This window comes from Allosediminivita pacifica (assembly GCF_003054175.1).
Lineage (GTDB): Bacteria > Pseudomonadota > Alphaproteobacteria > Rhodobacterales > Rhodobacteraceae > Allosediminivita > Allosediminivita pacifica.
Genome location: NZ_QBKN01000022.1, coordinates 1 through 90,425, shown reverse-complemented (window position 1 = coordinate 90,425; position 90,425 = coordinate 1). Strand labels below are relative to the sequence as shown.

At 67.3% G+C, this 90,425-nt stretch carries 75 protein-coding genes and 1 tRNA gene; 38 read left to right on the top strand and 38 right to left on the bottom strand.

Annotated elements, in window-relative coordinates; translation table 11 throughout:
- Positions 1 to 290: 290 nt before the first annotated feature.
- The 3 genes from C8N44_RS16430 to C8N44_RS16420 form a co-directional block, all read right to left on the bottom strand.
- Positions 291 to 1,349 (bottom strand): quaternary amine ABC transporter ATP-binding protein, encoded by a 1,059-nt coding sequence (locus tag C8N44_RS16430; protein WP_107977869.1) that lies wholly within the window; start codon positions 1,347 to 1,349, stop codon positions 291 to 293.
- Between the two features lie 12 nt (positions 1,350 to 1,361).
- Positions 1,362 to 2,393 (bottom strand): ABC transporter permease, encoded by a 1,032-nt coding sequence (locus tag C8N44_RS16425; protein ID WP_107977868.1) that lies wholly within the window; start codon positions 2,391 to 2,393, stop codon positions 1,362 to 1,364.
- Positions 2,394 to 2,509: 116 nt separating this feature from the next.
- Positions 2,510 to 3,496 carry an ABC transporter substrate-binding protein gene (locus tag C8N44_RS16420; RefSeq protein ID WP_107977867.1) on the bottom strand — a complete coding sequence of 329 codons (987 nt, stop codon included), beginning with the start codon at positions 3,494 to 3,496 and terminating at the stop codon, positions 2,510 to 2,512.
- A gap of 375 nt (positions 3,497 to 3,871) precedes the next feature.
- Here C8N44_RS16420 and C8N44_RS16415 point away from each other — a divergent pair, with 375 nt between their 5' ends.
- On the top strand, positions 3,872 to 4,222 hold the full coding sequence (locus C8N44_RS16415; RefSeq protein ID WP_107977866.1) for a DUF4345 family protein: 351 nt from the start codon (positions 3,872 to 3,874) through the stop codon (positions 4,220 to 4,222).
- A 3-nt stretch (positions 4,223 to 4,225) separates the two neighbouring features.
- On the opposite strand, the gene trpE is transcribed toward C8N44_RS16415, so the two are convergent.
- The 6 genes from trpE to fabI all read right to left on the bottom strand — a co-directional run bounded on the left by trpE (position 4,226) and on the right by fabI (position 10,867).
- Positions 4,226 to 5,740, bottom strand: a complete 1,515-nt coding sequence (trpE, locus tag C8N44_RS16410; protein WP_107977865.1) for an anthranilate synthase component I — start codon at positions 5,738 to 5,740, stop codon at positions 4,226 to 4,228.
- Positions 5,741 to 5,744: 4 nt separating this feature from the next.
- Positions 5,745 to 7,586 (bottom strand): peptidyl-prolyl cis-trans isomerase, encoded by a 1,842-nt coding sequence (locus C8N44_RS16405; protein WP_107977864.1) that lies wholly within the window; start codon positions 7,584 to 7,586, stop codon positions 5,745 to 5,747.
- A 28-nt stretch (positions 7,587 to 7,614) separates the two neighbouring features.
- Positions 7,615 to 8,811 (bottom strand): aminotransferase, encoded by a 1,197-nt coding sequence (locus tag C8N44_RS16400; RefSeq protein ID WP_107977863.1) that lies wholly within the window; start codon positions 8,809 to 8,811, stop codon positions 7,615 to 7,617.
- Between the two features lie 114 nt (positions 8,812 to 8,925).
- Positions 8,926 to 9,429, bottom strand: coding sequence for a xanthine phosphoribosyltransferase (gene gpt, locus C8N44_RS16395; RefSeq protein WP_107977862.1), 504 nt, complete (start codon positions 9,427 to 9,429; stop codon positions 8,926 to 8,928).
- 22 nt (positions 9,430 to 9,451) lie between these two features.
- Positions 9,452 to 10,054 (bottom strand): LysE family translocator, encoded by a 603-nt coding sequence (locus C8N44_RS16390; RefSeq protein ID WP_107977861.1) that lies wholly within the window; start codon positions 10,052 to 10,054, stop codon positions 9,452 to 9,454.
- A gap of 6 nt (positions 10,055 to 10,060) precedes the next feature.
- Positions 10,061 to 10,867: an enoyl-ACP reductase FabI gene (gene fabI / locus C8N44_RS16385; RefSeq protein WP_107977860.1), complete on the bottom strand. Its 807-nt coding sequence runs from the start codon at positions 10,865 to 10,867 to the stop codon at positions 10,061 to 10,063.
- 143 nt (positions 10,868 to 11,010) lie between these two features.
- On the opposite strand from fabI, the gene pdxH reads away from it, so the two are divergent.
- From pdxH to C8N44_RS16355, 6 genes are all read left to right on the top strand, one after another.
- Complete coding sequence (gene pdxH / locus C8N44_RS16380) at positions 11,011 to 11,616, top strand: pyridoxamine 5'-phosphate oxidase (protein WP_107977859.1); 606 nt, start codon at positions 11,011 to 11,013, stop codon at positions 11,614 to 11,616.
- Between the two features lie 121 nt (positions 11,617 to 11,737).
- A complete protein-coding gene (locus C8N44_RS16375; RefSeq protein ID WP_107977858.1) occupies positions 11,738 to 12,280 on the top strand; it encodes a cold-shock protein in 543 nt (180 codons plus the stop codon).
- The gene (locus C8N44_RS16370) at positions 12,244 to 12,717 is read left to right on the top strand and encodes a DUF192 domain-containing protein (RefSeq protein WP_107977857.1); all 474 of its coding nucleotides are present in this window, start codon (positions 12,244 to 12,246) and stop codon (positions 12,715 to 12,717) included. The genes C8N44_RS16375 and C8N44_RS16370 overlap by 37 nt, the downstream gene beginning before the upstream one ends.
- Before the next feature lie 48 nt (positions 12,718 to 12,765).
- Positions 12,766 to 12,842 (top strand) — tRNA-Pro (locus C8N44_RS16365).
- A 195-nt stretch (positions 12,843 to 13,037) separates the two neighbouring features.
- On the top strand, positions 13,038 to 13,592 hold the full coding sequence (locus C8N44_RS16360) for a cytochrome b (protein ID WP_107977856.1): 555 nt from the start codon (positions 13,038 to 13,040) through the stop codon (positions 13,590 to 13,592).
- A 542-nt stretch (positions 13,593 to 14,134) separates the two neighbouring features.
- Positions 14,135 to 17,749, top strand: a complete 3,615-nt coding sequence (locus C8N44_RS16355) for a vitamin B12-dependent ribonucleotide reductase (RefSeq protein WP_107977855.1) — start codon at positions 14,135 to 14,137, stop codon at positions 17,747 to 17,749.
- Between the two features lie 243 nt (positions 17,750 to 17,992).
- Here the strand turns inward: C8N44_RS16355 and C8N44_RS16350 are convergent, their stop codons facing one another.
- Positions 17,993 to 18,718 carry a hypothetical protein gene (locus C8N44_RS16350; RefSeq protein WP_107977854.1) on the bottom strand — a complete coding sequence of 242 codons (726 nt, stop codon included), beginning with the start codon at positions 18,716 to 18,718 and terminating at the stop codon, positions 17,993 to 17,995.
- Positions 18,719 to 18,841: 123 nt separating this feature from the next.
- On the opposite strand from C8N44_RS16350, the gene C8N44_RS16345 reads away from it, so the two are divergent.
- The gene (locus tag C8N44_RS16345) at positions 18,842 to 19,723 is read left to right on the top strand and encodes a bifunctional helix-turn-helix transcriptional regulator/GNAT family N-acetyltransferase (protein WP_107977853.1); all 882 of its coding nucleotides are present in this window, start codon (positions 18,842 to 18,844) and stop codon (positions 19,721 to 19,723) included.
- 84 nt (positions 19,724 to 19,807) lie between these two features.
- Here C8N44_RS16345 and C8N44_RS16340 read toward each other — a convergent pair whose 3' ends face one another.
- From C8N44_RS16340 to C8N44_RS16330, 3 genes are all read right to left on the bottom strand, one after another.
- Positions 19,808 to 20,389: a VOC family protein gene (locus C8N44_RS16340; RefSeq protein ID WP_107977870.1), complete on the bottom strand. Its 582-nt coding sequence runs from the start codon at positions 20,387 to 20,389 to the stop codon at positions 19,808 to 19,810.
- Positions 20,390 to 20,500: 111 nt separating this feature from the next.
- The gene (locus C8N44_RS16335; RefSeq protein WP_107977852.1) at positions 20,501 to 21,331 is read right to left on the bottom strand and encodes an IclR family transcriptional regulator; all 831 of its coding nucleotides are present in this window, start codon (positions 21,329 to 21,331) and stop codon (positions 20,501 to 20,503) included.
- A gap of 195 nt (positions 21,332 to 21,526) precedes the next feature.
- A complete protein-coding gene (locus C8N44_RS16330; RefSeq protein WP_107977851.1) occupies positions 21,527 to 22,705 on the bottom strand; it encodes a cytochrome c3 family protein in 1,179 nt (392 codons plus the stop codon).
- Positions 22,706 to 22,819: 114 nt separating this feature from the next.
- Here C8N44_RS16330 and C8N44_RS16325 point away from each other — a divergent pair, with 114 nt between their 5' ends.
- The 11 genes from C8N44_RS16325 to C8N44_RS16280 all read left to right on the top strand — a co-directional run bounded on the left by C8N44_RS16325 (position 22,820) and on the right by C8N44_RS16280 (position 31,453).
- A complete protein-coding gene (locus C8N44_RS16325) occupies positions 22,820 to 24,091 on the top strand; it encodes a Na(+)-translocating NADH-quinone reductase subunit A (RefSeq protein ID WP_107977850.1) in 1,272 nt (423 codons plus the stop codon).
- A complete protein-coding gene (locus C8N44_RS16320; RefSeq protein WP_107977849.1) occupies positions 24,088 to 24,870 on the top strand; it encodes an RnfABCDGE type electron transport complex subunit D in 783 nt (260 codons plus the stop codon). The genes C8N44_RS16325 and C8N44_RS16320 overlap by 4 nt, the downstream gene beginning before the upstream one ends.
- On the top strand, positions 24,857 to 25,654 hold the full coding sequence (locus C8N44_RS16315; RefSeq protein WP_107977848.1) for an FMN-binding protein: 798 nt from the start codon (positions 24,857 to 24,859) through the stop codon (positions 25,652 to 25,654). The genes C8N44_RS16320 and C8N44_RS16315 overlap by 14 nt, the downstream gene beginning before the upstream one ends.
- Before the next feature lie 3 nt (positions 25,655 to 25,657).
- Complete coding sequence (locus tag C8N44_RS16310; protein WP_107977847.1) at positions 25,658 to 26,323, top strand: NADH:ubiquinone reductase (Na(+)-transporting) subunit D; 666 nt, start codon at positions 25,658 to 25,660, stop codon at positions 26,321 to 26,323.
- On the top strand, positions 26,320 to 26,934 hold the full coding sequence (gene nqrE, locus C8N44_RS16305; RefSeq protein WP_107977846.1) for an NADH:ubiquinone reductase (Na(+)-transporting) subunit E: 615 nt from the start codon (positions 26,320 to 26,322) through the stop codon (positions 26,932 to 26,934). Before C8N44_RS16310 ends, nqrE begins: the two co-directional genes overlap by 4 nt.
- The gene (gene nqrF / locus C8N44_RS16300) at positions 26,931 to 28,154 is read left to right on the top strand and encodes an NADH:ubiquinone reductase (Na(+)-transporting) subunit F (protein WP_107977845.1); all 1,224 of its coding nucleotides are present in this window, start codon (positions 26,931 to 26,933) and stop codon (positions 28,152 to 28,154) included. Before nqrE ends, nqrF begins: the two co-directional genes overlap by 4 nt.
- Positions 28,155 to 28,158: 4 nt before the next feature.
- Complete coding sequence (locus C8N44_RS16295) at positions 28,159 to 29,127, top strand: FAD:protein FMN transferase (protein ID WP_107977844.1); 969 nt, start codon at positions 28,159 to 28,161, stop codon at positions 29,125 to 29,127.
- Positions 29,124 to 29,291 (top strand): hypothetical protein, encoded by a 168-nt coding sequence (locus C8N44_RS23435; protein WP_158274075.1) that lies wholly within the window; start codon positions 29,124 to 29,126, stop codon positions 29,289 to 29,291. The genes C8N44_RS16295 and C8N44_RS23435 overlap by 4 nt, the downstream gene beginning before the upstream one ends.
- Entirely contained in the window at positions 29,288 to 29,680 is a 393-nt protein-coding gene (locus tag C8N44_RS16290; protein WP_107977843.1) for a CBS domain-containing protein, read from the top strand. Before C8N44_RS23435 ends, C8N44_RS16290 begins: the two co-directional genes overlap by 4 nt.
- Before the next feature lie 140 nt (positions 29,681 to 29,820).
- Positions 29,821 to 31,248, top strand: a complete 1,428-nt coding sequence (locus C8N44_RS16285; protein ID WP_158274074.1) for an amidase — start codon at positions 29,821 to 29,823, stop codon at positions 31,246 to 31,248.
- 13 nt (positions 31,249 to 31,261) lie between these two features.
- The gene (locus tag C8N44_RS16280) at positions 31,262 to 31,453 is read left to right on the top strand and encodes a hypothetical protein (RefSeq protein WP_107977841.1); all 192 of its coding nucleotides are present in this window, start codon (positions 31,262 to 31,264) and stop codon (positions 31,451 to 31,453) included.
- Between the two features lie 31 nt (positions 31,454 to 31,484).
- Here C8N44_RS16280 and C8N44_RS16275 read toward each other — a convergent pair whose 3' ends face one another.
- From C8N44_RS16275 to C8N44_RS16205, 15 genes are all read right to left on the bottom strand, one after another.
- Positions 31,485 to 32,780 (bottom strand): amidase, encoded by a 1,296-nt coding sequence (locus C8N44_RS16275; protein ID WP_107977840.1) that lies wholly within the window; start codon positions 32,778 to 32,780, stop codon positions 31,485 to 31,487.
- Positions 32,781 to 32,897: 117 nt separating this feature from the next.
- Entirely contained in the window at positions 32,898 to 33,803 is a 906-nt protein-coding gene (locus C8N44_RS16270) for a LysR substrate-binding domain-containing protein (RefSeq protein WP_107977839.1), read from the bottom strand.
- A gap of 216 nt (positions 33,804 to 34,019) precedes the next feature.
- On the bottom strand, positions 34,020 to 35,354 hold the full coding sequence (locus C8N44_RS16265; RefSeq protein WP_107977838.1) for a nitroreductase family protein: 1,335 nt from the start codon (positions 35,352 to 35,354) through the stop codon (positions 34,020 to 34,022).
- Positions 35,351 to 36,493 carry an AbrB family transcriptional regulator gene (locus C8N44_RS16260; protein ID WP_107977837.1) on the bottom strand — a complete coding sequence of 381 codons (1,143 nt, stop codon included), beginning with the start codon at positions 36,491 to 36,493 and terminating at the stop codon, positions 35,351 to 35,353. Before C8N44_RS16260 ends, C8N44_RS16265 begins: the two co-directional genes overlap by 4 nt.
- On the bottom strand, positions 36,483 to 37,379 hold the full coding sequence (locus tag C8N44_RS16255) for a polysaccharide deacetylase family protein (RefSeq protein ID WP_107977836.1): 897 nt from the start codon (positions 37,377 to 37,379) through the stop codon (positions 36,483 to 36,485). The genes C8N44_RS16260 and C8N44_RS16255 overlap by 11 nt, the downstream gene beginning before the upstream one ends.
- Positions 37,380 to 37,506: 127 nt before the next feature.
- Complete coding sequence (locus C8N44_RS16250; RefSeq protein WP_107977835.1) at positions 37,507 to 38,814, bottom strand: TRAP transporter large permease; 1,308 nt, start codon at positions 38,812 to 38,814, stop codon at positions 37,507 to 37,509.
- Between the two features lie 45 nt (positions 38,815 to 38,859).
- Positions 38,860 to 39,399, bottom strand: coding sequence for a TRAP transporter small permease subunit (locus tag C8N44_RS16245; protein ID WP_107977834.1), 540 nt, complete (start codon positions 39,397 to 39,399; stop codon positions 38,860 to 38,862).
- Between the two features lie 60 nt (positions 39,400 to 39,459).
- Positions 39,460 to 40,485: a TRAP transporter substrate-binding protein DctP gene (dctP, locus tag C8N44_RS16240; protein ID WP_107977833.1), complete on the bottom strand. Its 1,026-nt coding sequence runs from the start codon at positions 40,483 to 40,485 to the stop codon at positions 39,460 to 39,462.
- 64 nt (positions 40,486 to 40,549) lie between these two features.
- Complete coding sequence (gene rutA / locus C8N44_RS16235; RefSeq protein ID WP_107977832.1) at positions 40,550 to 41,647, bottom strand: pyrimidine utilization protein A; 1,098 nt, start codon at positions 41,645 to 41,647, stop codon at positions 40,550 to 40,552.
- Between the two features lie 221 nt (positions 41,648 to 41,868).
- Positions 41,869 to 45,192 (bottom strand): phospholipase D-like domain-containing protein, encoded by a 3,324-nt coding sequence (locus C8N44_RS16230; protein ID WP_107977831.1) that lies wholly within the window; start codon positions 45,190 to 45,192, stop codon positions 41,869 to 41,871.
- 14 nt (positions 45,193 to 45,206) lie between these two features.
- Positions 45,207 to 48,584 (bottom strand): hypothetical protein, encoded by a 3,378-nt coding sequence (locus C8N44_RS16225; RefSeq protein ID WP_107977830.1) that lies wholly within the window; start codon positions 48,582 to 48,584, stop codon positions 45,207 to 45,209.
- 1 nt (position 48,585) lies between these two features.
- Complete coding sequence (locus C8N44_RS16220; protein ID WP_107977829.1) at positions 48,586 to 57,372, bottom strand: hypothetical protein; 8,787 nt, start codon at positions 57,370 to 57,372, stop codon at positions 48,586 to 48,588.
- Positions 57,373 to 57,547: 175 nt separating this feature from the next.
- A complete protein-coding gene (locus C8N44_RS16215) occupies positions 57,548 to 58,297 on the bottom strand; it encodes an SDR family oxidoreductase (RefSeq protein WP_107977828.1) in 750 nt (249 codons plus the stop codon).
- Entirely contained in the window at positions 58,297 to 59,223 is a 927-nt protein-coding gene (locus tag C8N44_RS16210; RefSeq protein WP_107977827.1) for a dihydrodipicolinate synthase family protein, read from the bottom strand. Before C8N44_RS16210 ends, C8N44_RS16215 begins: the two co-directional genes overlap by 1 nt.
- 41 nt (positions 59,224 to 59,264) lie before the next feature.
- A complete protein-coding gene (locus C8N44_RS16205) occupies positions 59,265 to 60,041 on the bottom strand; it encodes a LamB/YcsF family protein (RefSeq protein WP_107977826.1) in 777 nt (258 codons plus the stop codon).
- Between the two features lie 123 nt (positions 60,042 to 60,164).
- On the opposite strand from C8N44_RS16205, the gene pxpB reads away from it, so the two are divergent.
- Genes pxpB through C8N44_RS16175 form a run of 6 tightly spaced genes read left to right on the top strand, consistent with a single transcriptional unit; the run spans position 60,165 to position 64,683 of the window.
- On the top strand, positions 60,165 to 60,923 hold the full coding sequence (pxpB, locus tag C8N44_RS16200; protein ID WP_107977825.1) for a 5-oxoprolinase subunit PxpB: 759 nt from the start codon (positions 60,165 to 60,167) through the stop codon (positions 60,921 to 60,923).
- Positions 60,920 to 61,975 carry a 5-oxoprolinase subunit C family protein gene (locus C8N44_RS16195; protein ID WP_107977824.1) on the top strand — a complete coding sequence of 352 codons (1,056 nt, stop codon included), beginning with the start codon at positions 60,920 to 60,922 and terminating at the stop codon, positions 61,973 to 61,975. Before pxpB ends, C8N44_RS16195 begins: the two co-directional genes overlap by 4 nt.
- The gene (locus tag C8N44_RS16190) at positions 61,972 to 62,637 is read left to right on the top strand and encodes a GntR family transcriptional regulator (protein ID WP_107977823.1); all 666 of its coding nucleotides are present in this window, start codon (positions 61,972 to 61,974) and stop codon (positions 62,635 to 62,637) included. The genes C8N44_RS16195 and C8N44_RS16190 overlap by 4 nt, the downstream gene beginning before the upstream one ends.
- Positions 62,634 to 63,593: an NAD(P)-dependent oxidoreductase gene (locus C8N44_RS16185; protein WP_107977822.1), complete on the top strand. Its 960-nt coding sequence runs from the start codon at positions 62,634 to 62,636 to the stop codon at positions 63,591 to 63,593. Before C8N44_RS16190 ends, C8N44_RS16185 begins: the two co-directional genes overlap by 4 nt.
- Complete coding sequence (locus C8N44_RS16180) at positions 63,590 to 64,225, top strand: GntR family transcriptional regulator (protein WP_107977821.1); 636 nt, start codon at positions 63,590 to 63,592, stop codon at positions 64,223 to 64,225. The genes C8N44_RS16185 and C8N44_RS16180 overlap by 4 nt, the downstream gene beginning before the upstream one ends.
- A 44-nt stretch (positions 64,226 to 64,269) precedes the next feature.
- Positions 64,270 to 64,683, top strand: coding sequence for a VOC family protein (locus C8N44_RS16175; RefSeq protein WP_107977820.1), 414 nt, complete (start codon positions 64,270 to 64,272; stop codon positions 64,681 to 64,683).
- 80 nt (positions 64,684 to 64,763) lie between these two features.
- Here C8N44_RS16175 and C8N44_RS16170 read toward each other — a convergent pair whose 3' ends face one another.
- From C8N44_RS16170 to C8N44_RS16140, 8 genes are read right to left on the bottom strand one after another with little or no spacing between them, the layout of a single operon-like run.
- Positions 64,764 to 65,975: a M24 family metallopeptidase gene (locus C8N44_RS16170; RefSeq protein ID WP_107977819.1), complete on the bottom strand. Its 1,212-nt coding sequence runs from the start codon at positions 65,973 to 65,975 to the stop codon at positions 64,764 to 64,766.
- Entirely contained in the window at positions 65,972 to 66,466 is a 495-nt protein-coding gene (locus tag C8N44_RS23660) for a M20/M25/M40 family metallo-hydrolase (RefSeq protein ID WP_210204174.1), read from the bottom strand. Before C8N44_RS23660 ends, C8N44_RS16170 begins: the two co-directional genes overlap by 4 nt.
- Positions 66,463 to 67,194, bottom strand: coding sequence for a M20 family metallopeptidase (locus C8N44_RS23655; RefSeq protein ID WP_210204173.1), 732 nt, complete (start codon positions 67,192 to 67,194; stop codon positions 66,463 to 66,465). Before C8N44_RS23655 ends, C8N44_RS23660 begins: the two co-directional genes overlap by 4 nt.
- Complete coding sequence (locus tag C8N44_RS16160; protein WP_107977818.1) at positions 67,191 to 68,879, bottom strand: dipeptide ABC transporter ATP-binding protein; 1,689 nt, start codon at positions 68,877 to 68,879, stop codon at positions 67,191 to 67,193. The genes C8N44_RS23655 and C8N44_RS16160 overlap by 4 nt, the downstream gene beginning before the upstream one ends.
- On the bottom strand, positions 68,879 to 69,697 hold the full coding sequence (locus C8N44_RS16155) for an ABC transporter permease (protein WP_107977817.1): 819 nt from the start codon (positions 69,695 to 69,697) through the stop codon (positions 68,879 to 68,881). Before C8N44_RS16155 ends, C8N44_RS16160 begins: the two co-directional genes overlap by 1 nt.
- The gene (locus tag C8N44_RS16150; RefSeq protein ID WP_107977816.1) at positions 69,690 to 70,640 is read right to left on the bottom strand and encodes an ABC transporter permease; all 951 of its coding nucleotides are present in this window, start codon (positions 70,638 to 70,640) and stop codon (positions 69,690 to 69,692) included. The genes C8N44_RS16155 and C8N44_RS16150 overlap by 8 nt, the downstream gene beginning before the upstream one ends.
- 10 nt (positions 70,641 to 70,650) lie before the next feature.
- Positions 70,651 to 72,192, bottom strand: coding sequence for an ABC transporter substrate-binding protein (locus tag C8N44_RS16145; protein WP_158274073.1), 1,542 nt, complete (start codon positions 72,190 to 72,192; stop codon positions 70,651 to 70,653).
- A gap of 55 nt (positions 72,193 to 72,247) precedes the next feature.
- A complete protein-coding gene (locus tag C8N44_RS16140) occupies positions 72,248 to 73,426 on the bottom strand; it encodes a M24 family metallopeptidase (protein ID WP_107977814.1) in 1,179 nt (392 codons plus the stop codon).
- 176 nt (positions 73,427 to 73,602) lie between these two features.
- Between C8N44_RS16140 and C8N44_RS16135 the strand changes: the two genes are divergently transcribed.
- The 13 genes from C8N44_RS16135 to C8N44_RS16075 all read left to right on the top strand — a co-directional run bounded on the left by C8N44_RS16135 (position 73,603) and on the right by C8N44_RS16075 (position 87,381).
- Entirely contained in the window at positions 73,603 to 74,253 is a 651-nt protein-coding gene (locus tag C8N44_RS16135) for a GntR family transcriptional regulator (RefSeq protein WP_158274072.1), read from the top strand.
- The gene (locus tag C8N44_RS16130) at positions 74,250 to 75,557 is read left to right on the top strand and encodes a Zn-dependent hydrolase (protein WP_107977812.1); all 1,308 of its coding nucleotides are present in this window, start codon (positions 74,250 to 74,252) and stop codon (positions 75,555 to 75,557) included. The genes C8N44_RS16135 and C8N44_RS16130 overlap by 4 nt, the downstream gene beginning before the upstream one ends.
- Before the next feature lie 70 nt (positions 75,558 to 75,627).
- On the top strand, positions 75,628 to 76,332 hold the full coding sequence (locus C8N44_RS16125; protein WP_107977811.1) for a type 1 glutamine amidotransferase: 705 nt from the start codon (positions 75,628 to 75,630) through the stop codon (positions 76,330 to 76,332).
- A gap of 3 nt (positions 76,333 to 76,335) precedes the next feature.
- A complete protein-coding gene (locus tag C8N44_RS16120) occupies positions 76,336 to 77,472 on the top strand; it encodes a M24 family metallopeptidase (protein WP_107977810.1) in 1,137 nt (378 codons plus the stop codon).
- Between the two features lie 255 nt (positions 77,473 to 77,727).
- Positions 77,728 to 78,720 carry an ABC transporter ATP-binding protein gene (locus tag C8N44_RS16115; RefSeq protein WP_107977809.1) on the top strand — a complete coding sequence of 331 codons (993 nt, stop codon included), beginning with the start codon at positions 77,728 to 77,730 and terminating at the stop codon, positions 78,718 to 78,720.
- Positions 78,720 to 79,799, top strand: coding sequence for an ABC transporter ATP-binding protein (locus tag C8N44_RS16110; protein WP_107977808.1), 1,080 nt, complete (start codon positions 78,720 to 78,722; stop codon positions 79,797 to 79,799). The genes C8N44_RS16115 and C8N44_RS16110 overlap by 1 nt, the downstream gene beginning before the upstream one ends.
- Before the next feature lie 59 nt (positions 79,800 to 79,858).
- Positions 79,859 to 81,367 carry an ABC transporter substrate-binding protein gene (locus C8N44_RS16105; RefSeq protein WP_107977807.1) on the top strand — a complete coding sequence of 503 codons (1,509 nt, stop codon included), beginning with the start codon at positions 79,859 to 79,861 and terminating at the stop codon, positions 81,365 to 81,367.
- 66 nt (positions 81,368 to 81,433) lie between these two features.
- Positions 81,434 to 82,378, top strand: coding sequence for an ABC transporter permease (locus C8N44_RS16100; protein ID WP_107977806.1), 945 nt, complete (start codon positions 81,434 to 81,436; stop codon positions 82,376 to 82,378).
- Positions 82,378 to 83,259: an ABC transporter permease gene (locus C8N44_RS16095; protein ID WP_107977805.1), complete on the top strand. Its 882-nt coding sequence runs from the start codon at positions 82,378 to 82,380 to the stop codon at positions 83,257 to 83,259. Before C8N44_RS16100 ends, C8N44_RS16095 begins: the two co-directional genes overlap by 1 nt.
- 18 nt (positions 83,260 to 83,277) lie before the next feature.
- A complete protein-coding gene (locus C8N44_RS16090) occupies positions 83,278 to 85,074 on the top strand; it encodes a gamma-glutamyltransferase family protein (protein WP_107977804.1) in 1,797 nt (598 codons plus the stop codon).
- On the top strand, positions 85,074 to 85,826 hold the full coding sequence (locus tag C8N44_RS16085) for a DUF1028 domain-containing protein (protein WP_107977803.1): 753 nt from the start codon (positions 85,074 to 85,076) through the stop codon (positions 85,824 to 85,826). Before C8N44_RS16090 ends, C8N44_RS16085 begins: the two co-directional genes overlap by 1 nt.
- Positions 85,826 to 86,653 (top strand): sulfite exporter TauE/SafE family protein, encoded by an 828-nt coding sequence (locus C8N44_RS16080; protein WP_107977802.1) that lies wholly within the window; start codon positions 85,826 to 85,828, stop codon positions 86,651 to 86,653. The genes C8N44_RS16085 and C8N44_RS16080 overlap by 1 nt, the downstream gene beginning before the upstream one ends.
- Positions 86,650 to 87,381, top strand: coding sequence for a FadR/GntR family transcriptional regulator (locus C8N44_RS16075; protein WP_244641108.1), 732 nt, complete (start codon positions 86,650 to 86,652; stop codon positions 87,379 to 87,381). The genes C8N44_RS16080 and C8N44_RS16075 overlap by 4 nt, the downstream gene beginning before the upstream one ends.
- A 702-nt stretch (positions 87,382 to 88,083) precedes the next feature.
- Here the strand turns inward: C8N44_RS16075 and C8N44_RS16070 are convergent.
- A complete protein-coding gene (locus C8N44_RS16070) occupies positions 88,084 to 89,694 on the bottom strand; it encodes an AAA family ATPase (RefSeq protein WP_107977800.1) in 1,611 nt (536 codons plus the stop codon).
- Between the two features lie 84 nt (positions 89,695 to 89,778).
- Positions 89,779 to 90,312, bottom strand: coding sequence for a hypothetical protein (locus C8N44_RS16065; protein WP_107977799.1), 534 nt, complete (start codon positions 90,310 to 90,312; stop codon positions 89,779 to 89,781).
- Between the last annotated feature and the right edge of the window lie 113 nt (positions 90,313 to 90,425).

Sequence of the window (90,425 nt, the reverse complement as noted above, 5' to 3'; positions counted from 1 at the left end):
TGGTAATCTTTGACATGACCGCCTCCCATTAAGGATTGTTGCGATCCCACCTTGGCACAGCGATGCCGTCGGGGGGCGGTTACAGCATCAAAGCCCCGCGAAACCCTTGAGGCAATGGGGATCTCTTTCTAGGGTTACCCTTTCTGGTGGCCGCCTTTTTTGCGCGGTTCTTCGTAGTTTTCCAAGCTTCAAGAATATTGCCAAATTTAGCGAGTCCACCATCCCAAAGGATCTTTCACGAGAAAGGGCGCCATCTCTGGCGCCCTTTCCTGTCTCCATGTGCAAACGCCTCACGCCGCCTGGTCGGCGTCCGAGCTGGATTCGCGGGGGACGAGGGCTTGCATGATGTCGGACATGTGGACCGAGCCCACCGCTTCGCTGCCGCGCATGACGCGGTAACTGCGGTCGAGCTGGCCCTGGGCCTGGGCGATCACGTTTTCCAGGTTGGAATTGTAATCCACGTCACCCGAGAACTCGCCCGTGGTCTCGCCCTTGCGCATGATCGAGCGGACGCGCAGGACGCGGGCGCGGTTGATGTCGGCCACGAAGTCCTCGATGTAGGGATCGGCCGGGTTGAGCAGGATGTGCTGCGGCTCGCCCTGCTGGACCACCGCGCCGTCCTTGAGGATCACCAGGTGATCGGCCAGCTTCAGCGCCTCGTCCAAGTCGTGGGTGATGAAGACGATGGTCTTGTGCAGTTCGGCCTGCAGTTCGAGCAGCAGATCCTGCATGTCCGTCCGGATCAGCGGGTCGAGGGCCGAGAAGGCCTCGTCCATGAGCATGATCGGGGAGTTGGAGGCCAGCGCCCGGGCGATGCCCACGCGCTGCTGCTGACCGCCCGAGAGCTGGTGCGGGTACTGGTTGCCGTAGCCGTCGAGGCCCACGCGGTTCAGCCACTTCTCGGCCTCGCCCTCGAATTCCTTCTTCGAGAAGCCGCGCGTGGCCAGCGCCATGCCGGCGTTCTCGGCCACGGTGCGGTGGGGCAGGAGGGCGAACTTCTGGAAGACCATGGACATGGTCTCTCGCCGCAGCTTGCGCAGGCGGCGTTCGTCCCACTTCAGGATGTCCTCGCCGTCCACCAGAACCTCGCCCGCGGTGGGCTCGATCAGGCGGTTGAGGTGGCGGATCAGCGTCGACTTGCCCGAGCCGGAGAGGCCCATGATCACGGTGATCTGGCCCTCCTGCATGTCGACGTTGATGTCCTGCAGGCCGAGCACGTGGGCGCGCTCGGACAGGAGTTCGGGTTTGCCCATGCCGGCACGGACGTCTTCAAGCGCGGCTTCGGGGTGTTCCCCGAAGATCTTGTAGAGATGCTTGATCGAGATCTTGATTTTCTTGTCTTCGCTCATGTCGTCTCTCCCTTACCGGCTGGACTGGCTTGCATCGATGCGGGCCAGCGAGGCCTTGGTGACGCGGTCCAGGACGATGGCGATGATGACGATGCCGAGACCGGCAATCAGGCCCACGCCCAGTTCGAGGTTGCGGATGCCGCGGAGCACCAGGATGCCGAGGCCGGGGGCGGACACCATCGAGGCGATCACGACCATGGCGAGGCTCATCATGATGGTCTGGTTCACACCGGCCATGATGTTGGGCAGCGCGAGCGGGATCTGCACGCCGAAGAGCTTCTGGTGCTTGGTCATGCCGAAGGCATCGGCGGCTTCGATCACGTCCTTGTCCACCAGCCGGATGCCGAGGTCGGTCAGGCGCACCACCGGCACGATGGCGTAGAGGATCACCGCGATGCCGTAGAGCTTGGGCTCGGTCACCGAGAAGAGGAAGATCAGCGGGATCAGGTATACGAAGGGCGGCAGCGTCTGCAGCATGTCGAGGATCGGGATCACCACGCGCTGCATCCTGTCGCTGCGCGACATGGCGATGCCGATGGGCACGCCGAGCAATACGCATATGAAGGCGCAGACGAAGATGATCGCCAGCGTCTGCATGGCGTAGTCGTAGTGGTCGATGAAGGCCAGGAAGCCGAAGCAGAGCGCCACGAAACCGGTAAGGCGCCAGTTGCGGCCGACCGCCCAGACCACGATCAGCAGCAGCGGGATCATCACCCACCACGGCGTCGAGGTCATGACGTCAAGCGCGTTGCGCAGCATCCAGCTCAGCGGCTGGGTGATGGGATCGACCACGATGCGCAGGGCATCGCGGATGTCGAGGAAGCCTTCCTCGAGGCCGACCGTGAGGTCGCGGGACTGCGGGATCTTTCCGCAGGCGTCGTTGAGCGCGTCGAGCGATGGAAAGGGGAAGGGGCCACCTTCCGCGTCGGACCCGCTCGTCTGGGCCACGAGATCCTCCATCGACATGGGGCCGCCTGCAGAGGCGCCGCCGTCGCACCACTCTCGCAGCCCCAAAGCGTTGAATACTCCGTCGTATGTCGCCATGAGATCAATCGGGCCCGGACGGCCCTTCCTCCTGTCAGGATACGGTAAAAGCAAAACGGGGCCGCCTTGGCGGCCCCGTCGCGATATGTCCCGCGGATCGCGGAACGCTCAGGGTCTTATTGGGTCAGCGCCGAAAGACGTTCGGCGGCTTCGTCGTTCACCCAGCCGGTCCACGTGTCCTGCGCGGAGGTCAGGAAGTGGACGGCCACCTCTTCAGCGGAGGCGTTGTTCTCGTCCTGCCATGCCAGCAGACCGCTCATCTCGTCGGTTGCGAAGGTCATGTTGGTGAAGAACTCGGTGACTTCCGGGTTCTCTTCCTGGAAGGCCGTGGTGACCGAGGTCAGGATCGGCGCGGCCGGGAAGTCGGAGACCTGCGGGTCGGGGGTGTCGGCGTTCTGGAGGTCCGCGAAGGCCTCTTCGTTGTAGTCGCCGATCTTGACGCGGGTCATGTCATACTTGCCGAGCGGCACGGTCGGGCCCCAGTAGTAGCCGAACCAGGGCTCTTCGTCGGTGACGGCCGAACCCATGGAGGAGGCGAGCGTTTCGCCGGAGCCGTGGTTGAACACCTCGATGCCCGACTCTTCGAGATCAAGCGCGCGGACGAGGTTATCGGAAACCACGCGGCAGCCCCAGCCGTCGGGGCAGTTGTTGAAGCGACCGCCGACGAGGTCGGGGTTCTCCATAATGCCTTCGATGGTGGTCAGCTCGGGGTGTTCCTCGGCCAGGTAGGTCGGGATCCACCAGCCTTCGACGCCGCCCGGATCGAGAACCGAGGTGAGGCGCGTGATGGTGCCGCCTTCCTCGAGACGGTTGTAGGCGTCACCGGCGGAGTTGAGCCAGAGGTTGGTCACCACGTCGGGTTCGCCGTTCTCGGCGACCGAGGTGATGGCCGGGATCGTGTCGGACTGAACCAGGCTGACGTCGCAGCCGTAGCCCTGCTCGAGGAGGAACTTCGCGATGTTGGTGGTCACTTCGGCTGCGGCCCAACCCATCTGGGCGATGGAGACCTCGCCGCACTGGCCGCCCTCTTCCTGCGCGCTTGCGGAAGGCGGAACAATGCAGGTCCCGGCCAGAATTGCGGTGGCCATCGTCATCTTACGCATGTCGAACTCCTGTCGTTGTGGCGGCCCGAGTCCTGTGCGGGCGAGGCGAACCATCTTGCTTCGCATTTGCAAAGCAGTTTCATGGTACGCATGAGCCCACGACTCAGGCGTCAGAAGCGTGTCTAAGCGAAGAACTGCCGACTTTCAAACGACATTATCACGTTCGTAACCGACATCCCCCTGACGCCAAGTCGCGTCCGATCCTTTGGAAGGCATAGGATAGAGATGTAATGTGGAGGCCGTGCAACACTGCAAGTCCGGGGCGTGATTGAAGAAAAGAGCCGCCGGAAGTGTACGCTTCGCGGCCACGTGAGGGATTGGCGGGCGGGCGTCGAGGGCTAGGTTGAGGCTAGCATCACAACCCGGAGCCAGCCCGTGATCCAGATCATCGACGTCCTGATTGCCCTTCTCACCATCGGCCTCGGCCTCTTCGGGCTCATCTCGCCCCGATACACTGCGCGCGTGCTCGACATGAAGACGACCGACAGCACCATGGGGTTGAGCGAGCTGCGCGCCTCGGCGGGCGGGCTTTTCGTCGCGATGGGGGTGGTCTGCATCTGGACGGGCGCGCCCTGGGCCTACGCGATGCTGGGCGTGGCCTACGCGGGCGCGGCCTTCGGCAGGCTCGTGTCGATCGGGATCGACAAGCCGCCGATGCCCAAGGCCATCATCTGGTTCCTGCTCGAGGCGGTGCCGTCCGCATGGTTGCTGCTGACGGTGCACTGAGCCTCAGTCGTTGCCTGTTCCGGTGAAGCGGGCGGCATCCGCCGCCGCGCGCCGGATGGCGTTCGATTTGTGGACCGTTTCCTGATACTCGGCCTCGGGATCGCTGTCGTATACGATCCCGCCGCCGGCTTGGATGTAGAGCTTGCTGTCCTTCACGATGGCCGTGCGCAGGGCGATGCACATGTCCATGTCGCCACCGGCGCTGAAGTAACCCACGGCACCGCCGTAGATGCCGCGCTTTTCAGGCTCCAGCTCGTCGATGATCTCCATCGCGCGGACCTTGGGCGCGCCCGAGACCGTGCCGGCGGGCATGCCTGCGAGCAGCGCCGACAGGGCGTCGTGCTCTTCGGAGAGCTCGCCCACCACGTTTGAGACGATGTGCATGACGTGGCTGTAGCGCTCGATCACGAATTTCTCGGTCGGGCGGACGGTGCCGACCTTCGCGACACGTCCGACGTCGTTGCGGCCGAGGTCCAGCAGCATCAGGTGCTCGGCCAGTTCCTTCTTGTCGGCCAGCAGGTCCGCTTCGAGGGCCTTGTCCTCTTCGGGGGTGGCGCCGCGGGGGCGCGTGCCCGCGATGGGGCGTATCGTCACCTCGTTGCCGAAGACCCGGACGAGGATCTCGGGCGAGGCGCCGATGACCTGGAAGCCGCCGAAGTTGAAGTAGAACATGAAGGGCGAGGGGTTCGTGCGGCGCAGCGAGCGGTAAAGCGCGAAAGGCGGCAGGGGGAAGTCCTGCGTCCAGCGCTGCGCGGGCACGACCTGGAAGATGTCGCCGGCGCGGATGTATTCCTTGGCCGTCTCGACCGCCTGCTTGTAGCTTTCGAGGCTGAAGTTGGAGACCGGCTCGCCGATTTCGGCAGCTTCGCCAAGGTTGCGCGTGGCCTGCGGCAGGGCGCGGTCGAGGTCGCGCACGGCGTCCATGACGCGTTCGGCGGCCTGTGCGTAGGCCGCGCGGGCCGATAGCCCCTCGGTCACCCATGCAGGCGCCACCACGGTGACTTCGCCCTTCACCCCGTCGAGAACGGCGATGATGCTGGGCCGCATGAGCATAGCATCGGGCAGGCCCATGACATCGGGGTTCATGTCGGGCAGGTGTTCCACCAGCCGGATCATGTCGTAGCCGAGATAGCCGAAGAGACCGGCGGAGGACTGTGGCAGGTCCTCGGGCAGATCGATCCTGCTTTCGGCGAGGAGCGCGCGCAGCGACTCCAGCGGTCCGCTTTCCTCGGGCACGAAGGCCTCGGGGTCGAAGCGGGCCATGCGGTTGAGCGCGGCCTTGTCGCCCTCGCAGCGCCAGACCAGATCCGGCTTCATCCCGATGATCGAGTAGCGGCCCCGGACCTCGCCGCCGGTGACGGACTCGAGCATGAAGGCGTCCTTGGCGGCGCCGGTCATCTTGAGCATCAGCGACACCGGGGTGTCGAGATCGGCCGCGAGGCGGGTGTAGAGGACCTGGTTCTGACCGGCCTCGTAGGCCGCGGCAAAGTCTTCGTAGCTGGGTGTCAGATTGGCCATTGGATCACTGGAGCTGGGTGTGCACGGCGTTGATCGCCTGCTGGTCGATCTGGACGCTGGTGCGGGACTGGATGTCGTTCGCCAGCGCCCGGTAGAGATCGTTGGCCACGTCATTGGCGGCGCGGTCGCGCAGAAGCTGGGCGAGCTGGGTGTTCTGCTCGCTGTCGCGGTCGGCAGAGGTGACCTCGTCAAGCCGGATGACAAGCGCGCCGTCCTGGCCGGGCAGGGCGCGGGTTTCACCGGCCTGCATTTCGAAGGCGGCCGAGACCAGCGCGTTGGGCAGGCCTTCGCGGTTGGCGTTGCGGGTCAGGCCGCTTTCCTCGCGCGGATCGAGGTCGAGCGCGGCGAAGGTGCGACCCTCGCTGAGTTCGTTCGCGAGACGGTCACCTTCCTCGACGAGCGCGTTCACGCGCTGCTCGGCTTCCCAGCCTTCGCGGACCTCTGCCTCGACCTCCTCAAAGGGTTGCGGTTGCGCTTCGCGGATCTCGTCGAGGCGCAGGGCGAAGACGCCGCCGTCGCCGAGCGGCTCGATATCGGGATAGTCGCCTTCGGCCACGGCCTGAGCCGCTTCGCGGAAGGCGGGGTAGCCCGCGATGCCGCTGTCGTTGCGGCCGGTCCAGTCGATCTGGTCAATCCGCAGGTCGGTCTGGTCGGCAAGTTCCTCGAGCGTGGCGCCGGCGGCGAGTTCGTCGTTGAGGCTTTCGGCCTGGGTTTCGATCACCCGGCGCGCGCGGTCGAGCGCGAGCGTGCCGCGCAGATCGTCGACGGCTTCCTCGAAGGGGGTTTCAGTGGCGGGCAGGACCGCGTTCACCCGGAAGAGCGCAGGGCCGAGGTTCGAGGGAGCCTGCGCGACTTCGCCCACGGGAAGCGAGAAGACGGCTTCGCCGGCCTCGCCGAGATCGTCGCGGGAGACATCGCCAAGATCGGTGTCGGCAAGCTGAAGCCCGCGTTCCTCGACAAGTGTCTCGAAGTCCTCGCCATCGGCGATGCGCTGAGCGGCCTCCTGGGCGGCTTCTTCGTTGGAGAAGACGAGTCGTTCGACAAGCCGGCGCTCGGGCATGTTGAAGCGGTCTTCCTGCTCTTCGTAGGCGTCGCGCAGGGCGTCTTCGGGGACTTCGACGCTGTCGACGATCATGTCGGGCGTCAGCCACACGTACGTGATCGCCCGGGTGCGCGGGATGGTGAAGCGGTCGATGTTCTCATCGTACCAGGCGCGCAGCTCTTCCTCGGAGGGCTCGGCCACGCCGATGTCGAGCTCGGCCTGCGGCACCTCGGCCCAGGTGAAGGCGCGGGTTTCGCCGGCATAATCGAGAAGCGTGTTCACGTAGCTGTCGGGCAGGGTGAGGCCGGCGAGGACGGCGCCCTGCAGGATCGAGCTGGCGGCGTCGGCGCGGATGTTTTCCTCGAACTCCGAGGTCGAGAGCCCGGCCTGATCCAGTGCAAAGGCATAGGCGTCGCGGTCGAACTGGCCGTCGGGGCCCTGGAAGGACGGAACCTGGCGCAGCTGCGCTGCAACCTGCGCGTCGCCGACCGAGATGCCCATGCGGCTAGATTCTTCCTGGAGCGCGGCGTTCACGACGAGCTGGCTGAGTACCTGTTCGGGGATGCCGCGGGCCTGGGCCTCCTGCAGGGTGACGGCGTCGCCGCTCTGCTGCGACAGGCTCTGCAGGCGGTTCTGCAGGGCGCGGAAGTACTCGGACGTCGTGATCTCGGTGTCGCCGACCGATCCGACGGTCCGGACGGTGCCCGAGAGATTGGTGGCGCCGAAGCCTGCGAGACCCACGATGAGGAGGGCCAGCAGGATCCAGACGAAGTACTTCGAGATCGATTTTCCGCCGGTCGACATGCCTTCCTCCGCTTTGTGCGCCTGCTGTCTAGATGGGGGTTGCCCGACCCGCAAGGGGGCCTTCCACGGCGGCAAGCCTGCGGAAGAGCTCGGCAATGCCGGCGCGGTCGACGTTGGCGAAGGCGACGCGGACCTGGCGGGCGCCCTCCGGTGCGTCCTCGGGCATGAACATCGTGCCCGGCAGCAGCAGGACGCCGGCATCGCGCACGAGGCGCGGGGCGAGATCGGCGCTGCTTTCCGCGAAGGGGTGTTCGAAATAGGCGAAATAGGCCCCGCAGCCCATGAGCCGCCAGCCCTTCGCCTCGATCACGGGGAGGTTGTCGAGAATGGCGGCACGGCGGTCCAGGATCTCGGCCCGTTCGCCGGCAAGCCACTGCGAGAGGTTCTCGAGCCCCCAGAGGGCCGCGTGCTGGCCCAGTTGCGGGGCGCAGATGGCCACGGTGTCGAGGAATTTCTCGATCTCGGCCAGCAGGGGCTGGGAGGTGAGCACCGCGCCGGTGCGGTGGCCGGTCAGGCGGTAGGCCTTGGAGAAACTGTAGAGCGCGATCAGGGTGTCGTCCCAGTCGCCCAGCGTGATCAGGTCGTGCGGGGCGCCGTCGCGGCTGTCGAAGTCGCGGTAGGTCTCATCAAGGATCAGCTTGATGCCGCGGGACTTCGCCAGCTCGAAGAAGGCGGCGATGGTCTCGGCGGGGTACTCGACGCCACCGGGGTTGTTCGGGCTGACCAGCGCGATGGCCCGGGTGCGGGGCGTGATCAGCGCCTCGGCGTCCTCGGCCGTGGGAACGAGGTCGTCGCCCGTCTTGAGCGGCACGGCGCGGAGGCCGGACATGTCGAGCCACATCTTGTGGTTGAAGTACCACGGCACAGGCAGGATCACCTCGTCGCCTTCGCCCGCAATCGCGGCGATGGCGGCGGCGAAGGCCTGGTTGCAGCCGGCAGTGATGGCCACCTGGTCGGGGCCGACCGTGCCGCCGTAGTGGTCGGACCAGTTGCGGGCGAGACCAGCGCGCAAGCCCGGCAGGCCCAGCACCGGGCCGTAGAGATGTGTCTCGGGCCGCTCGAGCGCCTCGGCCATGGCCGCGCGGAGCGGCTCCGGCGGCGGGTCCACCGGAGCGGCCTGGCTGACGTTCAGCAGGGGGCGATCAGCCGGAAAGATGACCCCCTCGAGCCAGCGGCGCGCTTCCATGACCGGCGGGGCGAAGGTGGTCTGGGTGCGGCTGGTCATGGGGGTCTCCGTGCGGTCGTGTTGGCCTCGTGCCGGGTGGGAGGGGCGCTGCCCCTCTGCCGCGCGATGCGCGGCATTCACCCCGAGGTATTTTCGGCGAGAAGAGGCCCGGTGTCAGTCCGTGCCCCGGTAGGGTTTGACGTACTGCAGCGCCATGTCCCAGGGGAAGAAGATCCAGGTGTCCTGGCTGACCTCGGTCACGTAGGTGTCGACCTGCGCGCGGCCCTGCGGCTTGGCGTAGACGGTGGCGACATGCGCCTTGGGCATGTGGGCGCGCACCAGCTCGAGCGTCCGTCCGGTGTCCACGAGGTCGTCGACGATCAGCACGCCTTCGCCGTCGCCGACGAGTTCCATGTCGGGGCTCTTGATGATCCGCGGCTCGGACTGGCTCTGATGGTCGTAGCTCTTGACGCTGATGGTGTCGACGTGGCGGATATTGAGTTCGCGCGAGACGATCATCGCGGGGGCCATTCCGCCCCTGGTGATGGCGACGACCGCCCGCCATGCCCCGTCATCCGGACCGCGTCCCTGAAGGCGCCAGGCCAGCGCCCGCGCATCGCGGTGCAGCTGGTCCCAGCTGACGTGGAAGCCTTTTTCGTGGGGAAGACGGTCGTTCATCTGGCGCTCCTTGGCGGGTGGCTCAGCGGCCGGTCAGCAGCCTCAGCCCCAGAGCCCCGAGGATCAGCGCCGCGGCGCGGTCGATCACGGGCTTGAGGCGGAGATAACCGGCGCGGGCAGGCGGTGTGGAGAGAAGCGCCGCAAAGGCGCCGTAGACGGTCACTTCGACCGCAAAGTGGTTGGCGACGATCAGGGCCTTTTGCGCAAGGCCAAGATCGGGCGGAAAGATCAGCAGAAGGACGGAGGCGGCGAAGAGCACGGACTTGGGATTGGCGAGATTCACGAGCATGCCGCCGAGAAAGGCGCGGGCGCCGGGCTGCGCGCTGTCGGAGACGGGCGCACGGGCATCGCGCCAGAGGCCCCAGGCCACGCGCAGCAGGTAGAGCGCGCCGGCGATCTTGAGGACAAGGTAGGCCCAGGGCACCAGCCGGAAGAGCGCATCGAGCCCCAGCAGCGCCGCCCCGGTCCAGGCGGCCGCCACGAGCCCGAGACCGGCGCCCGTGGCAAGGCCGGTGCGGAACCCGCCGGCGATGGACTGGCGAAGAGCGTAGAGAAGGGCAGGACCCGGCGCCGCCATCGCCGCGAGCAGCGTGAGGTTGAAGGCGAGCAGCTGGGTCCAGGTCATGAGTCGTCAGGCCTTTTCGATGTCGGGCGCGTCGGGCGCCTTCATGCCGACGATATGATAGCCTGCGTCGACGTGATGTGTCTCGCCCGTCACGCCGGATCCGAGGTCCGAGAGCAGGTAAAGCGCGGAATTGCCAACGTCACTGGTGGTCACGTTGCGGCGCAGGGGCGAGTTCAGCTCGTTCCACTTCATGATGTAGCGGAAGTCGCCGATGCCGCTGGCGGCCAGCGTCTTGATCGGGCCCGCCGAGATCGCGTTCACGCGAATGCCGTCGCGGCCCAGATCCTCGGCCAGGTAGCGCACAGATGCCTCGAGCGCGGCCTTGGCGACACCCATGACATTGTAGTGCGGCATGACACGCTCGGCCCCGTAGTAGGTGAGGGTGACGGCGCTGCCTCCGGGTTTCATCATCTTCTCGGCGCGCTGCATCACCGCGGTGAAGCTGTAGACCGAGATGTCCATCGACATGGCGAAGTTGGCGCGGCTGGTGTCGACGTAGCGGCCCCGCAGCTCGGACTTGTCGGAAAAGCCGATGGCGTGGACGACGAAGTCGATGCCGTCCCATTTTTCCTTCAGGCCCTCGAAGAGCGCGTCGATGCTCGCCTCGTCCGCGACGTCGCAGGGCAGGACGATGTCGGAGCCCAGCGACTCGGCCAGCGGGCCGACGCGCTTCTTCAGGGCGTCGCCCTGGTACGAGAAGGCAAGCTCGGCGCCGGCGTCGGCGCAGGCCTTGGCGATCCCCCAGGCGATCGACTTGTCGTTTGCGAGACCCATGATGAGACCACGTTTTCCCGCCATCAGATTGTTTGACATGACCGCCACTCCGCCCGAAATGCTGTGTGTCGCGTCCTTTAGGGGATCAGAAAACGGGCATCAAGGCTGAGTGGCCCTCGGGCCCGGTCCGATCGCGCGATGCGACAGTGGAACAACAGGACGGCAGGGGAAGGAAGAGGCGCATGAGCGACAGGGGTGGCATCTTCGCGGGGGACGATCCCTTCACTATCGCGCGCGCCTGGCTGGAAGAGGCCGGTCGGAGCGAACCCAACGATCCCAACGCGATCGCGCTGGCCACAGCCGATCCGTCCGGTCTTCCCAACGTGCGGATGGTGCTTCTGAAGGAGATCGAGGACGCGGCATTCGTCTTTTACACCAACTACGAAAGCGCGAAGGGCGAAGAGATCGAGGCAACGGGCAAGGCGGCCTTCGTGATGCACTGGAAGAGCCTGCGCCGGCAGATCCGGGTCCGCGGCCTGGTCACGCGCGAGGACGGACCGCAGGCCGATCGTTACTACGAGTCGCGTTCGCTCAAGAGCCGGCTGGGCGCCTGGGCCTCGCAGCAGTCGCGCCCGCTCGAGAGCCGCGGCTCGCTCATGGCCGAGGTTGGGCGGATTACCGCTCAGAAGGGGACGCATCCGCAGCGCCCGCCGTTCTGGGGCGGTTACCGCATCACGCCGCTGGAGATCGAGTTCTGGGCCGACGGGTCGTTTCGCTTGCACGACAGGTTCCGCTGGCGCCGCGAAACGCCTGCCGACGCATGGGACATCGCGCGGCTTAACCCCTGACGATCACGTTACTTGAAGTGAAAAGCGCTCATGTCGTCAATTTTCAAGCGACTTGAATCTTTAAATCTTCTATCGCACGAGTAACATCATTGCGACTTCCCGAATGCGTATTGGATGAAGTGTGAAAGAAGCGAACATTGGAGAGCGCCCGCAGGTCAGGGGCCGCGTGAAGTGGTTTGATCCCGTGAAGGGCTTCGGGTTCGTCGTGGCAGACGAAGGCGGCCCGGACATTCTGCTTCATGCCAATGTCCTGCGGAACTTTGGTCAATCTTCGGTTGCCGACGGGGCGCGTGTCTTCGTGGCCGTGCAGGAAACCGACCGCGGGGTGCAGGCCACCGAAGTTCTACGGATAGATCCGCCCGAGCTTCCCGAGGGTGCGCCGCTGGCGGATTTCGACGATATCGACCCCGAAGTGATGCGCGCCGCGCCGTTGGAGCCCGCGCGCGTGAAGTGGTTCGACAAGGCCAAGGGATTCGGCTTTGCAAATATCTTCGGGAAATCGGAGGATGTGTTCATCCACATCGAGGTTCTGAGACGGTCGGGGCTCGCGGACCTGCAGCCCGGCGAGGCGCTGGCGATCCGCGTGATCGACGGCCGGCGCGGGCGGATGGCAACAGAGGTGAACGCATGGGAAACCGCACTTGGGGTATCGCGCTCCTCCTGACCGGGGTTCTTGGCCTCGGCAGCGTGGCCGAGGCCTCCTGCCGGGATGATACCGTCTGGCTGCGGGGGGATTTCGGAAGCGCCCGCTTCAGCGTGGAGGTGGCCGACAACAACGCCGAGCGCGCCCAGGGGCTGATGCACGTCGAGAGCATGCCCGCAAGCCGAGGCATGCTGTTCGTCTATCAGCGGGAACAGCCGGTTGCCTTCTGGATGAAGAACACGCTGATCCCGCTCGACATGGTCTTTGCCGATGCCGAGGGACGGGTGATCAAGGTGCACGATAATGCCGTGCCCGGAGATCTGACCGGCATTCCAAGCGACGCGCCCGCGCAGTTCGTACTCGAGATCAATGGTGGAATGGCGGAAAGCCTCGGCATTGCACCCGGTGCCGAGATGCAGCACCCCGCGATCGAGAACGCCGCCTGGCCCTGCGAGTGAGATTCGCGCTTTTCAAGTCGCCGCCACGTCGATAAAGCACGGGCCTGTCGGGGCGTAGCGCAGCCTGGTAGCGCGTCTGTTTTGGGTACAGAAGGTCGTGAGTTCGAATCTCGCCGCCCCGACCATTTCCCTATCCGAGAGCCTCCGGGCATTTGCCCGTTTGAGTCATGACCGGCGCCGCCCGGGCCGGGGCAGGTTGCCAGCTCGTCGTGTGTTGCAGGACTTCGCCTCTTTCACGGGACGGTGAGGTCCGGTGACTTGCGTTTCGGCAAGTCGACGGGGAGAGCTTCTGTATTGAATGCCAAGACCGGAGATCCCCGATGCCGAACACCGAAACGCCCACCGAACTTCGGGACACGCCCGTGTCCTACGGCTATGTCAGCCGCTTTTTCCACTGGGCGCTGGCAGCCCTGATCCTGTGGCAGCTGCTTGGCATGGTCATGAAGTTTGCGCTTGGGCGTCACCCCGTGTCGGCCTTTTTCGTGGGTACGCACCAGTGGGTGGGGTCGGTGATCTTCGTGCTTGTTGTCCTGCGCGTCGTTTGGGCGGTCTCGAACGCCGGAAGGCGGCCTCCGCACGAGGCCGGGTTGATGGGGTTTGCTTCCAGGGCCGGGCACGGGCTGCTTTACCTGTTGATGCTCGTCATTCCCGCGCTGGCGCTGCTGCGGGCCTGGGGGAGCGAGCGCGCCTTCGCTCCGCTGGGCCTGGAGATTTTTTCCGCGCGTGAGGCTGACATCGCATGGGCGGTGGCGCCGGCCAACGCGGCCCACGGGACGTTGGGCTGGGTCTTCCTTGCGGTCATCGCGGGTCACGTGGCGATGGCATTCTACCACCAGAAGGTGCTTCGGGACCGGGCCCTGAATCGGATGGCTTGAGCCGTTCGGTCGTCCCGACAACATTCCGATTCTCTTGGTCGGACACCAGATGTGGTGTCCGACTGTGGCTTTTGGCGCCTATATGCAGTCATTCCGCTGAAAGCCGCCGATTTTTCGAACAGACCCACAGGCTGTGGACAACTTCACGCTATGGGTGTGCCGACGCTCCAAATCGCCTGAGGAACAAGGCTTTTCGCGCCTCGCTGCGCGCGACGTCAATCCACAGGAGAATCGAGAGGCGTGTGAGTATCTGCGTCAACAAAAAAAACGGAAAAAAATCCGGCTCAAAATCGTTGACCAATCGCAAAAATCCCCTGAATTTGTCCCGGCGTACGGGGCGTCCACTAGATATAGTGATCCCGTCGCTCAGGAGCCGGACAAGGATTGCCCCGCGCGACGACGGGGCACCGCGCCACAGGGCAGTGTGGCGGGACCGTTGATGCTTGGCCGTTCGCTCCGCCTGAGGGAACGTGCCGGGCTGCAGACAGGCCGGGGATCAGCGGGCCGGAACACCGGCTGACAAGAAAAGATGGGACGGGACCATGAAAATCGAGCGTAAATTCACCGCCGCCGGTCGGGACGCCTACGAGGGCATCGAGTTCGTCAAGACGGTCTCGGAGATCCGCAACCCCGACGGCACGGTGGTCTTCCACCTGGACGAACTGGAGGTTCCGGCCTCGTGGAGCCAGGTGGCCAGCGACGTGATCGCACAGAAGTACTTCCGCAAGGCGGGCGTCCCGACAGCGACCCGCCCGGTGCGCGAGAAGGACGTCCCCGAGTTCCTGTGGCGCTCGGTTCCGGCGGAAGGCGCCGCGATGACGGGCGAGACCTCGGCCAAGCAGGTTTTCGACCGTCTCGCAGGCGCCTGGACCTACTGGGGTTGGAAAGGTGGCTACTTTACCAAGGAAGCCGACGCGCGCGCCTATTTCGACGAGATGCGCTACATGCTGGCCCGCCAGATGGCCGCTCCGAACTCGCCGCAGTGGTTCAACACCGGCCTGCACTGGGCCTACGGCATCGACGGCCCGGGGCAGGGCCACTACTACGTCGACTACAAGAGCGGCAAGCTGACCCGCTCCAAGTCGGCCTATGAGCACCCGCAGCCGCACGCCTGCTTCATCCAGTCCGTGTCAGACGACCTCGTGAACGAGGGCGGGATCATGGATCTCTGGGTGCGCGAGGCGCGTCTGTTCAAGTACGGCTCTGGAACCGGCACCAACTTCTCGAGCCTGCGGGCCGAGGGGGAGCCGCTGTCGGGCGGTGGCAAGTCTTCGGGCCTGATGGGCTTCCTCAAGATCGGCGACCGCGCGGCGGGCGCGATCAAGTCGGGCGGCACCACGCGCCGCGCGGCCAAGATGGTGATCTGCGATGTCGACCACCCCGATATCGAGGAATTCATCAACTGGAAGGTTCTTGAGGAGCAGAAGGTCGCGTCGATCGTCGCCGGTTCCAAGACCCACGAGAAGATGCTGAACGGCATCTTCGCCGCGATCCGCGAATGGGACGGCGCCGAGAGTGATGCCTACGATCCCAAGGTGAACGCCGGCCTGAAAAAGGCCGTGCGGACCGCCAAGCAGGCGATGATCCCCGAGACCTACGTGAAGCGCGTGCTGGATTACGCGCGGCAGGGCTATTCCAGCATCGAGTTCCCGACCTACGACACCGACTGGGATTCCGAGGCCTACGCCAGCGTATCCGGTCAGAACTCCAATAACTCGATCCGCGTGACCGATGCCTTCCTGCAGGCGGTGCGCGAGGATCGTGACTGGGAGCTTCTGCGCCGCACCGACGGCAGCGTGGCCAAGACCGTCCGTGCCCGCGACCTGTGGGAGAACGTGGGTCACGCCGCATGGGCCTGTGCAGACCCGGGCATCCAGTTCCACGACACCGTGAACGCCTGGCACACCTGCCCCGAGGACGGCGAGATCCGCGGCTCGAACCCCTGTTCGGAGTACATGTTCCTCGACGACACGGCCTGCAACTTGGCCTCGATGAACCTGCTGACCTTCCTGCAGGACGGCAAGTTCGACGCAGAGGCCTACATGCACGCCACGCGGCTCTGGACGCTGACGCTCGAGATCAGCGTAACCATGGCGCAGTTCCCCTCGAAGGAAATCGCGCAGCTGTCGCATGACTTCCGGACGCTGGGTCTGGGCTATGCCAACATCGGCGGGCTGCTGATGAACATGGGCTACGGCTACGACAGCCAAGAGGGCCGGGCCCTTTGCGGTGCGCTGACCGCCATCATGACGGGCGTGGCCTATGCCACCAGCGCCGAGATGGCCTCGGAGCTGGGCGCCTTCGCCGGCTACGAGCGCAACAGTGCGCACATGCTCAAGGTGATGCGCAACCACCGCACCGCTGCCTATGGCACCTCGGACGGCTACGAGGGCCTTGCGGTCAAGCCGGTGGCGCTGGATCAGGGCAACTGCCCGGACAAGCGGCTGGTGGAACTGGCGCAGGCGTCCTGGGACGAGGCGCTGCGTCTTGGCGAGGCGCATGGCTACCGCAACGCTCAGGCGACTGTCATTGCGCCCACCGGCACCATCGGGCTGGTCATGGACTGCGACACCACGGGGATCGAGCCGGACTTTGCCCTGGTGAAGTTCAAGAAGCTCGCCGGCGGCGGCTACTTCAAGATCATCAACCGCTCGGTGCCGGGCGCGCTCGAGACGCTGGGCTACAGCTCCAGCCAGATCGAGGAGATCGTCGCCTATGCCGTGGGCCACGGAACGCTGGGCAATGCGCCGGGCGTGAACCACACTCGCCTGATTGGCAACGGCTTCGGCCCCGCGCAGATCGACAAGATCGAGAAGTCGCTCGCGACCGCCTTCGACATCCGGTTCGTCTTCAACCAATGGACGCTGGGCGCCGAGTTCTGCCGCGAGGTGCTGGGCATCCCGGCGGACAAGCTGAACGACCCGACCTTCGACATGCTGCGCCACCTCGGCTTCGACAAGTCCGAGATCGACGCCGCCAATGACCACGTCTGCGGGACCATGACGCTGGAAGGCGCGCCGCACCTGAAGGAAGAGCACTACAAGGTCTTCGACTGCGCCAACCCCTGCGGCCGTCGTGGCAAGCGCTACCTCTCGGTCGACAGCCACATCCGCATGATGGCGGCGGCGCAGAGCTTCATCTCGGGCGCGATCTCCAAGACGATCAACATGCCCAACGATGCCACCATCGAGGACTGCCAGAAGGCCTATGAACTCAGCTGGTCGCTCGGGGTGAAGGCCAACGCGCTCTACCGTGACGGCTCCAAGCTGAGCCAGCCGCTCGCCTCCGCGCTCGTCGAGGACGACGACGAGGCGGCGGAAGTGCTGGAAAGCGGATCGACGCAGGAAAAGGCGCAGGTGCTGGCCGAGAAGGTCGTGGAGAAGGTGGTCTTCAAGGAGATCATCAAGTCCCAGCGGACCAAGATGCCGGAGCGCCGCAAGGGCTACACCCAGAAGGCCATCGTCGGCGGCCACAAGGTCTATCTCCGCACCGGCGAATACGAGGACGGAAGCCTGGGTGAGATCTTCCTCGACATGCACAAGGAAGGCGCGGGCTTCCGGGCGATGATGAACAACTTCGCCATCGCCGTGTCGGTGGGGCTCCAGTACGGGGTGCCGCTGGAGGAGTTCGTCGATGCCTTCACCTTCACCAAGTTCGAGCCCGCGGGCATGGTGCAGGGCAACGACAGCATCAAGAACGCCACCTCGATCCTCGACTACATCTTCCGCGAGCTGGCGGTGAGCTACCTCGACCGGACGGATCTGGCCCATGTGAAGCCCGAGGGCGCGAGCTTTGACGATCTCGGCCGGGGCGAGGACGAGGGCACGAGCAACCTCAAGGAGGTGACCGAGGGCGCCGCGTCGCGCAGCCTCGAGGTGCTCAAGCAGATCAGCTCGACCGGCTACCTGCGCAAGCGGCTGCCGCAGGATCTGATGGTGTTTCAGAGCGGGCAGACCGAAATGGCCCAGCCGGTGGAGCCGGCCCGGTCCGAGGGCGGTGGCGAGACCGCGACGGTGCCCGAGCTGAGCCTGGTGAACCGGGCCCGGATGCAGGGCTACGAGGGCGAGGCCTGCGGGGAATGCGGCAACTACACGCTGGTCCGCAACGGCACCTGCATGAAGTGCAACACCTGCGGCGGGACGTCCGGCTGCAGCTGAGGTGTCCGACCCGGGGTACGGGCCGGGATTCCGGCCCGCGAGTTCGCGCGGGTGGAGAGATCGGGGCGCCTTCGGGCGCCCCTTTTTCGTGGGCGCTTCAGGATGTCCCGGGGGCGTCCCGGGCCGGGACATCTTTGCGTGCTATATAAATCAATGAGTTACAGAGGCGAATTAACCTTTCCTTAGGATTGTCCCGCGTTACGCCGACGCGTGGTGGTCCTGCCTCTGATCTATGCCCGCCTGCTATTGGCTGCTGAAGCCGTTTCCGGACCAGCGAATGCGCTCGGTACCGCCGCCGTGCCGACGCATGGTGATGGTGGGCGTGGTGGCGCCCGAGACCTCGTTCACCGAGGCCTGCAGCACCAAGGCCTCTTGCAGGAGCTGGCCGCGGCGCAGGTAGAACCGCGTCTCGCAGACCTGCGCGCCGCAGCTGAGGGGCAGGGCGCCGTTGCAGGTGATGCCCTGATGGTCGAGCACCAGATCCTCGCGCCCGTCGCCGTCGATGTCGGGCCGGAAGACGGCCTGCGGGTCCATGCGGCCCGGGTTGCCCTGGCATTCGTAGGCCACGGCCTCGTCGATGAGCCAGCGGGCGGCGGCGGAGAGATCGGCGGTGCCGGTCGGGGCAGGGGCCGGGCCGCCGCACGCGCCGCCGCTGGTGCGGGTGAAGATCACGGCCCCCTCGGCATCCCTCGTGGCCTCAAATTCGCGGGAGAAATCAGGGCTTTCCGTGAAATTTACAATTGTGATGTTGGCCGTCCAGAGGTCGTGGTGGCTTTCGATCAACTGGAAGAGCTGGGACTCGGTTAAGGTGCAGCCATTCACGTCGAAGGCCCAGTCGATCAGCGCCGGGATGTTGTTCGGATCCGGCATGGGACGGTCGGCGGCGCCCTGCTGGGCGGCGATGGGCTGGGCGAGGGCGCCAAGCACGAGGGCGGACAGGCCGCAAAGGTCCGGGACAAATCTGTTCAAAGCAATAACCTCTTCTTTCAATGCGATCAGAATACCCGGGGCGCGCCACCGATCAAGCGCGAGGCCTCTTGCACCGGCGGCACATTTATCTGACTAAAGTCAGGTAAATATCGGAGAGCCGCCATGAGCACTGATTCCATCGCCCGGGTCCGCCGTTTCCAGCGCGCCGCGACCACCGAGATCGGGCTGCTGGACGAGTCCTTTCTTGGCCGGGGTCGGCCCCTTGGCCCGGCCCGGGTGCTCAACGCGATCGGCAAGGGGCACGAGGACGTGAGCGAGATCCGCGCCTACCTGCGACTGGATTCGGGCCTGATGAGCCGCATCCTGCGCGGGCTCGAGGGCGAGGGGCTGGTGGAGGTCGGCACCGCCCCGGGGGACAGCCGCAAGCGCCGGGTCCGCCTGACCGAGGCGGGCGAAAAGGAATTTGCCGCCTACGAGGCGCTGTCGGATGCGCAGGCGGCGGCGATCCTCGAGCGGCATGGCAATTCGGAGCGGTTGCTGGCGGCGATGGACGTGGTTGCATCGGCCCTGGGGCGGGACGCGATCGAGATCGTCGAGGTGCCGCCGGGCGATCCGCAGGCGCAGGCCTGCATGGCGCGCTACTACGCCGAGCTTGCCGCGCGCTTCGAGCGGGGATTCGACGTGGCACTGTCCTGCGATCCGGAGGCCGGGGACATGATGCGCCCGCGGGGGAGCTTCCTGCTCGCCGTGTCGGACGGGGTCGCCGTGGGCTGCGCGGGGCTGAAGGGCACCGACAAGGGCTACGGCGAGGTGAAGCGGGTCTGGGTCGACCCTTCGGTCCGGGGCCTCGGCCTGTCGCGGCGGCTGATGGCGCGGCTCGAAGAGGTGGCCCGGGAGTTGGGGATCGAAGTTCTGCGGCTCGACACCAACAGCGCGTTGCCTGAGGCGGTGGCGCTTTATCGTCGGTCGGGGTGGAGCGAGATCCCGCGGTTCAACGTGGATCCCTATCCGGATCTGTTTTTCGAGAAGGTGCTGGAAGGCTGAGGGCTGTTGCTTTGGCCGCCCCTCACCCTAGCCCTCTCCCCCTAGGGGAGAGGGGATCTGTTGCGCGGGTTGCGGGCCTTGCGCTCAGAACGGGTTCTTGGCGCTGCGGTCGGTGGAGAGGCTTTGCTGGCCGCGGTGGACGATGAGCTCGATGGCGTCGGCGAGGTGTTCGCGGTCGATGTGGTGGTCGCCGCGTTCGACGCGGATGCGGTGGGCCTCGATCATGACCTCGGCGTGGCGCACGCCCTCGGGCGGCTCGAACCGGTAGGAGGCGAGCTCGATGGTGAGGCCGAGGGGATCGTTGAAGTAGATCGAATCCATGAAGCCGCGATCCTTGGGGCCGGAATGGCGGATGCCGCGGGCGTCGAGGCGCTTGGCGGCCTGCCAGAAGCTGGCCTGGCTCACGTTGAAGGCCACGTGGTGGACGGCGCCGACCTCGGTCGAGGTGCGCGCGGGGTCGGGCTTGCGGGTCTCGTTGGTGAAGATGGTGATCAGGCGGCCGTCGCCGGGATCGAAGTAGAGGTGCCCCTCGTCTGGATCGTCGAGGTTGGGCTGGTCGAAGATGAAGGGCATGCCCAGCACGCCTTCCCAGAAATCGATGGTGGTCTGGCGGTCGGCGCCGACGAGGGTGATGTGGTGGACGCCCTGCGTCTGGATCTTGCGGATTGCGGTGTCGGTCATGGCGGATCTCCTTTGCGCAGGAATATAGCCCGCGCCGGGCCGCGCTCTAACCCGCGGGAGTGCACAGGGTCTGGGCGCCACGGCACCGGTGCGTGGTCAGCTGTTGAAGATGCTGGCGGGGACGGGGCGCAACAGCTCGGTCAGCATCGGCACCCGCACGAGCTGACGCGAGATGCGCGCGGCGGTGGCGGTGAGCTCGGCCAGGCGCTCGTCGACGAGCTGCTCGGAGGTGGCGCCGGTTTCGTCGATGCTGTTGAGGGCGGCGATGACCTGGCGGTCGAGGTCGAGGATGGGCACGGCGATGCCGCAAAGGGTGCCGGGGCCGCGGCCGGGGTTCACCTCGTAGCCGCGCTGGCGGATCGGTTTGATCCGGGTTCGCATCGCCCGGCGGTCGACGGGCAGATCGTAGGTGAGCGGGCGCGGATCGGGACCGGCGAGCTGGTCGAACCAGGTTTCGAGTTGCTCGGCGGTGAAGCCCGATAGCAGCGTGCGTCCGATCGCGGTGCCGGTGGCGGGGTGATACGTGCCGTTGGCGCCGATCACGCGGGCGCTGACCGGGGTCGCCTGGTGTTCGAGGCAGATGACCGCGTTGCCGTCGAGGGTGCCCGCCGCGGCGCCGCCGCCGAAGCGCGCGACGAGGGCGGAGAGCTCGGGGCGCAGGATGGCGCCGAGGTGCGAGGAGATGGCGAAGGTCGAGCCAAGCGAGAGCACCCGCGGCCGCAGGTGGAAACGCCGGCCGCTGCGGCCGACGTAGCCGAGCGAAACCAGCGTGATGAGGCTGCGCCGCGCGGTGGCCGGACTGAGATCCGCCCGGCGGGCGATCTCGGAAAGGGTCATGCCGGGCAGGGCGCCGTCGAAGGCCGACAGCACGGCGAGGCCCCTGGCCAGGGCATCCACGAATCCGTCGGGGCGATCTTCTCGGGACATCTGCTCCTGCGCGTTGGGAAACGGCCGGCGCCTTGCGGCAACGATCCGCGCGAAGATTTCGGGGGAAAGATTGGCGGAACTGTGACGGGGCGCGGTTTGGGGCGCATGACGCCACGGCGCCCGGGACTGTCGGGACAGACCCGGCGGGATCGCTCCCGCCGGGCCCTTGTGTCTTTCGACGGAGGGCGGTCCGGCTCAGCGCCGGATGCCGAGCTCCGCGATGTCGATGCCGAGTGGCCCGCCGAGGTCGGCCATGGAGTCGTGGAGCAGCTCCAGCGAGTAGACCGGATTGTGGGCGAAGGCGCCGGGATCTGCCGTGACCAGCTTCCAGTTGTAAGCCGCGCGCAGCAGCCGCGGGGTCCAGGCGTTGTAGGAGACACTGCTGCCCTCGTTCTGGTCCACCGCACCGTCGCCGTTGGCGTCGGCGAAGAAGTAGGGGTAGCTGTGGCCGTCGTAGATGATCGGCACCTCGACGACTTCTTCGGCATAGGTGCGGATCATGTCGAGCAGCATGGCGGCGTTGGCCTCGATGTCGGACTTGATGCCCTTATCGGTGTCGCCGCTGCCGTCGTAGCTTTGCCGCGCGATGCGGATGTCGGCGGGGCTTTCACCCTGGTGACAGGTCATGCAGGGCTCGAACTCGATCTCCAGCGAGTGGGGATCGTGGCAGGAGTTGCAGGTCGAGACCGGTTGGGCGTGGAAGAAGCGTCCGCTGTAGTCCTGCCCCTCGTAGTGGTAGCCCGCGCCGCCGTATCCGCCGAGCCAAGTGGCCGCCGCCGTGGCGTAGTGCGGGTTCACGAAGCGCAGCTCGCCGTCGCTCTCGTCGAGGCTCTTGCCGTCGATGGCGTTTTCGACCGTGACGCCTGCGGTGCGGCCCTGGTGGCAGGTCATGCAGGCGGCTTCGACCCCCTGGACCGGATGCGAGAGGCCACTAGGGAAGGTGATCTCCTTGATCTCGGCGAGACCGGGGTTATGGCAGGTGCCGCAATCGACGACGCCGCCGGTCGGGATCGGCTCGTTCGGGACGCCGGGTTCGCTGCCGTCGAGCCCGTGGAAGGCACGGAAGCCTTCACCCGAGTGGCAGACGGAACAGACCGGGTTGATCTCTTCCTCGCCATCCCAGTGACGAAATGCCTCGGCTGCGGCGTCGGCATGGGCCGACCGGTACCAGTCGGAAATGGCATCGTTGTTCTTGATCTCGATGTTCTCGGGGTGGAAGGGCCCGTCCTCGGGGAGGGCGAAGGGCACGATGGCCTCGTCTTCCGCCTCGGATTCGGCGGTATCCTGCGCAAAGGCCGGCTGTGTCTCGGCAGCAATGAAAAAAAGGCTCAACGCTAGGGCGAGGCTGGAAAAAATGACCAGTAGTCGTGGCATGGCCTGGGTTACTCCGTCGCAAGTGACGTTCGCGCTCTTTTAAGAAATCACACTCGTGTTACAGTTTCACGGAAAATCGGGTGCGCGCGACACAACCCCGACGGGAACGACGTTATGAGTAGCAGCGCTTTACGCGCCGGGCTTTCGCCTCGTTTCGCAACGCCTCCGGCAGCTTCCGGTGGCGTTCTCGAGATGATCACCGAGGAAGCTGGTCTGACCGGACCGGCCCACGGTGAATTGCGTGTGACACCCCTGGTGGAGGAGGGGGCCCAGGTGGCACACGGTGCCCCGGTCGCCTGCCTTCGCCATGCCCCGGAAATCTGTCTGACCGCCCCCATGGCCGCGACAGTGGGCGCGATCCGCCTTGGTCCGGGACGCAGGATGGGCGAGATCGTCTTCTTTCGCGAAAGCGGCGGCGGGCGGCACGAACACGCGCTTGACGGTGCGCTTTCGGAGGCTTCGCTGCGCCGGCTGATGCAAGGCGCGGGGCTCTGGCCGCTGCTGCAGCGCAGGCCCTTCGGGAACATGCCTGCGCCCGGCGAACGGCCCGCGGCAATCTTCGTCATGGGCTCGGACACCCGGCCCTTCGCCCCAGATCCGGAAGTTGCGCTGAACGGGTCGGAGAGGGTCTTCGGCGAAGGTCTGGATGCCCTCTGCCACCTGACGGACGGGCCGGTGATCGTCTGCCACTCCCGCGCCGAGCTACCGCTCGGGACCAAGCGGGCGCACGAGCAGGTGAAGACGCTGCGCTGCGGGCCGCGCCATCCGCAGGGGCTGGCGGGCATGCGCATTCATAGCGCCTTTCCGGCGGAGCTCGATGCGCCTGTCTGGGACATCCATGCCGAGGACGTGGCCGCGATCGGGGCGCTGCTGGAAACGGGGCTCGTTCCCGAGACGCGGCTGATCCACGTGGCGGGCAGCGCCCTGCGAGAGAGCCGCTTCGTGCGGACGCAGCCCGGGGCGGACCTGCGCGGGCTGACCTACGGAGAGGTTCTGCCGGGGCCGCATATGCTGATGACCGGATCGCCGCTCGACGGGCGCGAAGCGCATTGGCTGGGCACGCGCGACCGGCAGGTGACGGTGATGCCGCGCGGACCGCGCCGGCGCGGGCGGCACTGGTTCATCGAGGCGCTGACCGGATCGGCGATGCCGCGGCCCATCATCCCGACCTCGGCGCTGACCCATGCCTTTGGCGGCGGCCTTCCGGCGGCACCGCTCGCGCGGGCGCTGGCGGCGGGGGACGACGAGACCGCCATGAAGCTGGGCGCGCTGTCGCTGCTCGAGGAGGACGTGGCGCTGGCCGATTACGTTCTGGGCGGCCACGGGACGCTGGCCGGTGCGCTGCGGCGGATGCTGGACCGGACCGAGACGGAGTTCGCTGCATGACAAAGGGATTGTGGGACCGCGAGACGGTCGCCCTGATGCTGCTTGCCGCCTACATGCCGCTGGCGCTGACCTGGCTCTGGTTCGGCGGCACGGATGCGTTGGCCCGGTTGCTGCTGGCGCTGGTGGTGTCGGGGATCTGGCATCTGGTCTTCATGCTGGCCCGCGCACAACCGCCCTCGCTGGCAGGCGCCATCGCGGCGCTTGGCGTGGCGATGCTGGCGCCCGAGGACCTGGGCCTGCTGCGCATGGTGCTGGGGGTCAGCTTCGGCGCGGTGATGGGCGAGCTGGTCTTCGGGGGCTGGGGCCGCAACGTGGTGAACCCGGCGACGGTGACGCTGTCGTTCCTGGGCTTCGGCTTTCCGGCCTTTCCCTGGCCAGGATTTGTCGAGCCTGTCGCCTGGGCCGCGATCCCTGCGGCGCTGATCGGGCTTGCCTTCGGCGTGATGCCGGCTGGCGTGATCTTGGGCGCGGTGCTGGTGGGGGTGACCGCGTCGCTGGCGGGGCTGCTGCCCGCGGTACTGGTGCCTGCGGCGGGCATCGTGCTGGTGCTGCTGGTGGCCTGCCCGGTGGCGAGTGCGGCCACGGAACTGGCCCGCTGGCTCAACGGGGCGTTCTACGGCGCCCTGATGGTAATTTTCGCAATCAGCTGGGACGGCGCGGCGCCGGTTCAGATGGCCGTTTCGGCGGCGCTTCTGGCCTCGCTCGCCGCGCCCCTGTTCGATGAGATCGCGATAGGCCTCTGGCTTGCGCGGCGAAGGAGACCTCATGGCCGATCGTGACTGGAACCCCCTGCGACGGGTGCTTGCGCTGCCCAACGAAAGCCGCGGCAAGACGGTGTTCATGGCATTCGCGGTCTCGGCGCTTTGCGCGGTGATGGTGAGCGGCGCGACAGTGGTGCTGCGGCCGATCCAGGCGGCCAACCGCGCGGCCGAGGAACAGGCCCGGATCGAGGCGCTGGTGCGCGGCATCCCGGGCATGTCGGAGCTGCTGGAGGCGACCGGCGGGACGCTGTCCACCGTGGTGATCGATCTCGAGGCGGGGCGCGCGGCGGAGGAGGTGACGCCCGACACCCTGCAGGCGGCGCTGGCGGAGCAGTCGAACTGGACCGCGCTGAGCGACGGCGAGGATATCGCCGGGCTCGGGCAGCGGCCGGATTACGTGCAGATCTACCTGCTGCGCGGCGAGGACGAGGAGATCGAGCTGGCGCTGCTGCCGCTGAGCGGAGCGGGCTACAACGGGCCGATCTCGGCGGTGCTGGCCATGCAGGGCGACATGAACACCATCGCGGGCCTTGCGGTCACGCGGCACGAGGAGACGCCGGGGCTTGGCGGACGGATCGAGGAGCCGGGCTGGCAGGCGAGCTGGCCGGGCACCGAGGTGCGCGACGCCAGTGGCACGGTGCGCTTTGCGGTGGCGCGGGGCGATGCGGTGAGCCCCTACGAGGTTGACGGCATCACCGGCGCCACGCGCACCAGCAACGCGGTCACCCGCATCGTGCGCTTCTGGCTTGGCCCCGAGGGCTATGGCCCGCTGGTCGATGCGGTGCAGCGCGGGGAGTTCTGAGCCATGGCGGAACACTTCAATTTCTGGTCGACGCTGACCGAGCCGCTGGTGCGGCAGAACCCGGTGACGCTGCAGATCCTCGGGCTGTGCTCGGCGCTGGCGGTCACCACGTCCCTGCCGACGGCGCTAACCATGGCGGCGGCACTGACCACGGTGGTGACGCTGTCGGCGGGGCTGATCAGCGTGATCCGCAAGCACATTCCCGACACGATCCGTCTGATCGTGCAGATCGTCATCATCGCGTCGCTGGTGATCGTGATCGACCAGATCCTGCAGGCCTACCTGCCGGACATCAGCCGGTCGCTGTCGGTCTTCGTGGCGCTGATCACGACGAACTGTCTTGTCATGGGGCGGACCGAGGCGTTTTCGCGGCACAACCCGCCGCTGCCCGCCATGGTCGACGCCTTCGGCAACGGCTTGGGCTATTCGCTGGTGCTGATCGTGATCGGCGCGGTGCGCGAGCTGTTCGGCAAGGGCGAGCTGATGGGGCACACGGTGTTGCCGCTGGTCGAGAACGGCGGCTGGTACACGCCGCTGAGCCTGATGCTGCTGGCGCCTTCTGCCTTCTTCCTGCTGGGCATGCTGGTCTGGGCGATCCGGACGGTACTGCCCGAACAGGCCGAGGCGCTCGACACGGTGCCGCCGCCGCGCGGGGAGCCGGCGGAATGAGCGGGCTCTGGGATCTCTTCATCTACTCGGCGCTGGTGCAAAACATGCCCCTGACGCTGTTCCTGGGGCTGTGCACCTTCCTCGCGTTGTCCAAGAAAACCGAGAGCGCGCTTGGCCTCGGCATAGCGATCACGGGCGTGATGGGCGTCACGGTGCCGCTGAACCAGCTGCTTTATACCTACGTGCTGGCGCCCGGCGCCTGGGCCTGGGCGGGCATGCCGGAGCTGGACCTGTCCTACCTCGATCTCATCGCCTTTATCGGGGTGATCGCGGCGACGGTGCAGCTGCTCGAGATGCTGCTCGACCGGTTCTTTCCGGCGATCTACGCGGCCTTCGGGGTCTTCCTCCCGCTGCTGACGGTGCAATGCGCGATCCTGGCGGGCAGCCTTTTCATGGTGGAACGCTCGTACACGCTGGCTGAATCGGCGGTCTACGGCCTGGGCGGCGGCGCGGGCTTTGCGCTCGCTGTCACCATGCTGAGCGCGGTGCGCTCGCGGCTGTCCTATGCCGACCTGCCCGCGGGGCTGCGGGGGCTTGGCATCACCTTCATCCTGGCGGGGCTCATGTCGCTGGGCTTTTCCTCCTTCGCGCAGATGGCGGCATCGCAATGACGGAGATCATCCTGGGCACACTCGTCGTCACGCTGCTGGTGCTCGCGCTGGCGGTGGGGCTGTTGCAGGCCCGAAAGCGCCTGGTGCCCTCGGGCGCCATCGACATCACGGTGAACGGCGGCACGCATATCACCGCCGAGCGCGGCAGCCGGCTGCTGCAGGTGCTGCACGGCAACGACATCCGTATTCCCGCCGCCTGCGGCGGGTCGGGGACCTGCGGGCTTTGCCGCGTTCATGTCACGGGCGAGGGCGCGGGCGAGCCGCAGGCCACCGAGAAGGGTGTGCTTTCCGCGCGCGAGCGGCGCGATCACATGCGGCTGGCCTGCCAGACCAGCCTGCGGGGCGACTGCGCGGTGACGGTGCCGGACGACATCCTGAGTTCGGGCGGCGGGTTCATCTGCACGGTGGCCTCGACCCGGATGATGGCGCCGCTGATCCGCGAGATCGTGCTGGATCTGCCCGAGGGGCAGCCCTTCGACTATCTCGCCGGGGATTTCATGCAGATCACGGCGCCGCCCTACAAGGTGGATTTCGGCAAGCTGGACCTGCCCGAGGCGTTTCGCGAGACCTGGGAGATAGCCGGCTGGACGGAACTGTCGTCCGCATGCGATGCGCCGGTGACGCGGGCCTATTCGGTCGCGAACCGCGCCGAGGACGTGAACCGGGCGGTGTTCAATATCCGGCTCGCCGTGCCGCCCGCGGGGATGGAGCACGAGGTGCCGCCGGGAAAGGTGTCGTCCTGGCTGTTTTCGCTGAAGGAAGGCGACAAGGTCGAGGCCTCGGGGCCCTTCGGCGAGTTCCACGCGCAGCCGACCGAGGCCGAGATGGTCTTTATTGGCGGGGGTGTGGGCATGGCACCGCTGCGGGCGCTGATCCACGAGCAGCTTGGGCGCGGCAGCACGCGGCGGCTTCGGTATTTCTACGGGGCGCGCAGCGTCGCGGACCTGTTCTATGTCGAGGAGTTCGACAGGCTGTCCGAGGCCAATCCGAACTTCACCTGGACCCCGGCCCTGTCGGACCCGGCGCCCGGCGACCGCTGGACCGGGGCGACCGGTTTCATCCACGAGGCGCTGCGTCGCGAGATGGCAAAGCACCCGGCGCCCGAGGATTGCGAATACTACCTGTGCGGGCCGCCGGTCATGATCTCGGCGGTGCTTGCGACGCTGGAACGGCTCGGGGTCGAGCCGGAGAACATCTTCTATGACGATTTCGGAGGATAGGGCCATGACTGCTGAAATGAGCCGTCTCGGACGACGCGGTTTCCTGGGCCTTGCCGGGGGCGCGATGCTGTGGCCGGTGATCGGGCGCGCCGCGCCGGTGGAGGGCATCGGCGGGCCGGCCTTCGGGACGCAGTGGCGGATGGCCGGGCCGGGCCTCGGCAGCGATCTGGGCGAGGCTGTCGCTACGCTTTTTGCCGGGATCGACGCGCAGATGTCGCCCTGGCGGAGTGACAGCATGCTGAGCGGGCTGAACCGGGCGGGCGTCGGTGCGCAGGAGGTGCCGGAGGAGACAGCGCTTGTCACTGCTGCGGCGCTGGCGCTGACGGGCGAAAGCGGCGGGGCCTTCGATCCCGGCGTGGGGCCGCTTGTGGCGCGCTGGGGCTTTGGCCCGATCGACGTGGGCGAGGTTTCGGATGCCTCGGCCTGGACTGTCGAGGGCACGCGCGTGGTCAAGCGCGACGCGGGCGCGACGCTGGATCTATGCGGCATCGCCAAGGGCTGGGCGCTGGACGAGGCGCGGGCGCTGGCGGCGCGGCAGGGGCATCGCGATGTGCTGATCGATCTCGGCGGCGAACTGGCGGCGCTGGGGATGCACCCCGAGGGGCGGCCCTGGAAGGTCGGCGTGGAGAACCCGCTGGGCGAGGGGCTGGCGGCGGTGCTGTCGCTTGCGCCCGGCCTGAGCGTCGCGACCTCGGGGCGGCGGGCGCAGAGCTACGTGCTGGGCGGGCGCAGCTATTCCCACATCATCGATCCGGCGACGGGCGAACCCGTGGCGGGGGCGCTGGCCTCGGTCTCGGTCCTGTCGGAACGCGCGATGACGGCGGACGGCTGGGCCACGGCGCTGTTCGCGGCAGGGGCCGAGCGCGGCGTGGCGCTGGCCGAGGCGCACGGGATCGACGCGCTGTTCCTGAGCGATGACGGCGGCGCGCTGCGGCAGCAGGTGACGGGCCGGATGGCGGAGGTGCTGGCATGATCGAGGTTATTTTCGCGGTCGGGGTCTTCGTGCTGGCGGCGGGCGGTCTGGCGCTTGGCCTCGCGCTGGGGCGCGGGCCGGCGCGGACAAGCTGCGGTGCCATGGCCTGCGGCAAGATGGAGCGCTGCGCGGGCTGTCCGCACCTGCGCGAGGAGGCGTCATGAGCCGGCATCTGGTGTCGGACATCATGCGCACCGATATCGTGACGCTGACGCCCGCGACGCCGATCCGGCGGGCGGTGGCGCTGCTGGTCGAGGGCGAGGCCGCGGCGGCACCGGTCCTGAAGGAAGACGGCGGGCTGGCGGGCTTGCTCACGCAGAAGGACTGCTTCCGCCCGGCGCTGCACGCGGGGTATTATCAGGATTGGACCGGCAACGTGGCCGATCACATGACGGCGGAGGTCGTCACGGTCGAGGCGGGCGAAGACGTGATGCACGCCGCCGAGATGTTCCTCGACCTGCCGCACCGGGCCTTTCCGGTGCTGAAGGACAAGCGCATGGTGGGGCTGCTCGACCGTGCGGACGTGCTGGCGCACATGGTGCGCGAGGGCTGAGGCCGCGGGCCCGGGTGGCGGGACCTGAGTTTTCGTCAGCCCAGGTGTCAGGATTTCTGGTTTGCGGGGCCGGGGCCTTCGGCGGGATGATCGGCCGAAGGGTGCGGTGCTTCGTGCCCCGGGCACGAAGGGATCAGCCGATGAACAGGATGGAGCGGGGGCCGGGGCTCGGGCTTTCGGGGCTGAGCGTGACCGAGGCGGGTGCTCGGCTGCGGCGGGGCGAGGTCTCCCCGGTGGATCTGGTGGACGCCTGCCTTTCGCGGATCGCCGCGACGCAGGATGAGCTGAATCTCTATATCACCGTCCTGGACGAGACCGCGCGCACGAAGGCGGTGCAGGCCGAGATGGAGATCCGGCGGGGACGTCTACGTGGGCCTCTGCACGGCATCCCCTTCGCGGTGAAGGATAATTACCACGTGAAGGGTGTTCTCACGACCGCCGGATCGCGGCTGATGCTGGATCACATGGCAGAGGAGACCGCGACGATCATCGCGCGGCTCGAGGCGGCGGGGGCGATCCTGCTGGGCAAGCTGAACACCTGGGAATACGGCACCGGAAACGGCGAGGTGCATCATGACCTGCCGTTCCCAGTCGCGCGCAACCCGTGGAACCCCGATCGGTTCACCGGCGGATCCTCGACCGGAGCGGGTGCGGCGGTGGCGGCGGGAGCCGCCATGTTCGCGCTCGGGTCGGACACCGGTGGATCGGTGCGCCTGCCGGCGGCGGCCTGTGGCGTGCAGGGCATGAAGGCAACCTTCGGGCGGATCAGCCGGAAGGGGATGCTGCCCAACTGCTGGAGCTCGGACGTGCCCGGCCCGCTGACGTGGACGGCTGAGGACAACGCCCTGGTGCTGTCGATGATCTGCGGCGTCGATCCCCTGGACGAGAGCACCCGGGACGTGCCGGTGCCGGACTTCGCCGCCGGACTGCGGGCCGGCCGTGTCGAGGGGATGCGCATCGGAGTGGTGCGCGATTTCGGCGAAGGCGCGCCGGCCTTCCAGCCCGCGCTGGCGGAGAATTGCGAGCGTATGGCCAAGGTGCTGGAAGGGCTGGGCGCCGTGGTCGAGGAGGCCCGCCTGCCGGCGCCGCTGCCCGCCTACCGGAACACGCTGAGCGTCATCAACTGGTCGGAATCCTATTCGATCCACGAGAAGGATTTCCTAGAGCGCCACCACGAGATGGGCTTCGCCCTGCGCGACAAGATGATGTCGGGGTCGATGGTGCGGGCGGCGGACTACCTTGCGGCGCAGCGCTACAGGCGCGAGCTGTCGGCGGCGACGGACGCCATGATGCAGAGCTACGACGCGGTGCTGATGCCCACGACCTCGATGGTGGCGCCCGCGTTCGGGGACAACGACGTGGTGCGCGCGTACACCTACGCCGCGACGACGAGCATCCAGAACGTGACCGGGCACCCGGCCTTCGCGGTGGCGAGCGGCTTCGACGACGACGGCATGCCGACCTCGGTGCAGATCACGACGAAGTACTTCGACGAGTTGACGGCGCTGGTGGTGGCGCATGCCTGGGAACGGGCTGCGGACCCGCGCGAGGCGCGGCCCGCGGCATGAGAGGAAGTCTTCGATGAGCGAATTCGACTGGACGGACGCCGAGATCGCCGCATGGTGCCGACGCATCGGGCTGCCCGCGCCGGACGCCGAGACGGCCGAGCGGCTGCGGGTGCAGGCGGGGAAGGTGTCGGCCGCGGGCCGCACGGTGCCGCGGGTTTCGGAAAAGGATCTCGAGCCGGCGACGGCACTGCGCGTTCCGGGGTAAGGTGTCTGGGGGCCTTCGGCCCCCGGACCGGTCAGGCGGCGAGCGCACCCTTGGCGCCGAGCGCGTCCGAGACGAGCGCCGCGGCGGAGATCGCCTTGCGGTCGTCGAACTTGCGGCAGATGACCGAGACGCCCACCGGCAGGCCCGACGGGCCGGAATTGCCGGGCACGGAAACCACCGGCACGTGCATCAGGGTCCACATGCAATTGAAGACCGACGAACCGGTGTGGTCGAGTCCTTTGGGCGCCTCGTCGACGGAGCTTGGCGCGATGACGAAATCGTATTCCTGGGCGATCTCGTCATAGAGCCACCGGCAGCGATCCGCGGTGCGGTAGCAGTGGCGCACCCATTCGAGGCTGTCGCCGCGGGCGTTCTCCACGATCTCGCGGAACTCGGGGTGGGTCGCGGGATAGGCGCGCACCTCGTTGAGGAAGGCGGCGCGGCCTTCGCGGGCAAGGATCGTGCGGTGAACGGGATGGATGTCGTCGAAGTCGGGCGGCAGGTCGAGATCCACGACCTCGGCCCCCGAGGCGCGGAGGGCGGCTGCGGTAGTTTCCATGGCGGTCTGCGTGCCGGGGCCGGCCTCGTTCCAGACGGGGGTACGGCAAATGCCGACCTTGAGGCCGGTGAGGTTGCTGAAGAGCGGGCCGGTGTGTTCGAGGTCGAAAACATCGGCGAGCAGGTCGAAATCCTTCAGGTCCCGGGCATAGAGGCCGAGCGTGTCGAGGGAGGCGCCGTACATCTTGAGCCCCTCGCGGGAGATGACGCTCCAGCTCGGCTTCCAGCCGAAGATCCCGCAGAAGGAGGCCGGACGGATGACCGAGCCGCCGGTCTGGGTGCCGAGCGCAAGGGGCACCATGCCAGCGGCCACGGCGGCCGCGGAGCCCGAGGAAGAGCCGCCGGGCGTGTGTTCGGGGCTGTGCGGGTTCGAGGTGGGCTTGCCGCGGTTGCCGGCGGCAAATTCCGTGGTGACGGTCTTGGCGGCGATCAGCGCCCCGGCGGCGCGCAGCGTGTCGATGCAGGCGGCGTCCATGGCGGGGCGGAAGCCCGCATAGCGCGGCGAGTGGTATTCGGTCGGCAGGTCCTTCGTCATGATGACGTCCTTGACCCCGATCGGCACCCCGGCAAGCGGCAGGGATGTATCGCCCGCGTCGAGCACCCGGGCCGCGGTGAGGACCGCTTCGGGTTCGAAATGCGAGAGCGCCCTGACGGTGGGTTCGCGTTCGGCGACGCGGGCGATCATGGCCTCGGCGATGCCGGTGCAGGTCGTCGTGTCCGACTGCAGCGCCGCGACCAGCCCGTGCGCGGGGGTTTCCGCATAGTTCATTCCGACACCTCCTGTCCGTCGTTCGAAGGCAGTGTCGCAGATTTCCGCGCGGTGCCGGCACGACGAGTTTTCAGGTGGTGGCAAAGCGGAATTGTCGCCGTCCGCGGTGTGCGTAAGTCACGCCGCCTGTGCGATGAGCCAGTCCTTGAATTCGGCCGCGACGGTCCCCTGCGACTGCCACGAGGAAACGAGGTAGTATGGCATCTTCTGGGGGTAGGCCTCGGCAATCGGGACGAGTTCGCCACGGGCGAGCGCGTCGCGGATCAGGAGCGTGCGGCCGAGGATGGCGCCGATCGACGCCTTGGCGGCCTCGATCGCGGCGGAGGTCTGGTTGAAGCGCAGGCCGTGGTTCACGTTGGTGCGGTTGACGCCGAATTCCTGGAGGTACCGCTGCCATTCGGGGCGGGAGGGGCGCGCGAGCTTGACCTGCCGGTCGACGTGGATGAGCGGGACCTGCATCAGCACGTCCTCGGGGCGGGTGCCGTGGGTGTCGTGGATGCGCTCCAGCAGCTTGGGCGAACAGACGGGCACGAGGTCCTCGCTGAAGAGCGGCTCGATGCGGCGGTCGAGCGTCGGCTGCCAGGTGCTGATCCAGAAGTCGGTCTCGTTGCTCTCGATCTCCTCGCGCGTCAGGTAGGTGCGCACGCTCATGTCGATGTCGGGGTGATCGGTGAGGAAGCTGTCCATCCGGGGCAGCAGCCAGGTGGTCCCAAGCGAGACCGAGGTGCCGAGGGTGACGGTCTCGCGGGCCTCGGGTTCGTCGGTGAGGGTGCGGATGGCCTCGCTGATGAGATCGAGCCCGCCGCTGAGCTTGGCGAGCACGTTGGAGGCGGCGGGGGTCATCTCGATGGCGCTGTTGTGGCGCACGAAGAGCTTGACCTGCAGGAAATCCTCGAGCGTGCGGACCTGGTGGCTGACCGCCGTGGGGGTCACGTGAAGTTCCTCGGCGGCTTGCGCGATGCTGCCGCGGCGGGCAGCGGCCTCGAAGGCTCGGATGGCATTCAGCGGAACACGGGGTCGCATGGGAAACCTCTGACACTGACCGACGAAAAAACTCCTCCCCGTGCCATGGTATGACGTTTGCCGTCGCGCCCGCGCCGAATGTGGCCGGAGCGGGGTCACGGAGGATCACGGCGCGCGGAATTGCCCAAATGTGCGTCGCTGATGTCTGTTTCACGGACCGGGCGATGTGTCAGGCGGCTGTCTCGTGACGCCCGTCCAGCCTCGGGGCCCCGCGACTCAGGGCTTTTGTAGGAGCAGCGCGTGGATGCGGCCGCGGCGAAGCTCCCGACCTTCGAGTTTCTCGGTGTCGTGGGTCGCTTCGCGCCCGAAACCGGCCTCGGCCACGATGTCGAAATGCTGGCCGGCCATGGCGGTGACCGCGTCGGGATCAAGCGGACGGAAAGGGCCTTGGTTGGAGACCTGGTGGGGCTTCTCCTCGCGTTCCCAGTAGGGGCCGTAGGGCGAGGCCGCGTTGCGGTAGGCCAGGAGGAGGTGGCCGCCAGGGCGGAGCACGCGGGCGATGGAGGCGAGCAGGGCCGCGGGGTCCGGAGCATGTTCAAGGGCAAGCGGCAAGGTGACGAGATCGGCCGAGGCGTCGGGCCGGGGCAGGTCCGGGCCGCGCATCCGCAGCGACTGCAGGGTGCGCCCGGTGCAGGCGGGCTCTGCGGCGAGGCGCTGGCGCATGAAGGTCAGGTTTCCGTCGTGCAGGTCTGCAAGGGTGAGGCGCGCCCCCTTCGGCAGGCGGGTCAGCAGCCGGGCTGCCTCGGTGCCGCCCCAGCCCATGACGTCGATCACCTCGGCCCCGGCAGGCAGGTCCGGCATCAGGTCCAGCACGCCCTCCATCACGGTGCCCTGCCGGGCCGAGACGTAGACCCCGGCGATGGGCGATTTCGCCCAGACGGCGTAGCCGCGCAGGTCGCCGATCTGGTCCCAGGTCCAGCGGGTGGGGTCCCATTCTGCGTAGGGCGTGAGCTGGGATTCCGCGTCGCCGTAGGGATAGGCGTCCGAAGGCGCCTGCGGCCAGTCGGCGGCCTCGGGGCGTTCGAAGCGCTCGAACGAGAGCACGTCATCGAGCGGTCGGCGGGGCGGCTTGGTGAGCCGCGTTCCCGGTGCCGTGTAGCCGAGCGCGATGGCGCCCTGGACGGTGTAGCCTGCGGGGAGGTCCAGAAGCTCGCGGACCTCGTCTGAGGGGCCGATGCCCGCGTTGTAGATGGAGGAAATCCCGCGCAGGTGCGCCGAGAGGATCATGTGGTAGCCGGCGGCGGCGACCGACTGGACGATGGAAAAGTGCCGGTGCGACCAGCCGTTCAGGAAGCACAGGTAGATCAGCGCGCCGCAGGTCCCGAAGTGCAGGTTGCCGCCCGAGATCCGCTGCGCGCGGGCGAGTTTGTCGCGGTCGGTGACGACGATGAAGTGCCAGCTCTGGTGATTGCAGGAAGAAGGCGCCTCGATAGCATCGCGCATGACGGCGCGGATCGTGTCCCTGGAGAGGGGCGTGCCGTCGAACTCGCGGCAGGAGGTGCGTGTGGCGAGCCGGTCGAGGACGCCGCGGGCTTCGAGGTCGAGGATCATACGCGTTCTCCGAGTTTCCGGCGCAGGTGTCGATAGGCGAGGAAGATCGGGTCCGTCAGGAGAAGCACCACGAGAATCCGCACGAGATGAAACGCCACGACCTCGGCGGTGTCGAGGTGGAGATCGGTTGCGGTAAGGGTCATTTCTGTCAGCCCGCCCGGTGAGAGGCCGAGCACCAGGGTCTCGACCGGGACGCCGCTTGCGAGCGACAGCAGCAGCGCGCAGAGGCTGGTCATGGCCAGCAGGGCCACGGTGCCGAGCACATTCAGCGGCAGGAAGGCCCGGAGCGCGGTGACGGAGTCGCGGGTGAAGCGGGTGCCGAGGACAAGGCCGATCATGATCTGGGCGAGGATCATCATGCTGCCCGGCACCTTCGAACCCTGGAGGCCGAGGTAGGCGATCACACCGGCGACGGCGAGGCCCCCGAGCAACCAGCTGTTCTTGATGTTGGCGCGGCTCATGAGCCACGCGGCGGCAAGGCCGAGGATCAGCATCACCGCCAGGATCGGCGGGTCGAAGGGATAGTTGGCGCCTTCCCAGTCGAGTTCGCCCCGCCAGCCGAGAAAGGTCGCGGCCGCCGGCAGGATCAGGACGACGATGAGGATGCGCAGGGACTGTGCCATGGCGACAAGCTCGGGCTTGCCGCCGTAGGCCTCGGCCATGACGGACATTTCGGCGACGCCGCCGGGCATGGAGGAAAAGAAGGTCGTGGTCCTGTCGATGCCGGTGATCCGCGAGAGCGCGAGCGAGATCAGCAGCCCGGAGGCAACGGCCGCGAAGGCGGCCAGCACCATGTATTCCGCGAGCGAACCGAGCCGGGCAATGACCGGCGCGGTGAGCCCGAGCCCGATGCTGAGGCCCACGACGGACTGGCCGAGCTTGCGGAACCAGACCGGCGCGACGATGGGCGTGCGGACCATGTTCCAGGCCGCCGAGGCGATAAGCGCGCCGAGCAGCCAGGCCAGCGGGATGCCTGCAAGCGACGCGGCGAAGCCACCGATGCCGCCGATGGCAAGCACGCGGGCGAGTCCGCCAAGCCCCTGGACGTGCCGGCGCATGCGGCGGTGGCGGGCGAGCCGTTCGAGATCCGCCTCGCTGCGGCGGCCCTTCGCCTCGGTGAGCCGTGGATCAATCGTCATCGCCGGGAACCGTGCCCTTGGGCAGCGCGCAGATGTGCTTGTAGATCTCGCCGGGTCGGGTCAGCCAGATTTTGTCGCGATGGCTGATGATATGCTGGAAGGCGCGGCGCAGCTCGGGGATGCGGTAGGGGCGGCCCATGAGGAACGTGTGGAGCGAGACCGGCATGACGAGGGGCTGCTTTTCGGACTGCTTCAGCATCTCGTCGAAGCTCCAGACGATGAGGTCCGCGAAGGTCGCGGGCGAATGGCCGAAGTAGACCACCGACCGGCCGTCGTTGAGCTCCACCGGGTAGGGCATGAGGAGGATCTTTCCGTTGCGCGTCTTTGCCCAGATCGGCTGGTCGTCCATGGTCCAGTCCATGGAATAGCCGTAGCCGGCCTCCTGCAGCATATCGAGGGTCTCGCCCGAGTTGGAGAGCCAGGGCGCCATCCACCCGAGCGGCGGCGTGCGCTCGTTCTCGGTGATCTTCGAGGTGGTCAGATCGATGAGGGCCTTCTCCTCCGCGATGGTCAGCTCGGCCTGGGCGTCGGAATTGGTGAGGCCGTGGCCGAGGAATTCGTCGCCGCGGGCCCGGGCGCGGGCGACGATCTCGGGGGCGTGGTCATAGACGGCGACGTTGAGCTGATGTTCCAGCGGCAGGTCCAGTTCGTCGGCGAGGTCCATGAGACGGAAGTAGCCGACACGGTTGCCGTATTCGCGGAAGGAAAAGAAGGAATGGCCCTGCGACTGGTCCGCCGAGGCCATGGCGAGCCCCTTGCCCTTTCCGTAGCGGAAGACCTCGATGTTCATCGCGACGTAGACGGCGAGGCGCTTGCCCTCCGGCCAGCTGTAGTCGGGGCGGGAGTCGATGGAACTGTAGGCGAAACGTCCGTGGTCCTCGAGCATGCGGGCCTCCTGAAGTGCGAGTGAATACTGTGGTATACCGTCGAGTGTGACCTGCCGCGCCGGTGGGCGCGACTGCGATTTTCTTTTTGCGGGCTGAGGTTTTCGGGGCCGGTGGCGACCTGCGGGATCAGTCCATGAGGTCGGGCACGAAGGTCACGATCTCGGGGAAGATGATGAGCAGCGCGAGGATCAGCACCTCCATCAGCAGGAAGGGCGTGACGCCGGCGAAGACGTCCTCGAGCGCGAGCGGGACGGGGGACGAGGCCCGCACGATGTAGACGTTGAGGCCCACCGGCGGCGTGCAGAGCGAGATCTCGGCCATCTTGACGGCGATGATGCCGAGCCAGATGGGGTCGTAGCCCACACTGGTCATGATCGGGTAGATGATCGGAAGCGTCATCACCATGATCGCGATCGGTTCGATGAACATGCCCAGCACCAGAAAGAGCAGGATGAAGCCGAGCAGGTAGGCGAGGCGCGGCAGCTCGAGCGCGAGGGACCAGTCGACGATGTCCGTGATCAGGCCGGTGTAGGTCACGAAGCGCGCGAAGAGCATGCCGCCGATGACGATGATGAAGATCGTCGTGGTGCTGATCGAGGCCTCCTTGATGATCTCCATCAGCGACTTGAGGTTGAGGCGGCCCTTGGCGATGACGATGAGCATGGCGCCGAAGGCGCCGAACGCGCCTGCCGAGGTGGCGGTGAAGAAACCGCCGTAGATGCCGCCGATCACCAGCACGAAGAGGATCGTGATCCCCCAGACGCCACGCAGCGAGCGCACGCGTTCGCCCAGCGGCGGCATGGCCACCGGCGTGGGTGCGAGGTCGGGGTTGCGCAGGGCGCGGACGTAGATCGACGCGGCGAAGACGCAGGCGGTGAGGATGCCCGGAACGAGGCCCGCGATCATGACCTTGGCCACCGACTGTTCGGTGATCACGGCGTAGATCACCATGAGCACCGAGGGCGGGATCAGGGCAGCGAGCGTGCCGGAGGCCGCGATGCAGCCCGCGGCGAGGCGGGGCGAATACCCCAGTGCCGTCATCTCGGGCATGGACATGCGGGTGAAGACGGCGGCGTTGACGATGGTGGAGCCCGAGGCCGCGCCGAACATGGCAGATGCGAAGTTTGTGGCGATGGCGAGGCCCCCGTGAAGATGGCCCAGCCACTTGTACGCCGCGCGGTAGAGGTCGGTGGTCAGGTTCGCCTGCGTCGCGAAGGAGCCCATGAAGATGAAGAGCGGGATCACCGCCAGCGTGAAGCTGTTGGTGGTGCTGAAGGGAATCGTGGCGAGCTGGGCGAAGGCGGAGCTGGCCCCGCTGGTCAGCCAGATGCCGATCATCCCGGCAAGGCCGAGGGCCACGCCGATGTAGACCCCGCCGATGAGCATGAGCATCAGGACTGCGACGACGAGCAGGCCGGCGGTGGATGCGTCCATGAATTGGGTCCTCCGGTGGAGCGGTTTCTGGGCGTAGCCTCGGGGTCAGGAGGCCTGCAGGTCGGGGTCGAGTTCGACCTCCTCGGGGCGCGCGCCGGAGCCTCGGGCAAGACGCGAGATGTCCTCGACGATGTCGACCACGAGCTGCACGATCATCAGGAGGGTGCCGCCCAGAAGAGCCATGCGCGCGGGATAGAGCGGCAGGCGGATCAGGCCGCTGGTGCTCTCGTTGATGGCGAGCGAGTAATCGAGTTCCAGCCAACCCTGCCAGGCGAGCAGACCGAAAAAGACGACCGAGAGCAGCGAGCTGGCGAGGTCCATGGCCGACTGCACGCGGGGCGGCATCTTGAGGTAGACGAATTCGACCCGGATGTGCTTGCGCCGGATCTGCGCGAAGGTGAGACCGCCGAAGACGATCAGGACCATGGTGCTTTCGGTGATCTCGAGCGCGCCGGGAACCGGGTGGCCGAAGTGGATCCCGACGACATCCGCGACGCCGAGAAAGACCGAAACGAGCAGCCCGATCCCGCCGATCAGGACCATGAACCAGCCCAGGAAGGTGACGATGCGCTTGAGAAGGGTCATGGGTGGCTCCTGCTCCTGACCGGGGGGCGGGGGACCGGGCCTCCCGGTCCGCTCCGGGGCTTACTGGGTCGGGGTGGCGGAAGTCATTTCCTCGAAGAAGGCGACGGTCGCGGCAGCGCCTTCGCCCTCGCCGCGGCCGTCCATCTCTTCCTGCCAGGCGGCGAGAAGGTCGGGGGCCTCTTCCTTCCAGGCGGCGAGTTCCGCCGGATCGAATTCCACGACGGGGCTGTCGTTCTCCTCCATGGTGGCAATCGCGCCCTCGGCGTTATCCTCCATCCAGTCGATGTAGGCCGCGTTGGCGCGCTCGGCCTCTTCCTCGAAGATCGTGCGGTACTCCTCGGGCATGCTTTCCCACACATCCTTGTTGATGAGGATCAGGTGCCCGGCGATGGCCATGATGGGCCCGCAGTTCACGGCGCCGACCTCGTAGAGGTTGTAGGCCTCAATGTTGCCGGCGTTCAGGAAGGAGATGTCGAGCGTGCCGCGCTGGAGGGCCTCGTAGAGGTCAGTGGCGTTCACGGTGACGGGGGTCGCGCCGACGGTGTCGAGGATCTTCGGCAGGTCGGAGCCGAAGGTGCGGACCTTCTTGCCCTCAAGGTCGCCCATCGTGCTGCATTCACCCTCGGCGGCGGTGAAGTAGTATTCGCCGAGCGGCTGCTGGAAGAGGAAGTGGGCGTTCAGGTTCTCGAGCTCCTCGCGGAACTGGGGTACCTCCTCGACGGCGGCGCGGAAGCTTTCGATGGCCTGGCGGCCGCTGTCGAAGACGAAGGGAATCTGCGCCGTCTTCCAGTAGAGTAGCTGGTCGGGATAGTAGCCGGGCGGGATCGCGGTCATGTCGACGGCGCCGCGACCGACGAGGCGCAGCAGTTCGGTCGGGCCGCCGAGCGCGCCGGCGTAGGAGATCGAGATCGCGACATCGCCGTCGGTGCGTTCCTCGATCCGCTGGGCGAATTCCGCCTCGACATCGAGGAAGGGGCCGTTGGCGAGGTAGTGGCCCCAGCGCAGGTCGAATTCCTGCGCCCCGGCGGGCAGGGCGGTGGTGGCGGTCAGGGCCAGGGTGCCGATCACGGCTTTCCAGTCTAGCATGGTTGTCTCCTTGTTGGGGTGGACCCGTCCCCCGGTCGGACGCCGGGGCTTCGGGCACGTGTCTTCAGGCCGCCTTGGCGGGGTTCACGATGTGCCGACGCGAGCGCATGGCCGGCTGGATGTACTGGCCGAACTGCTCGATCCCGGTGATGAAGTCGTCGAAGGCAAGCATGATGCCCTTGAGCCCGGGCGTGTCGGCGAGCTCGTCCAGCATCTCGGCCACGTGTTCGTAGCTTCCGACAAGACGCGCGAGGTTGGTGGGCTTGGGGTTCGTGATCGTGGTGGTCAGCGCCTTGGCGGTGCTGTCCTTGCTGGCCTTCTTGTCATGGCCGGCCTGATCGGCCTGCCATTGCAGCGCCTCGAGATCGGTGCCGGACTTGTAGTGTTCCCATTTCTGCCAGGCGAGTTCGTCCGTGCGGTCCGCGATGATGAGCACGAGCAGCAGCGCGCCGGTTTCGCGGCCGTGTTCGGCCGAGGCCTTCTGCACGCGGGCCAGCGTGTCCTTGGCGACGGTGACCTGGTTGGTGTCGCCCCGGGCGGCCACGAAGGAATAGTCGCCGTACTTTGCCACGAATTCTATGCCCTTGTCGGACTGACCGGCGCCGATGATCGGGATGTGGCCGGCGGGCCTGGGCGACAGCACGCAGTCGTTCATGGTGAAGAAGTCGCCCTTGAAGTCGGACTGACCGGTTTCCCAGAGCTCGGTCATTACCTGCGCGTATTCCGAGGCGTAGTCGTAGCGCCGTGCGAAATGTTCCTCGCCGAGCTCGATGCCCATCTGTTCGTATTCCTTGGGCTGCCAGCCGGTGACGATGTTCACGCCGAAGCGGCCCGGCGCGATGGAATCGATGGTGGCGGTCATGCGCGCGACCACGGCGGGCGGGATGGTCAGCATGCCCACCGAGCCGAAGAGCTGGATCTTGCTGGTCTGGGCGGCGATGCCCGCCATAAGGGTGAGGCTTTCGAGGTTGTGGACCCAGTATTCGGAGGGACCCGCGAAGCCACGCAACTTGATCATGGAGAGCGCGAAGTCGAAGCCGTAGTGTTCGGCGCGCTGGGTGACCGTCCGGTTGAGATCGAAGGTGGGGTAGGTCTCGGGCGAGGTGGTGGAAATCAGCCAGCCGCGGCTGCCGATGGGCAGGAAAACTCCAATCTTCGTCATCACGGCGCTCCTCTGGTGTCACTCGTTCGAGCACCACCGAAGCGGAAGACAGCGTGGATCGCGTCATGAGGAATTTCGCGGCGCGGGCGAAGAAAAAGTTCTGCGTCAGTTGCTAAGGGACTGAAACTAATGGTTTCAGAGCGTCCTGAGCGCGCACTGAAGTGCGAGCCGGTTCATGCCGCGTCCGGATGCCTGGGCAAATTATGGGCGCCCGTGCCAGGTCAGCGCGTGCCGTTCTGGACGTCCGTGGCGAGATCGCCACCGAGCGTGGCGAGGAAGGCCACCCAGTCGGTCCCGCTCGAGGCGCTGGGATTCCAGACCTCGCGGTCGGGCCCGGGCGTGGTGTCGGGGCCGGGCGTGTAGGTGGCGGGGGCGCTGCGGCCGAAGCCGCCGCCGCTGGCCTGCACCTTGAGCGCGGCGACCAGATCCGGGCCGCTGAGCGGGACAAGACCGGGGGCGACGCCCAGCATGGCGCCGGCGAGCGTGCGTCGCGCCTCGATCACTGCGCGGGGACGTCCGAAGGCAAGCCGTTCGTCGAAGACCGCGCCGGTGAGGGCGGCGTCGAAGACCAGACCGCGCCGTCCCGCATGCGCGGCGCCGGTGAACATCACCGCATCATCGACAAAGAGCGTGGTCGCGGACATGTGGAAGTCGCGGCCGGGGCCCCCGGTGGGCGTGATCCATGCGACGCGATCCTCGGCGGTGGCCTTGAGGGTTTCCAGCGCGCCCTGGATGGCGAACCTCCGGACCTCGTCCACGCGGGCGTTGCGGTCGGGCAGGTGCCGGGCGGGCAGGATCAGCACGACGTGCAGGGCGGGATTGGCCGTGAGCCTGTCGGTGAGGGCCTCGAGGAAGCGGATATCTCCGTCGGGATCGGCCCAGACCTCGCCATCAAGCGCGGGGGTCTGAAGCCAGACCAGATCCTCGGCGCGTTCCACGGCCGCGAAGGCCGCGCGGGCGAAGCCCTGCACGCCCTTGCGGTTCTTGTGGAGCAGTCGGTCGAAGGCGGCAGAGGCGATGTCGTCGTCGAAGGTCGCGCTGTCGATGAGCCCGTCCACGGTGAGCCCGCCGGGCAGACCGGAGAGCGCGTTGTCGATCCGCTGCTTGATACCGGGGTTGGCCGGATCGGCATTGTCCCAGAGCGCGCCGGGTTCGACCGTGTCGGGGATCAGCGAGATCAGGAGGTTGCCATGCGTACCCTTGGCAGCGGTTTCGAGGATGGCGGTCCAGGGGCCTGCGTCGGTGGGCACCGTGGCGGAGGTGAAGGGACGGCCCATGAGGGTCACGAACTCGGCAATGTCGGCGACGCGCCGTTCGCGCATGAGCAGGCGCAGCAGGTCGCCAGCAGGGCCGCCGATGCCAAGCCCCTCGCCGTGGATTTCGGGTGCTGCGTTGACGCCGGGATGGGCGAGGGCCGCCGGGGGCGCCTCGTGCCAGATGCGCCGGCCCGCGACGCCGCCGATCACGCCCCGGTTGCCGGTGGTGTCGTAGGCGGCGAAGTCGAGGATCTCCTGCGCTGTGGCGCCGGTGTGGAAGCCCGCCTCGTGCACCCGTTCGGGCCCGCCGGGGGCTTGCGCGGGGGCGAGGTCGCCCGCCGTAGTCTGGGTGAAGGCCGGGTCGTTGGTGATGATCCGGTCGGCGGTGTCGGCACGGTTGGGCAGGCTGGGGCCGAGGTCGCTGGCGCGCAGGCTGGTAATGTCGACGGCGGTGAAATTACCGGCGGAGATGTCGCCCTCGACCGCGATTAGGCTCTGGCCCGGGGCGATGGCGCCGGTGCCCGGGGCGGGCTGCGTCGCCGTTTCGGCGCAGTAGAGCGTGAGGGCGCCAAGGCTTGCCACGTCGGCGGGCGTGGCATCGACGACGGCGGGCCTGTCGGCGCGACGGTCGGTCAAGAGCCGGCTGCCCTCGGCGGTGGTGACCATGAGGTCATAGCTGAAGGTGGCGCCCGCCTCGCCATCGCGCAGCGGCAGCAGCAGGAGCGCGCTGCCTGCGGCGTCGGCCAGCGCCGCGCCCCCGGTCATGCGGAACCGGCGGCCGTCGGCGGTGTCGCGGCCGTGCGGCCAGGCCCGCAGCCAGGCGCCGGGCGGCAGGGTGGGGTCGAAGCGCAGGACCACGGTTTGGTCCGAAACGGCAGCGCCCGCCTGCTGGCCCGAGCCCCGGAGGCTGTGGGCCGTCGCCGCCGGATCATCGAACTCTGCGGCGAAGGGATCGCCGGGCGAGAGCGTCGCGGGTGTCTGGGGGCCGTAGTCACGGTCGAGCTCGGGGGCGATGAAATCCACCGTGGCGCTGGTGTCGGCGAAACGGGCCATGACCTCGGTCGCGACGGCGTCGGCGGTGGGCAGGAAAAGCGGATCGGCGGTGTTGCGCGCGGCGCTGACGCGGCGGCGGGGATCGGCCTGCGCCGAGTTCGCCACGCGGCTGAGGCCGGTCAGGTGGCGTTCCACGTCGGTGATCGCGATGCGCTGGAAGTCGCGGCCCAGTGCGTCCGGGTCCCCCCAGCCCGCAAAGGGCGTGGCCGCGGCGGGGGCGGCGTAGGGGCCGGCGGGCAGGGGCGCGACAAGCGGGATGGGCACGGTGTCTGTATTGGCATCGCCCGGTGCCGACAGCGCGATGGCGGCGCCGGCGGCGGCGACGTGGAGCGTGTCGGAGGTGCCGACGGGCGTGAGGCCCGTGAGGTTTCCTGCGAGCCGGTCTGTGACGGCGGTCTCGAGCGGGCCCTGGTGGGCGTTGACGAGCAGCACGGTGTGCTGGGCCATGGTGCCCGCGGTGCGCTGTCGCGCGGCGTCGTCCGTGGCCCAAAGGTTGTCCCAGTCGGTCCCGGCAAGCCGGGTCCACATGGCGGCGACGGCGCCCGGGTCGTAGGCGCGGCCGCCGCGCGTGAAGGCCCAGAGCTTTGCGTTGATCGGCGAGACGCTGTCATTCTCGATCAGGCGGCGGGCGTCGGTTTCGGGACGGCGCAGGATCGTGGCGGGTTTGTCGGCGTTCGAGAGCGTCGCCGTGCCCGAGAGACCCACAAAGGCAGCACGCTCCGCCGCGTCGAGACCGGCAGCGACGCTGCGCAGGTCGGATGCGTTACGGGCGGGCAGGATGTTCTGAAGGTCGGGTGCGCTGCCGATGACACCCGGCGGGATCTCGAGCGCGAAATCGGTGATGACAGGCCGGGTGCGCTGGTCGCCGCTGGCGGCGTCGGTGCTGTCGGGGCGCGGCAGGGCCTGGCTGAGCGCGCCAAGCCGCTCGGCCACCTGCGGCAACAGCGTGAAGAGCAGGACAAGCGCGCCCTCGGCAAAGGCGGGACTGCCGTCGGCGGCACGGAGCCGGACGAGGGCAGGCGGCCGGGTTGCGGTGGCCAACAGATAGGAAAGCGTGCCCGCGGCGGGCGCGTTCCAGATCGCGCCGACCGGAAGTTGCCGGGTGACGGAAAGGTCCGGGTTCGGCGGTGGCAGGTCGGCGAGGTCGGTCGCGTCTGCGGAGGAGGTCTCGAACCATGGCCCGAGCGCGGGAGAGAAGAGGCCGAGGCTGGAGGGCGCGGGATTGAGGGTGGGCATGGCGGGTCCTCCGGTTACACGATGTGCTCGACGGCGGGGCTTTCACGCCCGACGGGATCGATCAGCCGGACGCGGTAACGCGTGCCGACGGGCAGGACCTCGGCCGGATCGCTTTGCACGGCGAACGTGCTGCCCGCGGGGGCCGGGTCTTCGCTGACGAGTTCGAGCCCGTCCTGCGGTTCGGCGCGTTCCACGCGCACCCGCCATGGGCCGGGCGTTCCCGGGGTGAGATCGAGCGGATAGGTGAAGTCGATCCGGATGTTGCGGCGCCCGCCGGGGGCGGCATCGCTCGATCCCGAGAGGAGCGTCGGCGGGACGGGACCTGCCGGGGGGATGAGGGTGAGGGTGGCCGGGGCGCTTGGCGCGCTCCAGAGGCCCGGAACGGCGCCCGAGGCGGAAGAGACCGAGCCGGGCTCGGGCGCGCCCTGCACTTCGCCGATCCAGGCGTATTTGATGAAGGCCATGAGCCGGGCGGTGGTGGCCACCTGCGCGGCGCCGATATCGCGGAAGGTGGCCGTCTGCAGACCGGTCGCCGGATCGACCGGGCCCATGGGCACGGTGGCGACAACGGGGTTGCGGATCGGATCGACGACGCCCGAGCGGGTGCGGCGGATGCGGACCATGGCGCCTTCGGCCAGTCCGGTGCGAAGGGTGACGGTCACCTCGGCCACGAGGTCGGGCTCGTGCGGCTCCGGGTCGACAAGGCGGACGGTGACCGAGGGGCGCGCAGGCGGGTCGCTGTTGGGCACGCCGTAGAAGATGGTGTCGAGCGTCGTCAGGTCCGGGCCTGCGGCGTTGGCGCCGGATTCCACGGCGACCTTGTAGGCGCTGAGCACCCGCAGCGTGCCCGGCAATCCGTGACGGAAACGCAGGTTGGGCGTCGTCTCGACCGCGCCTTCGAGCCTTTCGAAGAGCGTGGCGGGAAAGCGGGCCTGTGCGGCGCGCAGCGCCGTGGCGCGGGCGGCGGGATCGGGCTCGGCCTCGAGCGTGGCAAGGAGCGTGGCATCGGCCGCCGAGCCCGAGCGGCGCAGGTGGTCACGCAAACGGTTTTCGTCGGCGTAGTAGACTGCGTAGCGCTGCGACGGACTGCCCGGGATGTCGCGTTCGACCCAGGCCGTTCCGGTGGCATCGGGCCTGGCCGCGTAATCGAGCACGTCTGGGATCGGGATTTGCGCGGGCGGATAGGGATCGGTCATGGTGAGCCGGACGGGATCGGAGGGGACCGAGGTCTGACCGGCGGTGTCGACCCAGACCACGGTCATTCGCAGCGGACGGGATTGCGTGGGGGGGATCGGGGGACCGTCGAAGGTGATCCGGAGGCCGAACTGGTCCTCGCCATCCGGTATCGGCAAATGGTCCGGGGGTGGCAATGACTCATTGATGCCATGGTTCGGGTGGATCGAGATCGCGTCGCCGACCGGCAGGCTGCGGGTGGGGCCAAAGGCGAGCCCGTCGACAAGCACCGTGAGTTCGGCCCGCTCGAGCGGGAACGCGCCGGGCGCAAGCGATGCGTCCTCGGGGAGTGGAACGGTTGCAGTGATGCGGCCGGAATGGGAACCCGAGCTGATTTCGGGCTGGCGGTAGCTGCCGATAAGGACGGGCTTTGGCGGCCCGGGGCGCGGTCCCGCGGCGCCGTTGGCGCTGGCCCAGTCGGAGTAGCGGCCGAAGCGGTCCATGTTGGCGGCGTGCAGGCGAAAGGCCTCGGGTCCGGCGTTGTTGTCGGTGAGCAGGGTCTGCGGCGCCGGACTGGTCGTCGGGGCCGAGGGGTCGGTGCCCGGCGGGCTGGGCAGGATCAGCGTGCGCCATGCGCCCGCGCCGGTGTCGCGCGTGCGGTTGAGGCTGCGCCAGCTGCTGCCGCCCGGCGGCTGTCGCATCTGGACGGCGAGGGCGCCCGCGGGCGGAACGCCGTTCAGCCCGGCCTCGATCGCGCGACGCGGCGCGCTGCGCGGGGCAGGCAGCCAGTCGCGGTGGCGCGGCGTGTCGATCTGCGGTGGCTCGAGCGGATCGAGCGGGGCGAAGTGATCGGCCACGGCCATGGCGCCCATGTCGTAGCCCGTGAAGGGCGCAAGTTGAGAGCCTGCCTGCATACCGTTCTGGCCCAGCCAGTTGCCCGCCAGTTTCAGGAAATGGTCGAAGAGATCGACGTGAGACGACAGGCCGTGGGTGTTGCGCGCGGCATTGACCAGCAGGCGGAAGAAGAAGCCGCCCTCGGCGAGCACGTCATCGGTCGGGTCGCGGAAGTAGCCCGTGACACGGTAAAAGCTGAGCCGCCGCGCGGTGCTGTCGGGCAGGCTCGTGTCGAGGGTCTTGTAGCCCATCCAGCTTCCGGTGCCCGGATCGGCCTGACCCTGCAGGACAAGGCTGAGAGTGGGAATCGTGGCCTCGGCCACGTCGTCGTGCAGCACGCTGCCACCGGTCTGGTGTTCCAGATTGTGGCGGGTAACGTGCTGGTGCTGCGGCGTGGGGCCGGTGATCAGCACGCCCAGCGGATCTTTCAGCGGGGCGAAAAGCGTGTCGACGCGGGCGTGTTCCTCGGCGGATGAATGGCCCGGGGCGCTGAACCGGGGAAGCGCCGTGGCGAGATCCTGCATCGGGCGGCGCTGGGGGGTCTGATCCTCGACCCGGCGGCGGCAGAGGTCGTCCCAGCCGCTGAGGCTGACATAGCGGCGGCCGCCTTCGTGGGGCAGGTTCAGGATGTCGACCACGCGCCAGTCGATCTTCTGGCGGCGGTCCCCGTCAAGCCAGCGAATGCCGACGATGGCGCCGTTGCCGCGGATGACGAAGCGCACGAGCCCGGTGCCGGCAAAGGCGAAGGGCAGGTCGGATCGGGTGCCGAGCGGACTGCTGCCGCCGGTGGCGGAGCGCACGAAGGCCTCGACCTGCATTGCGGTGGTCCGGGGACGGGCCCGCAGCACGTCGGTGATGTCGGTGTCCAGTATGCGGCCGAGATCCGGCCGGGGCCTGCCGCCGAGACCGGGCAGAGACGGGCGGGGGCGTTCGAAGATCGGCCTGTCGGGAAAGGGGAAGGGAATCGGCACCGGGCGCGAGGGTTCGGGCGGGGAGCCCGGGTCGGCGATGATCTCGGCCCAGAGTGCCGTGGCGCCACCGTCAGTCGGCAGGGTGACGGTGACCTCGTCGCCCTCCTTCATCGAGAAGGGTGGCTCGAGCCGCTTGCCGGAACTGTCGCGCCAGACGGCGTCGGTGCGGAAGGCGAGGCGCTCGAACTGACCCGGACCGATGTCGGCCCGCTCGAGCACGAAGGGCATGGTGGGCAGACCGAGCCTGGGATGATGGGCGACGCGGATGTGCGGGCCTGGGCGCGCATGGCTGTCGCCGGGGCCGATGGCCAGCGCCTGGAGATTGAAGAGGCCGGGGTTCGCGATCTCGGTCATGTCAGAAACCCTCCAGGTCGAGCATCAGGGGCCGGGCGCGCATCTGACGGCGTCCGGTGATCTGCCCGTCGCTCGTGTCGAAGATCAGTTGGAAGCTCGCGGGATCGGCGCCCGCCGGGATCGGTGTCACCGGCCGGAGCAGCACCCGCGTGGCGTTGCGGTTGATGCGCGTCACGCGCAGCTCAGTGCCGCCGTAGCGTCCGCCGCGCAGCCGGCAGCGGTCGGCGATCACGACCTCGGTACCCGAGATCACATGGGCCACGCGGTTCAGCGGTTCCAGCGCGTCCACCAGGAAGGCCACCGTCGACAGCGTGCCGCCGCCGTCCTGTTCCCAGATCTGGAAGAGACGGGCCTGGTCCTGCGGAAGGCCGAGCGTGCCGAGGCCCATGGCATTCATCGCCTCGTCGAAGAGACGGTCCGAGGGCGGCTGCGCGCCCCTGGGTGTGGCGGGGGCCGGGACGGGTGGTAGGGTCGCGCCGGGCTCGAGGATGAGCTCAGCCGCGGGGGTGGGCTGCACGCCGCCGTCGGTGTCGCAGCCGATCGCCTGGATCATCTCGGTCGGATTGGCGTAGCGCGAGGTGCGGAAGTTGGCGGCACTGACCATGATGCGGTCGGTACTGTTGCCGCTGCGCACGGCCCAGAGGTTGGCGTCGTAGAAGACGTCCGGCTCCAGCGGGTAGACCCCGGCGAGCGTGGTGCCGCCGACCGGGCGCTCGCTGTCGATGCAGGGCGCGTCGCGCACGGCCTCGGTGATACGCTGCTCGGCGGGCGTCATGAATTCGCGCGGGATGCTGAAGGTCCCGACCGTGCCCGCGAGCGGGATCGCGGCGGCGGTCAGGAGCGTGCCGCCGGACTTCGGTTCGGGATCGGTGCGGCGCACCTCGATCTCGAATTCGCGGTTGTAGCGGTCCATGAGGTTGGCGACGTGATCCTGCGCAAAGTGGAAGACCACCGGATCTTCGGTGAAATGCGCGATGGCGCCGGTTTCCGGAGCGCTCGCCGCGAGGTAGCGGTCGAGGTCGCGCGGATCGAAGAGGTGTTCGTTCGGGCCGTCCTGCCGGGTGGGGATCGCCGTGTTTTCGGCGGCCGTCCGGAAGCGGAAGGCCTGCATGGTGCCGGGCTGCCAGTCGCCCGCGGGCGGGGTCTGCGGGGGCTGTTCGTCCTCGCGTTCGCTGAGCCAGGACTGGAACTCCCAGTCGACCTCGATGCGGTAGACGGTATCGGGGTCGAGCAGCACCGGGCGGCCGCCGTCGGTCGGGTCGGAATTGTCGAGCGTGTCCTCGATCTCGTCCCGGATGACCTCGTCGGTGGCGTGCCAGCGGGCCGCGCGGTCGTCGATGGCGCAGAGGCCGATGAAAGTGACGTCCTGCCCGGGGGTGCGGGTGAGCACGCGGATCTCGTCCACTGACTCGGGCGCAGCCGGCATGGTGTAGCGGACCACGTGGCAAGTCGAGCCATCCTCTTGCGGATGCGAGGAGATGATCTCGGGCGCCCATGCGGTGCCGCTGCCACCCTCGGAGCGCGTGCGGCCCAGCACCTCGGGAAGGGTGGCTGCCCCAGCGCGTATCAGCGCACAGGTCCCGACGTCTGTGCGCAGATCGCGGATGACCGTCGGACTGCCGTCGCGGCGTGCCTCGGTGGGGCCCGTCTCGCGCAGGCAGACCTCGCCAAGGGCGCCCGCGCCCTTGGCGCGGACCATGATGCGGGCGATGGCCTCGGCCTTGAGGGTGAGACGCAGGTCGGTGCCGGCGGACTCGCCCCCTTCGCCGGCGATCCTGCGGCCCTGACCGTCGAAGGCGTCGACCTGGTAGGCGGCGCCCTTGCGGACCAAGAGGTGCAGGCGGACGTGGTTGGCTGTGCGCGACAGGCCGATCTCGAGCCCGGCTTCGCCGAACGCCAGCGCAGCGGGCTGGTCGTTGCGGGCCGGCAGGGCCTTGAGGGTCTTTTCGTTGCGCGGATCGCTGAAGGTGAGACCTTCGAGCGCGACGTCGGCGCGGGCGCCGACGACCTTGGCGCGGGAGAGCGCGATGCAGCGGTTGGCCGGGCGAAGCATCGTGCCCGCGCGGCAGCAGAGGCGATAGAGCACCGCTTCGTTGGCGCTGCCGGACAGGGTGATGCGCACGATGGGCGCCTGACCCGAGAGGCGCAGAACGAGGGGTTTCTTCTGGTCGGTGCCCGAGGTCGAGGCGACATCCTTGCCGTCGGCCCCGAAGCCCACGGCCTTGATCGGCCCGCCGAAGAGCATGACGTGAAGCTCCACGTCCAGACAGCCCTCGGGCAGGGTCAGGGTGAGCCCGCTGTCGGGGATCAGAAGCTCCGCCCGACCGTCGCGGCCCGAGCGCGGGGTGCCCGTGGTGTCGGCCTGATCGGCGAGGCGGATCGGAGTGCCGCGCGCGGCAGGGCGGATCACGAGGCCGTCGACCGTGGCCTCGGCCCGGCCTTCGAGGGTGCGCGGCAGGTCGTCGAGGTCGATGCAGCGCGCGGTGCCGCCGTCGGTCTTGCCGACGCAGCAGAGCCGGTAGAGGAAGGCCTCGCCAGAGCCGCCCTCGATCACGACGCTGACCATGGGGGTGCTTGCCTCGAGCACGATGGTATGGCCCACGTCCTGCGTTGCGGGAGACCCGGCGGTTGCGACGGTGTCGCCGGATGCATCGAGGCCCGAGACCTTGACCGCGCGGGCGCCGAGCACCACCGAGACCTCGATCTTGGTACAGCCGCGCGGCAGCGTGATCCGGGCGCCTTTCGGGGGGAGCTGGATGTCGCCCAGCCCGTCCTGACCGAAGCCGCCGGGGGCCGCCGCGTCGACCGCGTCGCGGAGTATGAAGCGCTCGGAGGGATCGAGGGTTTCGAAGGTGGCGCCGTCATGGGTGAACTGCGGCGCGTTCACCACGTTGTTGCTGAGGCCCTTGAACTCGATGCAGGCGCGCGGGTCGCCGGTCGGCACGTCGCCCGGCCGCTTGCAGCAGACGCGGTAGAGATGGAAGGCCTTGAGCCCGTCGGTGAGCATCTCGACGCGCAGGATCCCGCTGGCGGACTCGAGGATGGCGAGTGCGGGGCGGTTGATGGGCGTCTCTATGATCTCGTCGGTGGTGCTGCCGTCGGCGTGGTGCACGCGTAGAAGCAGGCGTCCGTCCGAGGGCTTGAACCAGTGAAGTTCGAGCAGGTGACAGGGGCGCTTCAGCGTGAGCGTCGCACCGGGGTTCGAGACCAGGACATCGGTCTTGCCGTCGCTGCCGAATTCGGGCTGGACGGCGTTGGAGATATCGATCCGGTCGGTGGCCTGCAGCGTGTTGCGACGGGTGGCGTTGGGGCTCTGCTGGGCGGTCAGCACGAAGGGGGGCAGGTCGAAGCTTTCGGCCCGCTGGCCGAAGGCGAGGTCCTCGAACTCGTAGCAACCCGATCCGGTGCCGCCGCCTTCGCCGCTGTCGCAGACCAGAAGCGTCAGCACGCCCATGCGCACGGCGCGGTCAAGCTCGATCCGCCAGGGCAGGGCGAGCGGGACCAGGGTGCCGGAGCTTTCGGCGCGGACCAGGCGGGGCAGGCGGAAGCCGTCGCTGGCAAGGCCCGTGGCAAGGGCGGTGGCGGGCACCGGGCGGATCACGCCCGGTTCGAAAAGCGCGCCCGTGGCACCGACCAGCGAGACCAGATCGCTGTCCGTCACCTCGTCGCTGCCCACCTGCAGGAAGGCGCGGGAGACGCCCTGAAAGTTGCTCGGGTAAGGGCCCGGTGGCGGGCCGAGGCGGCGCAAACGGCTTGCGGTCGAGGATAGCGTGCGGACCTCGCCGCCGCGCAGGCAGGCTTTGCGCGGGGGTGGCACGCGTTCGCAGACACGGCGCACGATCTCGGCCGGATCGCCGGGCTGGCCTTCGCCGCCGTCGGCCGTGCTCTGGGCCCAGGCCCAGGGTTCGCGGTTGAGAAGCTGCAGGCTCGTGACCTCGGCGCCCGAGGGCAGCGGGGTGGTGTCACCCGACGTGTCGTCGGCGGGCCGCGCGGGCGGATGGGTCCAGGTGGAGAGCAGCGGATCGCCGGAGGGATCGGTGACGGGCGCGTTGTCGGCGTCCCGCACCAGCCGCACGTCGAGAAGGCGGTAGGTGTAACGCAGGCGGTTGGAGCCGAACCAGCGTTCGCCGGCGGGCGTCTCGCCGGGGTCGAACTGGTGGCCGGCGGGGATCGCATCCTCGATGAAATGGCGGAAGTTCAGGACGGGGACCGTGTCGGGCCAGACGGTGTGATTGTCCTCGGGGGCGACGCCCTGGTTCTGGGACTGGCCGTCGACCTCGACGAAATCGTAGATCGCCGCGCCCTGCGGTGCGCCGGTTGTGGCCATGCCGGTGACGCGATTCAGCCGGTCTGTTAGGCTGATGGAGTCCACGGGCGGTTCGGGATCGGGTGTCTCGAACTCGGCGGCGCTGCCGAAGTCGAGCGTGATGCAACCCTCGACCGTGAAGAAGAAGAAGTCGACCGAGGCGCAGAAGCGGGCTTCCTCAAGCGCCGCGACGGCGTCTCCGTCGGGAGGATTGTAGTAGCTGACGACGATGGCGGCATCGACCGAGGCCGAGACGATCACGAGGTCGAGCGAGCCGCGCAGGTAGAGCCCGCCCTTGATGAAGAGCGGGTCGGTGCCCATTCCCACGTAGATCGCGCCCGAGACAGAGAGTTCGAGCGGGCCGGCCTTCCACTCGAACCCGGCCCCGGCGCCGAAGCCGATCGAGAAGCCGTCGAAGTTCCAGTCCTTGTTCGGGCCGAAGTTCGGCAGGCCGCCACCCTCGACCATGAGGAAGGACCAGACCTCGATGTCGAGCGTGCCGGGCAGGAAGGTGATGGTGACCGGCTCGCCCGAGCGGCCGGGACCGTTGTCGCTGCCGATGCGGACGTAGGTGTTGCCGCCCGCGCCGGGGAAATGGGCGCCGAAAGGCAGCTTGAGCTCCAGAAGCTTGGGGATCTTGTACGTTGCCGAGACGGCGACGGTGACGGCGTCTTCGTTGATGACGACAAGGCCCGTGATCGAGGCGCTCTGACCGTCCTTCTTGTCCTTGGCGGTCTTGTCGGGGATCGACAGGATGTTGACCTCGACGCCGAATATGACCTCGACGTCGGGAAATGCCACGACCACCATGCCCGTCGCGGAGAATGAGAACGATGCGTCGGGCAGGGTGCCGACGACGACGCCCACGCCGAAGGCGTACTGGCCCTTTTTCGGCGCGTACTTGTCCTCGGGGTCCTTGCGCCACCAGCCGATTTCGCGGGCGACAACGTCTTCGGTCTCGGCCACGTCGCGAGCGCCGTTGATGACCACCTGGCCGATGAAGCCGTGGATGGCGATGGGCAGGGGCCCGAGCGGGATGCCGCCGGGGAACTGCACGCGCCCGTAGAGGCTGAGGAAGAGCGAGGGGGCGAAATCGGGCGGGTCGTCGGGGATGCCCACGGCCAGCGCGACCGAGGCGCGGCATTGCAGCGGGATCAGCGTGGCATCGACCCCGGCCTTGAGGATGCCGTTGTCCTCGATCTTGATCCGGCCTTCGCCCTTGATCGTGGCGGGGATATCGACCGCGGCCTTGAGCCCGCGAAGCGAGAATTCGGGGCCGCCGTCGAGACCGCCGTTGGCATCGGTGTTGAAGGTGACGCGGATTGTGGCTTCGGTGACCTCGACCACGCCGATGTCGATGGCCACGGCCAGCGTCGGTTCGAACCAGAGCGAACCGGTGCCCATCTTGAACTCGGTGATCCGCAGCAGTCGGCCAAGCGGGCCGTCGATCTTCCACAGGCCGGAATCCTCGATCGACATGGACTTGCTGGTCTGGGCCAGGCCGATCTTGTCGATGAGCGGGGCGTCGGGATCGGTGTTGTCGAACTCGACGCCCACGTCCGTGTATTTGATCTTCATCGGCTGGTTGGGGTCGGTGCGCAGCCCGAGCGAGCCCGCGTTGACGTGCAGCGTGTTCGTGTAGTCGGCGGTGACCATGATCTTGTAGGACTGGAGCGGGTCGGCGATGGTCTTGGTCTGCGCCTTGGCCTGAAGCTTTGTGAAGGCGGACATGGAGCCCGGGCCGATCAGAGGTCCGTCCCCGAAATCTGCACCGGCAAAGCCGGTGATCGTGGCCAGCGCGCCGAGGCGGACGCCGGATTCCACCGCGTCGGTGTCGAAGTCGATGCCCGAGGCCAGCATGGGCCCGAAGCTAAGCGCAGCCACCAGGTTGGGCTGCTCGATATCGAAGAGGCCCTCGGGGTCGCCCTCGGACTTGATGCCAAGCAGGAACTCGGTGAAGCCGGTCAGATCGTCGTAGACCCATTTTCCGTAGACGGTCAGCACCTCGCTCGTGGTGCTGATCCCGTCGTCACCGGAGGGGGTCCAAGCGTATTCGAACTCGGCGAGGTTGGGGACGATGTCCTCCCACCCGGAGAAACGCGGGCGGTCCCAGCCGAGCTTGAGCAGGACGCGGTAGTCGGCGCGCGCATCGTCGTTGTCGGCGGGCAGCACGTCGCGTCCCGTTGCGGGCACTAGGATCAGGCGGCGGGTGGGGGCGACGGCGGACGAGGTCTCGCGTCGCGCGGCGTCGGAGGAAGTACCGCCGACAGCGTAGATGTCGACGCGGCGATAGCTCACGCGGATCTCTTCGCGGACCGGGTCGGGCGGGTTGCTGCGGAGCCCGTTGCCCAGGCCGTCCTTGGGCCAGCTGCTGCGGTCGACGACCGCGGGGTTCTTGATGAGCCGTCCCGAGGCTTCGGCCTCGTCGGGTTCGATCAAATCACGCGTGGCCGCATCGAGCGCGCCGATGCCCTGTTCCTGGTGTTCCTCGATCGCGGCCGTCACCGCGGATTGGGATCCGGCTGGCGTGGTCAGCAGGCGCACCCCTTCGTCCCGGCGGCGGCCGGCGAGGTCGATGTTGTAGTCGTTCTTGCCCACGTCGTCGCAACGGCCGATCACCACGAACTTGCCGCCGGAGTAGTTGGAGGCCCAGGCGAGGAGGCTTTCGTGCAGGTTGCTGCCGTGGTCGTTGAAGGGGCGCTTGTCGCCCCAGACGCCGTCCGTGCTTTCGTCGAACTCGAAGATGACCTGCACGTGGCGGTCCTCTTCGAAGCCGGCCGGCGTGCCGCCTTCGAACACCGCCACCTCGGCGATGGTGCCGGAGGGGATGTCGACGGTGGCGCCGCTGATCGCGCCCATGGCGTTGGCGCCGTCGAGGCGACCGTGTTCGTGGAAGGCGGCGAGGTCGTAGACCCCGAGGATCGCGGCGGGGGCCACGGGGGCCGTGGGGGTGCTTGCCTCGAAGACGCCGTCCTCGCAGCCGATGTAAAGCAAACCGTCGAGGGGATCGCGCAGGCGCAGCCGGAGGCGGGTTTCCGAGGTCTCGGAGCCGGTCTGACGCAGGCGGATCATGTGCAGGCCGCGCGCGTCCGAGGGCAGCGTCAGGGCAAGGCTTGTGCCGCTGCTGTCGATGCCGAGCGTCTCGGAGTGCCATTCGAAGGTCGCGGCAGGATCGGCGGGACTGGCGGCGGCCTCGAGCGTGATCTGGGTCAGCGCGTCGATGGGGCCGTTGAGGTCCACTACGTTGGCAAGCCGTGTGCCCGCGAGGGTCACGGAGATCCCGGGCGCGGTGCCGCTTGCCACCATGCGGACGGTGAACTCGGGCTTGCGGCGCTTGTCGTCGTCACCCGGACCAAGAACCTCGATCGGCGTGATGCGGATGACGTCGCCGTGGCGGACCGTTCCGGTGGCGTTGTCGCCGGTCTGTTTGGCGCGCCCGGGAAACTTGAACTCGGCCTCGTAGTCGAGAATGGCGCTGCCGGGGGGCGGGGCCGGGACGGCGAGAGAGGCGGTGAGCTCGACGAGTTCGCCGGGTTCGGCCTGAATCTCCAGCGTGCCCTCGTCGAAGTCAAAGCCCGAGGTGATGTCGGCCCCACCCTGGGTGAAGGCGAAGGTGGCGGGGTTCAGCGGCGAGGCGCCGAACTGGACCTCGATCTCGGCCTGGAGCCCGAGCGGGTCGCCGATCAGCAGGTCACGGACCGAGAGCGAGAAGCCGCCTTTGCCGAGCGCGTTCGAGGGGCAGTAGACTGCCACTTCCTCGATGGCGAGGCCGACCCAGTCGGCGGACTGGCCGCGTTCCAGGACAAAGGCGGGAGAGAATTCCTCGGAATAGTCGAAGAGGACATTCTTGACGGTGAGGCCGAACTGGGAGCTGCCGATCAGCACGTGCGGCGGGGCGAGCGTGACGTTGGTCACAGCGCCCATGAGGGCGTCGGGGATCAGCGGATCGCCACCGCCTGTCGCGTCGATGAAGCGGGTCACGACCGGCTGGTCGGAGGCGCGCCGCTCGAACCGCAGGGCAGCAGAGCCGACGATGGCAGCGGGCGGATTGCCGGTTTTCGGGGAGAGGTGGCGGGGCGTGGTGCCGCTTTCGGGAATGAAGTCGGCGGCGACGAGACCGTCGAGTTCAAGTTCGAACTCGCCCAGCATGAGGTCGAGCTGCCAGGACTCGGCGCCCGGTTCCATGTCACCGGTCGCGGCGGCGCGCCGGAAGGACAGGCGGAACGGCACGCCGGTGGTGATCATGGGGATCTTGAGCTTGCCGAAGGGGAGGTCGAAGGCTTCGACATCCTGTCCGGCGACGGCCACGTCGAGGCTCTGGAGGCGCCCGGTGTGGATGATGGCCTCGGGGCTCGTGCGGCTTTGGAGATCCAGCGCGACGAAGCGTTCGACAAAGCGCGAGACCGGGGCAGGAAGCGCCTGGTTGACGCGATCAATCGCGTCGAAAAGCGATACCAACGGAACGCCGGCAACCTGAGGCATAATCCACCTCTTGTTGAGAAATAATTTTGGGGAAAGACTCGGTAAAACTACTCAACTCAGAGTAGCTCGATGCCGAAAGATCTGGCAAAAGAAAATTCTGTCAGGTCGGGTATTCCGGACGTCGGCCGTCCGGTGTGGCACCGCCGGTCCGGACGCCGGCGATGCCCCGTGGGGATCAGAGACCCCGGATCATTCCGCCGTCCACGCGCAGCATGGAGCCTGTCACATAGGCCGCCTGCGCGGAGCAGAGGAAGGTCACGACCGAGCCGAATTCCTCGGGCTTGCCGTAGCGGCCAGCGGGGATGGTCTTGCGGCTGGCGTCCTGCACGTCCTCGAGCGAGGCGCCGGTCTTCTCGGCCTTGATGCCGTCGAGCTGCGCCAGGCGGTCGGTCGCGATGCGGCCGGGCATGACGATGTTGACCGTGATGCCGTCGCCGGCCACCTCTTCGGCGAGCGTCTTGGACCACCCGGCGATGGCACCGCGCACGCCGTTCGACAGCGCGAGGTTGGGGATCGGCTGGACGATGCCGGACGATCCGATGGTGACGATCCGGCCCCAGCCCTTCGCGGTCATGCCCGGAAGCGCTGCGTCGGTGATGCGGAAGATCGGCGCGGCCATGGCCTCGAAGGCGGCCTGCCAGGCGGCGGCGCTCTGACCCTTGGCGGGCCCCGCGGCGGGACCGCCGCAGTTGTTTACCAGGATGTCGACCGGCTGGTCCTTCAGTCGCGCCACGAGGGCATCGACGCTGGCGACGTCGGCGAGGTCGAGCTTGACCCCTTCCATGCCCTCGCCCGGGGCGGTGCCGCTGCGCGAGGCAGCGATGACGGTGGCGCCTTCCTCGGCCAGAAGTTTGGCACTGGCGGAACCCAGTCCGCGGCTTGCGCCGAGTACTAGTGCGGTCTTTCCCTTGAGTCCCAGGTCCATCAGTTCAGCTCCTTCAGTCGTTTTTCCTGCCGGGCGACGAGGCGATCCACCTCTGCCACGGCCTCGGGGGTGAGCGGTGCGCCGGGGGCGCGCAGGGCGGGCGATGCGATGGCGCCGCGCTGCGCCAGCACGTGCTTGCGCACGGCAAGCCCGGCGCCGGGCTGCTGCTCGTAGCGGACGAGCGGCAGGTAGGCGTCGAAGATGTCCTGCGCGCGATCCTGATCGCCGGAGGCTGCAAGGCGCACCACATCGGCCAGCATTTCGGGGTAGCCGAAACCGGTCATGGCTCCGTCGGCGCCGCGGGCGACCTCTTCGGGCAGGAAGACGCCGCCATTGCCGCAGAGGACCGAGATCCGGCGGCGGCCTTCGGCCTCGGCGCGGCGCAGCTTGGTGATCTTGGACAGGCCCGGCCAGTCCTCGTGCTTGAGCATGACGACTTCGGGAATATCGTCGATGATGCGGCCAAGCACCTCGTCCGAGATGTTCACCCCAGTCGAGAGCGGGAAGTCCTGCAGCACGATGGGCACGCCCACGCCGAGCGTGCGGGCGACCTGCGCGAAGTAGCCGTGGATCTGCGGGTCGGTCTTGAGGCTGCCGGGGGTCGTGACCATGCAGCCGGCGGCGCCCATGTCCATGACGGCCTTGCCCAGTTCGCCGATGGCGGCGAGCCCGGGGGCCGAGACGCCGACAACGACGGGCTTGTCGCCCGCCCGCTTGATGACGCGCTCGGCGACGGCGCGGCTTTCGGCCTGCGTAAGCTTGGGCGCCTCGCCCATCATGCCGAGGATGGTCAGCCCGTCCGCGCCCTTGTCGAAGTAGAAGTCCACGACGCGGTCGAGACTGTCGAAGTCGATCTCGCCCTTGTCGGTGAAGGGGGTGACGGAGATGACGAAGACGCCCTTGGCGTCGGATGTCAGCAGGGGCATGGCCTGGTCCTTGTGTGGTATGTCGAGTGGCGGGCTCGGTATCAGCGTCCGGGTCCGGCGAAAGGGGCGATGGTGACGCCATTTTCCTCAAGTCGCGCGCGCAGGGCGGCGGCGATGCCGGGAGCGCCGGGCGTGTCGCCATGGATGCAGAGCGTCGCGGGTTCGACCTCGAGACGCTTGCCGCCGGTGGTGGGGATGCGCTTGTTCAGCACCATTTCGAGCACCTGATCGGTGTTCCGTGCGATGTCGTGGATGACGGCGCCGGGTTCGGTGCGTGGAGTCAGTTCGCCCGCGTCGGTGTAGCTGCGGTCGGCGTAGATCTCGCAGGCGACGGTAAGCCCGGCCTTCTCGGCCGCGGTGAAGGTCTCGGAGTAGGGCAGCGAGACATAGACCAGCGATGCGTCCACAGCAGCAACGGCGCGCACGCAGAGTGCGGCAAGGTCGGGGTCGGTTGCGGCCATGTTGCCCAAGGCGCCGTGCGTCTTGACGTGCGTGATGTGATGGCCCTCGACCTCGGCCATGCCCTGCATCGCGACGATCTGGTAGATGAGCTGTGCCTCGAGATCCTCGGGGCGTTCGCCCGAGATGCGACGCCGCCCGAAGCCGTAGAGATCCATGAAGGAGGGGTGCGCTCCGACGGCGACACCCGCCTTGCGGGCAAGTCTTATGGTGCGGCGCATCACCGAGGGGTCGCCGGCGTGAAAGCCGCAGGCAACATTTGCGGTGGTGACGGTTTCGAGCATCCTGGCATCGTCGCCGACGGTATAGGCGCCGAAGCTTTCGCCCATGTCGCAGTTCAGATCGAGAGTGACCGGCATTCGCTTTCTCCCCGCTTTCGTGTGGGCCAGCGTTTCCCTGGAAAGGACACCGACCCGGGTGATTGCATTCCGGATACTGTTGGAATACTGAAAACACAAGGACGGCGAAGAGGGTTTTCCGGGATGAGCGGGCAGGGGCCAGAGCGGTGCGAGGGAACGGCGCAGAGGCCGGTCTTTCTGCCTGTGGGCGAGGCCGCGATCTCGGTCCAGTTCGGCACCCGGATCGACGAAGACGCGAACCGTCGGGTCATTGCCCTCGCCCGCGCCCTGGATGATGCGCCCGTCGAAGGGGTGCTTGAATGCGTGCCGACCTACAGGTCGCTTTTGGTCACCTACGATCCGGGACATGTGCGCGGCGCCGTGCTGGAAGCGGAGCTTGAAGCGCGCATAGGGGCGCTGGAGATCGGCGCGGACATCGGTCGGACGTGGCGGGTGCCCGTGGTCTACGGCGGTGATATCGGGATGGATCTGGGCGCGCTGGCCCAGGACAAGGCGATGAGCGAGGCCGAACTCGTGGCGCTGCATTCGGGGGCGGACTACCGCGTCTACATGATCGGTTTCGCACCGGGCTTTGCCTATCTCGGCGGTCTGCCGGAGGCGCTTCATACGCCGCGGCTGGCCACACCGCGCCAGTCGATCCCGGCGGGCGCCATCGGCATCGGCGGGCAGCAGGGCAGCATCAACTCGGTCTCGGGTCCCTCCGGGTGGCGGTTCATCGGCTGGACGCCCTGGCGCGCCTTCGACCCGAAGCGGGAGGTGCCGTTCCTGTTCTCGGCCGGAGACAGGATCCGTTTCGTCCCTGTCGCCGAGGACGAGGGCGCCGCGATCGCGCGGGGTATTGCATCGGGCGAAATTACCCCGGCGCCCGAGGGCGACCGATGAGTCTCGAAGTCCTGTCCTGCGGTCCGATGCTGTCGGTTCAGGATCAAGGCCGCCTTGGTCACAAGCGGTTTGGTGTGCCCGCCGCCGGAGCGATGGACCGCCCCGCCATGGATTTCGCGAACGCGCTCTGCGCCAATGCACCCGGGGCGGCGACGCTGGAGTTCACCGGGTTCGGCGGCAGCTTCCGGGCCGGGCGCGACTTGCGCCTCGCGGTGACCGGAGGGGCGTGCGATGTCCGTTTCGGAGACCGGGTGATGCCGGCTGGGCAGTCCCACGCGGTCAAGGCCGGAGAGGTCGTGAAGATCGGCGCGCTGGAGGGTGCGACCTGGGGATATGTCGCCGTTTCGGGCGGGATCGCCGTGCCCGAGATGCTGGGGGGGCGCGCAACACACCTGCGCTTTGCGATTGGCGGTCTGGAGGGACGTGCACTGGCCGCCGGGGACGTGTTGCCGCTTGGTGAGGATGATCCCGGGCAGCCCTGCCTCCGGCCGCGTGTTCCCGTCTACCGCCCCGGGGCGATCGCGCCCGGCACACCGGTTCGCGTCGTTCCCGGGCCGCAGGACGACTACTTCGATCCCGAGGTTCTGGATCGTCTGACCTCGGGCATCTTCGAGGTCACGCGACAGCGCGACCGGATGGCCATGGTGCTGGACGGGCCGGACCTGCCCGCGGCTGGCGGGCACGACATCGTCTCGGACGGGATCGTGCCGGGCGCGATCCAGGCGCCCGCCTCGGGCCGGGCCGTCGTGCTCATGGCCGACGCGCAGACCACCGGGGGCTATCCCAAGATCGCCACGGTGCTGTCGTGCGATCTGCCGCGGCTGGCCCAGATGCCGACCGGTACGGAACTGCGCTTCGAAATTGTCGGTCGCGACGCTGCCGAGGAGATCGTTCTGGAAGAACGGGCGCGGGTTGCCGAGGTGCTGGGGGGGCTGGTACCGGACGTGGCGGGGGCGCTCAGCTCGGAATTCCTGCTGGCGTGCGACCTGGTCGGGGGCATCGTGGCGCCCGAGGAAGTCATGGGCCATGACCTGGCGGAGGATCACCAATGAGCGGACAAAGCCTTTCGCAGACCGCCTATCGCGAACTGATCCGCCGGATCCTCGAGGGAGAGCTGAAGCCCGGCGACACGCTGCAGGAGTCGCGACTTTGCACGGATCTCGGCATGTCACGGACGCCGGTGCGCGAGGCCATTGCCCGCATCCGCAGCGAGGGGCTTGCCGAACAGTCGGGCCGCTTCCTTCGCCTTCGCCGGATCGGGTCGGAGGAGATCGAGGAGATCTTTTTCTTGCGCCGGACGCTGGAGCCCTCGGCCATCCGTGCGGCGACGGGGCGCATCCTGCCCGAGGAACTCGACGGCCTTGAGGATGAGGTCCGCGCGCTGATGCGCGGTGGGCCGGGCAAGGATGACCTGCAGTGGCACGTCGACCGGACGTTTCACGGCACCATCGCCATTGCCGCCGGGAACCCCGCCGTCGCCAAGGTCATCCACGACCTGCACATGCGGACCTGCATCTTCGATCACCGGGTGGTGCCCGAGCGGTTCGAGCTCGGCTGCCGCGAGCACCTTGGCATGATCGACGCGATGCGGCAGGGCGATGCCGATGCGGCGTCGGCGCAAATGGAGGCGCACCTCTCCCATGCGCGCGACGCGATCTTCGAGCACCTCGACGAGGTCCCAGCCACCGCCAGCGAAAAGGCGCCGTCCGAATGAAATGTCTGATCGTCCAGCCCGTCCATGAAGAGGGTCTCGCGCTGCTGCGCCGGAACGGGATCGAGCCCGTTTTCTGCGAGACGCCGGATGCCGAGGGTATCGCGCGGGCGGTGCCGGGTTGCGATGCGGCAATCACGCGGGATGCCGGTTTTCCGCGCATCGCCTTCGAGGCCGCCGACCGGCTGCGGGCGGTCGTGGTGCATGGCACAGGCCACAACGCCGTCGACAAGGAGGCCGCCATCGAACGCGGGGTTCTTGTCGCCAACACGCCCGGCGCCAATGCCCAGTCGGTGGCGGAATTGACGCTCGGGCTGGCACTGGCGCTCGCTCGAGGGGTGCCCGCCGCCGACCGCTGGGAGCGTAAGGGACGGCGAGGATTCCGCGAGTCGATCAGCTTTTCCGAACTTTCAGGAAAGACGCTGCTGGTTGTCGGGTGGGGCAATATCGGCGGGCGCTTCGGGCAGATGGCCTCGGCGGCCTTTGGCATGCGGGTGCTCGTCCACTCGCCCTCCGCGCGGGATACCGGCGGGTTCGAGAAGGTCGGCAGTCTGGAAGACGGGCTGGCGCAGGCGGATCTCGTGACCCTGCATGCACCGGTCCGACCGGAGACGCTGCACATGATCGACGCTGCAAGCCTGGCCGCGATGAAGCCCGGCGCGCATCTCGTGAACGTGGCCCGCGCCGAGCTAGTGGATGAGATGGCTCTGGCCGAGGCCCTGCGCAGCGGCCACCTTGGTGGTGCTGCGCTCGACGTCTACAGCCACGGTGCGGCGCAGGGGCCGCTTGCCGCGTTTTCGAACGTGATTTTCACGCCCCATCTTGGCGGGACCACCGAAGAGGCCCTGCGTCGCGTCGCGGTGGGCGCGGCCGGCCACGTGGTCACGGCGCTGAACGGGGGGGTGCCGGAGACAGTGGTGACCCCTGTCGAGGGCGCCATGCGGAAGGCCAAGGCATGAGTGCCGCCACGCTTTCGGATACCGCCTACGAGAAGATGCGCGACGACATCACCTCGGGTCGCATCCCGGGCGAGACGGTGCTGTCGGAACGTGCACTGACCGAGACGCTGGGGGTGTCGCGCACACCGCTTCGGGTCGCGCTGTCGCGGCTCGAGAAGGAAGGCATGATTGACCGGCTGAACAACGGCGTGGTGCTGGTGCGGTCGGTCTCGGTGGAGCAGCTGTTGCAGATCCTCCACCTTCGGCGCCAGCTTGAGACCGCCGCCGCGCGGCGCGCGGCGCGGAACGGCCAGACCGCCCCCCTCAAGGCATCGCGTGACAGGATGCAGGCGCTGGCCGAGGGCACGGAGGTGACGTTTGATGCCTTCTGGCAGGACGACGGCGCGTTTCACCGGGCCGTGGCCGAGGCGGCGGGCCTGACGATCCTGCCCGCCATCCTCGACGAGCAGCGCGGCATCGCCCGCCGGTCGGCGCTCACGCGCGCCAACGACAGCTTCGTTGTTCAGGCCGCCGAGCACGTGGCCATCGCCGACGCGATCACCGCGCGCGACGAGGAGGCGGCCGCCACGCTCATGGCGGATCATTTCGAAAACGTGCGCGCGCGCTTTCTGGGGTCCTTCACCGGGACCTGAGGCGCGCACGCAGAGCAGAGATCACCAACAGAAACGGACCAGACATGAAATCCCTCTTCCACCTCGCCATCCATGTGACCGACCTCGACGAGACACGCGCCTTCTACGGCGACGTACTTGGCTGTTCCGAGGGGCGCTCGACCGACACATGGGTCGATTTCGACTTCTTCGGCCACCAGCTGTCGTTTCACCTCGGTACACCTTTCAAGACAACGCGCACCGGCAAGGTCGGCGATCACATGGTGATGATGCCCCACATGGGCGCCGCGCTGCACCTGGATGACTGGAAGGCACTGGCCGAGCGGCTCGAGGCCAAGGGCGTGGAGTTCGACATTCCCCCGGTGATCCGCTTCGAGGGCGAACCCGGCGAGCAGCGGACGATGTTCTTCTTCGATCCCTCGGGCAATCCGATCGAGATCAAGGGTTTCGCGGATTTCGACGGTCTTTTCGCCTCCTGACGCTGAAAAGCGGAAACCCCCGGCCGGGGACTGGCCGGGGGTTTCCTGCCCTGCACGGGACCCGAGGACAGGGAAATTCCTCAGGCCGACCAGAGTTGCAGGGGTAGCTCGCTGAAGGTTTCCACGCCGCGGCCGTCCTCGCCGATGGCGAAGGTCTGACCAACGCCGGCTACGAGCCCGGTTTCGGTGTCCGGGATCATGATGTGCACGAAGAAGACCATGCCCGGTTCGAGCACCAGCGGGTTGCCGGTGTAGATCATTGGCGGCACGTCCATCCAGGTGGGTTTGAAGGTGCAGCCGAGCGCGTAGCCGCAGGCCGCATAACGCGCCTTGGCAAAACCCGCGCCGTCGAGGACGCGCCGATGGATGTCGTCGAGCGTGCCCAGCTTTTCGCCGGGGACGGCCGCTTCCTTGATGCGCTCCAGTGCCTCTATGGCGACGCCCATCTGGCTGAGCTGCCGGGGGTCGGTGCGTCCCACCGAAACCGTGTGCTCGATCACCACGTGGTAGCGACACGCCGAGCCCGCGAGTTCGATCAGCACCTGGTCGTCCTCTTCTACCCGGCGGGGTCCGCCGATGCCACGTCCGAAGAGGGCGCGCGGTCCCACGTTGACCAGCGGGCCGCCCGAGGGCATGTCGGCGCCGGCGCCGAGCATGGCGGTGACGGCGGCGCCGGAAAGGGCGGTGTCGAAGGCGCCGGGCCTCGCGGCCTCGATTGCCGCCATGGTGGCCGCATCGGCCAGCTTGCCGGCGGCACGGGTGTAGTCGAGTTCCAGCGGCGATTTCACCAGCCGCTGTGTGCGCACGATGTCCGATGCGTCGTCCAGCGTGCAGAACCCGTCGAGCGCAGCTTCGACCCCGCGCCAGTTGGCGGCGGTCAGGCCGTAGGTCGCGAGTTCGACGCCCAACTTGCGGCCCGCAAGGCCCATCTCGCTCAGCAGGTGGCGCAGTTCGACCGCCGGGTCGATGTCCTCGGCGTTGAGCCAGATCCGTACGTCGTCGTAGAGCGAGTTGACCTCGGCCTGGCGCTTGTCGGGTGTCCGGGTCAGCAAGGTCAGCGGCGCGTCGGCGGCGGTGACGATGCCGACCTGGAAGAAGACGTAGCCGGCGGTGTCGAAGCCGGTCAGGTAGAAGTGGCTTTCCTGCGCGAAGACCAGCATGGCGTCGAGGCCGCGCTGCGCCATGATCTGCCGGGTGCGCGCGATCCGGGCCCGGTATTCGCTTTCGGGAAAGCGGAGCGAGACTGTGCCGTTGGCGCTAATCCCGGCGTACTCGGTCGCAAGATCCGTCATTCGACCTCGCAGATGTCGCAGATGGTCAGCAGGTAGAGCCGGATGCAGTCGAGGTAGTCGGTGATCTCGACCCGTTCGTCGGGCATGGTGTTGTATTTGCCGCCCGGCCCGCAGACCACGCCTTCCATGCCGCCGTGCTCGAAGAGATGACCGGCATCGGTGCCGAAGAAGCCCGGCGGGGTGATCGCGCCAGTGGGCTGCTTCTGACCGCGGAGGCTCTCGTAAGCGGCGTTGAGCGCGGTGACGATGCGGCTGGCCTTGTCGACTTCGAAGGCCGGCATGATCGGGCGGCCGTCCGAGACCTCGGTCCGCACAGCCGCCTTGAGGCCGGGGAAGCGGGCTTCGAGTGCCTCGAGCTCACGGCGCATGTCGGCGAGGGCGTTTTCCTCGGTCTGGCCCGGGCCGTAGCGGCCCGAGCCCTTGAGGCGCACGAAATCGGCCACCTGCGGAGGGCGCCATTCGTGCAGATCGCGGCCGAGCGCGCCGTTCATGACACCACGTGCACGCGGTTGATCGAGCGGTGTTCCTCGCTCGGAGCGTCCGAGAAGGTCATCTCGGTCAGGCGCGGGACGAGATCGCAGGCGGCGAGGATGGCGTCGACGGCGGCTTCGCGCTTCGACAGGTGTCGGGTCACACCCTCGAGCTCGATCACGAAGGTGAAGGCCGCGGCGTGCATGGTGATGGCCTGCAGGTCCGAGGGCTCGGAATTGATGAAGTAATCCGCCCGCAGCCCCGATTTCACCGCCGCAAGCGTGCCGACGCCGCCCTGCAACTCGCCGATGACGAAGGTCAGGATCACGTCGCCCTTGAGCCGGACGCCGTTGCGGATCAGTGTTTCGACTGCGCAGAGGTAGGCTGCGTCGCCCGCCTTCATGTTCGACACGCCGATGCCGTAGATGAAGTCGTCGTCGATCTTTGCTTCCCATGGATCGACGGTCCATCCCTCGGTGGCCGGGTTGGTGTCGAGGTGGCCGTTGAAGAGCAGGCTCTTGCCGCCGCCGGTGCCCTTCCAGACGCCGATGGCGTTCACGCGGTCGCCTTCGACCGGCATGAGGTAGGCTTCGTCCAGGCCGATCTCCTGCATGATCTCGACCATGCGTTTCGCCAGGACCTGTTCGCCCTCCGTCTCGGAGTAGCTCTTGTGCTGCACCATTTCCGCGAGGCGGGACAGGCAGTGCGGGGCGTCGATGCCCTCGGCGAGGGCTTTGGGGTCGCTCATGTCAGGCTTTCCATCGGGTCGGCGCTCAGATCGACGCTGTGCGGCACCGGCACGGCGTCGAGCAGGGCGCGTGTGTAGGGGTGACGGTCGGGGGTTCCGGCGTCGGCGACGTCGAAGGCATCGACCAGCGCGCCACGCTGGAAGACCACGATGCGGTGCGCCAGCTGACGGATCAGGTTGAGGTCGTGGGTGATGAAGATGCAGGCTGCACCGGAGCGCTTCTGCAAGTTGACCAGAAGCCGCGCCACCGCCGCCTGCACCGAGACGTCGAGCGCGGCTGTGATCTCGTCGCAGATCACGAGCTTGGGCTCGGCGGCGAAGGCGCGGGCGATGGCCACGCGCTGCTTTTCCCCGCCAGAAAGCTGGTGGGGATAGCGGTTGGCGTAGTCGGCGGGCAGCAGGACCATCTCGAGCAGTTCGCGCACCCGGGCCGCGACCCGGCCCCTGGAGACGAGGCCGTAGAGCTTGAGCGGGCGGGAAAGAATGCCGCCGATGGTCTCGCGCGGGTTGAGGCTGGCGTCGGGGTGCTGGAAGACAATCTGCACTTCGCGGCGGTATTGCCGGTCGAAGTCATCCCGCGAGGGGAAGGTGCGCCCGTCGAAACGAATCTCGCCCTCGTAGGGATTGAGGCCGGTCGCCGCCTTTGCGATGGTCGATTTGCCCGATCCGCTTTCGCCCACGATGCCCAGAAGTTCGCCGGGCCGCACGTCGAGGCTGATGTGTCGGGCGCCCCAGAGTGGCGCCGCGTTGCTGTCGAGAATGCGCGTCAGCCAACCGGGCGTGTTGTATTTCACGCCGACATCGCGCGCCTCGAAAAGCGGTGCGTCGGTCTCGGGGGCGGGCAGGGCGAGCCGATCCTCGGGGCGAGGCAGGGCCGCCAGAAGCTTGCGGGTGTAGGGGTGTTCAGGCGCGGCGAAGACCTTCGACAGGTCGCCACGCTCGACGATGCTGCCCTTGTGGATCACCGAGACCGTGCTGGCGATCCGTGCCACCAGCCCGAGGTCATGGGTGATGTAGAGCGCGGCAACGCCGGTCTCCTCGCGCAGGCGGACGAAGAGGTCGAGGATCTGGTTGGCCGTCAGGATGTCGAGCGCGGTGGTGGGCTCGTCGAAGATGATGAGCTCGGGATTGCAGGCAAATGCCATCGCGATGACCACGCGCTGCTTTTCGCCGCCCGAGGCCTCGTGCGGGTAGCGCTGCATCATCTCTTTCGGTTTGGCGATGCCGGTGCGATCGAGCGCCGCCTCGCCCTCGGTGCGGGCCTGATCCCATGTCATGCCGCGGTGGCGTACAAGCACCTCGGCCAACTGATCGCCCAGGCGCATCGACGGATTGAGCGAAGAAGAGGGGTCCTGGAACACCATGGCGATGCGCTTGCCGCGCAGGGCTTCGAGGTCCCAGCGGCTCTTGCCGATCATGTCCTCGCCCGACAGCAGGATGGCGCCGTTCGTGTCGCGGGCGTTGTCGGCCATGTAGCGGGTGATGGCCCAGGCGAGGGTGGACTTGCCCGAGCCGCTTTCGCCGACAAGCGCGTGGGTCTCGCCGCGCCAGATCTTGAGCGACACGTCGTCGAGCGCGGTGACCGGCCCGGCCTCGGTGTCGTAGAGCATCGAGTAATGGCTGACGTCGAGCACCGGGCGCTCGATCTTCGACCCGGCATCGTCGGTTCGGATGCGGTTGCTCATCAGTGCGACCTTTTCGGATCGAAGGCGTCACGCAGCGCGTCGCCGAAGAGGTTGAAGCCCATGGCCGTGATGGCGATGGCGAGGCCGGGGACGGCGACGCACCACGGGTTGCGGAACATGAACTGGCGGGACTCGGCGACCATGAGGCCCCATTCGGTCGAGGGCGGCTGCGCGCCGAGCCCGAGAAAACCGAGCGTTGCGCCGATCATGATGGCGAAACTCACGCGGATGGTAGCCTCGACGATGATCGGACCCAAAGCGTTGGGCAGAACCTCGCGGCCGACGATCCAGGACTGGCTTTCTCCGCGGGCCTGCGCCGCCAGCACGTATTCGCGGGTCCTCACCGACAGGACCGAACTTCGCGCGATACGCGCCATGCCCGGGGTGAAGGTCACGGCGACCGCGAGCATGGCCTGCGTCGTGCCGCCGCCGAGGAAGGTGACGATCAGCAGGGTGAAGAGCAGCTCGGGCATGGCGAGCATCCCGTCGAGGATGCGCATGATGATGCTGTCGGTGCGCCCGCCGGCGACACCGGCAATGACGCCGATGATCGAACCAACGCCGACACCCAGAAGCGTCGCACCGAGGCCGAAGGCCACGGTGGAGGGAGCACCGTTCAGCATCCGCGAAAAGAGGTCACGTCCATACTGGTCGGTGCCAAGCCAGTGCTGCAGGCTCGGTCCGGCGAGGCGGTTGATCGGATCGAAAGCCTGCGGATCGTAGGGCGCCACCCATGGCCCGAAGACCGTGACGAAGAACACTATGGCGAGCAGGACCGTGCCGATGAGACCGGTGGGGGATTTCAGGATCTTACGCATAGCGCACCCGCGGATCGAGCTTGGCGATCACGACGTCGGCCAGCAGGTTGGAAAGTGCGTAGACCACGGCAAGCAGCAGGGTGACCGCCTGGATGACAGGCAGGTCGCGGTTCTGCAGGGCGTAGATCAGCAGCCGCCCGAGACCGGGCCAGGCAAAGATCTCTTCGACCACGATGATGCCGCCCAGCAGGTAGCCGATGTCGAGCGAGATGACCGCCACCGCAGGCGCGAGCGAGTTGGGCAGGGCATGCCGCCGGATCACGCGCTTTTCGCGAAGGCCCTTGAGCCGCGCCGCGCGGACGTAGTCGGAAGAGAGCACCTCGGAAAGCTCCGAGCGCACCTGGCGCGAGATATGCGCCATGAGGATCAGGCCCAGGGTTGCCGAGGGCAGGATCGCGTGTTCGAGAAAGCCCCCGAAATCCTCGGTCGGCGAGACGAAGCCGCCGGCGGGCAACAGCTGTCGGGCCGGATCGGCGAAGAAGACCAGCAGGAGTGTCGCGGTGACGAATTCGGGCAGGGCCGTGCCCACGTAGGACAGCAATCCGATCAGGAGATCCCAAACGCTCCCGCGGCGCAGGGCCGCGAGAGTACCGAGAGGGATGGCGATGATCGTGACGCTGACAAGCGCGATGGCCGCCAGCGCCATGGAGTTCCAGAAAGCGTCGCCCACCACCTGTGCCACGGGGAGCTGCAACCGCAACGAGGTGCCGAAATCGCCCTGAAGCACGCCACCGACCCATTGGAAGTACTGGGCGATGAGCGGCTGATCGAGGCCGAGCTGGCGTTCGAGCGCAGCGAGATTCTCGGCCGAGGCATTCTCGCCGAGGATCATGAGCGCGGCGTTGCCGGGCAGGACCGTCGTGATCGAGAAGACCGCGACGCTGACGATGCAGAGCACCACCAGCACCGCGCCGAAGCGGCGTAGGAAGTAGGCGAGGCTCACCGGTCTCTCCTCAGGCCTGGTCCATCCAGACGTCTTCCACGAAGTAGAAGCGCGAGATGGGTGCCACGCTCCATTCGTGCACGTTTTCACGCGACGCGGTCAGGACGTCCTCGAAGAAGGGCACGATGTAGGGCTTGTCCTCGAGCTCGAGGGCCTGCGCCTGCGCATAGATTTCCGCGCGTTCTTCGGGATTTGCGGTCGAACGGCCCTGCTGGATCAGCGAGTCGAATTCCTCGTTCTTCCATTCGGTATCCTGGTAGGAGGCATCCGAAGTCAGCAGGAGGTTGTAGGTTGCGTCGATCGTGGGCTGCATGCCCCAGTATCCGATGTAGAAGTCTCCCTGCATCCATTCCTCGGCGAGGTAGGTGTCGTGCGGCATCGTGCGGATCTCGAGGTTGAAACCGGCGGCAGCCGCGGTCTGCTGCATGACGATGGCGGCCTGGGCACGGATCGCGGGACGGTCGGAGGCGATGAGCGTCACGTCGAGCCCGTCGGGATAGCCGGCCTCTGCCAGAAGGGCGCGCGCACCTTCCGGGTCGTAGGCGATCTCGGGCTTGTCGGTGGCGAACTCGAGCTCGGGCGCCACGATGGAGTCGTAGGCGGGACGGCCGAGGCCCTCGAGGATGATGTCCACCATGAGCTGACGGTCGATGGCCATGCCGAGCGCCTTACGCACGCGGACGTCGTTCCATGGCTCCTGGTCCTGGCGCATGACGACGCAGACGTAGCGGCCGGCGCCGATCTGCTGTCCCTCGATGCCGCTGCTGCTGGCGATCCGCTCGTAGTCGGCCTGCTGCACGGTCAGCATCACGTCGGTTTCACCCGACAGGAAGTTTGCGGTCTCTGCGGCGAGGTCGGGGAAGAGCATCATCTCGACGGCGTCGAGGTAGGGCTGGCCCGGCTTGTAGTAGTTCTCGTTCTTGACGAGGCGCACCATGCGGGCGCTGTCGTAGGTGTCGAGCTTGAACGGCCCGGTGCCGTTGGCGGTGGTGTCGAGCTTGGAGATGTCGTCTTCGAGCGCCGCGCGGGACAGGATGCGGGCGTTGGCGTGCGCCGTGGAATAGGGCAGGTCCGCGAAGGGCGCCGCGAGGGTGAACTTGACTGTCAGGTCATCGACCGCCTTGACGCTTTCCACCATGGTCAGCACCGAACGTGCCGCCGAGGGGACATCGGGGTTGAGGATGGTTTCGTAGGTGGCGACCACGTCGTCCGCGGTGAAGGGCGTGCCATCGTGGAAGGTCACGCCCTCGCGCAGCGAGAACGTGAACTCGGTCGCGTCGTCGTTGGCAGTCCACTCGGTGGCAAGGTCGGGCTGGGGCTGGTTGTCGAAGCCCATCCGGGTCAGGCCCGAATAGAGCATGTCCATGCAGGGATATTCGGCCGGGCCGGAGTTGCTCAGGACGTTCAGCGTCGCGATCCGGGTCGAGTGACTGACCTTCAGCGTGCCGCCCGGGACCGGCTCGCTGCCCTGAGCGAAGCTTGCACCGGGTATGGCGCCGGCGGCGGCCATGCCCATCAGGACGTGGCGTCGGGTAAGGGTGAAATGGCTCATGGTACTCTCCTTGTTGGTATGCCGGTTTTCGGCTTCTTCTTGATCGGTTGAGGGATCAGGTGATGACAGTGAGGTCATCGGGCAGGCCGGTGATGACCTCTGGCGCTCCCTCGGTGACGACGAGTGTATGACCGACCCCCATGGCGAGCCCGCTGTCCCCGTCACCGTTCATGACATGGTAGAACAGCGTCATGCCCGGCTCGCAGACGAGCGAAGCGCCGGGATAGATCATCGGTGGCACGTCCATGGAGGTGGGCGCGTAGGAGATGCCGACGGAATAGCCGGTAGCGCCGTAGCGCGCCCGTCCGTAGCCGGCCGAGTCCAGCCCGTCGGCGTAAGCATCGAAGATCTCGCCAAGGGTGTTTCCGGGGCGCGCGAGGTCGGTCATCTTCGCAAGCACTTCGCGGCCCACGTCGTACATCTGCCGCTGCTGGTCAGGGACCTTGCCAAAGAGGATCGTCCACTCGGTCTTCACGTTGTAATGACGGTAGGCGACCGGGTACTCGACCATGATCTGGTCCTGCTCGGAGAGGCGCCGCGGCGCCGTGACGCCGCGTCCGAAGACCGCGCGTTCGCCCGAATTGAAGATCGGCGCGTTGGGCGGCATGTCCGCCCCGTCGCCCAGTATCGAGGCGAGGTAGGCGGCCTTCAGGTCGCTGTCGAGCAGGCCCGGACGGGCCGTGTCGATGACGGCATCGAGCGAACGATCGCAGATGCGCCCCGCCTCGCGCATGATCTCGATCTCGGCGGGGCTTTTGACGAGTCGCAGCTTCCGGATCAGTTGTTCGTCATCCTCGAGCCGGCACCAGTCGCCGAAGGTCGTCTGGCAGCGCCAGAGGTTCCAGCCGGTCAGGCCGTGGGTGTTCAACTCGATCAGCACGCGCCCGCCACCAAGGCCATGTTCTTCAAGTATGTCTTTGAGATCAGCCGCGGGGTTCGCGTCGTCCGCATCCCACCAGATGCGCACATCCTCGATCGTCGATGTGATCTTCGCCTGCAGCAGGTCGGGGCGACGCGTCAGCAGCACGATGGGCCGGTCGTCGGCGGTCACGAGGGCGCACTGGAAGAAGACGAAGCCGCCCGAGTCGTACCCGGTCAGCCAGAACAGGCTTTCCTGGCTGAAGACCAGCATCGCGTCCGCTCCGCGTTCGCGAAGCGCTGCGCGCAGGCGGTTCTGCCGGGCAAGCAGGTCTTCCTTGGGAAAGGGCAGGAGCGATTGGGCTTTGGCTGTCACCTTTAGGTCCTTCCGGTGCGGGCCTTACGAGTCGTGAGGGCTTTCCAAGGTCGTAGTATTTCAGTATACCAATCGTCAACCGAAAGAATTCTTTTCATGTATTGGCGGCGCACGAGCTTGCGGATGACCAGAAAACTGGGTCAAAAATGAGCAGACGAGCCAAGATAGGAGAGCCCATGCTGAGTTCGCCCGACAAGCGCCTGGCCCTTCAGGCCTACGAAAAGGTGCTCGAGCTGATTCTTGCGGGCGACGCCCGACCGGGCGAGCTGGTCAACGAGCGACGCATGGCCGAGACGCTGAACATGTCTCGCACCCCGGTACGCGATGCGCTTCTGATCCTCGAGGGCGAGGGCCTGCTGATCCGCCAGGGGAGGGGGCTGCAGGTCAAGCAGATGCGCCTGGAGGACTTTCTCGATGCGCTGCAGATCCGTCTGATCCTGGAACCGACGGTCGCGCGCATGGCGGCCGGCCATGTCCCGGACGGAGAGACCGAGGGGCTCCGTGCGGAACTGCAGGAGCTTCTCGCGCTTGGTGACAACGTGCGCGCCGACCGGGCGAAGGTGCGCGAGATCGACGATCGCCTGCACGGTCAGATCGCCGATGCCGCGGGCAACCCGCAGCTCAGCCAGATCATCCATTCGCTTCGCCGGCAGACCCAGATGTTCGACCTGCGTTCAATCCCTGAGCGGCTTTCCGACACCTGCCACGAACACCTCGCCATCATCGATGCCGTCGCCCGGAGTGACGGGGAGACCGCCGCCACCGCCATGACTGCGCACCTCAAGCGCGTTCAGGACAGCATCATCAAGAGATTGACCCGGATATGACCTCTGCCCCAGCCCCCGACACGACGACCCGAACCGGGATCGTCCCCGACATCGCGCTTGCCGAACGACTTTTCGACGAACTGCGCGCACGCACGGGCAGCGCCGGCGCGGGCATTACGCGCACCTCGTACGGCCTGGGCGAGCAGATCGCCCACGACGCGGTACGGCGCGAGGCGACGCGGCTTGGGATGCACGCTGAGATCGATGCCGCGTGCAATCTCTACCTGACGATGAAGGGCAACAGCGACGGTCCGGGGCTGATGATCGGCTCGCATCTCGATTCCGTACCCGACGGAGGCAATTTCGACGGCGCGGCGGGCGTGCTGGCGGGTCTCGCGGTGGCGGCCGGGTTTCACGCCGCGGGCCAAAAGCCGCCAGTCGATCTGACCATCATGGCGGTGCGCGCCGAGGAAAGCACTTGGTTCGGAGCCTCCTATATCGGCAGCCGCGCAGCTTTCGGACTGCTGGCGTCAGGGGAACTCGACGGGGTGCTGCGAGCGGGGGATGCCATCTCGCTCGGTGCGGCCATCGACGCGGCGGGCGGTGATACCGCGCAACTGCGAGCAGGGACGCCTTACCTCGACGCCGCCCGGATCGGCCTCTTTCTCGAGCCGCATATCGAGCAGGGGCCGGTGCTGGTGGCAGAGGACACCCCCGTGGGGCTCGTGACCGGGATCCGGGGCAGCTTTCGCCACCGGCAGGCCAGCTGTCGTGGCGTCTACGCGCATTCCGGCGCCACGCCGAAGTCTGCCCGGCAAGATGCAGTGCTCGCGACAAGCCATCTCGTGGTCGCCATGGACGAAGCCTGGCAACGTCTGGAAGCGGAGGGGCATGACCTTGCCGTGACGTTCGGCCAGTCCTCCACGGTGCTCGGTGAAGCGGCCTTTTCCAAGGTTGCCGGCCGCACGAATTTTTCGCTCGACGTGCGGAGCCAGGACGCGGAGACGCTCGATCTGATGCGCAAGGAGCTGCAAGGCGCCTGCAAGCGGATCGAACAGCGTCACGGTGTGACCTTCAACCTCGGCCCCGAGACGACCAGCACGCCCGCGATCATGGACCCGGCCGTCACCAACCGGATGGCGGCCCTGGCCGAGAAGGCAGGTATCCCGGCCCGGGTCATGCCCTGCGGCGCTGGCCACGACGCCGCTGTCTTTGCGGGGCAGGGGGTGCCCACGGCCATGGTCTTCATCCGCAACCGCAACGGATCCCACAATCCCGACGAGGCGATGGACGTCGCGGATTTCGCGCGCGCGGCCGAGCTGATTGCCGCGCTCCTTGAAAGCTGGGACCCCGCCGGAATGTGAAACCCGGGATGCGCCCGGCGTGGCGCCTTCCCGATCTTCCCGACATGCACGACACGCGAAAGGACACGCGATGGCCACCAAGCGCCTTCTCTACCTGGGCAACGGACGCACCCTGCAATCGGTCGCGAAACTTGACGACCGCTTCGAAAGCTGGGGACTGAAGGTCGATCGCTACTGGGCGGCCAACGGCGAATTCCCGTCCTCGCTCGACGGCTACGACGGTATCTTCCTCTCGGGCAGCCCGCACGGCGCCTACGAGAACATCGACTGGATCAATCGCGAGCACACCCTTATCGAAGAGGCTGCCGATCGCGAGATACCGCAACTCGGCATCTGCTTCGGAAGTCAGATCCTGGCCTCCGCGCTCTGTGGGCGCGATCAGGTGTTCCGCCGCGATTTCTGCGAGGTCGGCTACAAGGATCTCGACGTGACCGAGGCAGCGAAGGACGACGCGCTTGCCGCCGACTGGGGCGAGACGGTCAACATGTTCGTCTGGCACAACGACGAGGTACGGGCAGGGCACGAGGACATGGTGATCCTCGCCAGCTCGGACCTTTGCCCCAACCAGGTCTGGCGCCATCGAACCGCCCCGGCCTGGGGCATCCAGGGCCACCCCGAGGTGACCCGTGCCCAGGCCCCCGAGTGGTTCGAGGGCGCCCGTGAGCGCATGACGCTCGATGGTGGTGACGTGGACCATTTCATCGCCAGCGCGCACGAGGCTTCGGAGGCCAAGACCATGATCACCCGCTTCGTCGAGATGGTTCAGAAAGACTAAGATATGGTGCAGACAAACTACTGGTTCGAGCCCTCCGAATACCATGCACGGGTCAGGCGTGTGCAGGCCGCGTTGAAGGACAAGGGGCTCGACGCGCTGCTGGCCTTCCTGCCCGAGACCGTCACCTGGACCACGGGCTATTTCACCCGCGCCTATGGCACCTTCCAGTTCGCGATCATTCCGGCCGAGGGGCAGCCGACGCTCTTTGCCCGTGACGTCGAGGAATACTACCTCGACAGCACCTGTGTCTTTCCCGACCGCGTGCTCTGGACCGACAGCGACGATCGTACCGCCGTGGCGGTCGGGGCGATCCGGTCGCGGCTGGGACGCGCTGCCCGCATCGGTGTCGAAATGGACGCCTGGGTGCTGAACGCCACCCGGTGGGAGGCCATTCGCGCTGCAATGCCGGGTGCCGAGTTCATCAACGAATCCGCGCTCGTGCCGGGCATGAAGCTGATAAAGTCCGAGGCGGAGATTGCCTACCAGATGCGCGCCGCGCGGGCCGCCGAAGCGGGGATGCAGGCGGGCATCGACACCGCGGGGACCGGTGTAACCGAGCGCGAGATGGCCGCCGAGATCTGCGCCGCCATGATCCGCGAGGGCTCCGATCTGCCGGGGCCGGGTGTTCTGTCGTCGGGCGAACGCGCCTACCACCTGCACGGGGGCTATTCGGACCGGGTGCTCGAGCGCGGCGACATCGTCCAGCTTGAAGTGACGCCGAACAACCATCACTACCATGCCCGCTTCATGCGGCCGATCCGCGTGACCGAGGCAAGCGACGCGGACCATCGGCTGGCCGAGCTGCTGGTCTCGATCCAGGACGATGCGCTGGCCGCCGTGGCTCCCGGGGTCGCGGCCACCGTGCCCGATGCGATCTATCGCGACGGGGTCCTCTCGGCGGGCCTGCGCGAGACCTATACCAACAAGACCTTCTACTCGGTCGGCCTGCTGCTGCAGCCCAATGGTGGTGAGCCGCTTGAGGCGCATCCCGGTGCTGACTGGAGCTTTGCCGAAGGCATGGTCTTCCACACTTACGTGCTGGCGAAGGGCTTCGGCATGTCCGAGACGATCGTGGTGCGCCACGACGGCGCCGAGCGGCTGACCAATTTCCCGCGTCAGCTTTTCGTCACCACCCGCTGAACCCCGACACAGCCTCCGCGCCGGTGGCGCGGAGGACACGAAACCCCGCCCGCCGTCTGGCGCAGCCAGGTTCTGACGCCCGCTTCGCACGGCGATGCCGCGTTCTTGGGCACCCGCCGGGTTCCCCAATGTCAACGGAACAGTTTATTCTGTGGGCTGACTTGACGCCCTCGCAAAACGCAGCGCAGTGTCCAACCAATACCGATTTGGTTGCTCCTGTGGTTCAGGGGCGCCGACCGGACCGAGAGGGAACGGATGACCGAAACTGCGCCACCGCTGCTGGAAATCGAGGGGCTGACCTTTGGCTTTCGCAATCAGTCGGCGAACCTTGTCGATGGGGTGAGCCTGACGCTCGGGCGGAACGAGACGCTCTGCATCGTGGGCGAATCTGGTTGCGGAAAGTCGGTGACGGCGCTGTCGCTCATGGGACTTCTTCCGCCGGATGCGGTGCGGATCGATAGCGGCACGGTCACCTTTGAGGGCGAGACCATCGACGCGGGCGACTTTGCCCGGCTCTCGCGGCTGCGCGGCGACCGAATGGCGATGATCTTCCAGGAGCCCATGACCTCGCTGAACCCGGCCTTCCGGATCGGCAACCAGATCACCGAGGCCGTGCGCCATCACCGTGGGGGAACAGAGGCCGAGGCGCGCGAGCGGGCACTCGAAGCGCTGGAGAAGGTGGGCATCCCGGCAGCACGTCAACGACTCGACGAATATCCGCATCAGCTGTCGGGCGGGATGCGCCAGCGGGTGATGATCGCGATGGCGCTGGTGAACGATCCCTCTGTGCTGATCGCCGACGAGCCCACCACGGCGCTCGACGTGACCGTGCAGGCGCAGATCCTCGACCTTATCGCGGACCTGCAAACGCGGTCGGGGATGGGCGCGATCCTGATCACCCATGACCTTGGCGTGGTGGCGCAGGTCGCGACGCGCGTGGCGGTCATGTACGCGGGCCGCATCGTCGAGATCGGCACCGCACAGGAGATCTTCGAGGATCCCCAGCATCCCTACACCATCGGCCTCATGAGCTCGGTCCCGCGTCTGACGGGGCCCCGTCAACGGCTGTCGACGGTGCCGGGCCTCGTGCCGACACCGGATGGCATGCCCGAGGGATGCCGGTTCTCGACCCGGTGTCCCTTTGCGCGGCCAACCTGCCGCGAGGTGCCGAAGCTGGCGCCTGTCGCGGGCGAGCACCACGTCGCCTGCCACTATGCCCCCCTCGAGACGCGCCTGGAGGCCGGATGATGCGTGAGACCATCCTCGAAGCCGTGAACCTGCGGAAACACTTTCGCAGCGGTGGCGGTCTTGGCCGGACGGCGAATACCGTGCGTGCGGTCGACGGCGTGTCGCTCGAGGTGCATCGCGGCGAGACATTCGCCATCGTCGGAGAGTCCGGCTGCGGGAAATCCACGCTGGCGCGGCTGCTGATGCGGCTTCTTGACCCGACCGAGGGCGACGTGCTGTTCGACGGGCGATCGATCGCCGGACTGCGCGGGCGCACGCTGCGCGATCTGCGGCGCGACATGCAGTTCGTCTTTCAGGACCCGTTCAGTTCGCTGAACCCGCGCATGACAGTGGGCAAACTGGTGGGCGAGCCGCTGGAGACCCATTCGCCCGAGCTTTCGGCGCGCGAGCGCCGCGCGAAAGTGGCCGAACTTCTGGGTCGGGTGGGCCTGCGCCCCGAACACGCGGGCCGGTATCCGCACGAGTTCTCGGGCGGGCAGCGCCAGCGCATCGGCATCGCACGGGCATTGGCATCCGGTCCGCGGCTGATCATCGGCGACGAGCCGGTCAGCGCGCTGGACGTCAGCGTTCAGGCGCAGGTGATCAACCGGCTGCACGATCTCAAGGAAGAGTTCGACCTGACGCTGGTGATCATCGCCCATGATCTGGCCGTGATCCGCCACATGAGCGACCGTGTCGCGGTCATGTACCTTGGCCAGATCGTCGAGACAGGTCCGTCCGAACAGGTCTTTGCCAACCCGCGTCACCCCTACACCCGAGCGCTGCTTTCGGCGGTGCCCGAGCCCGTCTACGGGCGGGCGCATGACCGCATGGCGCTCAAGGGTGAGACGCCCAGCCCATCGGCGCCCCCGGACGGTTGCCGTTTCCACACGCGCTGTCCCTTCGCCACCGAAGAGTGCCGCAAACGCGTGCCCGAGATGCGCGAAATGGCGCCGGGGCAGGGGGCTGCCTGCCATCACGCCGAGAAAATCGCCGCCGAACACGGATCGCCCGTGGCGGTCACCGGATCGGGGCGGAGCGAAGGCGCCGAGCGGCGTTTCGCCATGTATGCCGAGGCGATCGCGGATCGCGGCGCCTGAACCGACCAACCAACGCACGGCGACCAACGCCGTCCTGACTGCAACAGAGAGGATCTCTTATGCTACGAAAACTATCGCTCACCGCCATCCTGCTTGGCGCCACCGCCGTGGGTGCGCAGGCCCAGGACCTGCGCATCGCGCTGCAATCGGATGCCGACGTGCTCGACCCCGATCAGTCGCGGACCTTCGTCGGCCGGATCGTCTACACCGCGCTCTGCGACAAGCTGGTGGACATCACGCCCGAGCTTGACCTCATTCCGCAGCTTGCCACCGACTGGTCGTGGAACGACGACCAGACCGAGCTGACCATGCAGCTGCGCGAGGGCGTGACCTTCCATGACGGCGAGCCCTTCAACGCCGAGGCGGTCGCCTACAACATCAACCGCAGCCAGACGCTCGAGGAAAGCCGCCGCAAGTCCGAGGTTGCCTCGATCACCGGGACCGAGGTCACCGGCGAATACGAGATCAAGATCAGCCTCGCCCAGCCCGATGCCACGCTGCTGGCGCAGTTCGCCGACCGCGCCGGCATGATGATCTCTCCGGCCGCCGCCGAAGAGGCGGGTGCCGATTTCGGTCTGAACCCGGTCTGCTCGGGACCCTTTGCCTTCGACAACCGTGTGGCGCAGGACCGGATCGTTCTGACCAAGTTCGACGACTACTGGAACGCGGACGAGATCAACTTCGACAGCGTGACCTACCTGCCCATCCCGGACAACACCGTGCGCTTCGCCAACCTCCAGTCGGGCGACGTCGACATTATCGATCGACTTGCCGCCACCGACCTCGAACAGGCGGAAAGTGCATCCGACATCGAGGTCGCGAGCGCGGTTTCGCTGGGCTACCAGGGCATGACCATCAACGTGGGCAACGGTGATCGCGCCGACAGCCCGATCGGCGAGAACCCCGCCGTCCGTCAGGCGCTCAGCCTCGCCATCGACCGCAACGCCCTGAACCAGGTCGTCTTCAACGGCGCCTTTGCCCCGGGCAACCAGTCTTTCCCGCCGAACTCGCCCTGGTACGATCAGGATCACCCGATCCCCGAGCGCGACGTCGAGGCAGCCAAGGCGCTGCTGGCGGAGGCCGGTTTCGAGGACGGCGTGACCGTCGAGGTGCAGGCCCCCAACAGCCCTGTACCGCAGCAGGTGATGCAGGTCGTGCAGGCCATGGCCGCCGAGGCGGGTATCACCATCGAGATCACCTCGAAGGAATTCGCGACGATGCTGCAGGATCAGTCGGCCGGTGACTACATGGCAAGCCAGGTTGGCTGGTCGGGTCGCGTCGATCCCGACGGCAACATCCACCAGTTCATGACCACTGGCGGCGGTATCAACGACTCCGGCTATTCCAACCCGGAAGTGGATGAACTGCTCAACAACGCGCGGACGACCACCGACACAGCAGAGCGGAAGCAGTACTACGATCAGGCGCGCGACATCCTCGTCGAGGATTTGCCGATCATCTACCTCTACCACCAGACCTGGATCTGGGGCCTGCGCGACGCCGTGTCCGGCTTCACGCCTTACCCCGACGGCATGATCCGTCTTGAAGGCGTGAGCCTCGAGGACTGATCCGTCATTCTCCGCGCCCCGACCGGGGCGCGGAGTCTTCGCCAACGTTCACCGAGGACATGCGCCATGCTCGCCTTCATCGGTCGCCGACTGCTCGTCGCCATTCCGACGATCCTGCTGATCTCGGTATTCGTCTTCCTGCTCCAGCAGCTTCTGCCGGGCGACCCGATCCTCGCCATGGCGGGCGAAGAGCGTGATCCCGCGACCATCGAATTCCTGCGCGAGAAATACGGGCTGAACGACCCGCTGCCGGTGCAGTACTTCAAGTGGATCGGTGGGGTGATTCAGGGGGATCTCGGCATCTCGCTGCGCACCAACCAACCGGTGAGCGAGCTTCTGCTTCAGAAGCTGCCGGTGACCATCCAGCTTGCCGTGATGGCGCTGATCTTCGCGGTCGTGATCGGCGTGCCGGCGGGGATCCTGTCGGCGGTCAAGAAGGGCACGGTGGTGGACTATGCGGCGAATGTCGTCGCGCTGTCCGGCCTTTCGATCCCGAACTTCTGGCTTGGCATCATGCTGATCCTGCTGGTTTCGGTGAAATGGGGGCTGCTGCCGGCCTCGGGCTACACACCGCCGGGCGAGGACCTTGTGCGGTCGATCACCACCATGCTGATGCCCGCCTTTGTGCTTGGCACGGCGCTGGCCGCGACGCTGATGCGCCACACGCGGTCGGCGATGCTGGGCGTGCTGAAATCCGACTACGTGCGGACCGCGCGGGCCAAGGGGCTTTATGAACGGCGGGTGATCCTGCGCCATGCCTTCCGCAACGCGCTGGTCCCCATTGTCACGCTGACAGCACTTCTGTTTGGCGAACTGGTCGCGGGCGCCGTGCTGACCGAGCAGATCTTCACGATCCCGGGCTTCGGCAAGCTTGTGGTCGATGCCGTGTTCAACCGCGACTACGCCGTGGTGCAGGGGATCGTGCTCTGCACCGCGGTCGGGTTCATCGTGATGAACCTGCTGGCCGACGCCGCCTACTTTGCCCTCAACCCGCGCCTGAGGAAATCCTGATGGCCCATGTGTCCGATCCCGCGACCGCTGATTCCGTACTCGACGCCAAGCCCGAGAACCGGGTCTGGAAGAAGTTCCGCTCGCACCGGAGCGCGATGCTCGGCGTGTTCCTCGTGGCCTTCTTCGTGATCATCGCGGTCGCGGCCCCGATCCTGCCGATCCAGGATCCGACGGCCACGTCCTGGTCGGCGGTGCGGGCTGCCCCCTCGGCGGCGCATCCCTTTGGAACAGACGAGATCGGGCGGGACGTGCTGTCGCGGCTGATCTGGGGGGCCCAGGCGTCGCTCATGGCCGGCGTGGTGTCGGTGGCCATCGCGCTCTGCTTCGGTGTGCCGCTGGGGATTGCGGCAGGCTATTTCGGCGGCTGGACCGATACGGTCATCTCGCGCTGCACCGAGGCGCTGCTGGCCGCGCCCTTCCTGATCCTTGCCATTGCGCTTGCGGCCTTTCTCGGGCCCTCGCTCGGCAATGCCATGATCGCCATCGGCCTGTCGGCGACGCCGATCTTCATCCGGCTCACGCGCGGGCAGGTGATCGCGGTGGCGGCCGAGGATTACGTCGAAAGCGCGCATGCCATCGGCCTGCCGACGCGAAAGATCCTGACGCGCTACATCTTTCCCAACGTGCTGCCGCCGGTGCTGGTGCAGGCGACGCTGACCGTGGCGACGGCGATCATCGCCGAGGCATCGCTGTCGTTCCTCGGCCTCGGGCAGCAGCCGCCGGCGCCCTCCTGGGGATCGATGCTCAATACCGCCAAGAACTTTCTCAACCAGGCGCCCTGGATGGCGCTCTGGCCCGGCATCGCGATCTTTCTCGTGGTGCTTGGCTTCAACCTTCTGGGCGACGGGCTGCGCGATGCGCTCGACCCTCGCGAAACCTGACAGACGAACGAGAGACGCATGACCGACTTCACCACCCGCCCCGAGATCCGCGGTACCTTCGGGACCGTGACCTCGACCCATTGGATCGCCTCCGCGGTCGGGATGAGCATCCTCGAAAAGGGCGGCAATGCCTTCGACGCCGCCGTGGCGACGGGGCTTGTCCTGCAGGTGGTGGAGCCGCACCTGAACGGCCCGGCGGGCGACCTGCCGGCGCTGTTTCACGCGGTGGGAAAGGGCGGAACACAGGTTCTTGCCGCCCAGGGGCCTGCGCCTGCCGGCGCGACGCTGGAGCATTACCGCAAGGAGCTTGGTGGCGAACACGCGCTGATCCCCGGCTCGGGCCTGCTCGCCACGGTCATTCCGGGCGCCTTCGACGGCTGGGTGCTGATGCTGCGCGACTACGGCACGATGGAGCCGTCCGAGGTGATGGCGCCCGCCATCGATTACGCCCGCGACGGCCACCCGCTGCTGCCGCGCGTCGCCGACCAGATCGGCGGGCTTGCCGAGTATTTCGCCGAGCACTGGCCGAGCTCGCATGCCACATGGTGTCCGGACGGCGAGCTGCCGCAGGCGCAGGCGCTCTTCCGCAATCCTGACCTTGCCGCCACCTACCAGCGGCTTGCGGATACCGCCGAGGGCGAAAGCCGCGAGGTGAGGATCGATGCCGTACGCGCGGCGTGGTCCGAGGGCTTCGTCGCCGAAGCCATCGACAGCTACCTGGCCGATGCCAAGGTGATGGATGTCTCGGAAAGCCATCACCGCGGCGTGCTGACCAAGGCCGACATGGCGGGCTGGCAGGCGCGGGTCGAGACGCCGCTTTCCATTGACTACCACGGCTGGCGCGTGTCCAAGACCCAGAGCTGGAGCCAGGGGCCGGTGCTTCTCCAGGCGCTCCAGATACTCAAGAACTTCGACCTCGCCGCTATGGACCCGCTGGGCGCAGACTTCGTGCACACGGTGATCGAGGCGATGAAGCTCGCCTATGCGGACCGCGAGGCCTATTACGGCGATCCCGATCACACCGAGATCCCGATGGAGCACCTGCTGTCGGTTGGCTACGGCGCGGAGCGCGCAAAGCTGATCTCGGCCGAAGCCTCGACCGAGCAGCGTCCCGGTCGGGTGCCGGGGTTTGAGCACTGGGCGGATGCCGCCATCGCACGCGCCAGCCGAGACTACGGCGCAAGCCAGGTGATCGCGCAGGAGCCCACCATGGCGCACCTGACCGACCGCAAGGGCGACACGGTACACCTCGACGTCATCGACCGCTGGGGTAACGCCGTGGCCGCGACGCCCTCGGGCGGATGGCTACAATCAAACCCGGTGGTGCCAGGCCTTGGCTTTCCGCTGAACTCGCGCGCCCAGATGTTCTGGCTCGAGGACGGTCAGCCGACAACGCTTGCCCCCGGACGGCGCCCGCGCACCACGCTGACCCCCACAATCGCCGAGCGCGAGGATGGCGCATTGCTGGCCTTCGGCACGCCGGGTGGCGACCAGCAGGATCAGTGGCAGCTGATCTGGTTCCTGCGTTTCGTGCATCACGGGTTGGGCCTGCAGCAGGGCATGGACGCGCCGCTGTTCCATTCGCTGCACTTCCAGGCCTCGTTCTATCCGCGCGCGGCGAAACCCGCCGAGATGATGATCGAGCCGAACTTCGGCGATGCGGTCATCGAGGATCTGCGCGGACGCGGCCACAAGGTGCAGGTTGCGCCGGAATGGTCGGTGGGGCGTCTGACCGCAGCCCTGCGCGAACCCGACGGGCTTCTGCGGTCGGCCGCGACCCCGCGTCTGATGCAGGCCTACGCGGTGGGCCGCTGATGACCTATTCGATCCTCGCGACGGATCCTGAGACGGGCGAAATCGGCATCGCCGTCGCCTCACGCTTTTTCGCCTGCGGCGCGGCGGTTCCTTACGTCGGCGCCCGGGCAGCGGTCGCCACGCAGGCCTTCGTCAACCCGCTCTGGGGCGTCGAGGGGCTGGCGCTGCTGGCCGATGGCCATTCCGCCGAGGAGGTTCTGGAGACCTTCAAGTCCCGTGATGCGGGCCAGGCGTTGAGGCAGGCGCATGTCATGGACGCGGAGGGGCGCTTTGCCGCCCACACCGGGGCGGAGTGCACGGACTGGGCCGGGCACCTGATCCGTGACGACCATTCCGTTGCCGGGAACATGCTGACCGGTCCCGAGGTGATCGAGGAAACCTCGCGCGCCTTTGCCGAGACCTCGGGACCGCTGGCCCGGCGGCTGCTGGCGGCGATGAAGGCGGGCGAAGCGGCCGGCGGCGACAAGCGGGGCCGCCAGGCGGCGGGGCTCGTGATCCATCGCGGCCAGGACTACGCGCATCTGTCGTTGCGTGTGGATGACGATGCCGATCCACTGGCCGAGCTCGAACGCCTGCTCGACGTTGCGGGCGAACGCTACCTGATGGTGGCCGAGACGTTCCCGACGGCGGACAACTTTTCGGGGATGGTGGATCGCCGCCCGATCGACGCCGCTATCGCCGAGGCGGAGGAACGCCGCCAACAGGAGGGCCGCCCCACGGCCTCTCGCGCCACCAGCAAGGAAGATCTGTGATGGACGCGACGCAGGTCATGCTCTTCGTCGGGATGGCGGTCGTTGCGGGGATGTTCGGCGGGGTCCTCGCCGGGCTTCTGGGCGTCGGTGGCGGGATCGTCATTGTCCCCGCGCTTTACATCTCGCTCTCGCTCACGGGGATGGACCCGGGCCTGACCATGCAGGTGGCAGTGGGGACATCACTGGCCTCGATCATCTTCACCTCGGCGTCATCCTCGTGGGGACACTGGCAGAAGGGCGCCATCGACACGGGTCTCCTGAAACGCTGGGCGCCCTGGATCCTTGTCGGCACCGTGCTGGGCGGGGTGATCGGCGGGCTGGTCTCGGGGCAGGTGCTGATCGCGGTCTTCGCGGCAGTGGCCTTGCTCGTGGCGCTCGACATGATCTTTCGCAAGGCGTCGGACGGCAGCGCCACGCGCAACTTTTCGACCCCGGTCTGGGCCGCTTCGGGCGTGGGGGCGGGCATGATCTCGGCCATGATGGGGATCGGGGGTGGCACGGTCTGCGTGCCGACGCTCAATTTCCTCGGCTATGACATCCGCCGCGCGGTGGGCACCTCCGCGGCCATCGGCTTTGTCATCGGCGTCCCCGGCGCGATCACCTATGCGCTGACCGGTTTGGGACAGGAAAACCTTCCGCCGTTCTCCATCGGCTACGTGAACCTCCTTGCGCTGGTGTGCCTCGTTCCGCTTACAACGACCTTCGCCCGCGTGGGGGTCCGGCTCGCGCATGCGATCCCGCGGACGCGACTGAGGCTGCTTTTCGGACTCTTCCTGATCACAACGGCGCTCAACATGCTGCGCGATCTGATCCAGCATGCCGGATGAATGATACTCCGGAACAGGACAGGCAGACGATGGAAGACGGCGAGATCGTTGAACGGCTCTTGAAGGGCATCGACGCGGGCGACTTCGTCGAAGGCGACCGGCTGCTGCCCGAACGCCGTCTGGCCGAGACGATGGAGATCAGCCGTGCGCGGCTGCGCCGGGCGCTCGATCATCTCAAGGAAGAGGGGCGGCTCTTTCGTCACCAGGGGCAGGGCACCTTCGTCGCGCCGCCCCCCGCGCTCGAGGTCGCCGGCCACGAGACGATTTCGCGGCAGGTGACGCCGCAGAACGTCATGGAAGTCCGCATGGAGGTGGAGCCCGCGCTTGCGGCGCTCGCCGCGGACCGCGCAACCCGGTCGGAACTGGCCTCGCTGGACCGCCTGATGCGCGCGACCCTTTCGGTCAATGATCCTGAAGCCTACGAAGCTGCCGACGCTGTCTTCCACTACCGGATCGCCGAACTGGCGCACAATCCGCTGTTCCTGAGTATCTACCAGTCGATCCGCGCCGTCCGCCGGCATGCCCGCTGGGCCGACGAGCGGCGGCTGACCCATTCACAGAGCCGGATGTCCCAGCTTGGCCGTCAGCACGAGGCGCTCACTCAGGCGGTCATGGACCGCGATCCCCGCGAGGCAGCACGGCTGATGGAAGAACACCTCGTGACGGTGTCCAACGCCATGCTGCGGGAACGCGGCGAGCGTTTCGTAATCTCCGCGCCGCAGCGCTGAGACGAAGCATCCTGAATAACTTGCATGTGATGCTCCCCCCTCGGGCGGTCCCGCCGCGGAAGGCGGGCCTCCTCCATGCGGAACCATTGGCAAACATGAATGGGTTCTCTTCTGCGAGGTCGAGTTCGATGAGAAGAATGCCGACCTGGCGCGCTGCCGCCCGAAACTCAGGAAAATCGCGGCCCTGATACCTTCGGGGCAGGCATTTCCTTTCGTGGCGGACCTTCAGCATCGGTATTTCGGCAGGTTTCGGATTGCCTTCAACGAGTGGGCAACATCCTCCCGCTCGATGTGGGTAGAGAACAGGTTTCTATCCCAGGCCTTCGGCAGACGGCGGCGAAAGAGAAAGCCCGAGGGGCGCATTTCGAGATAGCGGGTGTGTCCGACTCCGAGCACGCCAATGTTCCGAAAACGGGTTCCAGGGCATCCGGGAGTCGGGATCCGTGCACCGGTTCGGGCACGCGTTCGTGCACCATAATGTGCACGTGCACGCGTGGCTCCGACTCCGGTCGGGGCTCAACCATTTAGGGGATTTTGGCTCCGGCGGTAGGGCGCGGAGCAAAATTCGACCACATTGTAAGGCACTGAAAACACTTCTATTTGCTCTGCGCGGGTCGCTGTCTGTGTTACGTCTATGTGCAACAGTTGTAGCACAAGGGAAGGGTATCGAGATTGGCCGGCCAGACAAGTAGTTCTCAGCGGTTAGTTAAGATCAAGCAGGGGTTCTCGATCCGGTCCAGCTATCATACGCCTAATCGCCGAGCCGAGGAGTTCACGGGCGTCGATGAGCACGGCTGACACTTCACGTAGCTGGTCGATTTGCGGCATCAGCAAGTTCTCTGAGCGCCTCATGGCCTGACTCAGCTTCGCCCTCACCCACTGCTTCTCCTCCTCGGTCAGCCTGTGCATGTCGGCTGGCCCCAGCCAACCATCGCCGTTGTGGCCAAGGCCCAGCTCTCGGTCCATTTGCAGAATTAGCCCTGTGGCCATGGCAAGATCGCTCTCACGATCTCCACCTGCGCCGCCGGAGATGGTGCCGAGCACCAGCCTCTCGGCCGCGCGCCCGCTCATGAGGATCAGAAGCTCGTTTTCGATCTCTTGGACAGTCAGTTCGACGAAGGTCGAACGGCGTTCGGTCCGACCGTCGCGGTCAGAGAGGCTGAGCTTCACGACAGATCCTGGAACCAGCAGCTCGGCGGCAAGCGCGTGACCGGCTTCGTGGACCGCGATACGACGCAGAAGCGCCGGGTTGGGCCAATCGATCCCGAGGTGTCGGCGCATCAGGTCGGATGACATGGGCAGCCGTTGCCGCCGCGCGTCCGCGGTGGCGGCACGCAATGCGGCATCGAGTTCGGCGGGGGTCTTGCCCGTGGCGGCGCGGGCCAGGCTGTCGACCTCGTTGTCCGGCAGCGCATCCGCCAGTCCTTTGCACAGGATCCGCCTGATATCTGCAAGCGACGGAAGTGGCATCTGCTGGATCTGGTCAAAGCGGCCGGGGCGCGTGATGGCTGGGTCCAGCCGGCTGATCTGGTTGCAGGCCCCGATCAGGATCACGCCCGGGGTGCGTGCCAGCCGGTCGATTTGCTGAAGGAAGCCGTTCACGACTTGCACCCGATAGCTCATCCCATGCTGATCGCTGCCGAAGCGCGACCCGACCGCGTCGATTTCATCGACAAACAGGACGCAGGGCGCTTTCGCGACCGACTCGTCGAAGCACTTGATCATCGCGGCAAGCATATGTCCAAGATGTCCGGCAGCCTGCCAGTCGGCAAAGCTGCCCTCGACCAAAGCGACGCCAGCGGCCTCGGCCAGTTGCCGGGCAAGATAGGTCTTGCCCGTGCCTGGAGCGCCATGAACGAGGAGCGAACGTGACATCTCGCTCCAGTTCAGATCGCCAGCCTGCCACGCCGCAAGATCCGCCACGATGTTTCGGACAGCTTGATGCGCGGGCGTGGTGCCGTCGATGATGGCTGGACCGGAGCGCTCCCGTGCGACCTCGCCTGCAGGCGCCGTCCTAGTCATTAACGAGATCCGTTCTGCTACTTCTCTGGCTGTCGGCGCGCGGCACGCCATAGCCAGATGTCCTGCCTCCAAACCGGCCAGGCTTTCGTCGTTGGGCAAGATTGCCCGCACGCTGTCCGCATCGATCCGTCCGGTCGCGCTGTGGCTGACGCTCAGGGCGAAGAGCAGGATATCGGCATTCACCTTTTCGAGGACCAGAACGCGCGCGCCTGTCTCGCTGGAGCCGACGAGAGTTGGCAAGTGCTCCTGCTTCGCGACCGGCAGCAGGATTGGCGCCGGATGGTGGAGCAAGCGCTCCAGTTCCTTTTCCGAGACTGGACGGTCAGGCAGCTGGAGCACCGGATGCGAGGCGCGAGGCGCCCGGCTCTGGGTCGATCAGCCCTCCGGCAGCATTGCCCCAGTCAGCAACTTTCCAAGGGAAAGGTTGGGTTCGAGGCCGACCACGACCGTCATCGCTCCGGGTTGGAGGCCTGCCTCCCAGCTCTCCGCAGTCCGGAAGGTTGCGGCGAGGCGCACCAGCAAGATCACGTCGCGGAGGGGAAGCGGGGTTGCGGGACGGGTGCTGCCGTCCGTAGCTGTGGCCAATGGATCGCCGCCATCTGCCGCGATCGCGTCCCACTCCTCTGGTGACAGATGGGGCGCGCTGCTCACGCTTCCCATGGCCACGGCGGCCGACTGCGTCCCGGAGCCCGCGCGGCGCGAAGGCGGTTTCGGGCTGCCGCCGCCTTCATACTCCATCAAAGTGTCGACAGCGGCGGTGTCGCCAGCCTTGGCGCGTCGCTCAAGCTCGACGATGTCGGTTTCGGTTGCGCGCAAGCGCGCGATGCTATCCTGGGCGAAGGCCCACCACTGTGGGCGCTTCGCGCCATTTTCCTTTCGAAGGGGAGATTGGGGGGGAGGTTGGGTCATTGGCGTTTCCGTTCTGTACGGCTTTGATGCTGTAACCGCCCCCCGACGGCATCGCTGTGCCAAGGTGGGATCGCAACAATCCTTAATGGGAGGCGGTCATGTCAAAGATTACC

Bases quoted from the DNA above. Each gene is read 5' to 3' on its own strand.
- C8N44_RS16430 (WP_107977869.1), bottom strand. From the start codon at position 1,349: ATGAGCGAAGACAAGAAAATCAAGATCTCGATCAAGCATCTCTACAAG.
- C8N44_RS16425 (WP_107977868.1), bottom strand. From the start codon at position 2,393: ATGGCGACATACGACGGAGTATTCAACGCTTTGGGGCTGCGAGAGTGG.
- C8N44_RS16420 (WP_107977867.1), bottom strand. From the start codon at position 3,496: ATGCGTAAGATGACGATGGCCACCGCAATTCTGGCCGGGACCTGCATT.
- trpE (WP_107977865.1), bottom strand. From the start codon at position 5,740: ATGGCCAATCTGACACCCAGCTACGAAGACTTTGCCGCGGCCTACGAG.
- C8N44_RS16405 (WP_107977864.1), bottom strand. From the start codon at position 7,586: ATGTCGACCGGCGGAAAATCGATCTCGAAGTACTTCGTCTGGATCCTG.
- C8N44_RS16400 (WP_107977863.1), bottom strand. From the start codon at position 8,811: ATGACCAGCCGCACCCAGACCACCTTCGCCCCGCCGGTCATGGAAGCG.
- gpt (WP_107977862.1), bottom strand. From the start codon at position 9,429: ATGAACGACCGTCTTCCCCACGAAAAAGGCTTCCACGTCAGCTGGGAC.
- C8N44_RS16390 (WP_107977861.1), bottom strand. From the start codon at position 10,054: ATGACCTGGACCCAGCTGCTCGCCTTCAACCTCACGCTGCTCGCGGCG.
- fabI (WP_107977860.1), bottom strand. From the start codon at position 10,867: ATGTCAAACAATCTGATGGCGGGAAAACGTGGTCTCATCATGGGTCTC.
- pdxH (WP_107977859.1), top strand. From the start codon at position 11,011: ATGAGCGACAGGGGTGGCATCTTCGCGGGGGACGATCCCTTCACTATC.
- C8N44_RS16370 (WP_107977857.1), top strand. From the start codon at position 12,244: ATGGGAAACCGCACTTGGGGTATCGCGCTCCTCCTGACCGGGGTTCTT.
- C8N44_RS16360 (WP_107977856.1), top strand. From the start codon at position 13,038: ATGCCGAACACCGAAACGCCCACCGAACTTCGGGACACGCCCGTGTCC.
- C8N44_RS16355 (WP_107977855.1), top strand. From the start codon at position 14,135: ATGAAAATCGAGCGTAAATTCACCGCCGCCGGTCGGGACGCCTACGAG.
- C8N44_RS16345 (WP_107977853.1), top strand. From the start codon at position 18,842: ATGAGCACTGATTCCATCGCCCGGGTCCGCCGTTTCCAGCGCGCCGCG.
- C8N44_RS16335 (WP_107977852.1), bottom strand. From the start codon at position 21,331: ATGTCCCGAGAAGATCGCCCCGACGGATTCGTGGATGCCCTGGCCAGG.
- C8N44_RS16330 (WP_107977851.1), bottom strand. From the start codon at position 22,705: ATGCCACGACTACTGGTCATTTTTTCCAGCCTCGCCCTAGCGTTGAGC.
- C8N44_RS16325 (WP_107977850.1), top strand. From the start codon at position 22,820: ATGAGTAGCAGCGCTTTACGCGCCGGGCTTTCGCCTCGTTTCGCAACG.
- C8N44_RS16320 (WP_107977849.1), top strand. From the start codon at position 24,088: ATGACAAAGGGATTGTGGGACCGCGAGACGGTCGCCCTGATGCTGCTT.
- C8N44_RS16315 (WP_107977848.1), top strand. From the start codon at position 24,857: ATGGCCGATCGTGACTGGAACCCCCTGCGACGGGTGCTTGCGCTGCCC.
- C8N44_RS16310 (WP_107977847.1), top strand. From the start codon at position 25,658: ATGGCGGAACACTTCAATTTCTGGTCGACGCTGACCGAGCCGCTGGTG.
- nqrE (WP_107977846.1), top strand. From the start codon at position 26,320: ATGAGCGGGCTCTGGGATCTCTTCATCTACTCGGCGCTGGTGCAAAAC.
- nqrF (WP_107977845.1), top strand. From the start codon at position 26,931: ATGACGGAGATCATCCTGGGCACACTCGTCGTCACGCTGCTGGTGCTC.
- C8N44_RS16295 (WP_107977844.1), top strand. From the start codon at position 28,159: ATGACTGCTGAAATGAGCCGTCTCGGACGACGCGGTTTCCTGGGCCTT.
- C8N44_RS23435 (WP_158274075.1), top strand. From the start codon at position 29,124: ATGATCGAGGTTATTTTCGCGGTCGGGGTCTTCGTGCTGGCGGCGGGC.
- C8N44_RS16290 (WP_107977843.1), top strand. From the start codon at position 29,288: ATGAGCCGGCATCTGGTGTCGGACATCATGCGCACCGATATCGTGACG.
- C8N44_RS16285 (WP_158274074.1), top strand. From the start codon at position 29,821: ATGAACAGGATGGAGCGGGGGCCGGGGCTCGGGCTTTCGGGGCTGAGC.
- C8N44_RS16280 (WP_107977841.1), top strand. From the start codon at position 31,262: ATGAGCGAATTCGACTGGACGGACGCCGAGATCGCCGCATGGTGCCGA.
- C8N44_RS16275 (WP_107977840.1), bottom strand. From the start codon at position 32,780: ATGAACTATGCGGAAACCCCCGCGCACGGGCTGGTCGCGGCGCTGCAG.
- C8N44_RS16270 (WP_107977839.1), bottom strand. From the start codon at position 33,803: ATGCGACCCCGTGTTCCGCTGAATGCCATCCGAGCCTTCGAGGCCGCT.
- C8N44_RS16265 (WP_107977838.1), bottom strand. From the start codon at position 35,354: ATGATCCTCGACCTCGAAGCCCGCGGCGTCCTCGACCGGCTCGCCACA.
- C8N44_RS16260 (WP_107977837.1), bottom strand. From the start codon at position 36,493: ATGACGATTGATCCACGGCTCACCGAGGCGAAGGGCCGCCGCAGCGAG.
- C8N44_RS16255 (WP_107977836.1), bottom strand. From the start codon at position 37,379: ATGCTCGAGGACCACGGACGTTTCGCCTACAGTTCCATCGACTCCCGC.
- C8N44_RS16250 (WP_107977835.1), bottom strand. From the start codon at position 38,814: ATGGACGCATCCACCGCCGGCCTGCTCGTCGTCGCAGTCCTGATGCTC.
- C8N44_RS16245 (WP_107977834.1), bottom strand. From the start codon at position 39,399: ATGACCCTTCTCAAGCGCATCGTCACCTTCCTGGGCTGGTTCATGGTC.
- dctP (WP_107977833.1), bottom strand. From the start codon at position 40,485: ATGCTAGACTGGAAAGCCGTGATCGGCACCCTGGCCCTGACCGCCACC.
- rutA (WP_107977832.1), bottom strand. From the start codon at position 41,647: ATGACGAAGATTGGAGTTTTCCTGCCCATCGGCAGCCGCGGCTGGCTG.
- C8N44_RS16230 (WP_107977831.1), bottom strand. From the start codon at position 45,192: ATGCCCACCCTCAATCCCGCGCCCTCCAGCCTCGGCCTCTTCTCTCCC.
- C8N44_RS16225 (WP_107977830.1), bottom strand. From the start codon at position 48,584: ATGACCGAGATCGCGAACCCCGGCCTCTTCAATCTCCAGGCGCTGGCC.
- C8N44_RS16220 (WP_107977829.1), bottom strand. From the start codon at position 57,372: ATGCCTCAGGTTGCCGGCGTTCCGTTGGTATCGCTTTTCGACGCGATT.
- C8N44_RS16215 (WP_107977828.1), bottom strand. From the start codon at position 58,297: ATGGACCTGGGACTCAAGGGAAAGACCGCACTAGTACTCGGCGCAAGC.
- C8N44_RS16210 (WP_107977827.1), bottom strand. From the start codon at position 59,223: ATGCCCCTGCTGACATCCGACGCCAAGGGCGTCTTCGTCATCTCCGTC.
- C8N44_RS16205 (WP_107977826.1), bottom strand. From the start codon at position 60,041: ATGCCGGTCACTCTCGATCTGAACTGCGACATGGGCGAAAGCTTCGGC.
- pxpB (WP_107977825.1), top strand. From the start codon at position 60,165: ATGAGCGGGCAGGGGCCAGAGCGGTGCGAGGGAACGGCGCAGAGGCCG.
- C8N44_RS16195 (WP_107977824.1), top strand. From the start codon at position 60,920: ATGAGTCTCGAAGTCCTGTCCTGCGGTCCGATGCTGTCGGTTCAGGAT.
- C8N44_RS16190 (WP_107977823.1), top strand. From the start codon at position 61,972: ATGAGCGGACAAAGCCTTTCGCAGACCGCCTATCGCGAACTGATCCGC.
- C8N44_RS16185 (WP_107977822.1), top strand. From the start codon at position 62,634: ATGAAATGTCTGATCGTCCAGCCCGTCCATGAAGAGGGTCTCGCGCTG.
- C8N44_RS16180 (WP_107977821.1), top strand. From the start codon at position 63,590: ATGAGTGCCGCCACGCTTTCGGATACCGCCTACGAGAAGATGCGCGAC.
- C8N44_RS16175 (WP_107977820.1), top strand. From the start codon at position 64,270: ATGAAATCCCTCTTCCACCTCGCCATCCATGTGACCGACCTCGACGAG.
- C8N44_RS16170 (WP_107977819.1), bottom strand. From the start codon at position 65,975: ATGACGGATCTTGCGACCGAGTACGCCGGGATTAGCGCCAACGGCACA.
- C8N44_RS23660 (WP_210204174.1), bottom strand. From the start codon at position 66,466: ATGAACGGCGCGCTCGGCCGCGATCTGCACGAATGGCGCCCTCCGCAG.
- C8N44_RS23655 (WP_210204173.1), bottom strand. From the start codon at position 67,194: ATGAGCGACCCCAAAGCCCTCGCCGAGGGCATCGACGCCCCGCACTGC.
- C8N44_RS16160 (WP_107977818.1), bottom strand. From the start codon at position 68,879: ATGAGCAACCGCATCCGAACCGACGATGCCGGGTCGAAGATCGAGCGC.
- C8N44_RS16155 (WP_107977817.1), bottom strand. From the start codon at position 69,697: ATGCGTAAGATCCTGAAATCCCCCACCGGTCTCATCGGCACGGTCCTG.
- C8N44_RS16145 (WP_158274073.1), bottom strand. From the start codon at position 72,192: ATGAGCCATTTCACCCTTACCCGACGCCACGTCCTGATGGGCATGGCC.
- C8N44_RS16135 (WP_158274072.1), top strand. From the start codon at position 73,603: ATGCTGAGTTCGCCCGACAAGCGCCTGGCCCTTCAGGCCTACGAAAAG.
- C8N44_RS16130 (WP_107977812.1), top strand. From the start codon at position 74,250: ATGACCTCTGCCCCAGCCCCCGACACGACGACCCGAACCGGGATCGTC.
- C8N44_RS16125 (WP_107977811.1), top strand. From the start codon at position 75,628: ATGGCCACCAAGCGCCTTCTCTACCTGGGCAACGGACGCACCCTGCAA.
- C8N44_RS16120 (WP_107977810.1), top strand. From the start codon at position 76,336: ATGGTGCAGACAAACTACTGGTTCGAGCCCTCCGAATACCATGCACGG.
- C8N44_RS16115 (WP_107977809.1), top strand. From the start codon at position 77,728: ATGACCGAAACTGCGCCACCGCTGCTGGAAATCGAGGGGCTGACCTTT.
- C8N44_RS16110 (WP_107977808.1), top strand. From the start codon at position 78,720: ATGCGTGAGACCATCCTCGAAGCCGTGAACCTGCGGAAACACTTTCGC.
- C8N44_RS16105 (WP_107977807.1), top strand. From the start codon at position 79,859: ATGCTACGAAAACTATCGCTCACCGCCATCCTGCTTGGCGCCACCGCC.
- C8N44_RS16100 (WP_107977806.1), top strand. From the start codon at position 81,434: ATGCTCGCCTTCATCGGTCGCCGACTGCTCGTCGCCATTCCGACGATC.
- C8N44_RS16095 (WP_107977805.1), top strand. From the start codon at position 82,378: ATGGCCCATGTGTCCGATCCCGCGACCGCTGATTCCGTACTCGACGCC.
- C8N44_RS16090 (WP_107977804.1), top strand. From the start codon at position 83,278: ATGACCGACTTCACCACCCGCCCCGAGATCCGCGGTACCTTCGGGACC.
- C8N44_RS16085 (WP_107977803.1), top strand. From the start codon at position 85,074: ATGACCTATTCGATCCTCGCGACGGATCCTGAGACGGGCGAAATCGGC.
- C8N44_RS16080 (WP_107977802.1), top strand. From the start codon at position 85,826: ATGGACGCGACGCAGGTCATGCTCTTCGTCGGGATGGCGGTCGTTGCG.
- C8N44_RS16075 (WP_244641108.1), top strand. From the start codon at position 86,650: ATGAATGATACTCCGGAACAGGACAGGCAGACGATGGAAGACGGCGAG.
- C8N44_RS16065 (WP_107977799.1), bottom strand. From the start codon at position 90,312: ATGACCCAACCTCCCCCCCAATCTCCCCTTCGAAAGGAAAATGGCGCG.